Source organism: Klebsiella sp. LTGPAF-6F, from assembly GCF_001753185.1.
Classification (GTDB): Bacteria; Pseudomonadota; Gammaproteobacteria; order Enterobacterales; family Enterobacteriaceae; genus Klebsiella; species Klebsiella michiganensis.
The window spans coordinates 2302150-2415492 of record NZ_CP017450.1 but is presented as its reverse complement, the minus strand read 5'-3'; the positions used below and the strand labels follow the sequence as shown (position 1 = coordinate 2415492).

105 protein-coding genes and 3 pseudogenes (1 of these 108 only partly in view) are annotated in these 113343 nt (G+C 57.7%); 58 read left to right on the top strand and 50 right to left on the bottom strand.

Annotated features, from left to right (window positions below; translation table 11 throughout):
• Positions 1-619 carry the end of a pyrimidine utilization transport protein G gene (gene rutG / locus BJF97_RS11250; protein WP_070082904.1) on the top strand. It extends 704 nt beyond the left edge of the window, so only the last 619 of its 1323 coding nucleotides appear in the window; its start codon lies beyond the left edge, outside the window; its stop codon occupies positions 617-619.
• A 235-nt stretch (positions 620-854) separates the two neighbouring features.
• Here rutG and BJF97_RS11245 read toward each other — a convergent pair whose 3' ends face one another.
• Positions 855-1028: a general stress protein gene (locus BJF97_RS11245; RefSeq protein WP_004131287.1), complete on the bottom strand. Its 174-nt coding sequence runs from the start codon at positions 1026-1028 to the stop codon at positions 855-857.
• A 374-nt stretch (positions 1029-1402) separates the two neighbouring features.
• Between BJF97_RS11245 and wrbA the strand changes: the two genes are divergently transcribed.
• Positions 1403-1999 carry an NAD(P)H:quinone oxidoreductase gene (gene wrbA, locus BJF97_RS11240; protein ID WP_004100968.1) on the top strand — a complete coding sequence of 199 codons (597 nt, stop codon included), beginning with the start codon at positions 1403-1405 and terminating at the stop codon, positions 1997-1999.
• Positions 2000-2019: 20 nt separating this feature from the next.
• Positions 2020-2247: a YccJ family protein gene (locus BJF97_RS11235; protein WP_004849783.1), complete on the top strand. Its 228-nt coding sequence runs from the start codon at positions 2020-2022 to the stop codon at positions 2245-2247.
• Between the two features lie 139 nt (positions 2248-2386).
• On the opposite strand, the gene agp is transcribed toward BJF97_RS11235, so the two are convergent.
• Together agp and BJF97_RS11225 are read right to left on the bottom strand one after the other, a co-directional pair.
• Positions 2387-3634 (bottom strand): bifunctional glucose-1-phosphatase/inositol phosphatase, encoded by a 1248-nt coding sequence (agp, locus tag BJF97_RS11230; protein ID WP_014838058.1) that lies wholly within the window; start codon positions 3632-3634, stop codon positions 2387-2389.
• Positions 3635-3773: 139 nt separating this feature from the next.
• Complete coding sequence (locus BJF97_RS11225; protein WP_014838057.1) at positions 3774-3998, bottom strand: hypothetical protein; 225 nt, start codon at positions 3996-3998, stop codon at positions 3774-3776.
• A gap of 271 nt (positions 3999-4269) precedes the next feature.
• Between BJF97_RS11225 and BJF97_RS34095 the strand changes: the two genes are divergently transcribed.
• Positions 4270-4392, top strand: a complete 123-nt coding sequence (locus tag BJF97_RS34095) for a small membrane protein (RefSeq protein ID WP_004849777.1) — start codon at positions 4270-4272, stop codon at positions 4390-4392.
• A gap of 122 nt (positions 4393-4514) precedes the next feature.
• Here the strand turns inward: BJF97_RS34095 and BJF97_RS11215 are convergent, their stop codons facing one another.
• Both BJF97_RS11215 and puuA read right to left on the bottom strand, forming a co-directional pair.
• Positions 4515-5906 (bottom strand): APC family permease, encoded by a 1392-nt coding sequence (locus BJF97_RS11215; RefSeq protein ID WP_014228791.1) that lies wholly within the window; start codon positions 5904-5906, stop codon positions 4515-4517.
• Between the two features lie 352 nt (positions 5907-6258).
• Positions 6259-7677 carry a glutamate-putrescine ligase gene (gene puuA / locus BJF97_RS11210; protein ID WP_004849770.1) on the bottom strand — a complete coding sequence of 473 codons (1419 nt, stop codon included), beginning with the start codon at positions 7675-7677 and terminating at the stop codon, positions 6259-6261.
• Positions 7678-7901: 224 nt separating this feature from the next.
• On the opposite strand from puuA, the gene puuD reads away from it, so the two are divergent.
• From puuD to BJF97_RS11190, 4 genes are all read left to right on the top strand, one after another.
• Positions 7902-8654, top strand: a complete 753-nt coding sequence (puuD, locus tag BJF97_RS11205) for a gamma-glutamyl-gamma-aminobutyrate hydrolase (RefSeq protein ID WP_009653405.1) — start codon at positions 7902-7904, stop codon at positions 8652-8654.
• A 25-nt stretch (positions 8655-8679) separates the two neighbouring features.
• On the top strand, positions 8680-9237 hold the full coding sequence (puuR, locus tag BJF97_RS11200; protein WP_004849766.1) for an HTH-type transcriptional regulator PuuR: 558 nt from the start codon (positions 8680-8682) through the stop codon (positions 9235-9237).
• 243 nt (positions 9238-9480) lie between these two features.
• The gene (gene puuC / locus BJF97_RS11195) at positions 9481-10968 is read left to right on the top strand and encodes an aldehyde dehydrogenase PuuC (protein ID WP_014228789.1); all 1488 of its coding nucleotides are present in this window, start codon (positions 9481-9483) and stop codon (positions 10966-10968) included.
• Positions 10969-10970: 2 nt separating this feature from the next.
• Positions 10971-12251, top strand: coding sequence for an NAD(P)/FAD-dependent oxidoreductase (locus BJF97_RS11190; protein ID WP_014228788.1), 1281 nt, complete (start codon positions 10971-10973; stop codon positions 12249-12251).
• 29 nt (positions 12252-12280) lie between these two features.
• Here the strand turns inward: BJF97_RS11190 and BJF97_RS11185 are convergent, their stop codons facing one another.
• Positions 12281-13228, bottom strand: coding sequence for a LysR substrate-binding domain-containing protein (locus tag BJF97_RS11185; RefSeq protein WP_162763174.1), 948 nt, complete (start codon positions 13226-13228; stop codon positions 12281-12283).
• An 82-nt stretch (positions 13229-13310) separates the two neighbouring features.
• On the opposite strand from BJF97_RS11185, the gene BJF97_RS11180 reads away from it, so the two are divergent.
• Positions 13311-14402, top strand: coding sequence for a tartrate dehydrogenase (locus tag BJF97_RS11180; RefSeq protein ID WP_014838053.1), 1092 nt, complete (start codon positions 13311-13313; stop codon positions 14400-14402).
• A 608-nt stretch (positions 14403-15010) separates the two neighbouring features.
• On the opposite strand, the gene ptsP is transcribed toward BJF97_RS11180, so the two are convergent.
• Positions 15011-17512: a phosphoenolpyruvate--protein phosphotransferase gene (gene ptsP / locus BJF97_RS11175; protein ID WP_014228785.1), complete on the bottom strand. Its 2502-nt coding sequence runs from the start codon at positions 17510-17512 to the stop codon at positions 15011-15013.
• Positions 17513-17821: 309 nt separating this feature from the next.
• On the opposite strand from ptsP, the gene BJF97_RS11170 reads away from it, so the two are divergent.
• From BJF97_RS11170 to BJF97_RS11150, 5 genes are read left to right on the top strand one after another with little or no spacing between them, the layout of a single operon-like run.
• Complete coding sequence (locus BJF97_RS11170; RefSeq protein WP_004131253.1) at positions 17822-18898, top strand: PTS fructose transporter subunit EIIC; 1077 nt, start codon at positions 17822-17824, stop codon at positions 18896-18898.
• Positions 18899-18918: 20 nt separating this feature from the next.
• Positions 18919-19239, top strand: coding sequence for a PTS fructose-like transporter subunit IIB (locus tag BJF97_RS11165; protein WP_032693406.1), 321 nt, complete (start codon positions 18919-18921; stop codon positions 19237-19239).
• Between the two features lie 51 nt (positions 19240-19290).
• Positions 19291-21588, top strand: a complete 2298-nt coding sequence (locus BJF97_RS11160; RefSeq protein WP_070082903.1) for a formate C-acetyltransferase — start codon at positions 19291-19293, stop codon at positions 21586-21588.
• Positions 21554-22429, top strand: coding sequence for a [formate-C-acetyltransferase]-activating enzyme (locus BJF97_RS11155; RefSeq protein ID WP_014228783.1), 876 nt, complete (start codon positions 21554-21556; stop codon positions 22427-22429). The genes BJF97_RS11160 and BJF97_RS11155 overlap by 35 nt, the downstream gene beginning before the upstream one ends.
• Before the next feature lie 15 nt (positions 22430-22444).
• Positions 22445-22786, top strand: a complete 342-nt coding sequence (locus BJF97_RS11150) for a PTS fructose-like transporter subunit IIB (RefSeq protein ID WP_004849743.1) — start codon at positions 22445-22447, stop codon at positions 22784-22786.
• Positions 22787-23494: 708 nt separating this feature from the next.
• Here the strand turns inward: BJF97_RS11150 and BJF97_RS11145 are convergent.
• The gene (locus tag BJF97_RS11145) at positions 23495-24262 is read right to left on the bottom strand and encodes a phytanoyl-CoA dioxygenase family protein (RefSeq protein ID WP_004849740.1); all 768 of its coding nucleotides are present in this window, start codon (positions 24260-24262) and stop codon (positions 23495-23497) included.
• A gap of 252 nt (positions 24263-24514) precedes the next feature.
• Between BJF97_RS11145 and BJF97_RS11140 the strand changes: the two genes are divergently transcribed.
• A complete protein-coding gene (locus tag BJF97_RS11140; RefSeq protein WP_025106241.1) occupies positions 24515-25348 on the top strand; it encodes a helix-turn-helix transcriptional regulator in 834 nt (277 codons plus the stop codon).
• Between the two features lies 1 nt (position 25349).
• Here the strand turns inward: BJF97_RS11140 and BJF97_RS11135 are convergent, their stop codons facing one another.
• Positions 25350-26252, bottom strand: a complete 903-nt coding sequence (locus tag BJF97_RS11135) for a GGDEF domain-containing protein (protein ID WP_014228780.1) — start codon at positions 26250-26252, stop codon at positions 25350-25352.
• A gap of 132 nt (positions 26253-26384) precedes the next feature.
• Positions 26385-26699 (bottom strand): hypothetical protein, encoded by a 315-nt coding sequence (locus tag BJF97_RS11130; RefSeq protein WP_032693404.1) that lies wholly within the window; start codon positions 26697-26699, stop codon positions 26385-26387.
• A 110-nt stretch (positions 26700-26809) separates the two neighbouring features.
• Here BJF97_RS11130 and BJF97_RS32425 point away from each other — a divergent pair.
• Positions 26810-26953 (top strand): annotated as a pseudogene (locus BJF97_RS32425) (DUF2938 family protein); the annotation flags it as partial.
• Between the two features lie 71 nt (positions 26954-27024).
• Here BJF97_RS32425 and BJF97_RS11125 read toward each other — a convergent pair.
• Together BJF97_RS11125 and BJF97_RS11120 are read right to left on the bottom strand one after the other, a co-directional pair.
• On the bottom strand, positions 27025-27339 hold the full coding sequence (locus tag BJF97_RS11125) for a chorismate mutase (RefSeq protein ID WP_014228778.1): 315 nt from the start codon (positions 27337-27339) through the stop codon (positions 27025-27027).
• A 76-nt stretch (positions 27340-27415) separates the two neighbouring features.
• Positions 27416-27952 carry a helix-turn-helix transcriptional regulator gene (locus tag BJF97_RS11120; RefSeq protein ID WP_014228777.1) on the bottom strand — a complete coding sequence of 179 codons (537 nt, stop codon included), beginning with the start codon at positions 27950-27952 and terminating at the stop codon, positions 27416-27418.
• 692 nt (positions 27953-28644) lie between these two features.
• On the opposite strand from BJF97_RS11120, the gene BJF97_RS11115 reads away from it, so the two are divergent.
• Positions 28645-29346, top strand: a complete 702-nt coding sequence (locus tag BJF97_RS11115; protein ID WP_014228776.1) for an oligogalacturonate-specific porin KdgM family protein — start codon at positions 28645-28647, stop codon at positions 29344-29346.
• A gap of 68 nt (positions 29347-29414) precedes the next feature.
• Positions 29415-31124: a pectate lyase gene (locus BJF97_RS11110; protein ID WP_032693403.1), complete on the top strand. Its 1710-nt coding sequence runs from the start codon at positions 29415-29417 to the stop codon at positions 31122-31124.
• Between the two features lie 65 nt (positions 31125-31189).
• Here the strand turns inward: BJF97_RS11110 and hpxK are convergent, their stop codons facing one another.
• The 7 genes from hpxK to hpxU all read right to left on the bottom strand — a co-directional run bounded on the left by hpxK (position 31190) and on the right by hpxU (position 37592).
• Positions 31190-32452 (bottom strand): allantoate amidohydrolase, encoded by a 1263-nt coding sequence (gene hpxK, locus BJF97_RS11105; RefSeq protein ID WP_032693402.1) that lies wholly within the window; start codon positions 32450-32452, stop codon positions 31190-31192.
• A complete protein-coding gene (locus BJF97_RS11100; RefSeq protein ID WP_032693401.1) occupies positions 32449-33690 on the bottom strand; it encodes a pyridoxal-phosphate-dependent aminotransferase family protein in 1242 nt (413 codons plus the stop codon). The genes hpxK and BJF97_RS11100 overlap by 4 nt, the downstream gene beginning before the upstream one ends.
• A gap of 10 nt (positions 33691-33700) precedes the next feature.
• Positions 33701-34441: an amino acid ABC transporter ATP-binding protein gene (locus BJF97_RS11095; protein ID WP_014228772.1), complete on the bottom strand. Its 741-nt coding sequence runs from the start codon at positions 34439-34441 to the stop codon at positions 33701-33703.
• Entirely contained in the window at positions 34422-35078 is a 657-nt protein-coding gene (locus tag BJF97_RS11090) for an amino acid ABC transporter permease (RefSeq protein WP_014228771.1), read from the bottom strand. The genes BJF97_RS11095 and BJF97_RS11090 overlap by 20 nt, the downstream gene beginning before the upstream one ends.
• Positions 35078-35743, bottom strand: coding sequence for an amino acid ABC transporter permease (locus BJF97_RS11085; protein WP_014228770.1), 666 nt, complete (start codon positions 35741-35743; stop codon positions 35078-35080). Before BJF97_RS11085 ends, BJF97_RS11090 begins: the two co-directional genes overlap by 1 nt.
• 9 nt (positions 35744-35752) lie before the next feature.
• The gene (locus BJF97_RS11080) at positions 35753-36538 is read right to left on the bottom strand and encodes a transporter substrate-binding domain-containing protein (protein ID WP_014838043.1); all 786 of its coding nucleotides are present in this window, start codon (positions 36536-36538) and stop codon (positions 35753-35755) included.
• A 214-nt stretch (positions 36539-36752) separates the two neighbouring features.
• On the bottom strand, positions 36753-37592 hold the full coding sequence (gene hpxU, locus BJF97_RS11075; protein WP_004849708.1) for a MurR/RpiR family transcriptional regulator HpxU: 840 nt from the start codon (positions 37590-37592) through the stop codon (positions 36753-36755).
• Between the two features lie 168 nt (positions 37593-37760).
• Between hpxU and hpxW the strand changes: the two genes are divergently transcribed.
• From hpxW to hpxZ, 4 genes are read left to right on the top strand one after another with little or no spacing between them, the layout of a single operon-like run.
• On the top strand, positions 37761-39344 hold the full coding sequence (gene hpxW, locus BJF97_RS11070) for an oxamate amidohydrolase (protein WP_032693400.1): 1584 nt from the start codon (positions 37761-37763) through the stop codon (positions 39342-39344).
• 9 nt (positions 39345-39353) lie between these two features.
• A complete protein-coding gene (hpxX, locus tag BJF97_RS11065) occupies positions 39354-39542 on the top strand; it encodes an oxalurate catabolism protein HpxX (RefSeq protein WP_004131209.1) in 189 nt (62 codons plus the stop codon).
• A complete protein-coding gene (locus tag BJF97_RS11060; RefSeq protein ID WP_032693399.1) occupies positions 39539-40936 on the top strand; it encodes an AtzE family amidohydrolase in 1398 nt (465 codons plus the stop codon). Before hpxX ends, BJF97_RS11060 begins: the two co-directional genes overlap by 4 nt.
• Positions 40933-41319, top strand: coding sequence for an oxalurate catabolism protein HpxZ (gene hpxZ / locus BJF97_RS11055; protein ID WP_103449094.1), 387 nt, complete (start codon positions 40933-40935; stop codon positions 41317-41319). Before BJF97_RS11060 ends, hpxZ begins: the two co-directional genes overlap by 4 nt.
• A 237-nt stretch (positions 41320-41556) precedes the next feature.
• Here hpxZ and puuE read toward each other — a convergent pair whose 3' ends face one another.
• The 3 genes and pseudogenes from puuE to BJF97_RS11040 all read right to left on the bottom strand — a co-directional run bounded on the left by puuE (position 41557) and on the right by BJF97_RS11040 (position 43965).
• Positions 41557-42489, bottom strand: a complete 933-nt coding sequence (gene puuE / locus BJF97_RS11050) for an allantoinase PuuE (RefSeq protein ID WP_004849698.1) — start codon at positions 42487-42489, stop codon at positions 41557-41559.
• Positions 42377-43249, bottom strand: a pseudogene (locus tag BJF97_RS11045) (aspartate/glutamate racemase family protein); the annotation flags it as partial. The pseudogene BJF97_RS11045 and the gene puuE, both read right to left, overlap by 113 nt.
• The gene (locus BJF97_RS11040; RefSeq protein WP_014228762.1) at positions 43249-43965 is read right to left on the bottom strand and encodes a GntR family transcriptional regulator; all 717 of its coding nucleotides are present in this window, start codon (positions 43963-43965) and stop codon (positions 43249-43251) included. The pseudogene BJF97_RS11045 and the gene BJF97_RS11040, both read right to left, overlap by 1 nt.
• A gap of 144 nt (positions 43966-44109) precedes the next feature.
• Here BJF97_RS11040 and BJF97_RS11035 point away from each other — a divergent pair, with 144 nt between their 5' ends.
• Both BJF97_RS11035 and guaD read left to right on the top strand, forming a co-directional pair.
• Positions 44110-45597 (top strand): NCS1 family nucleobase:cation symporter-1, encoded by a 1488-nt coding sequence (locus BJF97_RS11035; RefSeq protein WP_014228761.1) that lies wholly within the window; start codon positions 44110-44112, stop codon positions 45595-45597.
• 109 nt (positions 45598-45706) lie between these two features.
• Positions 45707-47026, top strand: coding sequence for a guanine deaminase (guaD, locus tag BJF97_RS11030; protein ID WP_032693409.1), 1320 nt, complete (start codon positions 45707-45709; stop codon positions 47024-47026).
• Positions 47027-47130: 104 nt separating this feature from the next.
• On the opposite strand, the gene uraH is transcribed toward guaD, so the two are convergent.
• The 3 genes from uraH to BJF97_RS11015 are packed head-to-tail and all read right to left on the bottom strand — an operon-like array spanning position 47131 to position 49314.
• A complete protein-coding gene (uraH, locus tag BJF97_RS11025) occupies positions 47131-47457 on the bottom strand; it encodes a hydroxyisourate hydrolase (protein ID WP_014228759.1) in 327 nt (108 codons plus the stop codon).
• Complete coding sequence (uraD, locus tag BJF97_RS11020; protein ID WP_032693398.1) at positions 47454-47954, bottom strand: 2-oxo-4-hydroxy-4-carboxy-5-ureidoimidazoline decarboxylase; 501 nt, start codon at positions 47952-47954, stop codon at positions 47454-47456. The genes uraH and uraD overlap by 4 nt, the downstream gene beginning before the upstream one ends.
• The gene (locus tag BJF97_RS11015) at positions 47932-49314 is read right to left on the bottom strand and encodes a nucleobase:cation symporter-2 family protein (protein ID WP_014228757.1); all 1383 of its coding nucleotides are present in this window, start codon (positions 49312-49314) and stop codon (positions 47932-47934) included. The genes uraD and BJF97_RS11015 overlap by 23 nt, the downstream gene beginning before the upstream one ends.
• 346 nt (positions 49315-49660) lie before the next feature.
• Between BJF97_RS11015 and hpxO the strand changes: the two genes are divergently transcribed.
• Both hpxO and BJF97_RS34080 read left to right on the top strand, forming a co-directional pair.
• A complete protein-coding gene (gene hpxO / locus BJF97_RS11010) occupies positions 49661-50815 on the top strand; it encodes an FAD-dependent urate hydroxylase HpxO (protein ID WP_032693397.1) in 1155 nt (384 codons plus the stop codon).
• 278 nt (positions 50816-51093) lie between these two features.
• Complete coding sequence (locus tag BJF97_RS34080) at positions 51094-51297, top strand: hypothetical protein (RefSeq protein WP_148722756.1); 204 nt, start codon at positions 51094-51096, stop codon at positions 51295-51297.
• A gap of 459 nt (positions 51298-51756) precedes the next feature.
• Here the strand turns inward: BJF97_RS34080 and hpxR are convergent, their stop codons facing one another.
• Positions 51757-52689, bottom strand: a complete 933-nt coding sequence (gene hpxR, locus BJF97_RS11005; RefSeq protein ID WP_032693396.1) for a LysR family hpxDE operon transcriptional regulator HpxR — start codon at positions 52687-52689, stop codon at positions 51757-51759.
• Positions 52690-52814: 125 nt separating this feature from the next.
• Between hpxR and hpxD the strand changes: the two genes are divergently transcribed.
• Complete coding sequence (gene hpxD, locus BJF97_RS11000; RefSeq protein WP_014228754.1) at positions 52815-53852, top strand: molybdenum cofactor-independent xanthine hydroxylase subunit HpxD; 1038 nt, start codon at positions 52815-52817, stop codon at positions 53850-53852.
• Positions 53853-53865: 13 nt separating this feature from the next.
• Positions 53866-54834, top strand: coding sequence for a PDR/VanB family oxidoreductase (locus BJF97_RS10995; protein WP_032693395.1), 969 nt, complete (start codon positions 53866-53868; stop codon positions 54832-54834).
• 10 nt (positions 54835-54844) lie between these two features.
• Here BJF97_RS10995 and BJF97_RS10990 read toward each other — a convergent pair whose 3' ends face one another.
• The 6 genes and pseudogenes from BJF97_RS10990 to BJF97_RS35640 all read right to left on the bottom strand — a co-directional run.
• Positions 54845-55873 carry an ABC transporter ATP-binding protein gene (locus tag BJF97_RS10990; protein WP_032693394.1) on the bottom strand — a complete coding sequence of 343 codons (1029 nt, stop codon included), beginning with the start codon at positions 55871-55873 and terminating at the stop codon, positions 54845-54847.
• Positions 55874-57448: an ABC transporter permease gene (locus BJF97_RS10985; RefSeq protein ID WP_032693393.1), complete on the bottom strand. Its 1575-nt coding sequence runs from the start codon at positions 57446-57448 to the stop codon at positions 55874-55876.
• A gap of 23 nt (positions 57449-57471) precedes the next feature.
• On the bottom strand, positions 57472-58488 hold the full coding sequence (locus BJF97_RS10980; protein WP_014228750.1) for an iron ABC transporter substrate-binding protein: 1017 nt from the start codon (positions 58486-58488) through the stop codon (positions 57472-57474).
• A gap of 261 nt (positions 58489-58749) precedes the next feature.
• Positions 58750-59274, bottom strand: a complete 525-nt coding sequence (locus tag BJF97_RS10975; RefSeq protein ID WP_032693392.1) for a hypothetical protein — start codon at positions 59272-59274, stop codon at positions 58750-58752.
• Positions 59275-59740: 466 nt separating this feature from the next.
• Positions 59741-60688 carry a transcriptional regulator LeuO gene (leuO, locus tag BJF97_RS10970; RefSeq protein WP_014228748.1) on the bottom strand — a complete coding sequence of 316 codons (948 nt, stop codon included), beginning with the start codon at positions 60686-60688 and terminating at the stop codon, positions 59741-59743.
• Positions 60689-61229: 541 nt separating this feature from the next.
• Positions 61230-61361 (bottom strand): annotated as a pseudogene (locus tag BJF97_RS35640) (hypothetical protein); the annotation flags it as partial.
• A gap of 235 nt (positions 61362-61596) precedes the next feature.
• Here BJF97_RS35640 and BJF97_RS10955 point away from each other — a divergent pair.
• From BJF97_RS10955 to BJF97_RS10935, 5 genes are all read left to right on the top strand, one after another.
• Positions 61597-61977 (top strand): hypothetical protein, encoded by a 381-nt coding sequence (locus BJF97_RS10955; RefSeq protein ID WP_032693391.1) that lies wholly within the window; start codon positions 61597-61599, stop codon positions 61975-61977.
• Positions 61978-62022: 45 nt separating this feature from the next.
• Positions 62023-64047 carry a protein-disulfide reductase DsbD family protein gene (locus tag BJF97_RS10950; protein ID WP_032693390.1) on the top strand — a complete coding sequence of 675 codons (2025 nt, stop codon included), beginning with the start codon at positions 62023-62025 and terminating at the stop codon, positions 64045-64047.
• 6 nt (positions 64048-64053) lie between these two features.
• Positions 64054-64776: a DsbA family protein gene (locus BJF97_RS10945; RefSeq protein WP_032693389.1), complete on the top strand. Its 723-nt coding sequence runs from the start codon at positions 64054-64056 to the stop codon at positions 64774-64776.
• A gap of 44 nt (positions 64777-64820) precedes the next feature.
• Positions 64821-65579, top strand: a complete 759-nt coding sequence (dsbG, locus tag BJF97_RS10940; RefSeq protein ID WP_032693388.1) for a thiol:disulfide interchange protein DsbG — start codon at positions 64821-64823, stop codon at positions 65577-65579.
• A 107-nt stretch (positions 65580-65686) separates the two neighbouring features.
• A complete protein-coding gene (locus tag BJF97_RS10935; RefSeq protein ID WP_014228743.1) occupies positions 65687-66022 on the top strand; it encodes a gamma-glutamylcyclotransferase family protein in 336 nt (111 codons plus the stop codon).
• Between the two features lie 43 nt (positions 66023-66065).
• Here the strand turns inward: BJF97_RS10935 and BJF97_RS10930 are convergent, their stop codons facing one another.
• Together BJF97_RS10930 and BJF97_RS10925 are read right to left on the bottom strand one after the other, a co-directional pair.
• Positions 66066-67094 carry an LLM class flavin-dependent oxidoreductase gene (locus BJF97_RS10930; RefSeq protein WP_014228742.1) on the bottom strand — a complete coding sequence of 343 codons (1029 nt, stop codon included), beginning with the start codon at positions 67092-67094 and terminating at the stop codon, positions 66066-66068.
• A gap of 192 nt (positions 67095-67286) precedes the next feature.
• Positions 67287-67664, bottom strand: coding sequence for a RidA family protein (locus BJF97_RS10925; RefSeq protein WP_032693387.1), 378 nt, complete (start codon positions 67662-67664; stop codon positions 67287-67289).
• Between the two features lie 238 nt (positions 67665-67902).
• Between BJF97_RS10925 and BJF97_RS10920 the strand changes: the two genes are divergently transcribed.
• Positions 67903-68790, top strand: a complete 888-nt coding sequence (locus BJF97_RS10920; RefSeq protein WP_014228740.1) for an ATP-grasp fold amidoligase family protein — start codon at positions 67903-67905, stop codon at positions 68788-68790.
• 35 nt (positions 68791-68825) lie between these two features.
• On the opposite strand, the gene BJF97_RS10915 is transcribed toward BJF97_RS10920, so the two are convergent.
• Positions 68826-69896 carry an ATP-binding protein gene (locus tag BJF97_RS10915; RefSeq protein WP_014228739.1) on the bottom strand — a complete coding sequence of 357 codons (1071 nt, stop codon included), beginning with the start codon at positions 69894-69896 and terminating at the stop codon, positions 68826-68828.
• Complete coding sequence (locus BJF97_RS10910) at positions 69893-70597, bottom strand: response regulator (protein WP_004131145.1); 705 nt, start codon at positions 70595-70597, stop codon at positions 69893-69895. The genes BJF97_RS10915 and BJF97_RS10910 overlap by 4 nt, the downstream gene beginning before the upstream one ends.
• A 358-nt stretch (positions 70598-70955) precedes the next feature.
• Here BJF97_RS10910 and crrC point away from each other — a divergent pair, with 358 nt between their 5' ends.
• Both crrC and BJF97_RS10900 read left to right on the top strand, forming a co-directional pair.
• Positions 70956-71342: a colistin resistant protein CrrC gene (crrC, locus tag BJF97_RS10905; RefSeq protein ID WP_014838032.1), complete on the top strand. Its 387-nt coding sequence runs from the start codon at positions 70956-70958 to the stop codon at positions 71340-71342.
• A 318-nt stretch (positions 71343-71660) separates the two neighbouring features.
• The gene (locus BJF97_RS10900) at positions 71661-74780 is read left to right on the top strand and encodes a multidrug efflux RND transporter permease subunit (protein WP_032693386.1); all 3120 of its coding nucleotides are present in this window, start codon (positions 71661-71663) and stop codon (positions 74778-74780) included.
• Positions 74781-75417: 637 nt separating this feature from the next.
• On the opposite strand, the gene BJF97_RS10890 is transcribed toward BJF97_RS10900, so the two are convergent.
• Positions 75418-75639 (bottom strand): cold shock domain-containing protein, encoded by a 222-nt coding sequence (locus BJF97_RS10890; RefSeq protein ID WP_004849645.1) that lies wholly within the window; start codon positions 75637-75639, stop codon positions 75418-75420.
• Between the two features lie 661 nt (positions 75640-76300).
• On the opposite strand from BJF97_RS10890, the gene cspE reads away from it, so the two are divergent.
• Positions 76301-76513: a transcription antiterminator/RNA stability regulator CspE gene (cspE, locus tag BJF97_RS10885; protein ID WP_004849644.1), complete on the top strand. Its 213-nt coding sequence runs from the start codon at positions 76301-76303 to the stop codon at positions 76511-76513.
• A 519-nt stretch (positions 76514-77032) separates the two neighbouring features.
• Complete coding sequence (locus BJF97_RS10880) at positions 77033-77857, top strand: transporter substrate-binding domain-containing protein (protein ID WP_032693384.1); 825 nt, start codon at positions 77033-77035, stop codon at positions 77855-77857.
• A 4-nt stretch (positions 77858-77861) separates the two neighbouring features.
• Here BJF97_RS10880 and BJF97_RS10875 read toward each other — a convergent pair whose 3' ends face one another.
• On the bottom strand, positions 77862-79271 hold the full coding sequence (locus BJF97_RS10875; RefSeq protein WP_032693383.1) for an MmgE/PrpD family protein: 1410 nt from the start codon (positions 79269-79271) through the stop codon (positions 77862-77864).
• Positions 79272-79413: 142 nt separating this feature from the next.
• On the opposite strand from BJF97_RS10875, the gene BJF97_RS10870 reads away from it, so the two are divergent.
• From BJF97_RS10870 to BJF97_RS10850, 5 genes are all read left to right on the top strand, one after another.
• Complete coding sequence (locus tag BJF97_RS10870) at positions 79414-80085, top strand: amino acid ABC transporter permease (protein ID WP_032693382.1); 672 nt, start codon at positions 79414-79416, stop codon at positions 80083-80085.
• Between the two features lie 13 nt (positions 80086-80098).
• Positions 80099-80764 (top strand): amino acid ABC transporter permease, encoded by a 666-nt coding sequence (locus BJF97_RS10865; protein ID WP_014228720.1) that lies wholly within the window; start codon positions 80099-80101, stop codon positions 80762-80764.
• 16 nt (positions 80765-80780) lie between these two features.
• On the top strand, positions 80781-81560 hold the full coding sequence (locus tag BJF97_RS10860; protein WP_032693408.1) for an amino acid ABC transporter ATP-binding protein: 780 nt from the start codon (positions 80781-80783) through the stop codon (positions 81558-81560).
• Between the two features lie 15 nt (positions 81561-81575).
• A complete protein-coding gene (locus tag BJF97_RS10855) occupies positions 81576-82541 on the top strand; it encodes an aminotransferase class IV (protein WP_032693380.1) in 966 nt (321 codons plus the stop codon).
• A 433-nt stretch (positions 82542-82974) separates the two neighbouring features.
• Positions 82975-83553: a TetR/AcrR family transcriptional regulator gene (locus BJF97_RS10850; RefSeq protein ID WP_004849617.1), complete on the top strand. Its 579-nt coding sequence runs from the start codon at positions 82975-82977 to the stop codon at positions 83551-83553.
• Here the strand turns inward: BJF97_RS10850 and BJF97_RS10845 are convergent.
• Positions 83533-84624: an iron-containing redox enzyme family protein gene (locus tag BJF97_RS10845; RefSeq protein WP_014228717.1), complete on the bottom strand. Its 1092-nt coding sequence runs from the start codon at positions 84622-84624 to the stop codon at positions 83533-83535. The two genes, BJF97_RS10850 and BJF97_RS10845, sit on opposite strands and share 21 nt — an antisense overlap.
• Before the next feature lie 213 nt (positions 84625-84837).
• Here BJF97_RS10845 and BJF97_RS10840 point away from each other — a divergent pair, with 213 nt between their 5' ends.
• From BJF97_RS10840 to BJF97_RS35065, 4 genes are all read left to right on the top strand, one after another.
• Positions 84838-85740 carry a DMT family transporter gene (locus BJF97_RS10840; protein ID WP_014228716.1) on the top strand — a complete coding sequence of 301 codons (903 nt, stop codon included), beginning with the start codon at positions 84838-84840 and terminating at the stop codon, positions 85738-85740.
• A 44-nt stretch (positions 85741-85784) separates the two neighbouring features.
• Positions 85785-86924: an MFS transporter gene (locus BJF97_RS10835; protein ID WP_032693379.1), complete on the top strand. Its 1140-nt coding sequence runs from the start codon at positions 85785-85787 to the stop codon at positions 86922-86924.
• Complete coding sequence (locus tag BJF97_RS10830; RefSeq protein ID WP_014228714.1) at positions 86897-88126, top strand: 8-amino-7-oxononanoate synthase family protein; 1230 nt, start codon at positions 86897-86899, stop codon at positions 88124-88126. Before BJF97_RS10835 ends, BJF97_RS10830 begins: the two co-directional genes overlap by 28 nt.
• Before the next feature lie 166 nt (positions 88127-88292).
• The gene (locus BJF97_RS35065; RefSeq protein WP_032693378.1) at positions 88293-88535 is read left to right on the top strand and encodes an aromatic amino acid transport family protein; all 243 of its coding nucleotides are present in this window, start codon (positions 88293-88295) and stop codon (positions 88533-88535) included.
• Between the two features lie 191 nt (positions 88536-88726).
• On the opposite strand, the gene BJF97_RS10820 is transcribed toward BJF97_RS35065, so the two are convergent.
• From BJF97_RS10820 to BJF97_RS10800, 5 genes are all read right to left on the bottom strand, one after another.
• Positions 88727-91807 (bottom strand): efflux RND transporter permease subunit, encoded by a 3081-nt coding sequence (locus BJF97_RS10820; RefSeq protein WP_032693377.1) that lies wholly within the window; start codon positions 91805-91807, stop codon positions 88727-88729.
• Positions 91804-92913, bottom strand: coding sequence for an efflux RND transporter periplasmic adaptor subunit (locus BJF97_RS10815; protein WP_014228711.1), 1110 nt, complete (start codon positions 92911-92913; stop codon positions 91804-91806). Before BJF97_RS10815 ends, BJF97_RS10820 begins: the two co-directional genes overlap by 4 nt.
• Before the next feature lie 75 nt (positions 92914-92988).
• On the bottom strand, positions 92989-93603 hold the full coding sequence (locus BJF97_RS10810; protein ID WP_032693376.1) for a TetR/AcrR family transcriptional regulator: 615 nt from the start codon (positions 93601-93603) through the stop codon (positions 92989-92991).
• Positions 93604-93981: 378 nt separating this feature from the next.
• The gene (locus tag BJF97_RS10805) at positions 93982-94989 is read right to left on the bottom strand and encodes an NADP-dependent oxidoreductase (RefSeq protein ID WP_014228709.1); all 1008 of its coding nucleotides are present in this window, start codon (positions 94987-94989) and stop codon (positions 93982-93984) included.
• A 166-nt stretch (positions 94990-95155) separates the two neighbouring features.
• Positions 95156-95980, bottom strand: coding sequence for an oxidoreductase (locus BJF97_RS10800; protein WP_014228708.1), 825 nt, complete (start codon positions 95978-95980; stop codon positions 95156-95158).
• Between the two features lie 216 nt (positions 95981-96196).
• Between BJF97_RS10800 and BJF97_RS10795 the strand changes: the two genes are divergently transcribed.
• A complete protein-coding gene (locus BJF97_RS10795; RefSeq protein WP_014228707.1) occupies positions 96197-96757 on the top strand; it encodes a TetR/AcrR family transcriptional regulator in 561 nt (186 codons plus the stop codon).
• A 42-nt stretch (positions 96758-96799) separates the two neighbouring features.
• Here the strand turns inward: BJF97_RS10795 and BJF97_RS10790 are convergent, their stop codons facing one another.
• Positions 96800-97639, bottom strand: coding sequence for an AraC family transcriptional regulator (locus BJF97_RS10790; RefSeq protein WP_032693407.1), 840 nt, complete (start codon positions 97637-97639; stop codon positions 96800-96802).
• Positions 97640-97839: 200 nt separating this feature from the next.
• On the opposite strand from BJF97_RS10790, the gene BJF97_RS10785 reads away from it, so the two are divergent.
• Positions 97840-99147: an alpha-glucosidase/alpha-galactosidase gene (locus BJF97_RS10785; RefSeq protein ID WP_032693375.1), complete on the top strand. Its 1308-nt coding sequence runs from the start codon at positions 97840-97842 to the stop codon at positions 99145-99147.
• Positions 99148-99331: 184 nt separating this feature from the next.
• Here the strand turns inward: BJF97_RS10785 and BJF97_RS10780 are convergent, their stop codons facing one another.
• Both BJF97_RS10780 and BJF97_RS10775 read right to left on the bottom strand, forming a co-directional pair.
• Complete coding sequence (locus tag BJF97_RS10780; RefSeq protein WP_004849595.1) at positions 99332-99694, bottom strand: RamA family antibiotic efflux transcriptional regulator; 363 nt, start codon at positions 99692-99694, stop codon at positions 99332-99334.
• 90 nt (positions 99695-99784) lie between these two features.
• Positions 99785-100375, bottom strand: a complete 591-nt coding sequence (locus tag BJF97_RS10775) for a TetR/AcrR family transcriptional regulator C-terminal domain-containing protein (protein ID WP_032693374.1) — start codon at positions 100373-100375, stop codon at positions 99785-99787.
• Positions 100376-100539: 164 nt separating this feature from the next.
• Here BJF97_RS10775 and BJF97_RS10770 point away from each other — a divergent pair, with 164 nt between their 5' ends.
• Positions 100540-101976 carry a DHA2 family efflux MFS transporter permease subunit gene (locus BJF97_RS10770; RefSeq protein ID WP_032693373.1) on the top strand — a complete coding sequence of 479 codons (1437 nt, stop codon included), beginning with the start codon at positions 100540-100542 and terminating at the stop codon, positions 101974-101976.
• Between the two features lie 163 nt (positions 101977-102139).
• Here BJF97_RS10770 and BJF97_RS10765 read toward each other — a convergent pair whose 3' ends face one another.
• Positions 102140-102925: an SDR family oxidoreductase gene (locus BJF97_RS10765; protein WP_014838005.1), complete on the bottom strand. Its 786-nt coding sequence runs from the start codon at positions 102923-102925 to the stop codon at positions 102140-102142.
• Between the two features lie 51 nt (positions 102926-102976).
• Positions 102977-103873 carry a GntR family transcriptional regulator gene (locus tag BJF97_RS10760; protein WP_014228699.1) on the bottom strand — a complete coding sequence of 299 codons (897 nt, stop codon included), beginning with the start codon at positions 103871-103873 and terminating at the stop codon, positions 102977-102979.
• 190 nt (positions 103874-104063) lie between these two features.
• Between BJF97_RS10760 and BJF97_RS10755 the strand changes: the two genes are divergently transcribed.
• Genes BJF97_RS10755 through BJF97_RS10725 form a run of 7 tightly spaced genes read left to right on the top strand, consistent with a single transcriptional unit; the run spans position 104064 to position 110743 of the window.
• Positions 104064-104876, top strand: coding sequence for an ABC transporter substrate-binding protein (locus BJF97_RS10755; RefSeq protein ID WP_009651954.1), 813 nt, complete (start codon positions 104064-104066; stop codon positions 104874-104876).
• A gap of 28 nt (positions 104877-104904) precedes the next feature.
• Positions 104905-105630, top strand: coding sequence for an amino acid ABC transporter permease (locus tag BJF97_RS10750; RefSeq protein ID WP_025106181.1), 726 nt, complete (start codon positions 104905-104907; stop codon positions 105628-105630).
• Entirely contained in the window at positions 105627-106367 is a 741-nt protein-coding gene (locus BJF97_RS10745) for an amino acid ABC transporter ATP-binding protein (RefSeq protein ID WP_032693372.1), read from the top strand. Before BJF97_RS10750 ends, BJF97_RS10745 begins: the two co-directional genes overlap by 4 nt.
• 13 nt (positions 106368-106380) lie before the next feature.
• Complete coding sequence (locus tag BJF97_RS10740; RefSeq protein WP_032693371.1) at positions 106381-107556, top strand: M20 family metallopeptidase; 1176 nt, start codon at positions 106381-106383, stop codon at positions 107554-107556.
• On the top strand, positions 107553-108653 hold the full coding sequence (locus BJF97_RS10735) for a mandelate racemase/muconate lactonizing enzyme family protein (RefSeq protein ID WP_014838003.1): 1101 nt from the start codon (positions 107553-107555) through the stop codon (positions 108651-108653). Before BJF97_RS10740 ends, BJF97_RS10735 begins: the two co-directional genes overlap by 4 nt.
• Complete coding sequence (locus BJF97_RS10730) at positions 108640-109809, top strand: M24 family metallopeptidase (RefSeq protein ID WP_032693370.1); 1170 nt, start codon at positions 108640-108642, stop codon at positions 109807-109809. The genes BJF97_RS10735 and BJF97_RS10730 overlap by 14 nt, the downstream gene beginning before the upstream one ends.
• 10 nt (positions 109810-109819) lie before the next feature.
• A complete protein-coding gene (locus tag BJF97_RS10725; protein ID WP_032693369.1) occupies positions 109820-110743 on the top strand; it encodes a dihydrodipicolinate synthase family protein in 924 nt (307 codons plus the stop codon).
• Here BJF97_RS10725 and BJF97_RS10720 read toward each other — a convergent pair.
• Entirely contained in the window at positions 110727-111824 is a 1098-nt protein-coding gene (locus BJF97_RS10720) for a glutamine amidotransferase-related protein (protein ID WP_032693368.1), read from the bottom strand. The genes BJF97_RS10725 and BJF97_RS10720 overlap by 17 nt on opposite strands.
• 68 nt (positions 111825-111892) lie before the next feature.
• Between BJF97_RS10720 and BJF97_RS10715 the strand changes: the two genes are divergently transcribed.
• Positions 111893-113101 carry a pyridoxal phosphate-dependent aminotransferase gene (locus tag BJF97_RS10715; protein WP_014837999.1) on the top strand — a complete coding sequence of 403 codons (1209 nt, stop codon included), beginning with the start codon at positions 111893-111895 and terminating at the stop codon, positions 113099-113101.
• Positions 113102-113343: the final 242 nt, after the last annotated feature.

The following is a 113343-nucleotide window of genomic DNA, read 5'->3' as shown; positions in this document are numbered from 1 at the left end:
TTTGCCGCAGATGACCGCCCCGACCTTTAACGGCCAGGCAATGATGCTGATCGCTCCCGTGGCGGTGATTCTGGTGGCGGAAAACCTCGGCCACCTGAAGGCGGTTGCCGGGATGACCGGGCGCAATATGGACCCGTATATGGGCCGCGCGTTCGTCGGCGACGGACTGGCAACGATGCTCTCCGGCTCGGTTGGCGGCAGCGGCGTGACCACCTACGCGGAGAATATCGGCGTGATGGCGGTCACCAAAGTGTACTCGACGCTGGTGTTCGTCGCGGCGGCGCTGATTGCGATGCTGCTTGGGTTTTCACCGAAATTTGGCGCGCTGATCCATACCATTCAGGGACCGGTGATCGGCGGCGCATCGATTGTGGTGTTCGGCCTGATTGCCGTCGCGGGCGCGCGAATTTGGGTGCAGAACCGCGTGGATTTGAGCCAGAACGCAAATCTGATTATGGTGGCGGTGACGCTGGTGCTGGGGGCGGGCGACTTCGCGCTTTCGCTCGGCGGCTTTACCCTCGGCGACATCGGGACGGCCACCTTCGGCGCGATCCTGCTCCACGCTCTGCTTAACCGCCGTCCGCGTGAGGCCGGGCAAACCAACGTCACCCCGGTATGAAAGCGTGCAACGCCAGCAGACCCGTACCGGGAAATCCCCGGTCGCGCTGCGCTTACCGGGGCTACAAAACAGCGTCAACCCGTAGCCCGGCTAAGGCGTTTACGCCGCGAGCCGGGCGTTCCTCCCGCTCAGCGGAACCTGCAAAGTGGAAAAAAAACCGCCGACGTGACGTCGGCGGCGAGGGTGATGGGGTCGGGCCCGGGAGATTAACCCCCATCAGCAACAATCCGGCGCGCTAGCTTTCGCGGCTACCATGACTGTTTTTGCCCCCTTTCTTGCCCGCTTCGGAAGCGCGTTGAGGATCGTTTTTAAAGTTCCCCCCGCTATGCTGGCCACCTTTACGACCTGCTTCTGATGCTCTTTCACGGTCTTCGGCAAAGTTGCCGGCACCGCCACGATGGTTTGCCATTACTGACCTCCATTTAGGTTAGACATCATGCTGCATTAGGTGAAACACGAGGCTCTGGCCTCCGCGATACGGGTTGCGTATCACGTGCTTTTAAGGTTAGCGAAGGAAAGCCGTGCCGGGTGGATATCGTCACATTCTGAAATAGATTTTGTATAAGAACTGCCGCTATTGCGCCGGACGCGCGCTAAGCGACTCTTATGACAGCCTAAAATAGCGCCGCTGAAGATGTATCTTTTTGCAACAGCCCTGAATGTTAGCAATGTTGTTATAAATCAAATAAATGATTGTTGCATTTGCACTCTTCGCCAGAGGTCTTATCTTTAAAGGTAGCCAGTCGACTGGCTGGCTCATAACGCAACCGAGGAGTGATGCAAATGGCTAAGATTCTGGTGCTTTATTATTCCATGTACGGACACATTGAGACCATGGCGCATGCCGTCGCCGAAGGAGCAAACAAGGTAGATGGCGTTGAAGTGGTCGTGAAGCGCGTGCCGGAAACCATGCAGGCAGAGGTTTTTGCCAAAGCAGGCGGGAAAACGCAAAACGCGCCCGTCGCCACGCCGCAGGAGCTGGCTGAGTACGACGCCATCATCTTTGGTACCCCAACCCGTTTCGGCAATATGTCCGGACAGATGCGCACCTTTCTCGATCAGACCGGCGGCCTGTGGGCGTCCGGAGCGCTGTACGGCAAACTGGCCAGCGTATTCAGTTCAACCGGTACCGGCGGCGGTCAGGAGCAAACCATCACCTCAACCTGGACCACGCTTGCCCACCACGGGATGATTATTGTACCGATTGGCTACGGCGCCCAGGAGCTGTTTGATGTTTCGCAGGTTCGCGGCGGCACGCCTTACGGCGCCACCACCATTGCCGGCGGCGACGGCTCACGCCAGCCAAGTGAAGAAGAATTAGCCATTGCCCGCTATCAGGGGCAACACGTTGCGGGTCTGGCAGTGAAATTACACGGTTAATCTTCAGCAGGAGGACAAGCATGCCGAATCAAGAAGCAAAGGCCCACCGCGTGGGTGAATGGGCCAGTCTGCGCAATACGTCTCCCGAAATTGCCGAGGCGATTTTTGAATTAGCCAATTACGATGAAAAGCTGGCGGAGAAAATCTGGGAAGAAGGCAGCGATGAAGTCCTGCCCCTCGCCTTCGCCAAAACCGACAAAGACTCCCTGTTCTGGGGCGAACAAACTATCGAACGCAAGAACGTGTAGCCGGGACAGGTACGCAGTACCGCCTCCGGGAGTTCTTGCATGAGCTTCCCGGAGGCGGGGCGTTGCGCCTGTTCGGGCTACAAGACAAGGCTAAACATCGGCAGCAAGACCCGGATTGCTCCGGGTTTTTTATACTCTGCTACTTCGTGGCCTCGGCCATCGCTTTTTTAAAGGTGTCCATCGGACAGAAGCCGTTGTCATCGACCGGACAACCGTTTAGCGCCAGCGTCACCCGCTGCGGCGGCGATTGCAGGGTCAGCGCATCGGCATTGCGCAGCTGTTCGGTACTTTGATACACGTACTCAATCTTCATCAAGTCGCGATTGCCGCTCTTATCATGCCAGCGCTGGAACACCAGCTTGCCGCCGATGGGCGTACGTTCGTACTGGTTGTGCAGCTGATAAGGTTTAAAATCCAGCGCCGTCAGCAGCGAGGCGATATTGGAATCGTGCCCCACCAGCAGCGTGACTTTCGCCGCTTTCGCCGCGTCGCCCACCAGCGCGTTATCGATATATTTCACCAGCGGTTTAGCCACGTTGCGCGCCACTTCCGGCGAGGTGAAGAGACTGTCCTGATAGCCGTTTTTCAGCTTCGACAGCACCTGCCACTGCTTATCGCTGGCGATTTCGCCCCACGCCACCTGGTCTTTCGGGAAACCTTCGTAATATTGCAGCGTAAAGGCGTCAACCAGCGAGTTGCCGACTTTAAGCGGCCCGGAAACGCCCGGCTCCTGCTGATATTTGGCGCTAAAGGTATCTTTCGCGTCGCTCAGCGAGCACTGCTGCTTCTCTTTGCAGGACGGGGAGTTACGGTAGTCGGTCATCTCCTCCAGCAGCTTATAGCTTTCGCTCAGCTGCATCCCCTGCCGCTCTTTCTCCATCGCCTGCACCGCCTTTTCGCTAAACGCGGCGGAATCGTCGACGATCACCGGATTAAACGTCGGGTCCATGGTGCCCATTTTTTCCTGATGGTGCACGGTCACGCCGCAGCCGGGAAACGCGCCGGTGATAAAGAACTGCGCGGTGGCGACGGTGCGCTGCAGGCTATTGGCATAGGCGTAGACCGCGTTCTCCGGCGGGCATTCGCCGCTGGTCACCAGCCCCTGCTGCGCCAGCCATTCGCGCATATAGTGCCCCATATACACTTCCAGCACCCCGCCCTTGGTGGTCAGCTGGCCGCCGGGGACATCCCACTCAGGCCAGGACTTCGGCGTTGATTGCTCCAGCACGCTGCCGTTGTTCGCCAGCGGCGCGCGCAGGTTATGGCGGCTCATGATCAGCACCTGCTGAAGCTGGTACCCCTCCGGTGCCGCCTGTTCCTGCGCCTGGACGCCGGCGGAGAGTAAAATAACGCCGGTGACGGCGGCAGCGAGTAGACTTTTTCTCATCCCTTAATCCTCAGTCAGTGATTATCATCGCCTAAATTGTGACAAATTTATGACATTTTTCCGGGCAATGGCTCGCAAAGTGCGGAAAGAAATACGCTTTCCGCCAGAACGAAAGGAGGCTGAAATCAGAGGGAGGGCGTTACTCCGGTAGCGGTACCGCCGCCAGCGTGCAGATAGCCGCATGCTTGCCGCCGCGATGGTCGACGATCTGCACTTTATCGCCGGCTTTTTTTCCTTCGCAGGGTTTTAACACCTGCTCGACAATACGTTCACGAATTGACGGATGCCCGGCGTCAGCCAGGCTATGGAATGAAGTCAGAATCAACAACGGCCCAATAAGACCGATGATATGCTTGTTAAACATTTATTACTCTCAACCCTATTTAAGCGGGCCAAGGGTAGCAGCCTGTGGGACTCTCGTCTGTAAATTCGCTTAAACGAGTGTAACCCGTTCATTTTTTCACCACGCCTTTGCTTTACTCTTCACATTTATTCATGTAAATAATAATTTCAGTGTATTGCTGGCAGTCTATTCTCGTCTGATTCATCGGGTCATCTTTAAGAAATATCCCGATGCTATTATCTCGATATCACGGTATTTTTTCTTCATGTTAAACATAACATTAGGTTAATCTATGTCAGGTATCCTGCTCTTTATCGTCGCGGTGGTTTTGCTGGGAGTAGCCATCTTCAGCCTGGTCTCCTATGTGAAGGATCGGCGCTCTGCACAGCTGCCAACTCATAAGAAAAAGAAATAATACGTCCTCACTATTCTTACCTTCTGCCCCTGCTATCTCCTCCCGAGCGCCTGATTTCAAACGAGAATGACAAAAAAGAAGGCAGGCTCAATCGCCTGCCTTTGTGTCGGCGTAAAAAATCGTTACGATTCCCAGGCCTGTTCCGCTTTGGCGCCGTCAAACTGCGGCGGCGGCTTGCGGAAGCGGCGGGTCAGATACGTCAGATACAGCAGCCCGAGGCCCGCCCATATCAGACCCAGCGTCAGCGAGGTCGCCTCCAGGTTAATCCACAGTACGCCCACCGTTAGCGCGCCCACCATCGGCAAAAGCAGATAGTGAAAGCGATCTTTCCAGGTTTTGTTAAAACCTTTACGCCGCCAGAAGTGGTTAAATACCGACAGGTTAACGAAGGTAAACGCCACCAGCGCGCCAAAGTTAATCAGCGCCGTGGCGGTGACCAGGTCAAAGAACAGCGCCGACAGCGCGACAATCCCCACCATGATCACATTCAGCGCCGGGGTACGCCATTTCGGATGGACGTAGCCGAAAATGCGCTCCGGGAAAACGTTATCGCGGCCCATGACGTACAGCAGCCGTGACACGCTGGCGTGCGAAGCCAGGCCTGAGGCCAGGGTATTCACAAACGTCGTGCACAGGAAAATCGACTGGAACAGCTTGCCGCCAACGTAGAGGGCGATCTCCGGCAGCGCCGCGTCCGGGTCTTTAAAACGGCTAATATCGGGGAAAAAGAGCTGCATAAAAAACGAGGCGGCGATAAAAATCACCCCACCGTAGACCGCAGTAAGGAAGATGGCCTTCGGGATCACCCGCGCGGCGTCCGGCGTCTCTTCGGAAAGCGTGGTCACCGCATCGAAACCGAGGAACGAAAAGCAGACTATCGTCGCCCCGGTAATGATCGGAATCAGGTGCGCATTCTGGCTAATAAACGGCTGGAGCGACCAGACGGTGCCCACCCCTTCCCCTTTATGCAACCCCTGCACCACCAGCACGATAAAGACCACCATGATCGAGATCTGCACCAGCACGAACAGGGTGTTGAAGTTCGCCACCAGGTTGACGCTTTTCAGGTTCGCCGCGGTGAGAATAGCCACAAACGTCACCACCCACACCCAGGGCGGCACGTCCGGAAACAGCGCGGAAAGATAAATCTTCGCCAGCAGCACGTTGATCATCGGCAGGAATAGATAATCCAGCAGCGATGACCAGCCCACCATAAAACCGACGTGCGGGCTGATCGACTTCTGCGCATAGGTATAGGCCGAGCCCGCCTGCGGAAACTGGCGCACCAGCTTGCCGTAGCTGATGGCGGTAAACAGCACCCCGGCCAGCGCCAGCAGATAGGACGCCGGGACGTGGCCGTTGCTGATGCCGGAGACGATGCCGAAAGTATCGAAAACCGTCATCGGCGTCAGATAGGCGAGGCCCATCATCACCACCTGCCACAGCTTGAGAGACTTGCGCAGGCGCGGTTTTTCCGCCCCGGAGGCGTTATCGAGAGAGGGATTAATAGACATAGCCATTTCCCCCGCTGCACACCTGGGTTTGCGGTCGTAGAGACCGGGAAACCAACCTGCTTCGCAACGGGGTTAATGGCAAATCAAAAGGTAAAAAGAACCGACGAGCGGCGGTGGCGACGCATTCCATGCGGCCATGACGGCCCCCTTCTCCCTGCGGATATTTAAACATCTGCATCATTTCCTACCTCGTTACACACTGTGTCGTTAACTGAAGCCCCGTTGCCGCCTGCGCTCCTTAACGCGACATCCGGGAATGGCTGGGCTCCCAGCAAAAACGTCCGACCAGGCTCCGCTCAGGCCGCATGATGCTACTCGTGATAATGCTAAAGCGCCCCTCGCGGGGCGAAAATCAGGCGTTTTTCAACATCCACTCGATTTCAGTTTCTGTGATCAGACGCTCAAACTGCAGTAGTTCGTCATTTTTACAGGCGTGATAAACGTGGCAGAAGCGTTCGCCAAGCCGCTCGCGCAGATGATCGTTTTGCATAAACTCCCACAGCGCATCGCTCTGGCGAATCGGGAACGGCAGCCCCTCCTGCTCGAGGCCGTTGCCCTCCACCTCTTCCTGTAACGGCAGCGGATTATCCAGACCGTGGAGGATGCCGGCAAAAATCGCCGCCATCACCAGATACGGGTTGGCGTCCGCCCCGGCCACGCGATACTCGACGCGGTGATTGTGCCGATCGCCGCACGGAATGCGCAGCGCCACCGTCCGGTTGTTGTGCCCCCACGACGCCTGGGTCGGCACGTACATTCCCGGCTGGAAACGACGATACGAGTTCACGTTCGGCGCCAGCAGCGCCATCGACGCCGGCATCAGGTCAATCATCCCGGCGAGCGCGCGTTTTAACATCGCGGAATCTTCGCCGTCCGCGTCCGCCAGCACGTTCTCGCCTTTGTTGTTCTGCATGCTGATATGGATATGCATCCCGCTACCGGCGTGCTCTTCATAGGGTTTCGCCATAAAAGTGGCGTGCATCTTATGCTTCTCCGCCATCAAACGCACGAGACGTTTTAACGCCAGCGCATCATCGCAGGCGTCGAGCACGTTATCGGTATGGTGGAGGTTGATTTCAAACTGGCCGGGAGAGGCTTCCGCCACCGCGCCGTCGGCGGGGATCAGCTGGAGCTGGGCGATCTCATCGATTTCGTTAAGCACGTCGGCAAAGTGGTTGAGGTTGTCGACGGAGTAAACCTGGCTTTGGGTATTGCGATCGCCGGTTCCCGGCGCGCACGGCGGCTGCAGGTAACCTTCCGCGTCGCGCTTGCGGTCAAGTAAATAGAACTCCAGCTCTACCGCTACCACGGGGAACAGCCCGCGCTGGCGCAGCTGCTGCCAGAGCCGGTTCAGCACGTTCCGCGGCTCAACGTCAAAGGGAGCGCCATCTTCATCAACCATGGTCAGCAGAACCTGACCAATGTATTCCGGGTCCGCCGCAGACGGGGTTAAGGTTCCCAGCACCGGCACGCAGGTGCGGTCCGGTTCGCCCATCTCCTGACCGAGCCCCGCCTCTTCCACCACGTTGCCGAGAATATCCATCGCAAACACCGAAGCCGGGAAATAGCACCCCTTCTCCAGCTTGCTCAGGCTGGACACCGGGATCCGCTTACCGCGGAAGCAGCCGTTCAGGTCGGTTAGCAGCACATCAACGTATTGCGTATTGGGATAACGCTCGAGGTAGCGCTTCACTTCCCAGGTGAATGCGCTGACCCGTCTCTCTTCCGACTGCTGAACAAAATTCTCAACTTCTACGATATTGGTTTCCATGATTCACCGCCGTTGTTTTAGTTTCGGACCCTGAATGGCACTGTTAAATATAATGTCCACCCTTCGAATGTGTATGCAAACAAATTGTTTGTCAAATGTTAAATTAAGTTTGCAAAGGGCTATATCCACTGCTAGATTGAGAAAATATTGAACGAAATGGCCGTTTTACCCGCTAATACGGTCATAATTTAGTCCACTTTGTGAGGGCGATCATGGAAAATATAATGTACAAGCCAGTTATTGGCGTGGTGATGTGTCGAAACAGGCTTAAGGGTCACCAGACCCAGACTCTGCAAGAGAAGTACCTGAACGCGATTGTGAACGCCGGAGGCGTGCCGATTGCCCTGCCGCACGCGCTGGCCGAGCCGGAACTGCTTTCTGCGCTACTGCCGAAACTGGACGGCATTTATCTGCCCGGCAGCCCGAGCAACGTACAGCCGCACCTCTATGGTGAAAACGGCGATGAGCCTGACGCCGATCCCGGGCGTGATCTTCTGAGCATGGCGCTGATCGACGCCGCGCTCGAAAGGCGCATCCCCATTTTCGCCATCTGCCGTGGACTACAGGAACTGGTTGTCGCCACCGGCGGGACTCTGTATCGTCGTCTGTTCGAGCAGCCTGAGCTTCTTGAACACCGCGAAGACCCCGAACTTCCCGTCGAGCAGCAATATGCGCCCTCGCATGAAGTTCAGGTTCAGGAAGGAGGATTACTTTCTCAGTTAATACCGGGCTGCAACACGTTTTGGGTAAACTCGTTACACGGGCAGGGAGCAAAAACGACGGGTCCACGGCTGCGCGTGGAGGCGCGTTCTCCGGACGGGCTGGTGGAAGCGGTCAGCGTTAACGACCACCCTTTCGCCCTCGGCGTGCAGTGGCATCCTGAATGGAACAGTAGCGAATACGCCCTGTCGCGAATGTTGTTTGAAGGTTTTATCACCGCCTGTCAGAGCTATATTGCTGAAAAACAGCGACTCTGACCACTACCGTTAAGGAAATGCAAATATGAGCGATGACGGACTGGCGCCAGGGAAACGTCTGTCAGAGATCCGCCAACAGCTGGGTCTCTCACAGCGTCGTGCCGCCGAACTGTCTGGGTTAACACATAGTGCCATCAGCACCATAGAGCAGGACAAAGTCAGTCCTGCGATCAGTACGCTGCAAAAGCTGCTGAAAGTCTACGGGCTGTCGCTCTCGGAATTCTTTTCTGAACCAGAAAAACCGGCTGAACCGCAGGTGGTTATCAATCAGGACGATCTGATTGAAATCGGCAGTCAGGGGGTGTCGATGAAGCTGGTTCATAATGGCAATCCGAACCGCACGCTGGCGATGATTTTTGAAACGTACCAGCCTGGAACCACAACCGGGGAGAGGATCAAGCATCAGGGTGAGGAGATAGGCACCATACTGGAAGGTGAAGTCGTGCTGACCATCAACGGTCAGGCGTATCATCTGGTGGCTGGGCAAAGCTATGCCATTAACACCGGCATACCGCATAGCTTCAGCAACACCTCGGCGGGTATCTGCCGAATTATCAGCGCCCATACCCCCACCACATTCTGATTTTTTAGCCTGAGGTTTTCTCAGGCTTTCTTCAGGCCTGCGCCGCCGGAGGCGAACTCCGGCGGCGCGAAGATAACGCAGTTCACCTTGCGCAATGCGGAAAGACTTATTCCGCTGGCCCCGGATAATTCACGCCTGTTAATGGGCAATTTAAACGGTACTCAACCCCGGGGACGCCCTGCGCCCTGAGGGTCTGAAATCACCACTTTTTTATTTTTCCGATTATGTCATTAAGGAGTCATGATGGATTTTCACAACCTGGCTTACTGGCAAGAAAAAGCAAACAATATCGCGATTGAAACGCGGCTATTTATTAACGGCGAATACAGCGCCGCCGCCGATAATAGCGTGTTCGCCACCGTCGACCCTACCGCCCAGCAGACGCTAGCCGAGGTCGCGCGCGGCAAAAAGGCCGACGTCGATCGCGCGGTCCAGGCCGCCCGCGGCGTCTTCGATCGCGGCGACTGGTCGCAGGCCTCCCCTGCCCAGCGCAAAGCGGTGCTGCATAAATTCGCCGACCTGATGGAAGCCCATCGCGAAGAGCTGGCGCTGCTGGAAACCCTCGACACCGGTAAACCGATTCGCCACAGCCTGCGCGACGATGTCCCCGGCGCCGCCCGCGCGATCCGCTGGTACGCCGAAGCCATCGATAAAGTGTACGGCGAAGTCGCCCCCACCGGCGGCAACGAGCTGGCCATGATCGTCCGCGAACCGATTGGCGTGATTGCGGCGGTTGTGCCGTGGAATTTTCCGCTGCTGCTGGCCTGCTGGAAGCTTGGCCCGGCGCTGGCGTCCGGCAACAGCGTGGTGCTTAAGCCGTCGGAAAAATCCCCGCTTACCGCTCTGCGCCTGGCGGGCCTGGCGAAACAGGCCGGGCTGCCGGACGGCGTATTCAACGTGGTGAGCGGTTTCGGCCATGAAGCCGGTCAGGCGCTGGCGCAGCATCATGACGTTGAAGTCATCACCTTTACCGGCTCCACCCGCACCGGTAAACAGCTGCTGAAAGACGCGGGCGACAGCAATATGAAGCGCGTCTGGCTGGAGGCGGGCGGTAAAAGCGCCAATATCGTCTTTGCCGACTGCCCGGACCTGCAAAAAGCGGTTAACGCCACCGCCGGCGGTATTTTCTACAATCAGGGCCAGGTCTGTATCGCCGGTACCCGTCTGCTGCTTGAGGAGAGCATCGCCGACCGCTTTCTCGACCTGCTAAAAGAGCAGGCAAAGGGCTGGCAGCCTGGCAATCCGCTCGACCCGAATACCACCATGGGCATGCTGATCGACAACAGCCACGCCGATAGCGTCCACAGCTTTATTCGCGCCGGCGAAGCGCACAGCACGCTGCTGCTGGATGGACGTAAAAATCCGTGGCCCGCGGCGGTCGGCCCGACCATCTTCGTCGACGTCGACCCCGCCTCCGCCCTCAGCCAGGAGGAGATCTTCGGCCCGGTGCTGGTGGTGACCCGCTTTAAAACCGAAGAGCAGGCGCTGGCGCTGGCCAACGACAGCCGCTACGGCCTCGGCGCGGCGGTCTGGACCCGCGATCTCTCCCGCGCTCACCGCGTCAGCCGCCGTCTGAAAGCCGGCTCCGTCTTTGTGAACAACTACAACGATGGCGATATGACCGTGCCCTTCGGCGGCTATAAGCAGAGCGGCAACGGACGCGATAAGTCCCTGCACGCGCTGGAAAAATTCACTGAACTGAAAACTATCTGGATTGCCCTGGAGTCTTAATCATGAGCGAACATACCACCAGCTATTACGCCGCCAGCGCCAACCGCTATGAGCCGTTCCCGACGCTGGACGAATCGATCGGCTGCGACGTCTGCGTCGTCGGCGGCGGCTATACCGGCCTCTCTTCGGCGCTGCATCTGGCCGAAATGGGCTACGATGTGGTGCTGCTGGAAGGCGCGCGCATCGGCTTCGGCGCCAGCGGACGCAACGGCGGCCAGCTAGTCAACTCCTATAGCCGCGATATCGACGTTATCGAAAAAACCTACGGCCCGGATGCCGCGAAAATGCTCGGCAGCATGATGTTTGAAGGCGGCGACATTATTCGTGAACGTATCCAGCGCTATCAGATTGCCTGCGACTATCGCCCCGGCGGGCTGTTTGTCGCGCTGAATCATAAACAGCTGGAGACCCTGGAAGAGCAGAAAGCGAACTGGGAGCGCTACGGCAATACCCAGCTGGAGCTGCTGGATGCCAGCGCCATTCGTCGCGAAGTGGACAGCGACCGCTACGCCGGCGCGCTGCTGGACCACAGCGGCGGTCATATCCATCCGCTCAATCTGGCGATTGGCGAAGCGGACGCCATTCGGCTCAACGGCGGCCGGGTTTACGAACAATCACCGGTCACCGGCATTCAGCACAGCAGCCCGGCGGTAGTGACCACCGCACGCGGACAGGTCACCGCCCGCTACGTGATCGTCGCCGGTAACGCCTATCTCGGCGATAAGCTCGAGCCGGAGCTGGCGAAACGCAGCATGCCGTGCGGCACCCAGGTGGTCACCACCGCGCCGCTGTCTGAGGATCTGGCGCGCTCGCTGATCCCGAAAAACTACTGCGTAGAAGATTGTAACTATCTGCTGGATTACTACCGCCTGACCGCCGACAACCGTCTGCTGTACGGCGGCGGCGTGGTGTACGGCGCGCGGGATCCGGACGACGTTGAGCGGCTGATTATGCCGAAGCTGCTGAAAACCTTCCCGCAGCTGCAGGGGGTGAAAATCGACTACCGCTGGACCGGCAACTTCCTGCTGACCCTCTCGCGAATGCCGCAGTTTGGCCGCCTCGATAACAATATCTATTATATGCAGGGCTACAGCGGCCACGGGGTCACCTGTACCCACCTCGCCGGACGGCTGATTTCGGAGCTGCTGCGCGGGGACGCCGAACGTTTCGACGCCTTCGCCAGGCTGCCGCACTATCCGTTCCCCGGCGGGCGCAGCCTGCGTATTCCGTTTACCGCCATGGGCGCGGCTTACTACAGCCTGCGCGATCGGCTCGGCGTGTAATCCCCTCGGCCGACGGCGCCGGCCGTCGGCTATTTTTCCTCGCCGTTGCGCGGCGGAAATCGCTGCTGGAAGTAGTGGCGCAAAAACTCCACGGTGGTACGAATTTTGGCCGAGGTCGCCAGCCGCGACACGTATACCGCCCAGATATTGGCGGGCTGATAGTACTCCGGCAGCAGCTGCACCAGATTGCCGCTGGCGATATTTTCCCTGACGTCCCACCACGAGCGCAGCGCAATCCCCTGCCCCTCCAGGCACCACTGATGGACGATTTCACCGTGGTTAGACGACAGCGGTCCGGTCACCTTGATGGCGTGCTCCCCCTCTTTATCATCGCGCAGCTGCCAGACGCCAAAGGGCCGGTCGCGCTCTTTGATCACCAGACAGGGCAGCGCGGCGAGATCGCTGAGCTGTTTCGGCCGGGGATAGCGGGCGACAAACGCCGGCGAGGCGCAGAGGATGCGGTGATTGCTGGCAAGCTGGCGGGCTATCAGATTGGGCGCGATATCGTCGCCGACGCGAATATCCAGATCGACCCCTTCATTGGCCAAATCCACCAGCCGGTCGGCGACGTCAAAACGGATCTCCAGCTGCGGGTAGCGACGGGCCAGCTCGGAGAGCGCCGGCGCGACTACCCGCCGGCCAAAGCCAAAGCTGCTGATAATCCGCAGCGTCCCCTGCGGCACCTGCCGCACATCGGAGAGCTCATCCATCATCTGGTCGACATCCTGCAAAATGCGTAGTCCCCATTCGTAGATGCGCTCGCCCTCTTCGGTGATAGCCACGCGCCGGGTGGTACGGTGCAGCAGCTGGACGTTGAGCGTTTGCTCCAGCAGCGACACGCGCTTGCTGACGAAAGCTGGCGAGACGCCGAGCTCTTCCGCGGCGGCGGCAAAACCGGCGCGGCGGGCAACCAGCATAAAGACGCGTAAATCGTTCAGCAGCGGCAAATTATTCATGATTCGTGTTTTATGTTTCACCAGTTAACGGGATTAATTATGAATCAGTCAATTATAGGATAGCGGTGAAGTCAATTTTCCTTACCTCAAACTGAGAATAACGATGAATAAAACCTTACGTATTGCCGCCATCCCCGGCGATGGCATCGGTAAAGAAGTGCTGCCGGAAGGCGTCCGCGTGCTGCAGGCCGCCGCCGAACGCTGGGGGCTGGCGTTAAGCTTCGAGCACTTTGAGTGGGCCAGCTGCGACTATTACGCGCAGCACGGCGCCATGATGCCCGACGACTGGCGCGCGCAGCTGCAAACGTTTGATGCGATCTACTTCGGCGCGGTCGGCTGGCCGGATATCGTGCCGGACCACATTTCACTGTGGGGCTCGCTGCTGAAGTTCCGCCGCGAGTTCGACCAGTACGTCAACCTGCGTCCGGTGCGCCTGTTCCCCGGCGTCCCCTGCCCGCTGGCGGGTAAACAGCCCGGCGATATCGATTTCTACGTGGTGCGTGAAAACACCGAAGGGGAATATTCCGCCCTCGGCGGCCATGTGAATCCGGGGACCGAACATGAAGTGGTGATTCAGGAGTCGGTATTTACCCGTCGCGGCGTTGACCGGATCCTGCGCTACGCCTTTGAATTAGCGCAGAGCCGCCCGCGCAAAACCCTGACCTCGGCGACCAAATCCAACGGTCTGGCCATCAGCATGCCCTTCTGGGACCAGCGCGTCGAAGCGATGGCGCAGCACTACCCGGAGGTGAAATGGGATAAGCAGCATATTGATATTCTGTGCGCCCGCTTCGTGCTGCAGCCGGAACGTTTTGACGTGGTGGTCGGCTCCAATCTATTCGGCGATATCCTCTCCGATCTCGGCCCGGCCTGTACCGGCACCATCGGCATTGCCCCGTCGGCAAACCTCAATCCGGATCGCACCTTTCCGTCGCTGTTTGAAGCGGTGCACGGTTCGGCGCCGGATATCTACGGCAAAAATATCGCCAACCCGATTGCCACCATCTGGGCCGGCGCGATGATGCTCGACTTCCTCGGCAACGGGGACGCACGCTACCAGGCCGCCCACGACGGCATTCTGGCGGCGATTGAGCAGACCATTGCCAGCGGACCGAAGACGCCGGATATGCAAGGCAGCGCCTCCACCCAGCAGGTGGGCGAGGCGATTTGTCGGGCGATTGTTGAACAAAAGTAGCCCGGACAGGCGCGTCAAGCGCCGCCTCCGGGAGAGTTTCATACAGCAGCGGGGATATCTCTGAAACAAAGTGAGATGCAGCGATGCCCTGGTGCCCGCTGAAATCGGCGAACCGGAGGTCGGAAGACAAGGGCTGGCCGCCAGGGATGGCGGACAGAGGCGAATCGAGACACGACAAAATTGCCTGGAGCAATTTTGAACAGCGCTTGCGCTGGCCCCGTAGGGGCGAGTCCCAGGGATGGGACGAGTAATATCGAGTTGAGCCGACCGCGGGCTGAGGACCGGGAGGTGAGCGCAGTGCGCAGCACCGATTTCTTTGCGGGACCGCGGGGATTGTAAAGGGGGAGACGGTTTTCTCCCCCTTTACCCGTTCACCTACCACGGTGAGACATTTTCTGCGGGATAGCGGTGAACGAAACCCCTGCACGCTTTCCCGGAGGCGGCGCTTACGCGCCTGTCCGGGCTACCCAATCTGCCTCCCTCAGGCACCGGGCCCGGAAATCCCGGGTCGCGGCGTAAACGCCTTACCCGGGCTACTGCCCCGCTGACGGCTGGAAACCCGTAGCCCCGGTAAGCGCAGCGCCACCGGGGAGATTCTCCGGACCGAATTACAGCTCCAGCTCGCGCTGCAGCAGCGCCGCAATCGCCTCGCTGCTCTGCGCCGTCACCAGCGATTGCCGGAACTCCGCATGCATAATGCGCCGCGCCAGCCGCGAGAAAATACGCATATGCTGATCCCCCGCCGAATGCTTATTGAGCGTCAGCATAATCACAAACTGCGCCTCGTCGTCGCCCCACGCCACCGGCTGCGCCAGACGGGCGACGCTGATGGTCGACTGCTCAATATGCTCCGATTTACTGTGCGGAATGGCGAAGCTAAACCCTAACCCGGTGGAGAACACCGCTTCACGGGCCCACAGATCCGCTTCCAGCTTACGCGGATAGCGGCAGCGCCCGGCCAGCAGCAGATTGTCGGTCATGCCCTTAATCACCTCCTCTTTACTGCGCCAGTCGCTGTTCAGCGTAATGCACTGAGGGGTAATCAGCGGCGCGTCCTGCTGGGTCATACGGAACTGGGCCAGCAGGTGCTCGACCTCCAGCGAAGTACGACACTGCATCGCCTGATTCAGCAGCTGACGGCAGGCGCGGCTGTCAAGCTGCGCCAGACGCGCCTTGGTCGCCGGGATCGACGGCGCGCTCATGCTCAGCTCATCCAGCCCCAGCCCCACCAGCAGCGGCAGCACGGAACCTTTGGCCCCCAGCTCGCCGCACAGGCCGATCCATTTACCCTGGCGATGCACCGCCTGAACCGCGTAATCCAGCGCGCGCAAAAAAGCCGGATTGAGGCTGTTGTAGTGGCGCGTCACCCTGGCGTTATCGCGATCCACCGCCAGCAGATACTGGGTCAGGTCGTTGCTGCCGATACTAAAGAAATCAATCTCTTCGCAGCACTGGTCGATGATAAACATCACCGACGGCACCTCGAGCATAATGCCCAGCGGGATCTTTTCATCAAACGGAATCTGTTCGCCGCGCAGCGACTGTTTGGCATCCGCCAGCTGCTCTTTCACCCACAGAATCTCCTCCATCGAGGAGATCATCGGGATCATGATTTTCAGCGCGCCGTGCGCGGAAGCGCGCAGAATCGCCCGCAGCTGAGTGCGGAACAGCGCCTGATACTCCTCATAAATACGCACCGCCCGGTAGCCGAGGAACGGGTTGTTCTCCGCCGGAATGTTGAGGTAGGCCACCGGCTTGTCGCCGCCGATATCCATGGTGCGGATGATAATGCTGCGCCCGTTGGCCGGCTCCAGCGCCTGGCAAAATAGGTTATACAGCTCGTTTTCCGACGGCGCGCTGGGCCTGTCCATATAGAGCATTTCGGTGCGGAACAAGCCTACCGACTGCGCGCCGTTGTTGAAGGCCGCCGTCGCCTCTACCGAATGGGCGATGTTGGCCGCCACCTCCAGGCGAATACCGTCTTCCGTACGCCCCGCTTTATCCAGCCAGGCCTGCTGCTGGCGGCGGATCTGCGCCTGCACCCAGGCCTCCTGCTGGTAGTAGCGCGCCACCGCTTCATCGGGATTCACCACCACCAGCCCGGCGTTACCGTCAATCTGCACTCGCCGATCGACCCACGGCAGCAGCGCCTCCATATCGACGCCCACCAGAGTGGGAATATTGAACGAACGCGCGAGGATCACCGTATGTGAAGTGGTGCCGCCGCTGCGCAGCAGCAGACCTTTAAGCAGGGTTTTATCCAGTTCAAGAAACTGACTGGGGGTGAGTTCATCGGCGAGGCAGATAGCCTCTTCCGTCAGCTTACCCGGTGCCGGAAAACGATCCTCACCGTAGATATGCTGCAGAAGCTGGAAGCAAACATCGCGCACGTCCAGCACCCGCTCCTGCAAATAACTATTGCCGGAAGCGCTGAACTGGGCGCAAAAATGTTCGCCGGTCGCGACCACCGCCTCAGCGCAGCTCAGGCCGCTCAGCAGCCCGCCCAGCAGATGCTGGCGCAGCGAGGCGTCGGTGGCCAGAGAGCGATGCGCCTCAAGGATCGCGCTGGCGGTCCCGTCGTTATCCAGCAGGCGGAACTCAATATTTTTCACCAGCAGGGTCAGGCCCCTGTCCAGCGCCGCCTGTTCCTGTTCAATTGCGCCCGCTGCGGGCAGCGCGCCTGAATCGCGCAGGTCGAGGGATTTAAGATGGGTGAGCCTGCCGCCCGCGCTGCCGGCGCAGACCGGCTGGGCGTGAAACAGCGTGGGATTGAGGCGCGAGAGGGATTCAGGAACCGGCTGAACGTCCATGGATTCCGCCGTCGGCAGCGGCGCATCGCAGTGCGGGAACTCCTCGCTGATGAATGCCGACAGCGCGTCAAACGCCTGCTGTTCATCTTCGCCGCTAACAACCAGCTGGCAGCGGTCCCCCTTCAAGGTATTGGTGCCGATAATCGCCAGCGCGCTTTTTGCGTTTCCGCGTCCTTCCGTGCGGGTATTTAACCATTCGACCGAAGACGAAAAAGTATTGCACAGGGTTTCTACCAGGCTTGCCGGACGCGCATGCACGCCGTTGGGCAAATCACATATGAATTCAATTACCAGAGCCATCGCCTTCCTCCTGAATAATGCGTATTTAGCCAAAAGGTAAAGAAAGAACCGGCCCGCCACTACGCGATAAAAGTGGCAATTACTGGATAATTGTATGCCCGACTCTTTTTTATGCTCGCGGTCACAAATCGCCTGACTAACGGCGCCAAAAACCCACCAGCGCTAAGATTTGAGGTGGATCGCAATTTTCCTCTGGCCTTACAAATATCCAGTAAATGCACTTTTTCTCTACTATTTTATGCGCCGCCCTTTTTCTAAGGTTGAAGCATCAACTCAGTCACGGGCCACGCAGCGCTCAGGAGAATAACAATGAATGAACTGGTGCAAATATTAAAAAATACCCGCCAGCACCTCATGACCGGGGTTTCACATATGATCCCGTTTGTCGTGTCCGGTGGGATCTTGCTGGCAGTCTCCGTCATGTTGTACGGCAAGGGCGCTGTGCCCGATGCCGCCACCGACCCTAACCTGAAAAAACTGTTTGATATCGGCGTGGCCGGCCTGACGCTAATGGTGCCGTTTCTGGCGGCCTATATCGGCTACTCCATCTCCGACCGCGCGGCGCTGGCTCCCTGCGCCATCGGCGCCTGGGTCGGCAACAGCTTCGGCGCCGGTTTCTTCGGCGCGCTGATTGCCGGGATCATTGGCGGGCTGGTGGTCTACTACCTGAAGAAAATCCCGGTGCATAAGGTGCTGCGCTCGGTGATGCCCATCTTCGTTATCCCGATTATCGGCACCTTTATTACCGCCGGGATCATGATGTGGGGCCTCGGCGAGCCGATTGGCGCGCTCACCGCCAGCCTGACCGGATGGCTGCAGGGCATGCGCGAAGGCAGCATCGTGATTCTCGCCATCATCATGGGCCTGATGCTGGCCTTCGACATGGGCGGTCCGGTGAATAAGGTCGCCTACGCCTTCATGCTGATTTGCGTTTCCCAGGGCGTTTACAGCGTGGTGGCCATCGCCGCCGTCGGCATCGCCGTGCCGCCGCTGGGCATGGGCCTGGCAACGCTGATTGGACGTAAATACTTCTCTGCGGAAGAGCGCGAAACCGGTAAGGCCGCGCTGGTGATGGGCTGCGTTGGCGTGACCGAAGGCGCGATCCCCTTCGCCGCCGCCGACCCGCTGCGCGTTATCCCGGCCAATATGATCGGCGCCGCCGCCGGCTGCGTTACCGCCGCGCTGCTCGGCGCCCAGTGCTATGCCGGCTGGGGCGGGCTTATCGTTCTGCCGGTCGTTGAGGGTAAAGGCGGATTTATTGCCGGCCTCGCGGTTGGCGCCATCGTCAGCGCCGCCTGCGTCATCCTGCTTAAGGCCCTGGCGAAAAAGAAAACGTCTGACGCCAAAGCCGATGACGAGATGGATCTTGATTTCGAAATTAACTGAGACACGGGAAGGAATATTATATGACCAAAATTATCGCCGTTACCGCTTGCCCGTCTGGCGTCGCCCACACCTATATGGCCGCCGAATCACTGGAGAGCGCCGCTAAGGCCAAAGGCTGGCAGGTCAAAGTCGAGACCCAGGGCTCCATCGGCATTGAGAACGAGCTGACCGCAGAAGACGTCGCCAGCGCCGATATGGTGATTCTGACCAAAGATATCGGCATCAAGTTTGAAGAGCGTTTTGCCGGTAAAACCATCGTGCGCGTCAACATCAGCGACGCCGTGAAGCGCGCCGAAGCCATTATGAACAAAATCGACGGCCACCTTTCGCAGAATGCCTGACTGAATGCACGGGGCGCGGCCTGCGCCCCGCAAAATAACATGGAGTTTGTCATGACCAATCGCACTCAACGCTTAAAAGATCGTCTGTTCGCCAACCCGCGCGAAATCTCCCTCGAGCGAGCGCTGCTCTACACCGCCAGCCATAAACAGACCGAGGGGGAGCCGGTAATGATCCGCCGGGCGAAAGCGACCGCATGGGTCCTCGATCATGTGCAGATTTCGATTCGTGATGATGAACTGATTGCCGGCAACCGTACGATCAAGCCGCGCGCCGGGATCATGTCGCCGGAAATGGATCCCTACTGGCTGCTCAAGGAGCTGGACCAGTTCCCGACCCGCCCGCAGGACCGCTTCAACATCAGCGAAGAAGATAAGCGCATCTACCGCGAAGTGCTGTTCCCCTACTGGGAAAATCGTTCGATGAAGGATTTCATTAACGCCCAGATGACCGATGAAGTGAAGGCCGCCGTCAGCACGCAGATTTTTAGCGTCAACCAGACCGATAAAGGCCAGGGACATATCATCATCGACTACCCTCGCCTGCTGGAAAACGGCCTCGCCGCGCTGGTGGCGGAGATGAAAGCGGTGAGTCAGCGACACCCGCAGAACAATTTTTATCAGGCGGTGCTGATCCTGCTGGAAGCCTCCCAGCGCCATATTCTGCGCTATGCGGCGCTTGCCGATGACATGGCCGCCGGCTGCGGCGACGGGCAGCGGCGCAAAGAGCTGGAGACCATCGCGGACATCTCCCGCCATAACGCGGTGCACCGTCCGGAAGATTTCTGGCAGGCCTGCCAGCTCTTCTGGTATATGAACATCATTTTGCTGTATGAATCCAACGCCAGCTCCATTTCGCTGGGTCGCTTTGACCAGTACATGCTGCCGTACTATCAGGCTTCGCTGAATCGCGGCCAGGATCCGCAGTTTCTTCAGGAGCTGCTGGAGTCGCTGTGGGTGAAGTGCAACGATATTGTCCTGCTGCGCTCCACCAGCAGCGCGCGCTACTTTGCAGGCTTCCCGACCGGCTATACCGCCCTGCTCGGCGGTCTGACCGAGACTGGACGCAGCGCGGTCAATATCCTGTCGTTTTTATCCCTCGACGCCTACCAGAACGTGCGCCTGCCGCAGCCGAACCTCGGCGTGCGGGTCAACGAGCTGATCGACCGTCCGTTCCTGCGCAAAACCGCCGAAACCATTCGCCTCGGTACCGGTATTCCGCAAATCTTTAATGATGAAGTGGTGATCCCGGCGTTTCTCAATCGCGGCGTCTCGCTGGATGACGCGCGGGATTACTCGGTGGTTGGCTGCGTTGAGCTATCGATCCCGGGGCGCACCTACGGCCTGCACGATATCGCCATGTTCAACCTGCTGAAGGTGATGGAAATCGTGATGCTGGAAAACGAAAGTAACCCTGACATCACCTGGGATGGGCTGATCAACCAGATCCGCGACAAGATTCGCTATTACATTAGGCTGATGGTCGAAGGCAGCAATATTTGCGATATCGGCCACCGCGACTGGGCGCCGGTTCCCCTGCTCTCTTCCTTTATTGAGGATTGCGTGCAGCACGGCCAGGATATCACCGAAGGCGGCGCGCGCTATAACTTCTCCGGGGTGCAGGGCATCGGCATCGCTAACCTCAGCGACTCGCTGCACGCGCTCAAAGGGATGGTGTTTGAGCAAAAACGCCTGAGCTTCGCCGAACTGATCGCGGTGCTGAAAGCCAACTTCCAGACGCCGGAAGGGGAAAAAATCCGCGCGCGCCTGATCAACCGCTTCGAGAAATACGGCAACGATATTGACGAAGTGGACAACATCAGCGCCGATCTGCTGCGCTTCTACTGCAAAGAGGTAGAGCAGTACCGCAACCCGCGCGGCGGTCGCTTTACGCCGGGCTCCTATACCGTCTCTGCCCACGTGCCGCTCGGCTCGGTCGTCGGCGCCACTCCGGACGGACGCCTGGCCGGAGAGCAGCTGGCGGACGGCGGGCTGTCGCCGATGCTCGGCCAGGACGTGCAGGGGCCGACCGCGGTGCTTAAGTCGGTCAGCAAGCTGGATAACTTTCTGCTCTCCAACGGTACGCTGCTGAACGTCAAATTCACCCCGGCGACCCTTGCCGGCGACGGCGGCCTCAATAAGCTGGCCGACTTCCTGCAGGCATTCACCAGGCTGAAGCTGCAGCATATTCAGTTCAACGTGGTCAACGCCGATACGCTGCGCGAAGCCCAGCAGCGGCCGCAGGATTTTGCCGGCCTGGTGGTGCGCGTTGCGGGCTACAGCGCCTTTTTCGTCGAGCTGTCGCAGGAGATTCAGGATGACATTATCCGCCGCACCGCGCATCAGCTGTGAGGTCCTGGAAACGCGCGCCGATAAGGCGCGCATTTTTAATATCCAGCGCTACTCTTTGAATGACGGTCAGGGGATCCGCACCGTCGTGTTTTTTAAAGGCTGCCCGCATACCTGTCCCTGGTGCGCCAATCCGGAGTCGATCTCGCCGCAAATTCAGACCGTACGCCGGGAGAGCAAGTGCCTGCGCTGCTCCCGCTGCCAGCAGGACGTGGTCGAGTGCCCTTCCGGCGCGTGGCAGCAGATTGGCCGCGACGTCACCCTCGATAATCTGCTTAAAGAGGTGCTGAAGGATGAGGTCTTCTTCCGCGCCTCCGGCGGCGGCGTGACCCTGTCGGGCGGCGAAGTCCTGATGCAGGCCGAATTCGCCGCGCGCCTGCTGCGCCGCCTGCGCGAATGGGGGATCAGAACGGCGATTGAAACGGCGGGCGATACCGCCTACCGCCGCTTTTTTCCGCTGGCGCAGGCCTGCGATGAAGTGCTATTCGATCTAAAAATCATGGATGAAACGCTGGCCCGCGAGCAGCTGCGGATGAATATGCCGCGGGTGCTGGATAACTTTACCCGTCTGGTGGAAGCGCATATTCACGTGATCCCCCGGGTGCCGCTGATTCCGGGATTCACGCTTGATGAAGCGAATTTCCGCCGGATTCTGGCGTTTTTGGCCCCCTTTAAGCTGCCGGAAATTCATCTTCTGCCGTTCCATCAGTACGGCGAAGCCAAATATCACTTACTGGGAAAAAAATGGTCGATGTCGATGATTAAAGCCCCTGCAGAATCTGAGATTCAGCCATTCAGGACGCTGGCCGAACGGGCCGGTTTTAGCGTGACCGTCGGCGGATAACGCCAGGAGGATGCTATGGATTTCACTATCGTTGCCGTCACGGCCTGCGTCAGCGGCGTCGCTCACACCTATATGGCGGCCGAGCGGCTGGAAAAAGTCGGCCACCAGGAGAAATGGAATATCAAAATTGAAACCCAGGGCGCGCTGGGGGTGGAGAACAAAATAATGGCCGACGATATCGCCCATGCCGATGTCGTTCTGCTGGTGACGGATATTGAAATTGACGATGCCGGACGCTTTAGCGGCATCCGCACCATTAAGACCAGCATCAAAACCTTTCTGCTGCAGCCGCAGCAGATTGTCGACGCGGTGAAATGCATTATGAAAAAGCCGGTGGTTTATCTTGAGATCCCGTGAGTACACCGGTGATTTTGCCGCCCGGGCAAGGCGCTTGCCCGCGGCCCGGGGAAATAACACTTCCCCTGCTCAGACTTCCCCCGGTCGCGCTGCGCTTACCGGGGCTACAGGTTCACCACCGTTTGCCGTTTTGTAGCCCGGGCAAGGCGCTTGCGCCGCGGCCCGGGGAAATAGCACCGCGCCCGCTCAGACTTCCCCCGGTCGCGCTGCGCTTACCGGGGCTACAGGTTCACCGCCGTTTGCCGTTTTGTAGCCCGGGCAAGGCGCTTGCGCCGCGGCCCGGGGAAATAGCACCGCGCCCGCTCAGACTTCCCCCGGTCGCGCTGCGCTTACCGGGGCTACAGGTTCACCACCGTTTGCCGTTTTGTCGCCCGGGCAAGGCGCTTGCGCCGCGGCCCGGGGAAATAGCACCGCGCCCGCTCAGACTTCCCCCGGTCGCGCTGCGCTTACCGGGGCTACAGGTTCACCGCCGTATGCCGTTTTGTAGCCCGGGCAAGGCGCTTGCGCCGCGGCCCGGGGAAATAGCACCGCGCCCGCTCAGACTTCCCCCGGTCGCGCTGCGCTTACCGGGGCTACAGGTTCACCGCCGTTTGCCGTTTTGTAGCCCGGGCAAGACGCTTGCGCCGCGGCCCGGGGAAATAGCACTGCGCCCGCTCAGACTTCCCCCGGTCGCGCTGCGCTTACCGGGGCTATAATTCCATGCGATTTTTACGCCACCCCCAGCAGCCATTTCTGCGCGGGCGTCAGGCGGCTGGCGGTTTCCGGCGTCAGCCAGCGCTGCTGATCCTGCTGCGCGGTATCCGCCCTGTCGATATATAAGCCGTGCAGCACGCGCCTTCTGCTGCCGACGCGGTTGCGCGTCCCGCCGTGCCAGGCGTGGGCGTTATAAATCATCACGCTGCCCGCCGGCGCGGCGAACACCACCTCATCAGGATGCGCCAGCTCCGGGTCATCCAGCACCGCTTCCGGCAGCTCCGGACGCAAATGGGTGCCGGGAATAATGCGCGGCGCGCCGTTTTCAGCGCTCAGATCATCGATAGCCCAGATGGTATTCACCAGATGCACTTTCGGAAAATCGTGACGCGGCTTTTTCCAGTCCGCATGCAGCGGCTGATGGCCGCCGTTGAACAACGCTTCCCGCGCGTTCAGGCTGGAGACTTTAAAATCCCCCTGAAAAACATGCCGACAGGCGGAGAGAATCAGCGGATGGGACCAGACCTTTTCCCAAATCGCGCCTTTGTTAATCAGGTTAGCGATGCGGGTTGCCGTCGCTTCCTGGTGGTGCTCGATCGCCAGATTATCGCCCTCTCTCTCGACGATGGCGTCGATAAGCGCGCGCATCGCCGCCAGCCACTCCGCGTCCACCACGTTATGCACAACGGTGTAGCCCAGGGTATCCAGCTCCTGTTTCATTGCCGGGCTCAGCGCAACGTTCGCCCCCAGCGCATCCAGATAAACCGCAGATTGTTGTTCCATATTTATATTCCTTAACTTATCGATAACACAAAACAAACTCTAATCGGCGGCGGGCGGGAATACATGAGGGCAAAACTACGAAAAACTGGACGAGCGTACGCGGCAGGGAAAAGTGTGATGGCCATCAAAATCCAGCTTTTTCCCCCTTCCTGCAGGGCAATCATTAGCGAAGACGCCTGATACAGAACAAACCTGTGCAGATAAAATAGATTATAATCAACAGGATAATTGCTCTCTTCTAAGGCATACGGAATGATTGACGATCTGGCGGATATTTTAAATCGTTTAGTAAATCAGAAAGATAATCTGCACGTCAGGTTCCCCGACCCGGATATCTCCGAGCCCGAGCTGGCGTTTAAGGTGCCCTTTCCACGGCTGGAAATTGTGCTTGAGGGTGAGCTTAAGGAGAGCGGGCTGCCGCTGTCGGAGACGATGCTCTCCGCCTCGCAGGTGCTCTACGTTCAGGCGGGTAAATGGACGCTGCCGGAATGGACCGCGCCGGCGTCGACGTTAAGCATTCTGTTTGGTCGCCAGAAGCTCGGGTTTTGCGTTCAGCACTGGGACGGCAAGCAGCTACGCACGGAAAAGCAGAACGTCGCCCGCCTCGGACCGCGCGTGGGCTCCTACCTGCTGCTGTCGCTCAATGAAATCTGCCTGCAGCCGGACCCGGTAACCGCCAGGCTGGTGGTCGCGGCCCTGTTGAGCCACTGCCTTGAGCAGCTGGTCGGGCTGGAGATGCGCGTCAGCCGCAGCCGCGATCTGTTTCTGGCGGTACAGGATTATCTCGAAGAGCATCTCACCCAGCCGCTGACCCGCGAGTCGGTAGCGAAGCGTTTTCATATTACGCCCAACTACCTGTCGCATATATTCCAGAAATCCGGCTCCGTCGGTTTTAATGAGTTTCTCACCAGCGTCCGCCTGGAAAAGGCGAAAAAGCTGCTGCGCGGCTACGATCTTAAGGTCAAAGAGATCGCCCACAACTGCGGTTTTGTCGACAGCAACTATTTCTGCCGGGTGTTTAAACGCTACACCGAGCGCTCGCCTTCCGAATATCGTCGCCACTGCCGCAGCGCGCAGCAGGGATAGTTCACGCGGCCCATTCAACCCGTCCGCGGCCGTTATTTTTTGCCTTATAGAGCGCGTCATCGACCTTTTTAATAAACAGGTTCTGCGGCTCGTCTTTATGGCGCAGACCTACGCCAATGCTGATCGACAGCGGGTTATCGTGGTTGATCAGGATCGCGCGGGCGTTTTGCAAAATCGACTGCGCCAGTTCATCCACTTCCTGCGCCGACAGGCCATCGACAATAATGGCAAACTCTTCTCCGCCAATCCTCGAAGGCAACACCTTATCGCTGGTAAGCTTCGCCAGCTGTTTGCCAAGGGCAAACAGCACTTCGTCCCCCACCAGATGACCCCAGGTATCATTAATTTTCTTGAAGTAGTCGATATCCACAATCATCAGCGCCAGCCTGCGCCCCTCCTTCTCGCGGATGGTGTCGATAAAAAAACGACGGTTGGGCAGCTGGGTCAGCTCATCCTTGAGCGATTGCGAACGCGCGTCGACGTACAGGAGATTGATGCGCTCAATAATTTTGTAGACCCCGACCGCGCTCAGCAGCATGCCGGACAGGCGCAGCAGATCTTCGCAGTAGTACCCCATCCAGCGCGGCTGGTGGAATATTTCGTCCATCAGGTCGAAAGTGCCACCGGCAATCCACAGCAGCAGGCCGTAGCGTACCCAGTTAACCGCCACGTGGTTCATCCGCACCTTGGTCGAACTCCAGAGCATAAACAGCAGAAATAGCAGCGCCAGCAGATCGATATACATCCCTGGATTGGTCAAAATTTCGCGCCACGGCCCCAGCGGCGGCGAGACGAACGCGCACAGGCTCGATACGGCGACAATCGCCAGCAGTGCCGGAAGAATATGCGTTCGAGAGATAGAAGAACAGGGTTGAATATGGATGTTTTTTTCGCGTTCGGGCATGGTCAGGTCTCATTACAGCGCGGCTTGCCGGGTTTTTAGCATAACAGCGCAGAGCGTTTGCGCGAACTGTAAAGGTGCGATGCCGGGCGACGGGCGCGGATTTCCTGGTCCGCCGCAGACTCAGCCTTAAGGTTATCTCGAACTATCTGCCTCGACGTTAACGCTGACGTTCAGTCTCTTCGCCTCCATGGTTATTATCTTCCGGGCAAGCGCCCTGTCGCTCCCGTGCACCCGATCTATCAGCGCCTGGACGATTGTCATCATGAGAAAGTGCTGATTAGCCGGACAGAAATCGGTCATATCAATCCCGCAATCCACCAGCTGCTGGTGCGCATCGCGCTCTGTCTGCTCAATGGTTTCAATCACTTTCTCTTTCATATGCTCGATACGCGCAAAAACCACGCGATTAATGATTTCGATTTGCTCAGGCGTAAAATTTTTTTCCATCATTATGCTCTCGTCAAAGTATAAGGTTCTTAATTAGCTGACCAGCCTCAGCTCTCTCGCCACAATCCTTTTAAACTCTTCACAATGCCTATGCTCCGGCTGCGTGCAGCGTACTTCAGCCCGCATTGGGCTTCGGCATTGCGGCATCGCAAACACCTCACCCGTGGCTGGCTCGCTTGCTAAGCGTGCTCACACATCTGGCCTGGGGATTCGGGCTCTATAGCGCGGCACTGGCTATCAGAGCGTGGGGATAATAGCTTAGCAGCCCGTCGGGGAGTCAGAATGAGGCTAACTGACCCTGCGCGCCAGGAGAATATCGTGTGGGTCACTCACCCAACACACCGTTACTTTTTTGCCGCTGTAGCTGATTATGTTGCTCAAGCTCATACTCAATAAAGGCGTCTATCATGGACCGATACACTTTCTCAATAATCACTTCGGGTAACCCTGCGGCAGCCGCCTTTTCGCGAACCCGATCAATAACCTGCTGCACGCGCGCGGGAGCACGAACGGCGGAGTGGTCAGTTTTGAATGCGGCAGCGGCTTTAACGCACTCAGCACGTTGAGCAATCAGGCTAACCAGTTCGCTATCAATCGAATCGATCTGGCTTCTGACATCGGCAAGGGTGGAAAACGTCATCACTTTGAACCTTTAAACTAGTACAATGGCTCAGAATAATATCTCAAATTTCGCCAGATTCCAGCCCTGCGTTTATTCAGAAAGCGCTGGTACGCATAGCCGCATAGAGGGAGCAGAGCTCCTGCAGGCTTTTGGTTCCCATGCGCTTCATCAGCCGGGTACGCTGGACGCTGACCGTGGACGGGCTGACCCCGCGGATACGGGCAATATCATCCAGAGAATGGCCGCGTAAACTGAGCCTCATGATCTGTTGCTCGGCATGGGTAAAATTAAACGTATCGGGCAGATAAGCAACGCTCTGGTTCTGGGCCGATAACAGGCCCATCACTTTTAACGCCTGACGCAGCTCTTCGACCGTCAACCTCTCTGACAAACAGAGCTTTAACAGGCCCGGAAACAGCCGGTTGATGGTCTCAAAATGGCGCTCAGAGGTGATGAAGATGGCGTAGTGCTCCGGCGGATGGCGAAAGAACAAAGCATATATCTCCTGGATATCCATCCCGCAGGTGACATACACGCAGTTGCTTAACCCGGCATCCGCGCCATCGCTCAGCTCCTGCACTATATTCTCAACGCCAGAAATAAATACACGATCCTTTCCATGAATAGTCATCTTGAAGTCCCGAGTTTACCGTCTTTTATTATCCTTCCATATGGATGCTTTTCTGAGAGTGTTATGTCGTCAGTCTGGCAGATCAATACCGCCCTCTTTTCCGTTTAGCTTTCGTTTAGCTTAAAGGGATTGGCAGTACTGGCTTCGGTTTAACCATTGAAACCATCGAAGTATTTTTAAGTTTTAACAAACTGAGCGCTTAAAAATATAGGAATAAGATTACTGCCAATTCACAAAAAACCCTTATATTCGCAAATAAAAACGAAAAATAAACCAAAAGAAACCACTTAATCCATTGATTTAAAATCATAATAAATCATTAGGATTATCTTTATAAATGACATAAAAAATATTTATCTTCTATTTTTAATATTCAGATCTCGATCTCAAAACATCATTTCATTTTGTGTAAAAGTAATTTTCAATAAAATTACAGACAGTACTAATTAGTCATCACCAGGGAATAAAGAATAATGTGTGGTGAATCCCCCTAAGCGGCGGGGTCATGCTGAATTGAGGAATACCCTCATCGACGTTTCGTTTTTATAGACGAATCAGGAAGTCAGCGCCTGATTCACCGGGAGGCACCCGGCACCACACTACCATCTAATAATTTCATTTGTATCGTTCTGCCTGCTTTACGGCAGGTAATTTCTTGTACCTTTGGAAAATAAAAAAAGTAGAGGCACCCTATGTTTCGTTCCTTATTATTAGTCACGATCCCTTTTATCAGTATTGCTGCCCACGCGGTGACATTTGATTATCGTCATGAAACCAATGACAAAGCCGGCAATAATCATAAAGACAGACTGCTGATGTCTCACCGTTTTGCCAATGGCTTTGGCCTGTCGCTGGAAGGGAAATGGAAAGGTTCGCAGGATAAAAATAAAGCCTATGATGAAACCGTGAGTAACGGCACCGAAGTGGTGGCGAGCTATGTGCATAAAATAAATAAAACCTTCCAGATTGAGCCCGGCTTCTCTCTGGATACCAGTTCGTCCTCAAACAACTATCGTCCCTACCTGCGCGGTAAAGCGAATCTGACCGACGATGTCAGCGCCTCATTGCGCTACCGACCTTACTACAAGCGCAATTCAGGCAATATCGGCACGTCTAAAGACACCTCGGAGAACGGCTATAATCTGACCAGCGTTCTTTCCTGGAAATTCCTCAAAGATTATCAGCTCGATTATGAACTGGACTATAAAAAAGCCAACTCCGCGGGGGTTATTTTAGCGGATAACGAAAGCTATGACTGGACCCATGATTTTAAGCTAACCTATAAATTTGATAAAAACTGGTCTCCTTATATGGCCATCGGCAACGTTTCCGGCAGTAAAACCACCGATGAACGCCAAACGCGTTATCGCGTTGGTGTGAAATACTCCTTCTGATAACTTCCTGTCAGCCAGATAATAAATAAGGGTTTTATTAAACCCTTATTTTCATTAAGAGGATAATAATGAAGATTGCAAAAATCACCCTGGCATTGGGCGCTCTGAGTCTCTTCTCACTGAGTGCTGGCGCCCAGGAGAACGCGCGCCTGAGCAGCGTAAAGCAGTTCGCTGACGTCGTGCTGGATAAAGCGGGAGATCGGTACGGCCATCACTCTCCTCTGCTGGCCAATGGCGTGGATCCTCGCACCGGCAAGCAAATGGAATGGGTCTTTCCGGACGGTAAAGTGACCGTGCTGTCGAACTTCTCGGCCCAGCAAAACTTGATGCGGGTGCTGGTAGGGTTAAGCAACCTGACCGGCGAAGCAAAATATAAGCAGCGGGTCGCGGAAAATATTCGCTATTACTTTGACCACTATCAGGACGCCAGCGGGCTACTGCTGTGGGGAGGCCATCGCTTTGTTGATTTGAAAACGCTGCAGCCTCAAGGCCCGAGCGAAAAGGAGATGGTCCATGAACTTAAGAACGCGTATCCCTATTACGACATGATGTTTGCCGTCGATGACAAGGCCACCGCGCGCTTTATCAAGGCTTTCTGGAACGCTCATGTTTACGACTGGAAAACGCTGGAAACCAGCCGTCACGGGGAGTACGGCAAACCGATGGGCGCGCTCTGGCAAAGTGATTTTGTCCAACAGCCGCCCTTTTTCGCCACCAAAGGCCTGAGCTTTCTCAATGCCGGCAACGACCTTATCTACTCCGCATCGCTGCTCTATCAATACGATGGTGACGCTGGCGCGCTGACGTGGGCGAAGCGTCTGGCCGAACAGTACGTTCTGCCGCGAGATAAGAAGACCGGACTGGGCGTCTACCAGTTTACCCAACCGCTAAAACGCGCCGACACCACCGATGACAGCGACACGCATTCGAAATACGGCGACCGCGCGCAGCGGCAGTTTGGCCCCGAACTGGGCCCGGACGCGCTGGAGGGCAATATGCTGCTGAAGGGCCGGACCAGCACGCTCTACTCAGAAAATGCGCTGATGCAGCTTGCCCTGGCAAAATCGCTCGGCAAAGACGGTGACGATCTCAAAAAATGGACCCTTGATGGCCTCAAAGCCTTCGCGACCTACGCTTACGATGAGCAGAACAATACCTTCCGCCCGATGCTGGCCAACGGCACGGATCTCTCCGGCTATGCGTTAAAACGCGATGGCTATTATGGGAAAAAAGGCACGGTGCTCAAAGCCTATCCGGCGGGAAATGAATTTCTTCTCTCCTACGCCCGCGCCTGGACGCTTGAACCGGATCGTGCCATCTGGAAAGTCGCCCGCGGCATCGCGAAAGGCCAGGGTTTAGGCGATATCGGTGAACCCGGCGGCGCAAACCGCAGGCTGAATAACCAAACGGAGAACCATCAGCCGTATGCGATTTTCGCGCTTATCGACCTGTGGCAGGCTACCGGGCAGCAGGACTATTTGACGCTGGCGGATCGCATCGGCGCGAACATCATCAACAAGCAGCGCCTCAACGGCTTTTTTGTCGATGACCCTGAGGCCGAATATGCCAGTATCGATAGTATTGCCCCCTATGCGCTTCTCGCCCTGGAAGCCGCCTTCCGCAACACGCCGGACGCGGTGGCGCCGTTCCTGAACGGCGCGGGATTCACCGAGGGTGCTTATCGGCTGGCTGACGGGACGGTTCGCTACTCCACGCGAGATGACGAGCTGTTCAGGCTCAGACCCGGCGAACAGCTTAAACCGAACGGCAAAAGATAAAACAGGCCCCCACCGTGGTGGGGGGTTGCGCTATGCCCGGTTTACCAGAAGCGAAACGATAGCCGCTACTTCCCGGCATCCAGCGCCGACACCGCGCGCGAATAGGCCGCTATCGCCAGCGCCACATCGTCGGCGGTGACCGACTCCGCGGGATGATGGCTGATGCCGCCTTTGCAGCGCACAAATAGCATCGCTGACGGCCAGCGTTCGGCAATGGCGATGGCATCATGCCCGGCGCCGCTCGGCAGCGTCAACGAACGCCCCTGCACCGCCTGCACCGCCTCGCTCAATACCTGCTGCAATCCGCTATCGCAGGCGGTGGCGGCAATACGGTAAAACTCTTCGGCACTGAACCGCAGCTGGCGACGAGAGGCAATGGCCTGCGCCTCCTTCAGCAGCGTATCCAGCAGCGCATCCAGCGGCTGGTCGTGCGGCCCGCGAATATCCAGGGTCAGCGTAACGTCGCCGGGTATCACGTTAACCGCGCCGGGCGCGCAGCGCAGCGTACCCACCGTGGCGACCCGGTTTCCGCCCTGCTCGCGGGTCAGGGTCTCTACCCGCACCATCCACTCGGCGGCGGCGGCCAGCGCATCTTTCCGATGACTCATCGGCACGGTCCCGGCGTGTCCCGCCTCGCCGGTAAAGCGGCAGTTCAGGCGACGCGCGCCGTTGATCGCCTCGACCACCCCCAGCGCCAGCCCTTCCTGCTCGAGGCACGGCCCCTGCTCGATATGCAGTTCCAGGTAGGCGGCAATCTCCTCCGGGCGGCGGGCGGCAAGATGAATGCGCGCCGGATCCAGCCCCGCCAGCACCATCGCCTGCGCCACGCTGACACCGTCGGCATCGGTCTGCGCCAGCCAGCTCTCGGGCCAGGTACCGGTTATCCCGCGGCTGCCGAGCAGCGTAATACCGAATCGCGTCCCCTCTTCATCGCAAAAGCCGACAATCTCAATGGCCTGTTTCAGCCTCCGCCCCTGTTGATGCAGACCGTGCACCACTTCGATCGCCGCCAGGACGCCGAGCATCCCGTCGTAGCGCCCGGCGTTGCGCACCGTATCAAGGTGCGACCCCAGCAGGATGGCGGGCGCTCCCTCCTGCTCTCCCTCGTAGCGGCCGCAAATATTGCCGACGCTGTCCTGCCAGACGGTCATTCCGGCCTGGGTCATCCACCGCGCCGCCCGCTGGTTGGCCTCGAGATGCTGTGGGGAGAGATAAACCCGGGTCAGGGCATCCGGCGTTTCGCTGATCGCGGCCAGCTCATCGGCGCGGGCCATCACCCGCGCCGCGGCCTGCTGCATTTCCGCCTGCTGGCGTTGTGCTGGACTCATTGGGCGCTCTCGCTGCGATAGTGATCCCACGCGGCCTGCATCGCCGCGCCCTGAGTGGTGGGGAATTTGAGAAAGTTCAGCACCGACTCCAGCGCGCTGAGCGTGGTCATCACGCAGTCTTTACGCGCGTTGTACCCCATGGTGCCGATCCGCCACACTTTGCCGTGCAGCGGGCCGAACGAGGTACCGATTTCAATACCGAAATCTTCCAGCATCAGCTTGCGCGCCTGGTCGCCGTTGATACCCTGCGGGATAACGACGCCAAGCACGTTGTTCATCTTATGTTTCAGGTCGCCGAAGGTCTCCAGCCCCATCGCCTGAATGCCTTTGACCAGCGCGTCGCCGTGCAGCTTATGGCGGGCAATGCCGTTATCCAGCCCCTCCTGGAGGATCAGCCGTGCGCATTCGCGGGCGCCGAACAGCGCGGTAGTGGCCTCGGTATGATGGTTAAGGCGCTCCGGCCCCCAGTAGTCCATCACCATGCCGAGATCGAAATAGTTGGAGTAGATCATCTCCTCGTCGCCGTCGCGGTGGGCATCGGTGCGAATCCCCTCTTCCACGCATTTGCGGCGGCGAATCGCCTCTTCCATGCGCGCGCTGAGGGTAATCGGCGAGGTGCCGGACGGGCCGCCGAGGCACTTCTGCATCCCGGCCGAGACCGCATCCAGCCCCCAGGCGTCGGTTTCCAGCGGGTTACCGCCCAGCGAAGCGGTGGCGTCGGTGTAAAACAGTACGTCATAGCGGCGGCAGATATCCCCCAGCTCCGCCAGCGGCTGCAGCATCGTGGTGGAGGTGTCGCCCTGCACCGTCAGCAGCAGGCGCGGACGAATACGTTTGATGGCATCCTCCACCTGGTCCGGGGTAAACACCTCACCCCAGGGCACTTCAATGGTGTGCACTTCCGCCCGGCAGCGGCGGGCGATTTCGCACAGCAGATGGCCGAAGCGGCCAAACACCGGCACCAGCACCTTGTCCCCCGGCCGAATAGCCGAAACCAGGATCGCCTCAATCCCGGCCCTTGAGGTTCCGTCCACCAGCATCGTCCAGCGGTTTTCGGTACGAAATACGCCGCGGTACAGCGCCATCACTTCGTTCATATAGTGGGTCATCGCCGGGTCGTACTGGCCGATCAGCTGGCTCGACATGGCGCGCAGCACGCGCGGGTCGGCGTTAATCGGGCCGGGCCCCATCAGCAGGCGCGACGGCGGATTGAGTTGCGGAAACTGAGTGATATCCATCTTTAAGTCCTTATTGATTGAGGCCGCGCACGGAGGAAATAAACTGCTTCAGTTCGCTGGTCTGCGGGTTGGCGAACAGCGTTTTGCTGTCGCCCTGCTCCCAGACGCGTCCCTGATGCATAAACACGACGCGGTCGCCCACTTCGCGGGCAAAATTCATTTCATGGGTCACGAGAATCAGCGTCATGCCCTCCGCCGCCAGCTGCTCCAGCACCTTAAGCACTTCGCCAACCAGCTCCGGATCCAGCGCCGAGGTGATCTCGTCACAGAGTAAAACTTTTGGCGACATCGCCAGCGCGCGGGCAATCGCCACGCGCTGCTGCTGGCCGCCGGAGAGACTCGACGGGTAGTAATCGAGCCGGTCGCCCAATCCGACCTTTTCCAGCATCCGCTGGGCCAGTTCACGGCACTCGGCGGCGCTCTTCTTCAGCACCCGACGCGGCGCCAGCATCACATTTTCCAGCGCCGTCATATGCGGAAACAGGTTAAAACTCTGGAACACCATGCCGATAGAGCGGCTGATCTCCCGCGCCTGCGAGTCGCGGTCGGTAATGGTCATCCCGCCGAGCTTAATGCTGCCTTCCTGATAGCCTTCCAGGCCGTTGATACAGCGCAGCAGCGTGCTTTTGCCCGACCCGCTGCGGCCGATAATCGAGATCACTTCGCCCATATCGATATCCAGATCGACGCCCTTGAGCACGTGGTTATCGCCGTAGTACTTCTGCATCTGATTAATGGTGATGAGAGGCATTGAATTTGTTCTCCAGATGACGGCTGTAGCGGGACAGCGGGTAACACAGAATGAAATAGCCCAGCGCCACCAGCGCAAAGACTTTAAACGGCTGATACGTCACGTTGGTCAGCATTGTTCCCGCTTTGGTCAGCTCGACGAAGCCGATAATCGACGCCAGCGCGGTACCCTTGATCACCTGCACGGCAAACCCCACCGTCGGGGCGATGGCGATCCGCAGCGCCTGCGGGGCGACGACCCGATACAGCGTCTGGCCAAAGCTCAGCCCCAGACAGCGCGAGGCTTCCCACTGCCCTTTTGGCAGGGCGCGGATGCTGCCAAACCAGATATCGAGCAAAAAGGCGCTGGTATACAGCGTCAGCGCCAGCGACGCCGCGGTCCACGCCGAAACGTCGATGCCGAACAGCGCCACGCCGAAAAAGGCGAGAAACAGCTGCATCAGCAGCGGCGTCCCCTGAAACAGTTCGACATAGCCGCGGATCAGGCGTTTTACCTGACGCCCGCCGGTCATGCGCAGCAGCAGGAGCGGCAGCGTGACCAGCGCGCCGCCGAGAAACGCCACCAGCGACAGCAGCACCGTCCAGCGCCCGGCCAGCAGCAGATTGCGGACAATGTCCCAATCGGTAAAGGTGGTCATCATGCCTGCACCCCCAGCCATTTACGTCCCGCCGCCATCAGCAGCTGACGCATCGTTATCGACAGCGCTAAATAAATCCCCGTCGTCACCAGATAGACCTCAAAACTGAGGAAGGTGCGCGACTGAATCAGGTTAGCGGCAAAGGTCAGCTCTTCATAAGAGACCTGCGACACCACCGACGAACCGAGCATGACGATGATGCACTGGCTCACCAGCGCCGGATAAATGCGCTGCAGCGCGGGCGGCAGAATGACCTGAATAAAGGTCTGCGTCCGGGTCAGCCCCAGTACGCGCCCCGCTTCCCACTGACCTTTCGGCGTCACCTGAATCCCGGCGCGTACGATCTCGGTACTGTAGGCCCCAAGATTGACCACCATCGCCAGCAGCGCGGCCTCGCCCGCCGTCATCTTCAGCCCCAGATTCGGTAAGCCGAAGACGATAAAAAACAGCTGTACCACAAACGGCGTGTTGCGAATCAGTTCGACATACCCGCCCCAAATCCGGCTGAACCACGTGGGACGCCCGCTGCGGATGGCGGCGCCGAAGATGCCAATCGTCAGGCCACCTATCGTCGCCAGCACCGTCAGCTGAATGGTCACCCACAGCCCCGCCAGCAGCTCCGGCCAGTGCGGCCAGAGCGCAGAAAAATGAAGTTGCTCCGTCATGCCCGGACCTTACGCGCCGAGGCTGGCAGGCAGCGGCGCTTTCAGCCACTTCTCAGACAAACCGTTCAGGGTGCCGTCTTTTACGCCCTGCTCAATCAGCGCATCCACTTTCGCCTTCAGGGCCGGTTGGTTCTTTTTCAGGCCGATAAAGCACGGCGAATCCTTCAGCATAAAGCTCGGCACCGGGGCCTTGTCAGCGTTCTGCCGGGAGATGGCCGCCACCACCAGGTTGCCGGTGGCCACATACTGCACCTGGCCAGATAAATAGGCCGACAGCGTGGTGTTGTTATCTTCGTAGCGCTTAATCTGCGCCTCTTTCGGCGCCACGCTGGTCAGCACCATATCTTCCACCGCGCCGCGGGTCACGCCCACGCTTTTACCGCTCAGCGCCGCCGGGTCTTTCAGCTCCGCGCCTTTCGGGCCAAACACGCCGAGGAAGAACGGCGCATAGGCGCGGCTAAAGTCGATCACCTTTTCGCGCTCGGCGTTTTTACCGAGGCTGGAAATCACCAGGTCCACCTTATCGGTTTGCAGATAAGGCACGCGGTTGGCGCTGGTCACCGGCACCAGCTGCAGCTTGAGCTTCATCTCTTTGGCGAGATAGCGCGCCATATCGATGTCGTAGCCCTGCGGCTGAAGGTCGGTACCCACCGAGCCAAACGGCGGGAAATCCTGCGGCACCGCAATGCGGATCGTGCCGCGCTTTTCAATATCCTGGAGCTGGTCAGCTTTCGCCGCCGGGAGGTTGGTTAACAGACAAGCGGCCCCGGCCAGTGCGATCAACAGTTTCTTCATGATGTTTACCCGTTACGTTAGCATGAAACAAAAGATTCTTTGAAGTCACTTTTGCAACTAATGTGCCAGATAAAGCGCCGCGCATCGGGTTAGCCCGCCGCTTGGCTAAGCGAACGTAAAACAAGGGAAATTGAGGAATTAAGAGGGAACGACCGCGCGTTCCCCCATTATTTTATCGCACCAAAACCATGCAAAGCACCACGCTGGCGCCCCATTATCGTTGTTCCAGCTCGTCCAGCTGCTGATAAAGGGTGGCGATGTCGTGAATGCGCGGGCGGCCTTTATCGAGAATTTCGTGCAGAAAGGCGTTCGACAGCAGATTGATCAGGCTATTGACCGAGGCGTAGCTGTCGTAGGCCGATACGCTATCCAGCGGCGCGCAGAGCCGCCAGCGCGCCAGCGGAAACAGGCCGTGGGCCTGCGGCTCGCACATCAGCAGCGCCGGAATGCCGCTGCTCTGCAGCTGCTGCAGCAGCGGGCGAATAATTCGCGGGCGGCGGCGGAACGCCATCACCACCACCAGATCGTCGGCGGTTAAATCCACCAGCTCTTCGCTTAAGCTTTGTCCCGGCTGCGGCAGCACCAGCACCTGCCCGCGCGCCTGCAGGAGCTGCTGGCGCAGATGCAGCGCCGCCGGATAAGCATTGCGCATGCCGATAATCACGATACGCCGGGCGCTCACCAGCGCCTGAATCGCCTCGGCGAACTGCTGGACATCAAGGGCGTTAACCCACTGGGTCAGGTTGGCCATCTCCTGTTTATAGTGGCGCGCCAGCAGCGTGTTGCCCTGCACCGCATCGCGATTATCGGTCAGCGGCATTCCGCTCTGGCGCAGGGTGCGCAGCTCATCGCGCATATCTTTATATTTTTCATAGCCCAGGCGCTTGAACAGACGGCTGACCGTGGCTTTCGATACGCCGCTCAGCTGCGCCAGCTCGGCGCTGTTGTAGCTAATCAGGTCATCAAAATGATCGAAAATAAAATCCGCCACCCGCTGCTCTTGGGGTGATAATGACGGGTACTGCTCTTTCAGTCGTTCATCAAGCTGTTGCATAAGACCTCTGTAACTTTCGTTTCACCGCACTATACCGCTAACGCCTTTCATAATGCATGCCAGTTCGGCAAAAAACGCGCATCGTCGGCAGCGATTGAAACTTTACGTTCAGACATGGAACAGCTTTTGCAACCCTCTGCGGACATTTCGCTTAATTGAGGACACCCCATGCAAAGTCATGTTGCCGCCCGCGGGATGGCGGTTGCGCCCCATCATCTGGCCAGCCAGAGCGCGCTGGCGGTTCTGCGCGAAGGCGGAAGCGCTATAGAAGCGATGGTCGCCGCCGCTGCGGCCATCGCCGTGGTTTACCCGCATATGAACGGCCTCGGCGGCGATGGCTTCTGGCTTATCGTGCCCCCCGAGGGCGATCCCATCGCCATTGACGCCAGCGGCGCGGCGGGGTCGCTGGCGACGCCGCAGGCCTACGCCGGCCTCGCGCAGATCCCCCACCGCGGACCGCAGGCGGCCCTGACCGTGGCGGGCACCGTCAGCGGCTGGGACGAAGCGCTTAAGGTGTCGCGGGAGTTAACCGGGAAATCGCTGCCGCTGACGCGTCTGCTGGAAGATGCCATCGGCTACGCCGCCGGCGGTATCCCGGTGACCGCCTCGCAGGCCAGCGCGACCGCCGATAAATTCAGCGAACTGCGCGACCAGCCCGGCTTCGCCGAAACCTTTCTGGTGGACGGCCAGCCGCCGAAGGCCGGGAGCCGCTTTTTGCAGCCGGCGCTGGCGAACACTCTGCGCCGATTAACCGAAGACGGTTTAGACAGCTTCTATCGCGGGCCGCTGGCGGAGCAGCTGGCCCGCGGTATGGAAAAGTACGGACTGCCCGTCACCCTGAGCGACCTACAGCAGCATCGCGCTCGCCGCCCCCAGCCGCTCAGGCTGGCGCACCGGCACGGCGAACTGTGGAACCTCGCGCCGCCGACCCAGGGGCTGGTTTCGCTGGCGATCCTCGGCATCACCGACAGGCTGGCGATGGCCGATGCCGACGATGCGATGACCGTCCACCGAATTGTGGAGGCGACCAAGCTGGCCTTCGGCCTGCGCGACGCGCATATCACCGATCCTCGCCACCTTGATGTCGATATCCAGAGCCTGCTGACGCCGGCGGCGCTGCAGCCGCTGGCGGAGAATATCGACGACCAGCGGGCGGCCCCGTGGGGCGCGGGCAAAGGCCCGGGCGACACCGTGTGGATGGGGGTTATCGATAAAAGCGGGCTGGCGGTCTCCTTTATCCAAAGCCTGTACCACGAGTTCGGCAGCGGCGTGGTGCTGCCGGAAAGCGGCATTGTCTGGCAGAACCGCGGAGCATCGTTCAGCCTCGACCCGCGCCACCTGCTGGCGCTGGCGCCCGGCAAGCAGCCGTTTCACACCCTCAACCCCGCCGCCGCAAGGCTGAACGATGGCCGGGTGATGGTATACGGCTCCATGGGTGGCGACGGCCAGCCGCAAACCCAGGCCGCTATTTTCACCCGCTACGTGATGCAAAACGTGCCGCTACAGGAGAGCATCACCCGGCCGCGCTGGCTGCTGGGGCGCACCTGGGGGCAGACTTCCGACTCGCTCAAGCTGGAGGGCCGCTTCAGCGCCGAAAGCGTTGCCCGCCTGCGTCAGCTGGGGCACGACGTTGACGTGCTGGCCGATTTTAGCGAAGCCATGGGCCACGCCGGGGCGATTGTTCGCCATCCCAACGGCCTGTTTGAGGGGGCCAGCGATCCGCGCAGCAACGGCTCCGCCGCCGGCTATTAGGAGCTGATGATGAACACACCGCACAACGAATGGGACGCTTACCTCACACAAATGGAACAGCTGCTGGCGCTGGAGCTGGACGATGCGCGGCGCGCAGAGCTCAGGGTGCAGTTTAGCCGCATCGCCGCCATGGCCGGGCCGCTGCTGGCCTTTCCCCTCGACGATCGCGTCGAAATCGCCGGAGTCTATAAAGCATGAAGCTACCTGAAATGACGATTCACGAAATCCAGCGCGCGCTGGCCGCCGGCGAGCTCAGCGCCAAAGAGATCGCCCGCCACACCCTGGAGAACATCGCCCGCGTTAACCCGCAGATCAACGCCTGGACCCACGTCAGCGAAAAGCGCATGCTCGCCGAGGCAGAGAATATCGATACCCTGCGGCGGGAAAAAAAGCCCCTGCCCGCGCTGGCAGGCGTTCCCTACGCGGTGAAAAATCTGTTCGATGTCGCCGGCCATACCACCCTTGCCGGGGCGCAGCTGCTGAGCGATCGCCCCGCCGCCGCCGCCGACAGCTGGGCGGTGCGCCAGCTACATAGCGCGGGCGCGCTGCTCTCCGGGATGCTGAATATGGATGCCTACGCCTACGGTTTTACCACCGAGAACAGCCACTACGGGGCGACGCGTAACCCGCACGATCTTTCGCGGATCGCAGGCGGCTCCTCGGGCGGGTCGGCGGCGGCGGTGGCCGCCGGGCTGGTGAATTTCTCGCTGGGCAGCGATACCAACGGCTCCATTCGCGTCCCGGCCTCGCTGTGCGGGATCTTCGGCCTCAAGCCGACCTTTGGCCGGTTATCGCGCTCCGGCAGCCATCCTTTCGTCGCCAGCCTCGACCATATCGGTCCGTTTGCCCGCTGCGTCAGCGACCTTTCGGCGGTCTACGATGCGCTGCAGGGTCGCGATCCGGGCGATGGTTTTCAGGCCGACAAGGCCAGCGAGCGCACGGCGAATCTGCTGTCACGCGGTCTCGAAGGCCTGCGCTGCGCCACCCTCGGCGGTTATTTTACGACATGGTGCGATAACGACGCCCGTGCGGCCGTCGCTCGCGTCGCCGGGGCGCTGGCGGCGCATGAGGCTGTGATTTTCCCGGAGGGGGAGCTGGCCCGCTCGGCGGCGTTTATTATCAGCGCCGCCGAGGGCGGAAATCAGTACCTGCCCGCGCTGCGTAGCCAGCCCGAACGTTTTGAGCCGAACTCCCGCGAGCGCCTGCTGGCGGGCGCGATGATCCCGTCGGCCTGGTATCTTCAGGCCCAGCGCTTCCGCCGCCACGCGCAGCAGGCGTTTAAAGCCCTGTTCGCCCATGCGGATGTGCTGATCGCCCCGGCCACGCCGTGCAGCGCGACGCTCATCGGCGCGCAGACCATGGAGATTAACGGCCAGCCGCTGCCGATTCGCGCCAGCATGGGGATGCTGACCCAGCCCATCTCCTTCCTTGGCCTGCCGGTGGTCACCGTGCCGCTGCGTACGGCGAACGGTCAGCCGATTGGCCTGCAGCTGATTGCCGCGCCTTTTAATGAACAAGCCTGTCTGCGCGCGGCGCGGGCACTGGAGGAGATGGGCATTACCGACGCCCGCCCGGTGGAGATAGCAGCATGATGACGCAAGAGCAGATTAATCGCCCGTTGGTTCTCGCCGAGGTGACGGCGGCGTTTTACCGCTATGAGGAAGCGCTGGTGAGCAACGATATCGCGGTACTGGATGAGCTGTTCTGGCACGATAAGCGCACGGTGCGGCTGGGGGCCGGGGAAAATCTCTACGGTATCGACGAAATCCGCGCCTTTCGCGCCGCCCGCCCGGCCGCCAGCCTGCAGCGCGCGCTGCGGCACACCACCATCACCACCTTCGGCGAGGATTACGCGGTGTGCAGCACCGAATTCACCCGCGAAGGCAGCGAACGCATTGGCCGACAGCAGCAAACCTGGGTGCGCTTCCCCTGCGGCTGGCGCATCGTCGCCGCCCAGGTGAGTTTGATGAGTTAAGCCCCGCGCCTTTCCCGGTATCCCCCGGGTTGCGCTGCGCTTACCCGGGCTACGGATCCGCAGAGGGTGATGAACCCGTAGCCCGGGCAGGCGCCCGGCGCCGCCCCCGGGGACATAGCGCAGGATGGCGTCATTTCCCGGAGGCGATGCTGCGCATCTGTCCGGGCTACCGGATTGCGGCCGTTTGCAGAGCTGTAGCCCGGGTAAGCCGCTTGCGGCGTGACCCGGGGAACGCCTTTACCCCCGGAACGGATGAACGTCGCGCCAGTGGTCGGCAATCTGCTGACGAGTGCAGACCCAAACCTGGTCGTGCTGCTGCACATAATCAAGGAAACGCTGCAGCGCGCGGAAGCGGCCCGGGCGCCCCAGCAGGCGGCAGTGCATCCCGATGGACATCATCTTCGGCGCGCTGGCCCCCTCGGCGTACAGCACATCGAAGCTGTCTTTCAAATAGGTGTAAAACTGCTCGGCGGTATTGAACCCCTGGGCGGTGGCAAAGCGCATATCGTTGGCGTCGAGGGTATAAGGTACGATCAGGTGCGGCTTACGCGTCCCGTCGCCGCAGGCCACCTCGCTCCAGAACGGCAGATCGTCGCCATAATAGTCGCTGTCGTAATCAAAACCGCCGTGCTCCACCACCAACTGGCGGGTATGGGGACTATCGCGCCCGGTATACCAGCCGGTGGGCGGTTTGCCAAACAGATCGGTTAACACCTGCACGGCTTTATGAAGATGCTCCCGCTCCTGCTCGATAGGCATATTCTGGTAGTGGATCCAGCGCCAGCCGTGGCTGACCACGTCATAGTTCGCCGACTTAATCGCCTCGACCACCTCGGGATGACGCGCCAGCGCCATGGCGACGCCAAACACGGTCAGCGGCAGTCCCCGCTGGCTGAACTCATTATGGATGCGCCAGAAACCAGCGCGGCTGCCGTACTCATACAGCGAATCCATCGACATATGCCGGTCAGGATAGCTGGCGGCGCCGATAATATCGGACAGAAACTGCTCAGAACCGGCATCGCCGTGCAGCACGTGGTTTTCCGAGCCCTCTTCGTAGTTCAGAACAAACTGCACGGCGATGCGCGCATTGTTCGGCCACCGCGCGTGCGGCGGCTGTCCGCCGTAGCCGCGCAGGTCGCGCGGGTAATCGTCTGCCAAAAATGCCATCTGCTACCTCTTCATATTAAAAGGGATTTAATGCCTGAAATTTGCCGCTCAACGCCTTGGCTTCCGGAAACCCTAAATCGCCCTGCTTGCTGGTCGACAGGCCTAACGCCACCAGCGACTCAACCATTTTGACCGCCGCGCTGACGCCATCGATCACCGGCACGCGCAGCTCGCGGGTCAGCTCCTGGGCCAGCGTCGCCATCCCGCCGCAGCCCAGCACGATAGCCCCGCAGCCGTCCTCTTTTAGCGCCTGGATACAGCGCGCTCGTACTTTCTCCTGCGCCAGACCGCTGCCGTCCTCCAGCGCCAGCACCGGTAAATCAATGGCGTGCAGGGCGGCGCAGTGGTCATGAAAACCATACTGGTGCAGCAGATGACGGGCGATGATCAGGGTGCGCGGCAGCGTGGTCACGATGGAAAAACGGGTGGCCACCAGCGTCGCCATATGCATCGCCGCTTCGGCAATCCCCACCACCGGCCCCTGCGCCAGCTCGCGCGCCGCCAGCAGCCCGGGGTCGCCAAAACAGGCGATCACGTGCCCGTCTACCCCCTGTTGACGACCGGCTTTGATCTGCTCCAGCACGCCCACGGCGGCGATGGCTTCATCAAAGTGGCCCTCTATCGACGGCACGCCCTCACGGGGGCAGACCGCCAGAATCTCGGTTCCCGGCGCGGCAGCCGCCCGCGCGGCGGCACCGATGGTTTCCGTCATAGCCAGGCTGGTGTTAGGGTTGATGACTTGTATACAAACAGCGGCCATTACGGCTCCTTATAGCCGGCAAACAGCCGGGCAAAATCGGGCAGGGTCACGCCAGAGCGCTCAAAACAGAGGCTGGCGACAATATGTTCAAAATGGTGGCTTAAGGCGTCGCTCAGGGGCTGGAGCGCCTTGTCGCGCAGCAGCTGGACAAGCTGTTCGTGATCGTCGCAGCGGCAGCCCTGACGCCACGGCGATCCCCACGCCGCGATAACCAAGGATGAACGCTGGCTCAGGCGGGTCACCATCTCGGTGAGCACCTGATTGCCGGAGATCGCCTGCAGCTGGATATGAAACTCGGCCGAATAGCGGATCGCCGCCGGGCCGTCATAGCGTTCATGCGCCTGTTGCTCCTGACGGATAATGGCCTCCAGCGCCGCCAGGTGCGGCGGCTGGCAGCGGGTCAGCACATCCGGCAGGTTGGCCACCTCCAGCAGCGCGCGGGTACGAAAGATCGCCTGCGCCTCTTCGACCGTTGGGCTGGCGACCTGTGCACCACGTTTGGGCGTCAGGGCGACCATTTGCACAGTCGCGAGTCGTTGCAGCACTTTTCTGATCCCGGTGCGGCTTACGCCAAACACCTCCGCCAGCGCCTCCTCCGGCAGTTTGCTCCCCGGCGGCAGCTGATGCTCGACGATCGCGGTCATCAGCGCCTGATAGATGGATTCGTCTTTATCCTGCAGTTCTGGCGCGGCCTGCAGACGATGTTGGTTGCTCATTAACCACTCCGACTTTCACTTTTTGATATCGAATCGTATACATAAAATTTAATTCTTGCATACAAAATTAACTGTTTTGGCCTGATTCCTGCAACAGCCTCGGCAATCCATTTAAACGGGTGTTCATTTACAGGAGCAGGTTTCATGCCAAATCAACAAAATACGCATCAGGTTAAGGCCGCTGATCCCCACGCTGGATACAGCCCACGGCTTTGCAATGAGGATCTGGCGCCGACGCGCGACCAGAACTGGAGCTGGTACAACATCTTTTCTTTCTGGATGTCGGACGTGCACAGCATGGGAGGCTACGTGGTGGCGGCGAGCTTCTTTACCCTTGGTCTTGCGAGCTGGCAGGTGCTGCTGTGCCTGCTGGTGGGGATTTGCATCGTTCAGCTGTGCGCTAACCTGGTGGCGAAGCCCAGCCAGATGGCGGGGGTGCCCTACGCGGTCATTTGCCGTCAGGCGTTTGGCGTCTTTGGGGCCAATATTCCGGCGGTGATCCGCGGGCTTATCGCCTTCGCGTGGTACGGCATTCAGACCTATCTCGCCGCCAACGCGCTGATGCTGGTGCTGCTGAAGTTCTGGCCCTCGCTGTCGACGCTCACCGCTTCCAGCTTCCTTGGCCTGTCGCATCTGGGCTGGCTCTGCTTCGCCACCATGTGGCTGCTGCAGGCGATGGTGTTCTGGCACGGGATGAACGCCATCAAGCGCTTTATCGATATCGCCGGCCCGGCGGTCTACGTGGTAATGCTGGCGCTGGCGGGATGGATTGTATACAAAACCGGTTTTGACGGGATCTCCTTTACCCTCGCCAGCAAATCGCTGAGCGCCGGGGAGCAGACCTGGCAGATGATCACCGCCACCGCGCTGGTGGTCTCCTACTTCTCCGGCCCGCTGCTCAACTTTGGCGATTTCTCGCGCTACGGCAAAAGCATGGGCGAGATCCGCCGCGGCAACCGCTGGGGCCTGCCGTTTAACTTCCTGCTGTTCTCCATCGTGACCGTGGTGATTGTCTCCGGCACGCAGTCGCTGTTTGGCCGCATGATCACCGACCCGATTGAGACCGTGAGCCGCGTGGGTAACGACCTGGCGGTCGCCATTGGCCTGCTGACCATGATCACCGCCACCATCGGGATTAATATCGTGGCCAACTTTGTCTCCCCGGCGTTCGATTTCTCTAACTGCTCGCCGCAGAAAATCAGCTTCCGCACCGGCGGGATGATTGCCGCCGTGGGATCGATTTTGCTGACGCCGTGGAACCTGTTTAACTCGCCGGAGCTGATCCACTACACCCTCGACGTGCTGGGGGCGTTTATCGGCCCGCTGTTCGGTATCCTGATCGTGGACTTTTACATCATTAAACGCGGCAAGGTTTCCGTTAACGATCTGTTCGACGACACGCCAAAAGGCCAGTACTGGTACCGCAACGGCTTTAACCCGAAAGCGATCGCCGCCCTGGTGCCCTCCGTCGCGATTGGTCTGGTCATCAGCTTTATTCCGGCCCTGCACGAAGTGGCTAACTTTAGCTGGTTTATCGGCGTCTTCCTGAGCGGCGCGGCCTACCGCTGGATCGCCCGCGACGAGCGCGTCGGCGCAACCGCCGGCTTCAGCGCCCTCGCCCAGAAAGAGTAACCCGGCCTTCCCGCCGCGGCGTCACGTCGCGGCGGCTCTCCGCCTGCGCAAACTGGCATTAATCTTGCTCAATCAACCTATCCTTTCGCTAACCCACAGGGCAGCTATGATGATGGACTACCATGCCGCAGTTCGCGGCGCATTTTTCGATATCGCCGGGGTTGCCGAGAGCGCCGACGATATCGCCCGCCAGGCGCGCTATCTCGAGGATGGCGTGCTGTTTCTTCGCGACGGACGCATTCAGGCGCTGCTGCCGTGGCAGGAGGGCGAACGCTTTCTGCACCCGCAGAAGGGCTATCGCGACCTGCGCGGTAAGCTACTACTGCCGGGGTTTGTCGATGCCCACGTCCACTATCCGCAAACCGAGATGATCGGCGCATTTGGCGAGCAGCTGCTGGAGTGGCTCACCACTTATACCTTTCCCGTGGAGAGCCAGTTTGCCGATGCCGACTACGCCGCGGAGATCGCGCAGTTTTTTGTCAACCAGCTGCTGAGCCACGGCACCACCACCGCACTGGTTTTTTGTACGCTGCATCCGCAATCGGTGGATGCCCTGTTTAACGAAGCGCTGCGCCTGAATATGCGCCTGCTCGCCGGCAAAGTGATGATGGATCGCCACGCGCCGGACTACCTGAGCGAAAGCGCGGAGCAGAGCTACCGGCAAACTCGCGAACTGATTGAACGCTGGCACCGGCGCGGCCGCCTCGGCTATGCCATTACGCCGCGCTTCGCGCCGACCTCAACGCCGGAGCTGCTGGCCGCGGTGCGGCAGCTGCGGGAAGAGTTTCCCGATACCTGGCTGCATACCCATTTGAGCGAAAACCTCAACGAAGTGGCCTGGGTAAAAAGCCTGTGGCCGGAGCATGAGCACTATCTTGACGTCTACCATCACTATCGGCTGACCGGCGAGCGCAGCGTGTTTGCCCACGGCATTCACCTGGCGGACGCCGAGTGGCAGTGCCTGCACGAGACCGGTTCAGCGCTGGCCTTCTGCCCGACGTCAAACCTGTTTCTCGGCAGCGGGCTGTTTCGTTTACCGGCCTGCTGGCAGAACAAAGTGCGCATGGGCATCGGTAGCGATGTTGGCGCGGGCACCACGTTCAGTATGCTGCGCACCCTCGGCGAGGCGTATAAGGTCAGCCAGCTGCAAAGCTATCGCCTGCGCGCCAGCGAAGCCTTCTACCATGCGACCCTTGGCGGCGCGCGCGCGCTGCGCCTTGACGAGAAGATTGGCAATTTCCAGCCCGGCAAAGAGGCCGATTTCGTGGTTATCGACCCGGCGGTCACGCCGCTGCAAAGGTTACGCAGCGGGCGCTGCAAAGATATCTATGAACAGCTGTTCGTGCTGATGACCCTGGGCGATGAACGTAATATCAGCGAGACGTGGGTAAACGGCGAGCGCGTGTGGGGGGATGCGGCTGCGCAGTAGTCCCTTTCCCGGAGGCGGCACGTTGTGCCTGTCCGGGCTACCAGACCACAGACAGCGCCGAACTCATAGCCCGGACAGGCGCGCAGCGCCGCCTCCGGGGAAATTTAGCTGCCGCGATAGGTAGACCAGCCGCCGGGGGAAATTAAAAACGGTAAATGATAGTGCTCGCCAGCCGCTTCGCGGATGACGAAATCAATCTGCGCGCTCAGGTAGAGCGTCTCGCGCCCGCTGGCGGCAAACCACTCGCCGATTTCCGCGCACAACCGGTAACGCCCCGGCGCCAGCGTCCCGGCGCCGAGTTCGCCAATGCGACCGTTATCATCGGTGACGCCGCGGGCAACCAGCGCGCCTTCGCGCTCCAGCGCAATCTTTACGCCCTGCGCCGGTCGGCCGGTGGAAATATCCAGAATATGGGTGCTTAAGGTACTCATTCGCCAATCGCTCCTTCCAGTCTTAATAGGGTGATTTCGCGCAGCTGCGCTAACGCGTCCTCGACTTCTGCGCGCTCGCTGTTTTGCAGGCGACGCGACAGCGCCGCCAGGATTTCATCCCCGCTGCGCCCTTTCGCGCGAATCAAAAAGACCCGGCCAAATCGCGCTTCGTAGCGGGCGTTGCCCTCTTTCAGCGCCTGCGCCAGCGCAGCATCGCGGTCATCAACGCTTCCCTGTTCATGACGCGAGAGCGCCGCGTGCGCCTGAGACCCGGCGGGCTTTTCGCCGATACGCGGATGGGCGCTTAGCGCCTCGGTCAGCTCCGCTTCGCCCCACGCCGCCATCAGCCGCCGGGCGGCGCTGAGTAAATCAGCGCGGCTGCGCCAGGGCCGGCCGGCGGCCAGCGCCGCCGCCCAGCCGGAGACGGCCACGCAGGGTTCCAGCACGGCGACGGCATGTTCGCCGCTCAGCTGATTAAAGTGATTCAGCGCGATCATCGGTGCTCCTTGTGGCCGCCGCCGCGGCCGGTTTCTCTTCCGGAATAATCAGATTCAGGACAATCGCCACCAGCCCGCCGCTGGTCGCCGCGGAACCGAACAGGTTACCCACGATCGGCGGGAAGTGGGTCAGAAACGCCGGAACCGCTTCAATGCCGAGACCAAAACCGAAGGCCAGGCCAACGATCAGCATATCGCGGCGGGTCAGCGGTTTCTGGGTGATAATGCGGATCCCCGCCGCCACAACGCAGCCAAACATCACCATCGTCGCGCCGCCCAGCACCGGCGCCGGGATCTGGCGCAGTATCTCGCCGAACGGCGGAAACAGGCCCAGCAGAATCAAAATCACCCCGATGTAGCGGCCAACGTAGCGGCTGGCGACGCCGGTCATCTGAATCACGCCGTTGTTTTGCGCAAAGGTGGTATTGGGGAACGCGCACAGCATCGCCGCCACCATGCAGCTTATGCCATCGGCAAGAATGCCGCCTTTCAGCCGCGAACGAAAGGCCTCGTCATCTATCGACTGCTGAGAGATCAGGCAATTGGCCGTCAGATCCCCCACCGCCTCAAGAATGCAGACCAGAGACACCAGCGCAATCGGCAGAAAAATCGCGCTGTTAAACTGAAAACCAAACGGGAACAGCTGCGGTAAGCGGAACCAGACATCGCCGACGCCTTTAAGCTGGAACGATCCGCTCAGCGCCGCCGCCGCGCAGCCGACGGCAATCCCCACCACCACCGAAGAGAGACGCAGCCAGCGGTTTTTCGCACAGCTCAGCAGGACGATGGTCCCCAGCGTGCCCGCGCCGAGGGCGATATTGCTCATGCTGGCAAACGCTTTAGCCTGCTCGCCGCCGCACCAGTTAATGACGCTGACTTTAATCAGGCTAATGCCGATCAGCGCAATCACGCTGCCGGTAATCACTGGAGTAAAAATGCGCTTCAGCGGTTCAATAAAGCGGCTGACGAGACAGGGCACCAGCGCGGCGACAACGTTGACGCCAAACAGCATGGCCATAATATCCTGCGGCGTGCCGCCCTGCCCTTTTACCCACATACCGCCGGCAATGGCGACGCCGAGGAACGCAAAGCTGGTCCCCTGCATACAGATCATGCCCGCGCCGATCCCCCACAGGCGGTTGGATTGCAGGAAGGTCCCGATGCCGGAAGCCAGCAGGGACATGCTGATCAAATAGGGCAGCCACTCCCCCAGCCCCAGCGCCGCGCCGATAATCAGCGGCGGCGTAATAATGCCTACCAGCCCGGCGAGTACGTGCTGTAAGGCGCTAAAAAAAGCCGGGAGCGGCGGGATCCGCTGCTCAAGACCGTACAGTAAGCCGCCGTTTTTTTCATCTGACATGGTCGTTTCATCCCGTTGCGAATAAGCGTGCGGGAACGGGTGCACAAAACAGGCCAAACTCGCTCACATTTGCGCAACATTTAATTTTATTCCGTTTTTTCAAGCAGATAACCCATCGTTTTTGCCAGCCCTCTGGCGTCTGACCTCGGCGCGACAATGAAACATTAGATTCTCCATTGCAAATTTAGAAATTATTGATTCATAAAAAGGCAATAAAACCCGCTCTGCGCACCAGCGTTGTGCAACCGCACGGTCGCGGGGAGCCCGAATCGGCGAAATCAGCGCCTGCGCCAAAGTGGTACGCAAATTGCTCAAGCCAATAACGACGTATGTAAAGGAGAAGCAAATGAAAGCATTAGTTATCGGCGGCGGAATCGGCGGCCTGAGCGCGGCGGTGGCATTAAAAAATGCCGGTATCCACTGCGAAGTCTTTGAAGCGGTGAAAGAAATCAAGCCGGTGGGCGCGGCCATCTCCATCTGGCCTAACGGCGTTAAGTGCATGAAGCATTTAGGCATGGGGGATATTATCGAGAGTTACGGCGGCCCCATGTATTTTCTGGCTTACAAGGATTATCTGCGCGGGGAGACTCTGACGCAGTTCAGCCTCGCGCCGCTGGTGGCGCGCACCGGCGGCCGTCCCTGTCCGGTTTCCCGCGCCGAGCTGCAGCGCGAGATGCTCGACTTCTGGGGGCGCGACGCCGTGCAGTTTGGTAAACGCGTCACCCGCTGCGAAGAAAATGCCGACGGGGTTCGCGTCTGGTTTACCGACGGGTCGATGGCTGAAGGCGATTTTCTGATTGCCGCCGACGGTAGTCATTCGGCGCTGCGCCCGTACGTGCTCGGCTATCCCCCTGAGCGCCGCTACGCGGGCTACGTTAACTGGAACGGTCTGGTGGAAATTGATGAGGCGATTGCGCCGGGCAACCAGTGGACCACCTTCGTTGGCGAGGGGAAACGGGTGTCGCTGATGCCGGTCTCCGATGGACGGTTTTACTTTTTCTTTGATGTTCCGCTCCCGGCGGGGCTGGCCGAGGATCGCAGCACCCTGCGCGCGGATCTCAGCCGCTACTTCAGCGGCTGGTCGCCGCAGGTGCAGAAGCTGATCGCCGCCCTCGACCCGCAGACCACCAACCGCATTGAAATCCATGATATCGAGCCGTTTGAACGGCTGGTTCGCGGCAAGGTGGCGCTGCTGGGCGATGCCGGGCACAGCACCACGCCGGATATCGGCCAGGGCGGCTGCGCGGCGCTGGAGGATGCGGTGGTGCTGGGGGATCTGTTCCGCCAGAGCCGGGATATCACCGAGGTATTGCGCCAGTACGAAGCGCAGCGCTGCGACCGGGTGCGCGACCTGGTGCTGAAGGCGCGTAAGCGCTGCGATGTGACCCATGGCAAAGATATGGCGCTGACGGAAGCCTGGTATCAGGAGCTGAAATCCGAAACCGGGGAGCGGATTATCAACGGTCTGTGCGAAACCATTCAGGGCGGCCCGCTGGGGTAAAGATGCTGGCATCAGCCCCCTTCCCGGCTCGCGGCGTAAACGCCTTAGCCGGGCTACCGGATCGCAGACGCCGGGGAGCCCGTAGCCCGGTCAGCTCGTAGCCCGGCTAAGCGCGGCGCGAGCCGGGAAGAAGCCACGCCGATGCATCACCCCGACACCATCCCGGAGGCGGCGCTGCGCGCCTGTCCGGGCTACCGGATCGCAGACACGGGGAACCCGTAGCCCGGTCAGCTCGTAGCCCGGCTAAGCGCAGCGCGAGCCGGGAAGAAGCCACGCCGATGCATCACCCCGACACCGTCCCGGAGGCGGCGCTGCGCGCCTGTCCGGGCTACCGGATCGCAGACGCAGAGGAACCCGTAGCCCGGTCAGCGCAGCGCCACCGGGAAGCAGGCCGCAGAGTATTTCAGGCCGGGTCTGTTCCCGGCTCGCGGCGTAAACGCCTTAGCCGGGCTACCGGATCGCAGACGCCGGGAAACCCGTAGCCCCGGTCAGCTCGTAGCCCGGCTAAGCGCAGCGCGAGCCGGGAAGAAGCCACGCCGATGCATCACCCCGACACCGTCCCGGAGGCGGCGCTGCGCGCCTGTCCGGGCTACCGGATCGCAGATGCCGGGGAACCTGTAGCCCGGTCAGCGCAGCGCCACCGGGTAAGCAGGCCGCAGAATATTTCAGGCCGGGCCTGTTCCCGGCTCGCGGCGTAAACGCCTTAGCCGGGCTACCAGATCGCAGACGCCGGGAAACCCGTAGCCCCGGTCAGCTCGTAGCCCGGCTAAGCGCAGCGCGAGCCGGGAAGAAGCCACGCCGATGCATCACCCCGACACCGTCCCGGAGGCGGCGCTGCGCGCCTGTCCGGGCTACCGGATCGCAGATGCCGGGGAACCTGTAGCCCGGTCAGCGCAGCGCCACCGGGTAAGCAGGCCGCAGAGTATTTCAGGCCGGGCATATTACGCAGACGGGGGGGAAGCCGCTGTCCCGGCCTGCATCTCCTCCATCACGGCGGTCAGCTTCTGGATCGCCATCTGCGCCGGGCGGGAGAGCTGGCGCGATGGTGCGGTGCACAGGGCCAGGGTGAGCGGGCGCAGCAGCTTGTTGCGCAGCGGGACAAACACCAGCTGCCCGAGCTTCACCTCTTCCAGCACGTCCAGACGGCTGAGAATAGTCACGCCGCCGCCTTTAAGCACCAGCGATTTAATCAGCCGGATATCGTTGCAGCTGATACTGTTCGCCGGGAAAAAATCATAATGGCGATAGAGCATCGCGACCCGATCGTGGACGATCAGCGGCGCGCCGGGAACAATATGCCGCTCCTCGCTGAGCTCGCCTAGCGACAGCATCGCAGCCTGCGCCTGGGGGTGATCCGGACGCATCACCGCGCCCATCTCCAGTTCAGCAAAGGCCAGTACGCTCAGTCCGGCCTGGCCTTCAGGATCCAGAATCAGGCCGAAATCAAGATCCGCCTGCCGCACCTTCTGGCTGACGGTATGACTATCCGCGACCTGCAAATTCAGCTCGAGCCACTGCCAGCTGCCGATAATCTCCGCCAGCGCGGCGGCAAAGCTCCCTTCCGCCAGCGCCTGCACCATGCCAAGGCTAACGGTGCCGCGCTTTAGCCCCTGCAGCTCATCAAACTTTTGCCGCGTCAGATGAAACTCCTTTTGCCAGCGCAGCAGATTGTCGTACAGCAGCTCTCCGGCGGTGGTCATGCGCAGCCCTTCCGGCAGGCGTTCGAACAGCGGCGTGCCGAAGGCCTCTTCCGCCTGCAAGATTTGCCGGTTGATGGCCGAGGCGGAAATATGCAGCTTTTCTGCCGCCCGCCGCAGGCTACCGCTGCGGGCGACCTCGGCAAAATAGAGGGCGAAACGTGAAAATGGGCTCATCGGTGACCTGTTCTCTTTTTTGCAACGGCTGGATGAATTCTTGCTGATGGATGTCAACACCCTAATATGGCAACAATAAACTCACAACAATTAAACAAATGTTTTTGTGAGCAGGAAGAGAAGCCATGAACAGACCACAGCCCACCCCACCCGCCCATTGCACCTTTGAGCCTGAGGACTGGCTGCGCCTGGCGAAATGCTGGCACCCGGTCGCCCGCGCCTGCGATATCGGCCCCGCGCCGGTAAAAGCCACCCTGCTTGATGAGCAGCTGGTGATCTATCGTATTAAGGGCCAGGTGGTGGTCGCTCGCGACGTCTGCCCCCACCGCGGCGTGCCGCTGACGCTCGGCTTTCACGATGAAGAAGGGATCGTCTGCCCGTACCACGGCCTGCGCTTCGGCGAAGATGGCCGCTGTAACCGTATCCCGTCCAGCCCCGACCAGCCGGTACCGGCGAAGCTCAACCTCACCAGCTTTGCGGTTGAGGAGCGCTATGGCCTGATCTGGACCTGCCTGGCCTTCGACCCGGAGAACCCGATGCCGCTGCCGGTGATGCCGCACTGGCACGACGACGGCTTTCAGCAAATCAACTGCCCGGCCTTTGAGGTCAACGGCTTTGCGGGGCGCCAGGTAGAGGGCTTTCTGGATGTCGCCCATTTCGCCTGGATCCATACCGATACTTTCGCCGACCCGGATAACCAGGTGGTGCCGAACTATAACCCGCAGGAGACGTCGTTTGGTTTTATCGCCGATTACTGGAGTTCGGTCGGCAACTATCCCGCCAGCTCCGAGTTTCGCGCGCCGGAGGGCTTCCAGTGGCTGCGCCATTTCGAGATGCATCTGCCGTTTACCGCCACCCTGACGATTCATTTTCCCGGTGAGGCCAGGCTGGTGATCATGAACGCCGCCTCGCCGGTTTCCTCGCGGATAACCCGGATGTTCGCGCCCATCGCGCGTAATTTCGATCTGCACGTGCCGGTAGAGGATGTTCACGCCTTTAACCTGCGCGTCTTTGAGGAAGATCGCCTGATGGTGGAGACCCAGCGCCCGGAGAGACTGCCGCTGGATTTAACGCTCGAAGCGCATATCCCCGCCGATCGCAGCTCCATCGCCTATCGCCGCGGACTGAAAAAAATGGGCTTCGGCGACTTTTTCCTCGTTTAAGTGGAGAGCCATCATGAGCGATGTAGTAGAGGTTATCGTTGACGGCCTCTGGCGCCAGGGCAGCCAGAACCTCGCCGTCAGGCTGGTGGCGCGGGACGGGCGACCGCTCCCCGCCTGGCAGCCCGGCGCGCATATTGACCTTCATCTGCCGTGCGGCATTATCCGCCAGTATTCGCTGACCGGCCCGGAGGACGCAGACGACGGCTACCTGATCTGCGTGGCGCTGGAGAAAGCGTCACGCGGCGGTTCGCGCTATATCCATCAGCAGCTGCGTCCCGGCCAGACGCTGTTGATTTCTCCCCCGCGCAATCTGTTTCCCTTACGGGCGGCGGAGCGGGTGACGCTGCTGGCCGCCGGTATCGGCATTACGCCGCTGTACGCGATGGCGCTAAGGCTGGAGGCGGAGGGCGTGCCGTTTACGCTGCACTATTACCTGAAAAATCGCGCTCAGGGGGCGTTTGTCCGCGAACTGCAGCGGCGATTCCGCGCCGAAAGCGTGGTGATTCACAGCTCTTGCGAAGGCGACAGCGCCCGGCAGCATTTAGCCGCCGCGCTGAACAAGACGCATACCGGATATCCGATTTATCTCTGCGGGCCAGAGGGATTTATGGCCGCCGCGCGCCGGGTCGCCATGGAACAGGGCTGGGCGGAAACGCTGATCCATAGCGAAGCCTTTCAGCCTGTCGCGATGCCCGCCGGCGCTGAGGAGGGAGAAACGTTTAGCGTGACGCTTGCGTCCTCGGGAGAGCGGTGGCCGGTGCCCCCGCATAAGACCATCGCCCAGGTGCTCCAGGAGAACGGCGTCGCCGTCCCCCTCTCCTGCGAGATGGGGATTTGCGGCGCCTGCCTGACGCCGGTTATCGAGGGGGTTGTCGACCACCGCGACACCGTGCAGTCGGAGGCGGAGAAATCCGCCGGCGCGCAGCAGATCGCCCTGTGCTGCTCCCGCAGCCGGTCGGCGAATCTGTGCATTGATTTATAGCCCGTCGGCGCTAGCGGGCAAAGACCCGCGCCTCGCCCACCACCTCAATGCGTACCGCCGCCCCCGGCCGCCATAACTGCCGGCTGACGGTTTTGACGATCAGCGGCTCGCCCTGGCCGGGCATCGCCAGGGTTAACGTTGACAGGTGGCCGCTAAAGTCCACATCGCGTACGGTGAGCGACTGTCCATCCGCCGGAGAGGGAGAGATAACCAGCTGCTCGGGGCGCAGCATGACCCTTCCCTGGCCGACGGCATGCGGATCATCGATTGAAATTTCGCCAATCGCACAGCGCGCCCGCCCGCCGCGAAGCTCGGCGGGCAGCACCAGCGCATCGCCGAGAAATAGCGCAGTCTCTTCATCGACGGGACGGCTGTAGACCTCATACGGCGTGCCGACCTGGGCAAAACGTCCCTGACGCATCACCGCGACCTGGCTGGCAAAGGAGAGCGCTTCATTCTGATCGTGAGTCACCAGAATCGACGCGACCCCGGCCTGCGCCAGTAAATCGGCGGTGGCTTTGCGCGTGGCCGCGCGCAGCCCGGTATCGAGGGCGGAAAAAGGCTCATCCAGCAGCATCAGCGCGGGCCGCTGCGCCAGCGCGCGCGCCAGGGCTACTCGCTGCTGCTGACCGCCGGAGATTTCGTGCGGCCAGTGGTTCGCCAGTTGACGGTCCAGCGACACCCTCTCCATCAGCGCCGCCACCTGCTGATATTTCTCCTGCCGGCTGCCGTCGAGGCCCCAGGCGATATTGTCCGCGACGTTCAGATGGGGGAACAGCGCGCCCTCCTGCGGCACGTAGCCCACCCCGCGCAGGTGGGCGGGAATAAATGTCCCCTGCGCAAACAGCGTGCGCCCCTGCATAACAATGCGTCCGCTATCCGGCGTTTCGAAACCCGCGAGGATCCGCAGCAGCGTGGTTTTACCGGAGCCGGAGGGGCCAACGATCGCCGTCCGGCTGCCTGCAGCCACCGTCAGATTCAGGTTTTCGAGCACCCGCGTACCGGCAAAAGATTTTGAGATTGAGGAGAGTTCAAGCATTTACAGGCCTGCGATTTTTTTCGACTGGATATAGAGAATGCCGGTCAGCGGCAGCGAAAGCAGAATCATCAGCATCGCGTAAGGCGCGGCGGCGACGTAATCAATTTCGCTGGTTAGCGCCCAGAAGCCGGTCGACAGCGTGCGGGTGCCGAGCGGAGAGAGCAGCAGCGTGGCGGTCAACTCATTGGTGATGCCGAGAAACACCAGCGCCGCCGCTGCCGCCGCGCCCGGCGCCGCCAGCCGCATGGTCACGCTCCACAGCGCCCGTCCGGGGCTGCGGCCCAAACTGCGGGCGACGTTTTCCAGCTCCACGGGGGCCTGCGCGATGCCGGCGCGCAGGTTGACCAGCGCCCGGGGCATAAACATCAGCAGCCAGGCGAGCAGCAGCGTGACCTCGGTCTGATAGATGGGGCGCGCGTAGTGAATGGTGACCGTCACCAGCGCCAGCGCCGTCACGATGCCTGGCAGAGAGCTGGTCATGTAGTTACACCCCTCCAGCAGTCGAATAAGGCGCTGCGGATAGCGAACGCCCAGCCAGGCAATGGGAATAGCGCAGGCGGTGGTGAGGAGAGCGCCCACCGCGCCGAGCAGCAGCGTTTGCCGCAGGGAGAGCCAGAGGTCGGCGTTTAACCAGTTCTCCACGCCGCCCAGCCATAGCCAGCGGCAGAGCACCATCAGCGGAACGCCCAGCGCCAGCATCACCAGCGTCAGCAGAGCGAGCTGGAGAGGGAGCGCCGCCAGCCGGCCCAGCGGCTGCCGCTGCTGTTCGCGCGCGGCGCCCGAACCGATGCGGGCATAGCGCGCTTTCCCCCGAGACGCCCCTTCCAGCAGCAAAATAGCCAGACAGCAGAGCGCCAGCACCCCGGCCAGCATGTTCGCCGCCGGGCCGCTGAAGGTTGACTGGAACTGGTCATAGATGGCGGTGGTAAAGGTATCAAAACGCACCATCGCGAACAGGCCAAACTCCGCCAGCAGATGCAGCGCCACCAGCAGCGCGCCGCCGCATATCGCCAGCCTGAGCTGGGGCAAAACCACGCGGAAAAAGATCCGCCACGGCGGCGTACCTAATGAGGCGGCAACATCTTCCAGCGTCGGGTCCAGCCGCCGCAGAACGGCGGCGACCGGCATATAGATAAACGGGTAGTAGGCCAGCAGCGAAAGAAACACCCCGGCAGAGAGGCCGTGCATTGCCGGCACCGCGCTGACCCAGGCGTAGCTTTGCACAAAGGCCGGGATCGCCAGCGGCGCAACCGCCAGCACCGACCAGAGCCGCCGCCCCGCCAGCAGCGTGCGCTCCGTCAGCCAGGCCAGGCCAACGCCCAGCGCAATGCACAGGGGTACCGTCAGCGCGATAAGCCACAGGGTATTGCTTAACAGCTCAGCGACGCGCGGGCGAAAGACCAGCGCCTGGATTGTCTCCCAGCCGGTATCGACCCCTACGGCAATAACAAAACCCGGCGGCAAGAGCGCCAGCAGAGAAAACAGAACGGCTAACGCGATCATCGGAAAAGCAGGACGCCTGCGCTCGGGCAGGCGTTGGGCTTTTTTTCCGAGCGCGAAACTCAGAGAAGACATAGCGTGTTCACTTTAACGGACGATTACAGCAGGCCAGCCTGGGTCATCAAATCAACCACTTTTTTGCTGTTCAGCGAAGACGGCTCAACCTTCGGCGCCTCTAACGCTTTCAGCGGCGTCAGCTTCGGGTTGGACGCGGCGTTGACGCCAACGGCGTATTCAAAGGCGTTATTGGTGCGCAGCTCATCCTGTCCCTGCTTGCCGGTGATCCACTTGATAAAGGCCTGAGCCTGTTCCTGATGTTTGCTGGAGGCCAGCACGCCGCCGCCGGAAATGCTGACAAAGGCGCCCGGATCCTGGTTTTTAAAGTAGTGGAGACGGGTATTTTTGCTGTTCTCGCCGGTTTTCGCCTGATCGACAAAGCGGTAGTAATGATAGATAACGCCGCCATCAATCTGACCGGCATTCACCGCTTTCATCACCGTGCTGTTGCCCTTGTAGGCCACAAAATTGGTTTTCATCGCTTTAAGCCATGCCAGGGTTTCCTGCTCGCCTTTCAGCGCCAGCATGGCGCTGACGATGGCCTGAAAATCCGCGCCGGATGGCGAAGCGGCCCAGCGCCCTTTCCACTGCGGCTGCGCCAGATCCATCAGGGATGTCGGCAGCTGCGCTTCGCTGATTTTCGCCGGGTTATAGACGAATACGGTGCTGCGGGCGGCAATGCCTATCCAGCGACCGTGCTCAGGGCGGTACTGCGGGGCGACCTGCTGAAGGGTCTCAGCCGCCAGCGGCGCAAACAGCTTCGCGTTATCCACCAGCACCATCGCCGGGGAGTTTTCGGTCAGAAAGACATCCGCCGGGGATGCCGTCCCCTCCTGCACCAGCTGATTACCCAGCTCGCTGTCGCCGCCGTTACGCAGCGTCACTTTAATTCCCGTCTCTTTGGTAAAGCCGTCAACCCAGGACTTCACCAGATTTTCATGCTGCGCGTTGTAGACCACAATCCCGTCGCTGCTGGCCGCCGCCAGCGCCTGCGGGACAATAAACGCGGAAGAAGCCATCAATGCAGCGGAGCAATAAGACACCAGACGAAAACGCATAAATTAATCCTTAATAGAGGTGGGCGAAGAGTCACTGGCCGCCGGCCGGCAAGGATTAAATCACAGAGGAATGTGAATGATAATGCAAACAATTACCATCTAATGAAAAAAGTGAAATGTACTGAGCGCGGGCGGATAAGGGCGAGAAAAATGCTATAAAAAAATAACCGCCGCGGTGAAGATTAAAATAACCTTAAGATAGCTTCATTTTTTATTACGGTTCTTTCAAAGCCCCACAGCGGGCGGGTTTTCGCCACTGTATTAGCGAAAACTCCACTGTATGCTCACCACAAAGACGGCGGGAAGAATAATTCCGCTTTCAACGCCGAAATAATCGGTAAAGTTGTATTGGAAACCATGATAAATATAGGGAGAAAAGCCGATGCCGGTGGCGTCTTTAAAATCCTTATAAGAACCATGATCGCCGCAGTGCTCGAAGGCCGAGAAAAAAAACTCGCCAACGTAGCCATAAATTCCCTTAAACACCCAGCCGTTGCCCAACGAGACCCAGTCGCGGCGAACCCCCAGCGCAATGCAGCGATCGTCAAAGCTGTTTTTCATCGTTCCGGCCAGCAGGCTGTACGGCGAATCTTCGGAGAACCTGCGCTCAACGGAGGCAAACTGGTTGTCAAAACCTTCGGTGTACTGGCCGTGGTTGTTCGACAGATGGTAAATCCAGGAGCCGGTATTAACCGAATACAGGTTAATTTCATCCGCCTGTAGGGCCGTCGATGACATCATCAGGGCGGCGACGGCCACCGCAGGCTTCATCATTTTTCTGCGCATCAACATCATCCCCTGGTTCAGGCGTCGGCCCGGCTGGATAATAAGAGTATATACCCGTCGTCTTTCAAGTTGCTTTTTTGTTGGCTACGTTCGTTCACCCCAGTCACTTACTTGAGTAAATTCCTGGGGATTAATGAGAGGCTCCTGCCTCTCACCGGCGGCCAGCCTTCGGCTGGTCAAATTCGTTCCCGACGAATTTGTCTCTCTCTTGCCGCCTCAAAGCAACTCGAAATCCATTGGGTACAGAAACCGCCGGTTGGCTCTGCCGGAGAAATGCGCGATTTTAGGTAAATAGATTTTTTAATGAAATTCTGGCGGGTTAAATTTATTAATACAGCGTATTTTATCCGGTCATCAGTGCCTGATGAACAAGAATAAAGCGGGGATCTTAATTAATGTTCAGGGCGAGAGTTGAGCGTGAATAATAAAATACCTGGCGTCTTACCAGGCATTTCTTCAGGTCTATTTAGCGCTGGCAAATCTTTATTAGCAGCTCCGCCATCCAGCGATGGCTTCTCTCCTGGCCCGCCGTTTCATGCCACGAAAGATAGCAGGTACGGCTGTCCATTTCTAAAGGCAGCGGCAGCAGCTGTAGCGCAAACTGCTCTTCAAACTCTTTCGCCAGCCATTCCGGCGCGATAGCCACCATATTGGTTTGCGACACCACGCTCAACACGCTGACCATCGCGTTACCGTGAAAAGCGACGCAGGCCTGCTGCTCTTCAGAGCTATACCAGGGATAGCTGAAGGAGGCGTAGCGATCCAGCGCGACGGTAGCATGCTGCTCGCGATAAATATCCTCCTCGCTCAGCGGCGATGCGATACGCGGATGGTTGCGCCTGGCCACCAGCACCATTCGGTCATGGAATAGCGGGATGCTGGTAAATTCCGGATGATTGAATTTGTTGTAATCGAGTACAAATTCCACCTCCTGATAGCGCAGCTGATTTGTCACCTGCTGACTTAGCGAAGATTTAAAGGAAAGAGTGACCCTGGGAGCAATCTCGCTGATTTTGTTAAAAATAAGCGGAGTCAGGTAGTTATCCAGCGGGCTACAGACGCAAAGGTTGTAATTACGTTCGCAGTCCAGCGGGTCGAAAAGCGTATCCGGCAGCTCATTTTGCACCAGCGACAGCGCGCGACGAACGGAGCTAAACAGCTGAAAGGCGCGCTCTGTCGGTTTTATCCCGCGGCCGTTGCGGACGAACAGTTCATCCTTAAACAGCACCTTCAGGCGAGAGACCGCGCTGCTGACCGCCGGCTGCGACATGCCCAGCGTGTGCGCCGCTTTGGTTAAGCTTTGCTCCTGCATAACGGTATCAAAAATGGTTAACAGGTTAAGATCGACTTTCCGCAAGACGGGCTGCCGGACTTTCGGTTCAGAGGTTGCTTTAGATGTTGTATTTTCACTCATGTAGGGAACTCCACCAGCACATTAATCAGCGATTCTGCTTCGTAACACTGAGACCTTTCGCCAAAGGAAAAAAATGGGCAGATAAATCACCATCGGCCCCAGCAGCCATGTGTTATCGGTTTCCAGCAGCACGCTCAAATGTATGAAACTTATTATCAAAATGGTAAACAGTAAAAGAATATGAAACGTATTATGTTTTCTGGAGAAAACGGCATAGCGGTAAAGCATTCTTTTTTCCTTCGTTCACTCCTTGAACAAGGGAGAATACCATATAAAAAGTGATGAAATTTCTGAAAAATACGCGACTAAATCCTAATAAGTAGATTCACATTAAAATTATTCAGATTTGCTTAGGTAAATCTTAAACACTCCAAATTCAGATATTCCTTTGCCAGGGCAGTCGCGATAAAACCAGGCAATCACATTCCGTTGCGAGTAATAGCGAGAGAAGAGAAATTATTTCACAGGCAATAATAACGGCTATGTAGCAATAGCAGGAAAGAGATCTAAAAGGAGTGATTAAAGATGTTCAGAGGCGTATTCAACAGAAGCGAGAGGCTTTATTACCGATACCGTGCGGATTCGCTAAGCAAGTGTTGGGCCGCCATCGAGGCCTCGAACCCCGTTCCCTACAACGTACGTCGTTCGCTCTTCCAGATGAGCTAATGGCGGTCAGGCGCTAAGCAGTCACGTCCGGCAGCGGCGTGCCGGTACCGCTTAGCGACGCGAATAGTAGCCGGATGCATCAACGCTGTAAATAATATAAATGTACTAAATACCTGAACGCCCGCCTTTCCGCCGCATACGCCGGCAACGTTATCCATCCAGACAAAACCTTACACGCCAGCCTCTTGTACATTGATAAGGATTGTTTATGATCCTCGGGTTCTGTCTTGTCCTGGTACCCTATGCACAATCGTCGGCTTCCTGGTAAATGGTTTTTGATACTGACCTGCCTGGTCATGGCATTCTGCCTTGTTCAGCGGGCGGCCTATCTGCACCATTTTTTGGCCGATGTCGGCGCCCGCACGCAGGCGATACCCTTCAGCGCGCAGGCCCAGCAGCCGTCTTCTGAGGAGGCTGAGCCAGGCCCCTCGCCCTGTCAGCTGAGCGCTAAATCCCTGCTCTGCGCGCAGCCGCTATTCTTTGATGGCGCTTTACCTGCCGTCATACTCTTCCTCGCCCTGCTTCAGCTGCTCACCGCTGGGCGTCCGGTGGCTTTCCGGGACGATCCCGTCCGGCCGCCCACGCTGCGAATACACCTTAAAAACTGCGTTTTCCGTGAATGAAAAATCGTTCTTAGACGATTAATTTTTAAATTCACGGAGAAAAAAATGCTGAATATCTTCAGGGGCTTCGTCTTCCTGTTGCTGGCCTGCGCGGGCGTTGCCCACGGGGCGGACACCGGATGGCTGACATCCCCGCAAAACGACCATGCCCGGATCCGCTTCCAGGCGGAAAAAGGAAACGATCGGATCGACGGACTGCTCTCTATTGAGCTGGCCTCCGGCTGGAAAACCTACTGGCGCTCGCCGGGCGAAGGCGGCGTCGCCCCGCAAATCATCTGGAACAACGGGGAACAGGCGCGGTGGTACTGGCCTGCCCCGTCAAGATTCAAGATTTCCGGCCTGACGACCCAGGGCTACCATGACCGGGTCGCGATCCCGATGACGATCGCCGCCGCCCCCGGCGACGTGCTGGAAGGCACGCTTACGCTATCGACCTGCAGCAACGTCTGTCTGCTGACCGACTACCGGCTGCGTCTCGATTTCAATCAGCCCGCGGACGGCGATTTCCGGGACGCCTTTGCCCGGGCCATGCGCACTGTCCCGGCAGATACCGGCATAACCAACGATCTCGCCGCGCATCGGGTCGGGAGCCAGCTGGTCATCACCGCCACCGCAACCGGCGAATGGAAAAACCCCGGGATCTATTTTGACCCTATGGACGGGGGAATTGTGGCCGGCGATCCGGACATTCGCGCCGAGGGCAGCCACCTCAAGGTGACGGTACCGGTCACCGACGAATGGGGAGAAATACCCGCCACGCTGGCAGGAAAAGCGCTGTCGTTGGTGCTGACAAATGGTGAAAAAGCGCAGCAGATAAACCTTACGACTGGCGCGGATCTCGCCCCGGCGGCGACGGTTAGTCTCGGGAAAATAGTGCTTTTCGCGCTGCTCGGCGGCTTAATCCTTAACCTGATGCCGTGCGTATTGCCGGTGATGGGCATGAAGCTCAGCGCGGTGCTGCTGGCCGGTTCAGACAGGGGCATGGTCAGGCTGCGTTTTCTGGCCACCAGCGCGGGTATTCTGACCTCGTTTGCTCTGCTGGCGCTGATGGTGACGATACTGAAGCTCACCGGCGCATCGCTGGGCTGGGGGATCCAGTTTCAGAATCCCTGGTTTATCGGCTTAATGGTTGCCGTCACCTTTCTCTTTTCGCTGAACCTTTTCGGGGTAGTCGAGATGCTGCTTCCCTCGGCAGCCGTGAGCCGGATGGCGACCGCCGGCGGCGCCGGGATGGCGGGCAGCTTCTGCGAGGGCGTTTTTGCCACCCTGCTGGCAACGCCCTGCTCGGCCCCCTTCCTGGGCACGGCCGTCGCTTTCGCGCTTGCCGCTCCGCTTCAGGAGCTGTGGCTGATTTTTCTGGTGCTCGGGCTGGGGATGGCTGCGCCGTGGCTGTTCGTCGCCCTGTTCCCGCAAACCGCCACCCTGCTCCCCCGCCCCGGCCGCTGGATGAACACCCTGAAAATGGCGCTTGGCGTCATGATGCTGGCCTCCAGCCTCTGGCTGACGACGCTGCTCGGCCTGCACCTGGGCGAAACGGCGGGCGGCATGCTGACGCTGGCCCTCACCGTGGCGGCCCCGATCGCCTTGTTAGTCGCCCGTCCGCGAGCGACGCCAGCCTTCTGGCTGGTGATTATCGCGCTGGCGGCGTTTGCCGGCTTTCAGGTTCGCGGCCTGCTCGCCGAGGGTGCCATCGTCTCGTCGCCGGAGGCTAACGCTCAGCAAATTCGCTGGCAGCCTCTCAGCGAGGCGGCCATCCAGAGCGCGCTGGCGGATGGCAAACGGGTGTTTATCGATATCTCAGCTGACTGGTGCGTCACGTGCAAAGTCAATGAATACCGGGTGTTAAATCAGCCCGCCATCATCAGCGCGTTGGCTGAGCCGGATGTCGTCGCGCTGCGCGGCGACTGGAGCAAGCCCTCTGAGCCGATCGCCCGTTTCCTGCAAAGCCGAAATCGTTACGCCATTCCCTTCAATCAGGTCTACGGTCCAGGCGTGCCGCAAGGAGAGACGCTCCCGCCGCTGCTCGATCAACAAAGCGTCCTGAACGCGCTCACTCATGCCAGAGGTTAATTAACGATGAAAAATACGCTGCTCACTTTTCTTCTTCTCTCGGCGTCGTTGACGGCGTCAGCCTCGTCGCCGCTCACGCCGGCGCAGGAGGCCCGCGTGCAGGCACTGGTCCAGGAGACGCTGCTCAGCCATCCTGAAATTTTGATCGCCGCGGCCGATAAGCTCGATCGGCAGAATGCCCGGGCGGAACAGGAATCGCTCAACCAGGTGCTGTCGCAGTACGGCGATTTTCTCTTTCACGACCCCCACTCACCGCGAATCGGCGCGCAAAAGCCGAAGCTGACGCTGGTGGTCTTTACGGATCATAACTGTCCGTATTGTAAAAAGTTTGACCCCTATCTGGAGAAGATTGTGGAAAAATACCCGGATGTTGCGGTGATCTTTAAGTTTCTGCCCTGGCGCTCCGAAAGCTCAATGACCGCGGCCAGGGATGCGCTCACCCTGTGGCGCACGCATCCTGAACAGTTCGCCAAATTTAATGCGATCCTGATGGCAAAAAAGGGGTATCACGACGGCGCCAGCCTTGAGCAGGCGAAAAAAAAGGCGGGCGTCATCATGGCTAAGCCGGATGCGCAAAGCCTGGAGACGATTCAGAAAAGCTTCTCTGTCGCCGAAAAGCTCGGCATTCAGGGAACGCCGGCCACGCTAATTGGCGATGAGATGCTGTCGGGCTGGATCCCCTGGGAGCAATTTGATGCCACAATCGGCGATGCGCTGAAAAAACAGTAACCCACGTCAGGGGGAGCGCTCCCCCTGCATTGAGAGGCGATATGATGAAATATATTTTCCTGCTGGCGGCCTGGATGATACCGGGCCTGGCACTTGCGGAGGGGGCGATTCCCCAGATAGTTCAAAACTTTGGTGAACAGCAAGGGATCAAAATTATCAAGGAGATAGATTCCCCCGGCGGCGTAAAAGGCTGGGTCGGTCAGTATCAGGATATGGGGGTGACCCTGTTTTTAACCCCGGACGGAAAGCACGTCATTTCCGGGTATCTTTATGATGATAAAGGGCAAAACCTCAGCGAGGGGTATTTTAAAGAAGCGATCTATACCCCATTAGGCCGCGAAATGTGGAAGAAGCTGAACGATGCCGGGCCGCTCAAGGAGGGCGCGGATTCGGCGGCCCGAAAAGTCATCGTCTTCGCCGATCCGTTCTGCCCTTACTGCAAGACGTTCTGGTCGGCGGCGCAGCCGTGGGTAGAAGCCGGTAAGGTCCAGTTGAATACCCTGCTGGTTGCCTTTCTCAACCCGAATAGCGGCCGATACGCCACGGCAATCCTGAATGCCAAAGATCCGGTAGCGGCCTGGCAAGAGTATGAACTCTCCGGCGGCAAAAAAGTGCCGCGCTTTGACGGCGTGACGCCGCGCGAAACCTTTAATCTTCTTCAGCATAACCAAAAGCTGATGGATGATTTGGGCGCCAGCGCGACGCCGGCCATCTATTACATGAATGAACAGAATGAACTCCAGCAGGTGGTCGGCATGCCCGACAAGAAACAGCTGCTGGAGATGTTCGGACCTGAGCCCTGATGAAGAGCGGGCGTCCCGCGGGGCGCCTTGCCAACCCCGGCCAGAGCTCGTATTTTAAGACCTGCTCTGCCCGTCCGGGCCTTCAACGCTTGAGTGATTGAGGAATAATGGAACGTTTATTTGTCTACGGCACGCTGCGTCCGGGCCACTCCAATGCCCATATTATGGACAACATTGGCGGCGAGTGGCTGCCCGGCTATGTACAGGGTCTGTTTTATGAACGCGGCTGGGGAGCGGCGGCGGATTTTCCGGGGATCGTGCTCGACAACAACGGGCCTCGGGTCGACGGCTATCTGTTCCTGTCCGCGAATCTTAGCGCCCACTGGCCAATGCTGGATGCGTTTGAAGAGGGCTACGACCGCGTTGCCGTTGACGTTACCATGGAAGACGGCCAGCGCGTGACCGCCTGGATCTATCAGCTACAGCCAAAGGTCGCAGCGTAAAACCCTTTCGCCCCGCGCCTGCGGGGCGTCGCTCAGCGCGGGTTTATGCGTCGCGCCAGCCCATTGCCGGCGCAACGTGCTTCAGTATGGACTCAATCACGTGGGCGTTATACTCCACGCCCAGCTGGTTCGGCACCGTCAGCAACAGCGTATCCGCTTCGGCAATCGCCTCGTCCTGCTTCAGCTGTTCGACCAGCTTATCCGGCTCTGCGGCGTAGCTGCGGCCAAAAATGGCGCGGGTCTTCTCGTCGAGGAAACCTATCGAATCGCTCTCGTCACGGCCTGAACCGAAATACATCCGGTCGCGATCGTTCATCAGAGCGAAAATGCTGCGGCTGACCGAAACCCGCGGCGTGCGCGTATGGCCCGCTTCTGCCCAGGCCTCGCGATAGGCGCGGATCTGCTTCGCCTGCTGGATATGGAACGGCTCGCCGGTTTCATCGTCTTTCAGCGTCGAACTTTGCAGGTTCATCCCCAGCGTTGCCGCCCATCTTGCCGTCGCATTCGAACCGGCGCCCCACCAGATTCGCTCGCGCAGCCCTTCAGAATATGGCTCAAGCCGCAGCAGTCCCGGCGGATTGGGGAACATGGGCTGCGGGTTAGGTTTCGCAAACCCCTCTCCGCGCAGCGCGTCCAGCAGCACTTCGGTGTGGCGGCGCGCCATGTCGGACTCGTTTTCGCCCTCGCCGGGAACATAACCAAAATAGCGCCAGCCATCGATCACCTGCTCCGGCGAGCCGCGGCTGATACCCAGCTGTAAACGGCCGCCGGAGATTAAATCCGCCGCGCCCGCATCCTCGGCCATATACAGCGGGTTTTCATAACGCATATCGATAACGCCGGTGCCGATTTCAATACGTTTGGTTTTCGCCCCGACCGCTGCCAGCAGGGGAAACGGCGAGCTAAGCTGGCGGGCGAAATGATGCACCCTGAAATAGGCGCCATCCGCGCCCAGCTCTTCGGCGGCAACGGCGAGATCGATGGATTGCAGCAGCGCATCAGCGGCCGAACGCGTCCCGGACTGCGGCGACGGCGTCCAGTGACCAAATGACAAAAAGCCAATCTTTTTCATGACGTGGGTGTCCTGGGTTGCAGGGAGGTCGTTGGCAGGTGGCGCATAATGAAAAACGTGTCTGCCGCGTTATGCCTCTACTCTACGCATAACCAGGTGAGAATAAATATTGTTTGTTTAACCGAATGCTTCAAATAAATTGATTGAGTCTGCCCGGCGGCGCAGACCGCGGCCCGGGCAATAAACACTGGCTCACAGGCCGAATATTGCCTCAATTTCAATTTTGAGATCCGCAGAAAACAGGCGGCTGACTTCTACGAGCGAGCTGGCGGGTAGATGATCGCTGTAGTTCCGGTAAAGCACTTTGCGCAACTCGTCGATCTCATCAAAAGAAGTGATAAAGATCGTGACTTTGATAAGAGACGAAAAATCGATGCCTTCGACGCGGGCAACGGTTCGTATCTGCGTAAAAACCTCCTCCGCCTGTGCGCCAATACCGGCCTGCTGCGCACGGGTGCCAAACGCGGTGAGCCCTGAAATATAGAGCGTGTTCCCGTGCTTAACCGAATGAACGTAGGGCGCCTTGACCTCGCCCAGTTCAGGGTAATTTTTCCGTACCATCTGACTCATACCGATATCCTTATTTAAGTTAAAACTGACAACCCTTCTGACATGCTGTTGTTACCGCCCAGCGTAGCCGTATCAAAGGTATTTTTACCGATTCGCTAAAAGCCCGTTCTTACTGGCGCCAGCCGCGGACGCGTTGTGATTTCACGCCACAGCCAGCCTGCTCCATCTCCACTCCATAATCTGAACAATATCACTCAATCCTCCTTCGTCAGAATATTCATTACGCTCAGGAGGAATCATGAACAAGCTGAACTACTCTCTTAAATACGTCGAATACTTATTCAGAAAATGCCGGGGAATGATGACTTCGGATCTTTACTTTCATACTGCCAAACTCAACAAAGCGTCGCAAACCTTTGCCAATCTCAAAAAACCTATCACGCTGAGTGAGAAGATATGCCACCGCCTCGTCTTCGATCATAACGCCCTTTATACTCTGCTGGCCGACAAACTGGCGGTCAGAGAATATGTCCGTACACGAACGCAGCTTGTGCAGGTGATACCGTTAATTGGCGTTTACCACCGCGCAGAGGATATTGATTTTAGCAGACTCCCGGCAAAATTCGTGTTGAAGTGCAATCATGACTGCGGCAGCACCGTTATATGCACCGACAGAGACAATTTTAATCCGGCCAATACCTTAAACCGACTCAAGCTGGCGCTCAAAAAGAATATGTATTACACAACCCGAGAGTGGCAATATAAGCATATTGCCCCGGTTATTCTCTGTGAGATGTTTATCGACTTATTTTCTGACCGAGATAAGAACGTTACGCCTGAAATGTTAAGAATACACTGTTTTCATGGGGTAGCCTGCTTTGTGGAGGCTGATTTCACCGATAAACAGGGGCGCGAATATATTAATGTCTATGACAGATCGTGGCGGCTGCAGCCTTTTCAGATGGAATATCCAAACACGCCGGGGCCGGTACCTGAACCCGAATCCTTTCATCGCGCCGTCACTGCCGCGCAGGAATTGGCAAAAGAGATTGACTACTGCCGTGTCGATCTGATGCTAAAAGAAAATGAAATCTATTTCAGTGAAATAACATTAAGTCCGAAGCGAGGTAAACTTAATATCACACCGGCGATATGGGATGCTAAGCTCGGGGACATGTGGCACTGATGTCTCCAGAAACAGGCTCAATTGAGCCTGTTTTGTCAGGGCAGGTTGACGGGCCATGATAATTTAAAAATCGAGTGATTTTCTCGTGACAACCGATAGCTCACGCTGCCGCCGTGAGCGAGCATAATCGCTTTGACGACCGATAATCCCAATCCGCAGCCTTGAGGATTAATATGTCTGGCATATTCTCCGCGCTGAAAAGGTTCAAATAACAGCCGCTGGAGTTCTTCAGGAATTCCGGGACCGCGATCCTGAACCAGAATATAATTTTCTTTGCCAGAGGTTCCATTCTTTACCAGCAAAGTTCGGGAGGTGGAATATTTTAACGCATTATCGAACAGTACCGTCAGGCACTGCGTCATACGCAAAGGATCGCAAACGCACAACTGCTGCTTGAGTTCAGTGATAAGGGTGAACCGCTTGCTGCGAAACTCCGGTAAAAAAGTGTCAAGCGCGCTGGTAATCGTCGCTTCGAGATCGACCTCGCTGAGCGTCAGCGTATAGCCGGCGCCGCCGGAGGAACTTACGACCCGCAGATCCTCGATTAAATTAGTCAGGCCTTCCGTTTGTCTCAGCAGGTTTCTGAATAGCGCGGGCTCTGGCTCAAACACCCCTTCGACCAGCCCCTGAAGCCTTCCGCGCAGAATAGTGACGGGAGTTCTGAGTTCGTGAGCGATGGCCGCGTTCCACAGATTTCGCTGAACGTCGAGGGTCTGCAGCTTTTCCGCCATTTCATTGAAATCATTAACAAGATTATTAATCTCGCCCAGCTGAGAGCTGGTTCCGGACGCTCTTGCGCCAAGATTGCCCTGCGAAATTTGTTTCAGGCTCTGGGCAACGGCATTTAGCGGCGTCAATATTCTGGCAGAGAGTTTCACGGTAAAAAACAGCGATACCACCAGACTGGTGACTGAAGCTATCATGATCCACAGCCAGTCCAGCAAGGTCATATCATCTTCGCTCCCGGAGACGGCGCCTCCCGGCAGGTAGTCAATCAAGAAGCTATAAAATAGATAAGAGCCCACCACGGCGATAGCGATAATAATGAAGGTTAACGACAGCATATAGGTCAATATCTGACGGCTCAGAATCGTTTCTTTGTTCATTTTTTCTCACCTAACCGATAGCCCACTCCTCTGATGCTCTCCGGGATGCCTTTGAGCCCCGCGTGTTCAAGCTTTTTCCGCAGTTTACTCATATGGCTATCAACAGTTCGATCAAGTGAATCCCCCTCGGGCAGGCAGGCATCGAGTAACTCTTCGCGTGAGCACACCTTTCGCGGACTGCGCGCCAGGTAGGTCAAAAGCTTAAATTCGGTGGTGGTCAACACCGGGGTGACAATCTTATTCTCGACGGTAATTTCCACATAAAATTCATCGGGATAAATGGTCAGAAACGGCAATCTTAATGGCCTTGAATTGGCGACTTCGGCATTCGGCCGGGTTCTGCGGAGTACCGCTTCCACTCTGGCGATCACCTCGGAGGGATTAAACGGTTTTATCACGTAGTCATCTGCGCCGAGCCTCAGTCCCATCAGTTTATCGACGTCCTGATCAAGCGCGGTCACCATGATAACCGGCACGTTAGTCTCTTTGCGTAAGGTCGTCAGCACGTTCCAGCCATCATAAACGGGTAGATGGATATCCAGTAACACGAGGTCCGGTTTATGCAGACGGGTAAGATTTATCGCCTGCTCGCCGTCCTCCGCCCGACAGGTTTTCATTCCCGCCCGATGTAAATAGCCTGTCAGAATAGCGGCAATTTCATCGTCATCCTCGGCGATAATTATCAGATTGCTTTTGTTCATTTTAGTTTCCACATTACCGATAATAGATTTTATTTTATCTTAAAAAGATTTTATGCCGTACTTGTTTAAACATTCTACAACCTAATCTCAGGCACCAGCCGCGAGTGGATATTTTCCCTGTTAAAAGCAATGTGACAAGCCAGGAGTTAAAAAGTTGCACACGCCGCATTTTTTCCTGCCGATATAAAGCACGCGGAACGCGTCTCCATACTGGCTACACAATCACGAAATAAACAATCAACATACCGCTGCGACAATCCTTCATCGAGGAAGAAAAGTGAAAGCGTGAGTGTGACACGCACGCCTGAGAATTCAGCTCGCCAGGCAACTGATGTGGGCCCCTGTCAGAGAAAACATTATGGAAAGCTTAAGTAATATTCGTCGTGAAAAAGTTCTCGCTGCCTTTATATTTTCCCTGACAGCATGGGCGTTACTTTATTTATGGTTATACCTGGTACATGCCATTGATGAAAAGGTAGCTTCCACGACGCTGTCATCGCCATTGGTCCATGCCAGCATCACCTTCTCAGTCCTGGCGTTTATATTCCAAAAGAAACCTGGCGCGTTAAGAGAATTAGCGATTATCGTCTTCTGGCTGGTATTAATATTTATTTATAGCATTGTTGTATTTAATATACTTTTGAATATCATACCCGACATATATGATATTATCTTTTATTATGAGTGCTTTTTGCTGATCGTTTTCTGCGGTTCTCCGGCGTATTTATTGATGCGGATAATTTGATTTTAGGCCATGAGAAAGATAGCCCTCTTTAGCCGAGTGCGGCAGCCGCGTTCATAAGATTAACCGGGAATATGCATACACACTCCCTCCATAAATCGGCCATTGGCGGTCAACATCGCGCATTTAGACTTAGCCTCTTCCTCCTCGGCCTCGTTCTGGCCGGATGGCGATATATGCCATTCGCGCAGGAGACAATTGCTCGAACGTTGCCGCCTGGATGACGCTATCGCACGAGTTTACCGGAGGATAGGCCCCGGGAAACCGAGCGGTCATCCTGAATTTACTGACCTTTTTGTTTGTTGACTGGATGTCTATCTGATGCCGCACTTTTTTATTGAACGTCCTATTTTCGCCTGGGTGGTCGCGCTGTTTATCGTGCTGACGGGAATATTGTCCATTCCGCGCCTGCCGGTTGCGCAATATCCTGCCGTCGCACCGCCGGGCATTATTATTTCGCTCAGCTATCCGGGGGCCAGCCCGGATGTGATGAATACGTCTGTTGTTTCACTTATCGAGCGCGAGATTTCTGGCGTGGATAATTTGCTTTATTTTGAATCCACCAGCGATACCACCGGCATGGCTTCCATTACGGTAACCTTCAGACCGGGAACGGACGTTAAGCTCGCGCAGATGGATCTGCAAAACCAGATTAAAATCGTCGAGCCGCGTTTACCACAGGCGGTAAGGCAAAATGGCATAACGGTTGAGGCGGCCAATTCCGGCTTTCTGATGATGGTGGGGTTAAAATCCCCGACGGGAGAGTATCAGGAGGCTGATTTAAGCGACTATTTTGCTCGCAATGTGATCGATGAGCTGCGCCGCGTCCCTGGCGTTGGCAAAGTCCAGCTCTTCGGCGGGGAAAAAGCGCTGCGTATCTGGCTGGATCCTATAAAGCTCCACGGTTACGGGCTTTCCGTCACGGACGTGGTGAGCGCTGTCGGCCAACAAAACGTGATTGTTTCTCCCGGCAGAACGGGAGATGAACCAACGACGCCGCAGCAGGCCGTTACTTATCCGATAACCGTTAAAGGTCAGCTCTCATCGGTTGAGGCGTTTCGCAACATTACCTTAAAATCTGAGGTGACTGGCGCACGGCTAAAGTTGGCTGATATTGCGCGCGTGGAGTCCGGGTTACAAAGCTATGCTTTTGGCATACGAGAAAACGGCGTTCCCGCCACGGCTGCCGCTATTCAGCTCTCTCCCGGCGCAAATGCGATCGGCACGGCATCGGGGGTCCGCGCGCGGCTGGCGGAGCTTTCAGGCGTGCTTCCTGAAGCAATGGCGTTCACGGTTCCGTTTGATACCGCCCCCTTTGTGAAGCTTTCTATTTTGAAGGTGGTGGAAACCTTTGCCGAAGCAATGGTGCTGGTGTTTCTCGTTATGCTGCTGTTTCTGCACAAAATCCGCTGCACGTTTATCCCCGCAATCGTAGCCCCGGTGGCGCTGCTGGGCACCTTAACGGTGATGCTGTTTAGCGGCTATTCCATCAATATCCTGACCATGTTCGGCATGGTGCTGGCAATCGGCATCATTGTTGATGACGCTATTGTTGTTGTGGAGAACGTTGAGCGCCTCATGGAAGAAAAGGGGCTCTCCCCGAAGCAGGCCACGCGGGAAGCGATGAGTGAAATCACCCCGGCCATTATGGGTATTACGCTGGTGCTGACCGCGGTATTTATTCCCATGGGTTTTGCCGACGGGTCGGTAGGGATTATTTACCGGCAATTCTGCATTTCTATGGCAGTATCCATTTTATTATCGGCATTCCTGGCGCTGACGCTCACCCCTGCCCTTTGCGCTACGTTACTTCGGCCGCATCAGCCTGACCGGAGCAAAGGCGGCTGTTTTTCCGCGTGGTTTAACGCCCGTTTTCACCGCCTCGCCTCATTTTACGCCTCCGGGCTCGGGTTTGTTCTGAAACGGACCGGACGCATGATGCTGCTGTATACCGCGCTCTGTCTCGCGCTGTATGCCGGTCTATCCTCATTACCTTCGTCATTTTTACCGGATGAAGATCAGGGTTACTTTATGTCGTCGATCCAGCTCCCTTCCGACGCCACGATGCAGCGTACGCTTAAGGTGGTACAACGATTTGAAGATGAAATTGCCGCGCGGCAGGCCGTTGAAAGCAACATCATGATCCTGGGATTTGGGTTTTCAGGCTCAGGGCAAAACTCTGCCATGGCTTTCACCACCTTGAAGGACTGGAAAAATCGCGAGGGCGCGACCGCCCAGGGTGAAGCAGAGTATATTCAAAGCAGTATGGAAAGCGTTCCCGATGCCGTCACGATGAGCCTGCTCCCTCCGGCTATCTCCGACATGGGGACCTCATCCGGGTTTACCTGGTATTTGCAGGACCGTGGCGGCAAGGGCTATCCGGCCCTGAAAAAGGCAGCGGATGAGCTGGTAAAGCGTGCGAACCAGAGTCACCTGTTGAACGATGTCTATATCGATGGGCTCCCTGAAGGGAGTAGCCTGATGCTTAACGTCGACAGGGAAAAAGCGGAAGCGATGGGCGTATCGTTTGATGAGATTAACCAAACGATTACCGTCGCAACGGGCTCCAGTTACGTCAATGACTATACCAATAATGGCCGGGTTCAACAGGTGATCGTTCAGGCGGATGCGCCCTACCGTATGCAACCGGAGCAGTTATTGACCCTGTCGGTGAAGAACCGCTCGGGGCGGATGCTTCCTTTGGTGGCGTTTGTGACGCTCTCCTGGAACGTTGCCCCGCAGCAGCTCAATCGCTATCAGGGATATCCGGCCATCCGCATTAGCGGAAGCGCCGCCGCGGGCGAGTCCACGGGTAGCGCAATAATGGCGATGGAGAAGCTGGCGGACCAGTTGCCGGCGGGTTTCGCCGGAGAATGGGCGGGGAGTTCGTTACAGGAAAAGCAGTCCGCGTCACAGCTGCCGGGGCTGATAATACTCTCGGTGCTGGTCGTATTCATGGTGCTGGCCGCACTCTATGAAAGCTGGTCGATTCCCTTCGCGGTAATGCTTGTGGTTCCTCTCGGCCTGCTCGGCGCGGTTGTGGCCGTGACGGTGGCGAATATGACCAACGATGTCTTTTTTAAAGTGGGCCTGATAACCCTGATTGGCCTTTCCGCTAAAAATGCGATTCTGATTGTGGAATTTGCCAGACAACTGATGAGCCAGGGAATGAACGTGGTGGATGCAACATTACTCGCCTCAACGCAGCGCTTACGCCCAATACTCATGACCTCGCTGGCATTTACATTAGGCGTCGTACCGCTGATGCTGGCCAGCGGGGCGAGCGACACGACCCAGCATGCCCTGGGAACGGGCGTCTTCGGGGGTATGATAAGCGCAACGGTGCTGGCTATCTTCTTTGTCCCCGTCTTTTTCGTCATGATTACGCGGTGCATTAAACAACGTCGGAAAGGGGAAAACACCCCGCGCCATATTAAATAGCACGAGGTTGGTACGAGCGCAGCTGGAACGACAAGACGAGTTTTACGCTGCGTTAAGGGAAAGGATGTCGCCGCGCTTTAGACTCGCTTGCCTCACTCGTTCGGCGGTCTTGTCGTCAGCCGCTAAACAGCGGCTGTTAAGGCTAATGGCGCGCGCTTTTCATGGTATCCTGCCAGCCCGGATTGCACGGCTCTTTTGTGCCTGGAAGATAAAATTTTCCGGACGAGTCAGGCTGCGTGCCGCCGGGGCAACCATCGCGTCCAGACGCGGTCGCGCTGCCATCAGAGCCATTGCCCCCATCCGAGTTATTCCCATTCCCGCCGTCGCCGCCATTCCCGCCGTTAGCGGCATAGGCTGAGCATGCGCACAGCATGAAGAAACACACCAAAAAGCGTCTGACCATCACTATCCCCTGTCATCGGATTTAAATACTGACTGAAAGCCGATGAATTGTACGCGCTTCCAGAATCCGTTGAACGCATTTCTGCCGCATCGCCGGATAAGAAAAACCGTACGCAACGCGGCTGTCGTTGCGCTCAGGGACAGGACATGGAATAAGGGAGGAATAATCCTGGGACAGGCCGTCGTGATATCGCCAGCACGGCTTTCGCTATCGCGGGCGTAACGCTATAAATCGTTATTTATCGCACAGTATGACATGGGTGGCGGCAGGGCCTTTGTCATCTCTATGGAGTATGGCATATTCAACTTTCTGGCCTTCAAACAGAGTATTAAAATTATCACCACGCAGCGCCGAGCAATGGACCGAGATATCTTTACCGCCATCGAGAGGTGAAATGAAACCAAAGCCCTTCGACTCATTATACCACTTGACCAGACCTTTAATTCTTGAGGACATACTGACTCCTTGCGCATCAGGTAATTGACAGAAAACGTGTCGGATTAAACGTATGGACTCAAAAGAAAGGGGGTATCAGCGATAGCGCCTGGTAATGAGAACGGGCCGGTAAAATTTTTAAGTGCATGCGTTTTTTCGGATTAATAATTTCATTAAGGCATGAATACCATTAATAAGCAAATGAAATTTTAGCCGTCCAGATACCCCGATGGGGATTAATAATGAGAAACGGCCTAAATTAATCGCGCTGCGACCGGTGATATGGCTTCACCGCCGGGTGAGCCTGTTCGGAAAAATAAAAAAACATTCTCTGCAGATTCATCCACGTTACCGTAACCAAAAATCGAGTTAACCCAATGAAATACTGAAAGTTATTATCATTACGTCATCAACAAGGCGCTGGTGAATCACTCCCTCTCTTCCCGTATCACTCTCCGCCCCGGCAATATCAATTGAAATAAGTCTTGCTATCCGCGGTGAAGTATGTGACTAATGATTGGTCGGTTAAGTACACAGACATAATAAAGCGGTTCAGTAAAGCAGTCCTCATCTTAAGTGTTATCCATTGATAATTCTTCCTTTTGAGTCTCCTTATCGTTATTAATTAGATTCTGTGCGAAACCTTTTCGCCGTAAGGCTCAGATATGTTGAGGTATTATCAATGTCTAATAAAATGACTGGCTTAGTAAAATGGTTTAATGAGTCGAAAGGCTTTGGTTTCATCACCCCGGACAACGGTAGCAAAGATGTGTTTGTACATTTTTCCGCTATCCAGGGCGGCGGTTTTAAAACCCTGAACGAAGGCCAGAAAGTCGAATTCACCATTGAAGATGGCCAGAAAGGCCCTTCTGCCGGTAACGTCTTCGCCATCTAAGCTGCGCTTTATTTGCTGGCGGTAGATTTCAGCTTCGCTGCCGATGATGGACTCACGCCAGTTAAAAAACCCTGACATCATGTCGGGGTTTTTTCGTTATATCGCGAGGCAACGGATCCTGCGGGTTAAAACCGATGGTTATTCTATTGGCTGCCGCTGATGAAATCCCTGACCAAATCACAATGCGTCTTTATTTCACTATTTTTATCAACGAAATTCACCTTCCCCGCCTTGTTTAACGAGCTTGCTCCATTTTAACGTCCCAGCAAACTATGACTCCCACCAGATCGGAATTTTTATATTCGGCGACGGAAATAAAGCACCTTAGAACAATAGCGCATTAAGTTATGAATAATATGTGCAACGCGCCGTAATTTAAGCGAAACCGGTTAGGTATCAGCAAATAACATTCGGGCATGAGTTAAACCAAAAAATAATAATGCACTGATAACAAACTCCGTTATCGTGTTCGCGTAATACGTTGTTTTTCAGAAATGACTTTCTCATCAGGGTAAAAATATGCCAACAAAAATTCATAAATTGCTGTTGTCGCTGGCGATCGCCGCCGCGCCTTTTTTCAGCCATGCCGAAGAGTCCACCTGGGATCATATTAAGCAATCGGGCGAACTGCGCGTCGGCGTCGCGCAGGGGGAACCGTGGTATTTCAAAGATCCAGCCACCGGTCAGTGGAACGGCATTGGCTATAACGTGGGTAAAGTACTGGCAAAAGATTTAGGCGTAAAACTGGTGCCGGTGGAGACCACCTGGGGAAATGCGGTCGCCGCGCTGCAGGCTGGGCAGATTGATACCATGCTGGTGCTGGACCCCACCGATGAACGCCGCAAAGCCGCCGACTTTTCCGACCAGCCTTTCCTCTGGTATGCGCAAGGGGTCCTGATCCGCGACGGCGTGAAGGCCGAGAGCTGGGAAGATCTCAATCGCCCGGATATTAAGATTGGCGTCACGCTCGGCAGCAGCCCGGACCTGATACTGACCAAAAAATTACCCAAAGTGCAGCTGGTGCGCTTTACCAATATGGATGAAGGCGTCGCAGCCTTCTACGCCGGACGCGTCGACGTCCTCTCGTACGTTCACCCGGCGCTGGCTCTGCAGCAGGCAAAAGTGCACAAAGGCAACCTGATTCTGCCAAAACCGATTATTGCCATCAGCACCGGCGGCGCGCTGCGCAAAGAGAGCGATCCCCGCTTCCGCAACTTTCTGAATGAAGAGTTTGCCAAAATTTACCAGTCGGGACAGAGCAAACAGTTTTATGAAGACGCCCTTAAGCTACGCGGTGTGGATATCAGCAAAGTGCCCTCGGTGATTAAAGAAGAGTGGAAATAAGCGACTACTCTCCTGGCGCGGACAGAAGCGGCGAGATTGCCGCGCCAATGTCCGCGCAGCGTTCCATATCCAGCAGAGCGTCAATCAGCCGCGCTGCCCGCGGCGCGCTGAGGCGTGATGACAGGTTGGCCACACATTTATCAACGATCCGCTGTTCCGGCAGCGGATTTTCTGCACACCCCGGCGGGAAGTCGATACGCTCTCCGGCGATCGTCCTTCCCTTTACCACAATGTCCACGCGCGCGGCGGGACGGCGATGCTGCAGCATCAGCTGTTCAAAGGTCTCATCGGCGATGATTTCAACCCGGTCAGCGAAGGCAAGGAGTGGCGCCGCGCCGCGCGTCCGATCGCTGCTCCACTGGTGACGCGCGATTTTAAACGCCAGGCAGGCTATCGCCAGCGGCAGACTGAACTGCGCATCGGTATTGCTGACGGGACGCGCGTCGGCGAAAAAACGGGCCAGGGTAAAACTACCGTAAACGCGAATCCGCTCAATCGACTCTGGCGACGGAATACGGTCCAGCAGACGCTCAAACGACGCCAGCGCGGTATGCATCCAGCGGCATACCGGATAGTCTTTGAAGCTGGCGTGCCTGAGCTGCCAGTGCGTCGCCAGATGCTCCGTCAGCCGTTCTGGCTGAAAGCGGTCGGAGCCTGACATCCGCCAGAACCCCTGTTCACCATCGAGTATCTCGCGCGGCCCCACTATCCCCGCGAGGTGTAGCTCCACCGCGCGTACGCCGGCCTCTGCCGCCGGCGCGTTGTAATCCTTAAACGAAACCAGTGGACGCGCCTGCCAGTTGTATTTATGCAACGTGGGCAAAGGGGTTAACGAGGCGGCCAGTCCCAGGCTATTTTCCAGCCCCGCGGCATCGCAGCCGCGCAGTAAACCATACGCCACCGCCGCCCCCAGCGATTCGTGCTGGCACACGCCGTACACTTGTTGAAACCGTTCAGGACTCGGCTGCTGAGAGATAATCACGCGGCTATTGATTTCCCAGGCCGCCACCAGAGAGGTCAGCAACGCCCCGCCGCTGACCGGCCCGCCCTGGCCCACCGCGGCCAGCGCCCCGGCCACCAGCGTGGCGCCGGGATGCCCCATCCCCCGCCCGGCGACTTCAAAACCATCGTCATAATCCAGCGCGTTTATCGCAGCGGCGTTGAGGAACGCGGCGCCGCTGGCGGAGAGCGGAGTTCCACCGTCGAGCACCGCGCTTCTGCCGGTCGCGTACTGGCTACGAATAACCCGCGTGCTTTTCCGCAGCACGCTGTCTTCGCAGCCGGCAACGCCGCAGCCCAGGCTATCGATAAAATGCAGAGCGATCCTGGCTTTCACCGACGCCGGTATCGCAGCCGGGGTGAGTTCGCCGGCAAAACGCGCCAGCGTAGCGGTTAAGGAATCAGAGTCTGGCATTGCTTTCTCGCGTAAATATTTATAACCAAAAGAGATAATAGCAATGGTTTTTATTATTTAATTATCACATTTCGCTACTGCTAAGATGATGTCGTTCTAAAACCATCACCATCGTTTTGCGTTTTTCAGGGGTTCCAGAACTATGTCGTATCAATGGGATTTTGCCGCCATCTGGCCATATCGCATGCTGTTGCTGGAGGGGCTGTGGGGTACCATTCAGATCGGCGTCACCAGTATTTTATTCGGCATGCTGGCCGGCATTGCGCTGGCGTTGATGAAGGCCTCGCCGCTAATGCTCTTCCGTCTTCCGGCGCTGATACTGATCGGCTTTTATCGTAATACTCCCGCTATCGTCCACTTCTTCTGGATCTACTACGCTCTGCCAGTCGTCAGCCCGCTGACGCTCTCGCCGTTTGCTGCCGCGGTACTGGCGCTCTCCTCCCAGTCGGCCGCGTTTTATGCCGAAGTTTACCGCGGCGGCATCCAGTCGATCGGCGCCGGACAATGGGAAGGCGCGAAGGCGTTGGGCATGTCGCGCGCCACCGCGCTCCGCCGGGTCATTTTCCCTCAGGCGCTGCGCAGAATGATTCCTCCTTTCCTTGAGCGTTCTTTCGAACTGCTCAAATCCACCGCCCTTGCTTCGTCTCTGGCGTACAGCGAGCTGCTGTATCAGGCGATGCAAATCAACAGTCAGACTTACCGGCCCCTGGAAGTGTATTCACTTATTGCGGTGATGTACTTCACTCTGCTGCTGATTATCAGCCAGGGCAGCCAGCTGCTTGAACGACGCCTTGCCGTCTCCGACTCACGTTAACGAGAGAACAACCATGCATTATCAGTGGGACTTTTCCCTTGTCTGGCAAAACTTGCCGGTACTGCTAAAGGGACTGGGCGTTACGCTGGAGCTATGGCTGCTGGCGGGAATTGTCGGCACGCTGATCGGGCTTGCCGTTGGCGTCGTCCGTGCCCGCGGGCCGCGCTATTTTTATCCTCTTACCAGCGCCTTTGTCGAGGTGTTCCGCAATACGCCGGTGCTTATCCAGCTCATCTGGTTCTACTATGCCTTTCCGGTGCTGGTGGGCATTCAGTTTTCCACTTTTGGCGCCGCCGCGCTGGCGTTAACCCTGTACACCGCCGCCTACAGCACCGAGATTTTTCGCGCCGGGCTACAGTCCATCGAACGCGGGCAGTGGGAAGGGGCAAAAGCCTTAGGCATGCCGCCGGGCGTGATGCTGCGGCGTATTATCCTGCCGCAGGTATTTCGCCGTATGTTGCCAGCCCTGACAAACCGCATGATTGAACTGGCGAAGGTGACCTCCCTGGCCTCGATTCTCACGGTTAACGAACTGATGTATCAGGGCAGGCTGCTAAGCAGTACCTGGTATCGCCCGGTGGAGATTTTCACCGTCGTCGCCCTGCTCTATTTTGTGCTGATCTGGCCCGGAAGTTACCTGGCGGCACGTCTGGAGCGCCGCTACCGTCCACATCCTTAATATGATGAGAAAGGCCATGTCAGAGAAAAAAGTCGTCATGCGGATACGCGCCCTGCACAAACGCTTTGGTGCGCAAAGCGTGTTACAGGGCATCGATTTAGATATCTATGCCGGTGAGAAAATCGCCATCATTGGCGGCAGCGGCTCGGGTAAGAGCACCCTGCTGCGCTGTCTGAACTTTATGGAAATACCCAGCGCTGGCACCGTAGAACTGGACGGCGTTACCCTCGGTAAAATCGACAGCCGCGGTCAGCGGCGCTATAGCGAAAAACAGCTGAGCGATGTTCGCCAGCGCGTGGGGATGGTGTTTCAGCAATTTAATCTCTTCCCGCATCTCACGGTGCTGCAAAATGTCAGCGAAGCCCTGATATCGGTGAAAAAGATGCGTCGCGAAGAGGCGATGCGCATTGCCCACGCGCAGTTGGAAAAAGTGGGGCTCGGCCATAAGCACCAGGCCTGGCCCGGCAGCCTGTCCGGCGGTCAACAGCAGCGCGTCGCTATTGCTCGCGCCCTGGCAATGGCGCCAGAGATAATATTGTTCGATGAGCCCACCTCGTCCCTCGACCCTGAACTCGTGGGGGAAGTGCTGCATACCATCCGTGAACTGGCAGATGAGGGGCGGACGCTGCTGCTGGTCACTCATGAGCTGGGCTTTGCCTGGCATTTCGCCGATCGGGTGATTTTTATCGAAAACGGCGTGATTCATGAAATGGGCCCCCCGGAAGAGGTGCTGCGCCATCCGCGCCAACCGCGCACCCAGGCCTTCCTTTCCCGTTTCGCTGAACGGGCATTTTAACCGCAAGGAAACATGATGAGTTTAGCTCTCTCCGCTCAAAGCAGTCAGGCATACCTGCAGGATACGCGCAACGACAATGTGCAAGTGTACGTCAACGGCGAATTCGTTCACCGCGATCGCGCCACGGTTTCCGTTTTCGATTCCGGCTACGTCTGCGGCGATGGGGTCTGGGAGGGGCTGCGGCTGGTGAACGGCAAGCTGATCGCCCTTCAGGCGCATCTCGATCGCCTGTTTGCCGGGGCGGCCGCTATCCAGCTCAATATCGGCCATAGTCGTGAGGAGCTAACCAATATTATGTACAGCACGCTGAAGATCAACGGTATGACGGACGGCGCCCATCTGCGGCTCATGATCACCCGCGGCAAAAAGCGCACGCCAAATCAGGACCCGCGCTTTATCCTCGGCGGCGCCACTATCGTCTGCGTGGCGGAATATAAGGTTGTGGATGAACAGGCCAAACGGCGCGGCCTTGCCCTGTTCACCTCGACCTATCGTACCAGCGCGCCGGATGTTTTCGATTTGCGTCTTAATTCCCACAGCCGCCTGAATTTGATCCAGGCGCTATTGCAGGCGCTGGACGCCGGCGCAGATGAAGCGCTGATGCTGGACCCTCATGGGTTTGTCGCCAGCTGCAATTCCACCAACTTTTTTATCGTACGCCAGGGCGAGCTGTGGACCTCAAACGGCCTGTACTGCTTTAACGGTATTACCCGCCACACTATCTTGTCACTGGCGCGCCAGCAGGGCCTCGGCGTGCAGGAAAGATCCTTTACCCTTGCCGAAGCCTTCACTGCGGACGAAGCTTTTGTCACCGGAACGCTGGCAGGTATTACCCCGGTAAACAGGCTCGACGGCAGGCGCTTCGACCTCAACGAAAATCCGGTGACCCGACGTATCAGCGGCTGGTATCAGGACTATTTACAGCAGGCCGAGTCGCCGCCCGCCGACCATCGCCGGACGAAAAAAAACCCGCAGAGATAGCGCGGGTTGATTCAAATGCAAATCCATTGACTGCAAATAACATCACAATAACCAGGCGTTATTTTATGATGTGCATCACAAAAACATCACCCCCTGTTCGGGGGGATACTGACTTCTCCCGGGCCTCTCTTTATCCTCCCCGCGCGCAGCGTGGAGGGCTAAGGGCATAACGTGTCGGCACCAGCGCAGTCCTGATTCGCGCAGCGCAAAGATCGCCTGAGGGATTTTTGCTTTTTTTGCAGCCGGATGTAAGAATCGACAACAATTTTTATGGGTCAACGCGTTCACTGATGCCGCTCACCGCAGGGGCTGGGATATCGGCCATCGGGATGACATTGCGCATACGTCGTTGCAGCGTGCCGCCCGCCATATCAAATGAATGACTGCTCGCTACCAGAAACCCTCTGTATTACTTCATTCCACGGGAAACAGTATGAAGCCAAAACAAGCGGAAATTATCCGCCAGTCAATGTCTCTGTTTAACAAAGAGGGGTATCAGTCGCCGAGTATTGACCGGATATCGGAGAATGCGGGCATCTCCAAAATGACCTTCTACCGCTACTATGCGGATAAAGAGGCGCTCATTCTTGATATTTTACAGCAGAAAGAGAGTGAGTTTATGCAGGCGCTGCAGGAGATTACCGCCGATAAACCTTCAGGCCGCGAGAAGCTGTTTGCCGTCTTCGAATATTACAATAACTGGTTCACCTGTGAGGATTTCCACGGCTGCATGTTCACCCGCGCCCTGTTTGAATATGGAACCTCGTCTTCCGCTATCCGGGCGACATGCTCACGGTTTAAATCGCGCCTCTACCAGTTTTTCCGCGACATTCTTACCCTGCTGTTAAAACCGGAACCTGCGGAACGGGTGGCGATGATGATGCTCATGCTGATTGACGGCGCCATTGCCGCTCAGCAGGCGGAGTCCTCGGAATGCCGGGAGATCCCTCCCGGAATAACGGCCTGGAGCGCGGCAAAAGCGCTTATTTATTCAGAGGGCGGCACCCTCTGACTCGCGTTCAACAACGGTACGTAACGCCTCCAGCAGACAATCGTAGTAATCGCAGCAGGTCTGAAGACGCAGCGCTGCGCCAACGTAGACCTCCTCCAGCGCAGCCGGGTTTTTATTGCCGATCGGAACGATAACGTTATTCAGCCACCCATCGGCGTGACCGATATCAACCTCGATATGTTCCGCGTAATAATGCACGTCGCGATCCGTAAGGCCAATGCGACGGCACCCGGTCACGAGCTTCTGGTACTGCGGCGGGTCCAGCAGTTCCGTCATCGCCATCACGCCGAGCGATTTGTAGTAATGCTGACGGTTAACGCCGCCCAGCATGAACGCGTTATACCCGGCGAGCCCCTGCCAGTCATACAGATGGGCGAAATGGTTTTCAGGCAGCGCAATATCTCTGCGCTTCAGCAAATCCTTATACAGATTAACGTGCGTAAACTCCTGGCTGCCCTGGCCTATTTCATCCCAAAGGTTCTGGGCAATCTCTGCACGCGTTTCTGGCAGAGAGCCGACCAGCCCCATCGCGACCAGATCGAAAAACAGCAGATTGAGCGCGCTATCGCTTTTGAAGAAATAGTCTATTTGCGTAGCAGAGGCGGAAGAGGAGAGAAAATCAAAGAGGGGATGGTGCGAAGCCGGATGTTTCTGACATAAATGACGGAGTTCCTCAACGATATTCCCGGCGTCAAGCGCGGGTATCGGGAAACTGAAACGTTTTTTTTCCACCCGGAGCCATTCTGATTCGATGTAGCTTCTGATCCCGCAGAGTAATGGATGAAACTGGTTTTTTGCCGCCGCCGATAGCGGTTCCGCCAGCCACGCCTGGTAGAGTTTAAACAGCGCGCTGTGGGCACGTTTTTTCGCTTGCGGATCGTTGGCGGTAAAAGCCTTAGTACAGGTATTTTCGGTCAGGTACCAGGCTCTGTCCGCCAGTAGCGGATTGGCCGTCAGTTTCAGTGAAAGCGCGTTGCTGTGAAGAAGCTGGTCAATCATGTCATCCAGAGAGAGCCTGGCCATTGCGGAATGTTGTTCGTTCCCGGTGAAACCATTTTCTGTCTTACGCATTGATTTATCCCTGTTTAATGCATGGTATATATACGTTATCGTACAGACAAATATGCTGCAATCAGATTTTTTGCACACAGGTAACTAATTTTTAAACATATGATTTAAAATAAAAAAATAATAAAACCGCCCAATAACCATAAAATTTAATTGATATATTAAAAAAAATAAAGTTACCATTTAGTACAGTTCGAAGCGATGCAAGGAATGAGCATGCCTTACCTGTTACTCACGCTGGCGGCCCTGTTTTGGGGAGGGAATTATGTCGTAGGGCATATTCTCGTTCAGGGCGCGGATCCGATTCTCATGACCGAAGCGAGATGGGCGTTGACCGCACTACTGCTGGTATTGCTGTATCAGCGGCAAATCCGCGACAGTCGGCCGTTGTTCCGCCAGAATGGCGCAACGCTGCTGGTTCTAACGCTGTGTGGACAGGTGAGCTTTCCCTTAACCCTCTATATTGGTCTGCAGTCGACGTCTGCGCTGAACGCAGCGATTTACATGTCTGCGACCCCCTGTATGGTGCTGATGATTAATCGCCTGATTTTCCATGACCGGGTATCGGCGCGGAACTGGTGGGGCGTGATCTTTAGTACCGCAGGGGTGCTGCTGCTCCTGCTGCATGGCAACCTGAGCAACGCAGAGGGGCTAAAAGGGTTTAGCCAGGGCGATCTGTGGGCAATGGGCTCGGCGCTAAGCTGGGCAGTATACTGCTCGCTGTTGCGTAACAAAGATCGTCGTATCCCCGCCAATGCTTTCGTCGCCGTCAGTTCGCTTCTTGGCGCCCTTATTCTGCTTCCGGTGGTGATTTTCTGGCTGTGGCTGCACCCCGCCACCTCATTCGCCGCCTACCACGATATCGCTTTCCTTACTGGACTGGCGTATCTGGTGATTTTCCCCTCGTGGCTGGCCTACCTGTTCTGGAATAAAGGCATCGCGGCTATTGGCGCGACTCGCGGTGAGATTTATACCCATATTATTCCGCTTTCCGGCGGCATATTAAGCATTGTGTTTTTACATACCCAGCCGCATCTCTATCATTTACTGAGCTCGCTATTAATTTTGACCGGAATCGCGATTTGCTCATTCGCTAAAAAAGCAGCGGCGTATTCATAAATAATAATCTAACGTTTTAACCCATATTCACCGAAGAGTTTAATATGCTCAGGATATACTTATACCTTATTCTCGCCGCATCGGTTTCCGCGCTGGCGACAGATATGATCGTGCCCGCGCTGCCCCTATTACAAAAAGCGTTTACTACCGATTATTCGGCTATTCAGTTAACCATTAGTGGTTTTCTGGTGATATACGCGGCGAGCCAGTTATTATCAGGATTTCTTGGCGAAAAGTTGGGTAAATTACGCGTACTGACGGCCAGCTTTTTGCTTTTCCTCGCGGGCAGCCTCCTCTGTTTTATGTCCGATAGTTTAATGATGCTGTTGGCCGGCAGGGCATTACAGGCCCTGGGCGCCGGCGCCGGGCCGGTCCTGTCTAAAGCTATCGCTAAAGAGACGTTCTCCCCGCTAACGCTCAAGCGCGCGCTTTCCGATATTTCTTCCGCCAGCGCGGTGGTTCCTCTTATTGCGCCGCTGGCCGGCGCCGCGCTCCTCGGCTATCTGAGCTGGAATTCGATATTCCTGGTTATGGCCCTGTTTAGCGTCGTCACCCTTGTGCTCTCTCCGCGTCGCCTTGAGCAGCATGATGCGGCCGCGGCGCCCTCCTCTTCCGGGTTTATCACCCCGGCATTTATTCAGGGAACGCTGCTGGTTTCGCTGATTCTGAGTTCGCTGTTTTGCTATATCTCGCTGTCGCCGGCCATTTTTATGCAGCAGCTGGGGCTAAGCACCATGCACTACTCGCTGCTCTTTTCTGCTTCCGTATTATTTTTTATTATTGGCAATCAGATCGCAAAATTCGAGCGAATAATTAACCCGTGGATTTTATTTATCCTGAATGCGCTGGCGGTTACCCCATTTATTATCGGCAGCCACTCACTATTATTATGTATCGCCGGATCGATGATTTTTAACCTCACCCTTGGCGCCTATTACCCGAGCGCGAATTTTATCGCACTGCAAATCAAAGGCAGCAAAACAGGTATTGCGGCGTCCGTCACCGGATTTATTCAAACGGTGAGCGCCGGCGCCATCAGCTATTTCGCCGTAAAACTAACGGATACCGGTATGGGGTTTGACAGAACCCTCGGTGCCAGCACGTTAACGCTGGCAATTCTGTCTCTTCTGGTAGTCACGACAATGAAGGTAACGCAATGGAAAACTGGCAAAAAAGGAAAATAGACAGGTCGCTAAAATATCAGACCCGGGTATTCTCTGAACATATTAATGAACTGGTCGCGGTAAAAAGGGACGGCAAGGTCATTACCCTCGACGATGGTAGAAAAATGGTGGAATTTGTCTCATGCTCTTATCTTGGGCTAGAGACTCACCCGGCGCTGAAAAAAGCGGTTGTCGACGCCATTGAGCGTTTTGGCGTGCAGGTTTCTGTCGCCAGAACGCGGGTAAAAGTCGATCTGTTCCCGCAGCTGGAAGCACGACTGAACGACATCATGCATGGAGCTCATACTCTGACGTTTAACGCCGTGACCCCTTGCCATATCGCAGTGCTGCCGCTGCTGGCATCCGGGACGCTGCCGCATTTTACGTTCAGCAAAAAACCCTATTTTATTATGGAGAAGACCGCGCACGCGACGTTGCAGATCAACCGCGGGCTTTTACAGCAGTTTGGGGAAGTCGTCAGAATTGATTTTCAGGATAAGGCGCGGATTGAAGAGGCTTTTCGCTATGCGGCCAGCCAGGGATTAACGCCGATCTCGGTATCAGACAGCGTAGGCTCAATGGGCGGCGTCGCCCCCGTCGCGCATATTGTCCGCCTGGCGCATCAGTATGACGGCTACGCGTATATAGACGATGCGCACGGCACCTCTATCTACGGAGAGTACGGTTCCGGATACGTTATGTCATGCCTCGGCCATCGGCTTGACGAACGTATTATTATCGCCGGCTCGCTATCTAAAGCCTTTGGCTCACACGGCGGATTTATCGCCTGTCGCGACGCTGAGACCATCAAATTTATTAAGACCTACGGCACAACCTACGCCTTTGGTGGGCCGCCTTCATTGCCTGGAATTGCCGCCTGCGTAGCCGCCGCCGATCTCCACCTGGACGGCACCGTCGCTGCCCGCCAGGAGAAGCTTCAGAACGTCATTCGCTATTTTGACGAAGTTTTCGGCAAGATCGACATCGTTAACCGGGGTACGACGATGCCGATTCGGGGGATCCTGATTGGTAACGAAGATCTCGCCATCACGATGTGCAAAAAACTGCACGATCGCGGCTTCGCGACGACCGTGGCGATGTATCCAACCGTTGAAGAAGGGCACGCCATTCTGCGCTGCGCATTGTCGGCGCTCCACGAGAGCGGGCAAATCGACGACTTCCATAAAAACTTCAGAGAATCATTGGCTGAAGCCACGAAATAAATAGCTGCTGCCGGCCTGCTTCGGCAGGCCGCCTACGGATGCTGGTCTCTTTTGGATGTATTGCCGTTTTAGCCTCACTGATGTCAGCCTCAATCGGTTTGAGTGATTATCTCGAGGATATGCTGAACAAAATTAACCGTCGGGGCTCACGCCCGCTGGCCATATTTTGACCTATTTTCCTGCCGCGCTGGCCTGTATTTTTGCCCCGCAAGGATTTTTGTCTGCCCTGGCCTTTGCCGGCATCTCGCTGGTGCTGTGGAGTATATTATTGCCGCCTTATTTACTCATTAAGGCCAGGCGTTCCGCACTGCCGGCGGTATATTTTTTCCCGGCAAGTAACTTCATCCTGAAAATGATTATTGCCGTTGGAGCCATACTCTGGCTACTGATGATTTACGCTTTTCTTTAATAAAAAAGAACCGGGATAACCCGAATATTCAAAAACTCCCGGTTTTCCCAATCTGACAGCCGAACAATACACCATGGGGCCCAATATTCATCGCTATATTCAGGCGTGATGAAAAGCGCCGCGGACTGCGGCGCTTTTCTCTGCTTTCGGACGGTCACGCCAGGCGTTCGTTGAGCAGGCAGACGAGCGCCTTAATGTTGTTCAGCATGGCGCCGGGCTTCAGGACGGATCCTGAACCAGATCGCATACATGGCGGGCAAGAACACCAGCGTCATGACGGTTCCCCCCAACGTCCCGCCAATCAGGGTATAGGCGAGCGTCCCCCAGAACACCGAATGGGTCAGAGGAATGAACGCCAGAACGGCGGCCATGGCCGTCAGTAAGACGGGCCTGGCTCTCTGCACCGTCGCTTCGATGACCGCATGGTACGGATCGAGACCTTCTTTCTCATTATGGTGAATCTGCCCGATAAGAATCAGCGTATTACGCATCAGAATGCCCGAAAGCGCGATCAGCCCGACGAGGGCGTTGATACCAAATGGCTGATTGAAAAGCAGCAGCGCGGGAACCACGCCGACAAGCCCGAGCGGAGCGGTTAGAAATACCATAACCATGGCCGACATTGAGCGCACCTGCACAATGATGATCAGCAGCGTCAGGGCGATCATGATGGGGAACAGCGGCGCCATCGCCCGGGTGGCTTTAGCCGATTCCTCAATTGAACCCGCCATTTCGATGCGGTACCCCGGCGGAAGCGAGTCCACAATCGGCTGCAGCTGTTTCATGATGGAGGCGGAAACGTCCGGCGGCTGAAGATTATCGGCAATATCCCCCCGCACGGTAATCGTGGGCGTTCTGTCGCGGCGACGCAGTAAAGGATCTTCCATTCTGACCTCCACCTTCCCGATTTGCGCGAGCGGGATGCGCTGGCCCGCATTGCCGACCAGGCTAAACCCTTCAATTTTGGCCGGATCCAGACGTATATCCCCCGCGGCGCGCCCCGTCACCTGCACCGAGCGAATATCTTCCCGCACGGCGGTGATGGGAATGCCCGATAGCAGGAACTGGAGCTGCTGAGCAACGGCATTGGACGTTAAGCCGGTTGCCTGTAGACGGTCCTGATCGAGGGTGAAATGCAGTGTCGGCACGCGCGATCCCCAGTCGGTGTTGACGGTCCTCATCATCGGGCTTGCCTGCAGCACGCCCTTAACCCGGTCCGCGATGTCGCGCAGTGTATCGGTATCCGGCCCCATCACTCGCCAGGCGACCGGGAAAGGGGAATACGGGCCAAACACCAGCTGCGTCACGCGAACGCGTGCTTCAGGCGCCAGTCCGCTGGCTACGGCTTGCCGCAGCCGCAATTTGAGCGCATCGCGTGATGCCTGGCTGTCCGTCAATATCACTATTTTGGCAAACGACGGGTCGGGAAGTTCGGGGGCCATCGCCAGGTAAAAACGCGGTGAACCCTGGCCAATGTAGGCGGTAACTATCCTGGCTTCCGGCTGTTTTTCCAACCAGTCCTCTATTTTGACCGTTGCCGCGCTGGTCTGCTCAATCGAGGTGCCATAGGGCATCTGCACTTCAACGAGCACTTCCGGGCGGTCAGAGGTGGGGAAAAACTGTTTTTTTACCAGCCCCATCCCCATGACCGCCAGCGCGAAAAGCGCGATGACGGAACCGGCCACGAGCCATTTCCTGGCGATAACGCGGGTCAGCAGGCGGCGAAAGCGGTTATAGCGCGGCGTGTCATAGATGGCGGTATGCCCCCCTTCTACCTTTGCGATATCCGGCAGCATTTTCACCCCCAGATAAGGGGTGAAAACAACGGCGACCAGCCATGAGGCAATCAGGGCGAGGCCAACAATCCAGAACATATTGCTGGTGTATTCCCCGGCGGTGGACTGGGCGAAACCATTCGGCATAAAGCCGATAGCCGTGACCAGGGTACCGGCCAGCATGGGCGCGGCGGTATGGCTCCAGGCGTAGGCGGAAGCTTTGATTCTGTCGTAGCCCTCCTCCATTTTCACCACCATCATTTCGATGGCGATTATCGCGTCGTCAACCAGTAAGCCCAGCGCAAGAATCAGGGAGCCCAGCGTCACGCGGTCAAAGTTGATACCGGCGGCCTCCATCACCACAAAAACAACCGCCAGCGTCAGGGGAACCGCCGCCGCGACCACGACCCCCACGCGCCACCCCATGCTGACAAAACAGACCACCATCACCACGAGCAGGGCGACGAAGAATTTGATCATAAACTCATCGACTGCGGCGCTGATATTCACGGACTGATCGGTGACTTTCGTCAGGGTCATCCCCAGCGGCATACTGGCATTGATTTTTGCCGTTTCGGCATCCAGCGCTTTACCCAACGCCAGCCCATTCCAGCCTTCACGCATCACGATCCCCAGCAGCAGCGCCGGTTCATGTTGATTACGAATCTGCAAAGTGGGCGGATCTTCATAACCGCGTTCTACCGTTGCCACGTCGGACAGCTTGAGCGTTTTACCCTGAGCAATAAATGGCGTATCGCGGATCTTCTGCAATTCATCGAAAGCGCCATCGAGGCGGATAAAGATCTGCGCGCCGCGCGTTTCAATTGAACCTGCCGCGGTTAATGCGTTCTGGTTATTCAGCGCATTGAAAATATCCTGCGGCGAGAGCCCCATGGTAGCCAGACGCTCATGGGAGAAAGAGATATAAATCCGTTCGGCCTGTTCGCCGATAATATTGACTTTCTTGACCCCCGGGACGTGCAGGAGCTGCTGGCGTAACGTTTCGGCATCGCGGACCAGCAGGCGCTGCGGTTCTCCTTTCGCTTTCAGCGCAAACAGGGCGAAAGTGACGTCGGCAAATTCATCATTTATCATCGGCCCCGTCACGCCGGCGGGGAGGTTTCTGCTTTCATCGCCAAGCTTCTTCCGCGCCTGGTAGAACTCTTCCTGCACCTGTGATGGCGGCGTATTGTCCTGGAGTGAGAGCGTGATAAAGGCCATGCCGGGCCGGGTATAGGTTTCCGTGCGGTCATACCATTTGAGCTCCTGCAGGCGTTTTTCCAGCGGCTCAGCCACCTGATCCTGCATCTCCTGCGCGGTCGCGCCGGGCCAGACGGTGATAACCGTCATTTGCTTAACCGTAAAGGGGGGATCCTCCGCTCGCCCGAGGCCAAAAAAGGCGTAAATACCGGCGATAGTCACCAGAATAATTAAAAACAGCGTGACCGAGCGCTCGCGCACCGCAAGCGCTGACAGGTTAAAGCGGCCCTGGCTCATGGTTTATCCCCCGTCCGGGCCGTATCCGGTTGCCCGGCCAGGCGGACAGCCTCGCCCTCGTGCAGAAGATGCGCCCCTAGCGCAACGATCTCCTCACCGGGCTTCACCTCGCCCGTTACCTGCGCCGCCTCCTCGCCCACGCTCAGCACCTTGACGGGCTGCCATGCGACCCTGGCTGGCTGCGCGGAGATCCGCCAGACGCCCGGTCCCTTGCCCGCATCATAAAGCGCGGCCAGCGGTACCTGCATGACCTGGCTTTCCCCACTCTGTTTTTTGATGTGCAGCGTTACGGTCGCCCCCAGCGGCGCGTTGGCTAACGGGCCTTCCAGCACGTACCGCGCCTCAAAGGTACGGGTGGTGGCATCGGCGGCATCGGAAAGCAGGCGCAGTTTTGCGGCGACGGGCTGCGTTTCGTCGCCATAGCGCGTCGCCAGCGCTTCGCTGCCGATGGCAGGGCGCAGCGTCTCCGGCAGCTGTACCAGCGCCTCACGCTGCCCCGCTCTGGCCAGCCGGATCACCGCCTGCCCGGCACTGACAACCTGACCGGGTTCGGCAAGCGTCTCCATCACCACGCCGTCAGAGTCCGCCAGCAGCACGGCATAGCCCGTGGCATTTTGCGCCACGTTTGCCTGCGCCTGGGCTGCGCTGAGATCCGCTTTCGCGGAATCTGCCGCCGCTTTGATCTGGTCATACTCCGAGGCGGAGACTGCGCCAGCGCCAACGAGGCCACGGTAGCGCGCCTCATCGCTGATGGCTTTTCGCGCCCGCGCCCTGGCGGCGTCAACGGCCTGTTGCTGAGCCACGGCCTGCAGCTTCAGGTCGGCGGGATCCAGCCGCATCAGCGGCTGACCGCGCTTAACGGTCTGGCCAGTATCAACAAAGCGTTCAAGGATCTTACCCTGCACTCTAAAACCAAGATCGCTTTGCGTTCTTGCCACCACCACGCCGGTATAGGCGCGAGAGGTATCGTGCGCGAGTTCTACGGATGCGGATCTGACGAGCGGCGGCTGGGTGCGCGGATCGTCACTCGAGGCGTTATCACCGCAGGCCACGAGGGCCAACGGCAGAAGACAAGCGGCAAAGCGGGCTGAATGAAGCCTGAGCATGGGAAACCCTTAATCAAATAACAGGATGGTTTCCGCATTCTCAGACTAGTGACCAATAAAGTCAATGGTCACAAATCAGGGGGCCAGGCTTCTTAAAATCAGCGACGAGAGAAGAACCGCCGCCGTTGGGGCCGTTTCGAGATTAAACTGCAGTTGAACAGGATTGATGAAGGGGCACATCACCATGTATATCGCATAAGTGGTTTCATCAAGGGGGGTTTTCCTTTCGAACTCCCCGGCCTGCCTGCCTTCGACAAGAATGCTCTCAATCAGCTTTAACAGCCGTTCCGCATACCTTTCTGTTGAAGGCCACTTCTCCCGCGAGGCGACGGCGGCAATATCGTAGAGTTTACGATCGTGAAAAAAGAGTTCGCTCCCCGCTTCAGTCAGCGCCCGGAAGAGACGGCGTAATTTTTCGCTGGCTGACGGCGCGTCAGCCACCGCTGAGAGTACTGCGGCCATGATCATTTCCAGGCGGTTAGCGCAGATCACTTCGCCGATAGCCTGTTTGGATTCAAAAAACTTATAGATATAAGATTTTGAAAAACCGATAGATTTAGCCAGCTCCGCCACGGTGGTTTTTTCATAGCCGTAATGCCCGAAATGCTCAAAGGCAGCGTCGACGATTTGCTCCCGGACGCTGTGATCGAGCGGGCCGCGTGATGATGGAACGTTCATATTCTTAGTCATTTTTTCAGCTTAGCGTGATGCGCCTTGATTGACAACAAGTGACCATTTTAGAATTAAGTCACGATTTCGACTTGTTTCAGGATCGCGCAATATCATCCTCACAGGTGACGGCACCTGCCCGAAGCGTCCGCGTCAGGCGACATACGCTGTTGGGCCAGATTCGGATGCTCCCCGAGCAAAATTGTATCAGACAAAATCCTTTGCCAACAAAAGCATCGGCTCACCTATGACAGCTTATCTCAATGATGGAAGTGAACGCTACGGCGTGACGCCCGCTTTTCTCAGCGGGCTAAGGCCGTCCTCAGGGCGCTCCCGATGGAGAGTAAGGACGACGGATTTAAACGAAAGTGTTTTTGTTGAAGCGGAAAACCGCTGCGGTTATGACCCAGACACCCTAACGACCACCTTTCCCTTAGCATGGCCCCGGGCAAGATAGTCCAGCGCCTCCTTTGTTTCGGCAAAGGGAAACACCTTGTCGATCGCAGGCCCGATCTGCCCGGATTCGATGAGTTGGCTAATTTGCGCGAGCTGCTCGCCATCGGGGCGGACAAATAAAAACGAATAGCTAAGACCCCGCACTCGTGTAAGACGCAGGATCTTTCGGCTCATCAGCGCAAAGATAAAACGCAAAAAGAAATTTAACCCCCGGTCACGGGCGAACGCGGCATCCAATGGTCCGGTGAGGGAAACAATCTTGCCACCAGGCTTGAGTATTTTAACGGCTTTTTCAATCGAATCTCCCCGGAGAGTGCCGAGTACAATATCGTAGCCGCTCAGCACGTTTTCAAACGTCTGCTTTTTGTAGTCAACCACCTCATCTGCGCCAAGACGACTCACCCACGCAAGGTTGCCTGAACTTGTGGTCGTTCCCACCTTTGCGCCAAGATGCTTTGCCAGCTGGATCGCGAAACTGCCTATTCCTCCGGACCCCGCCGGGATGAACACCTTCTGCCCTGGCTGCAGTCCGGCTCTCTCTGTCAGCGCCTGCCAGGCGGTGAGACTCACCATCGGGAGCGACGCTGCCTGTTCGAAATCCAGGTTTGCGGGTTTCATGGCAGCGAGATTTTCAGGTACTCGCGCAAATTCGGCAAGAGAACCGGTTCCCCTGTCGAAAATACTGGCGAAGATTTCATCGCCTGGCTTAAAACGCGTCACGCGGCTTCCCGTTGCCACAACCACCCCGGACAAGTCGCTGCCCAGCGTTGCGGGAAGTTTAAAAGACAAAATCGGTTTGAACAGGCCGCCAGGAATCACGTTATCAATGGGATTCAGGCCAACGGCGTAAACTTTAACCAGAAGTTCATCAGCCGCGGGGGTGGGATAATCGACGTCATCAAATCCCAGCGCCGGGGATTTACCGTAGCGTTTAAACGTGAAGGCTTTCATGGTGCTGGTTTCCTGGTATTTGTCCTGATATGTTTTCTGGCGCCGCTATTGCCGAGTAAAAAAGCGGTTCCCAGTAACGGCTCGATAAATACGGCAAACAGAATTTGCCCGTTAGCATATCCTTCACGCCGCTCGACGATGCCTGACGCGGCCAGTCGCGAAAATGTCATGATGACTCTCTCGCATCAAGCTGAAGGCTGTTGCGCACGACCTTATCCAGGATTTTTGCAGGCGCGAATCGGAGAATGAAATTCAATTTACCGGCCAGCGATCCTGCCGTGTAGCGGATCTTGGGCCGTAGAGCCTGGGCCGCTTTAACCACCACCTTAGCCACAACCTCCGGACTTTCCGCTTCGGCCATTGCCTTACTGACCACTTTCGTCAGCTTAGCCCGGATAAGGTCATACTCTTCCAGCTTTGCATCCGCTTCTCTGTTATTGGCTTCAAACTGCGTTTTTATGTAGGCAGGTTCGATCACGGAAACCCTGATGCCCTGGGTGCGCAGTTCATGGTCGAGTGCTCCCGTGTACCCTTCGACCGCATGCTTGCTGGCCGCATAAAGCGCGACATACGGCAACGGCACGACCCCGAGAATCGAACCGATATTGATGATGCGCCCGCTGCCCTGACGGCGCATATGAGGGAGCACAGCCCGCGTCAGCCTGACGATGCCCAAAAAGTTGGTATCGAAAATGCTCCAGGCCTGTTCAATAGAGCTTTCTTCCGCGGCGGCAGGCGCGACCCCAAAGCCCGCATTATTGACCAGAATATCGATCCGCCCCTCCAGGCGCAGCAGATCGTCAATAGCGGCCCCGACCGAAGCATCGTCAGTCACATCAAGCGTCAGCAGCGGAAAGCGGTGTGTACCCGCCTGAGAGCCACGCCGGCTGGTGCCATAAACCTTATAACCCGCCGCTAAAAGTTGATGAGCCGTCGCTTCGCCGATGCCTGAAGAAGCGCCTGTCACCAGAGCCACACGTTTATTGTTCATTCTGAGTACGCTCTCAAGATGTTGTTCAGGTTAGCAAGCGTTATCGTTCCAGGTTCGTAGGGGTGAAATAAGGGGGAATTCGTCATGTTTCTTCCTCTGCTGGGTAGCGGGTAAATGCGCAGGATTAATGATGATGATCATCATCTATAAAGTCAACTGGTTTGATTATGATCATCATCAATGTATACTTAGCCTTTGTTTTGAAGGGGGTAAGCCATGAAAGTGTCAAAAGAGCAGGTTCGCGAAAACAGGATGCGAATCGTTGAAACGGCTTCAGAACTTTTTCGTGAGCGCGGTTACGACGGCGTAGGCGTAGCGGAGCTGATGTCAGCGGCTGGCTTAACCCACGGAGGGTTTTACAAACACTTTGGTTCCAAGGCCGATTTATTATCGGAGGCGATGCATTGCGGCTTTACGCGTTCGGCAGAACGTACGGCCGATGTGAGCCGGAAAACGTTTGTGGAGTATTACCTCTCCCGCCAACATCGTGATGACATGGCAAAGGGGTGTGTGATGTCGGCTCTGGGTAGTGACGCCGCGCGTCAATCTGAAGCCATTAAGGCAACCTTTGCGGCTGGCATTGAAGCTCAGCTGGCCACCTTAGCAAATGAGAAAGCCGCGGAAGGCCTTACGCGTGCCGACCTGATCGATACGATTGCGCATCTTGTCGGCGCGCTGGTCCTTTCCCGCGCCTGTCCTGATAGCTCCTCTCTGGCAGATGAAATTCTGGATGTTTGTCGATCGCGCATTCTCAATCAGGATACGCCCGCAAAATAGCGATCGCGCAGAGTCACCGCCGATGAGAATAAGCGCTGAACGTCATCTCAGCGCCTGCTGTTCAGAAAGGTATTTTTGCCGCCATTTAGCCGGAGATACGCCGTACAGCTTCCTGAAGGCTTTAGAAAAATGCAGCTGATTTTCATAGCCTACGGAAATGCCCACGACTTTAATCGCCGTAGCGCTGTTTTTCAGCAGGCTTACTGCGATGTTCATACGAAAATTTAGCAAGTATTCCTTAGGACCTATACCGTAGGCGCCTTTGAACAACCGGCAGAGGTAGCTGCGATTGATATTGCAATAGGCGGCCAGGCTATCAACCGTCAGATGTTCGTGGTAGCGATTTTCAATTTTTTTGATCGCCCTTTGCAGATGCCGGGTTTTATCATCAGGGAGAGAAGCCTTTTCGCCGGGCGTATTGCTGATTAGCGAAGAAAAGAAGAGATAGCACAATCCCTGCACCTTCAGCGGATGTTCATCGCCATGTTCGACAATTTGCCGCAGGTAGCCAGAGGCGTTGGAGTCGTCTTTATTCAGGTTGGGGCGATAAACCGGAGATTGCCGACTAAGATGACACTCCTCGAAAATTCTGGCGGCAATCAGGCCATCGACCTCAAGCCACATATAATGCCACGGATCCCTATTATCAGCGCAGTAGGTTGTCACCTCATGGGGATGAATCAGAAACCCCTCCCCGGCGCCGACAGGAAAAGCGCCAAACTCACTGTAAAATGTGCCGGTTCCACTTATCACATAATGAAATAGGTAATGCTGGCGGACTGCGGGGCCAAAGCGGTGTCCCTTATGACAATTCTCCTCGCCGTACTGGTACAAATTCAATTCGATATTGTCGGTATGATTAAGGGTAAAAGTCTTGTGCATCAGTCGCGCTCTCTCTTTTTCACCCACGTTATCAGAGATGCCTGCAGTAAAGTCACCGCGTTTCAGCCAGATTCGGAGCTGGCTCACACTTTCATAGCGACATCATTTTTCGCCATACCAATATCACATTTAGCCATATTTCCTGTTCATTCCGCAGCGTACATTCTGCCTGGTGAAAACAGCAGGAACGGAGAAATAGCATGATTAAAGTGACATTTATGGGCGCAGGCAGCACCATTTTCGCCAGGAACGTACTCGGCGACATTATGACGACGCCGGCGTTGAAAGAGGTGGAGATTGCGCTGTACGACATCGACAGCGCCCGTCTCAATGAATCCCTCGCCATGTTGAATAATATCAACCGCAATACCAATGCGGGCAGAGCGAAGATCGCCGCCTACCTTGGCGTTGAGAACCGCCGCGCGGCGTTGAAAAACGCCAATTACGTGGTGAATGCTATTCAGGTTGGCGGCTACGATCCGTGCACCATCACCGATTTCACGATCGCGAAAAAATATGGTCTGCAGCAGACTATTGCCGATACCCTGGGCATTGGCGGTATCTTCCGCGCGCTGCGCACCCTACCCGTGCTGTTTGATTTCGCACGGGATATTGAAGCCGTGTGCCCGGACGCCTGGCTGCTGAACTACACCAACCCGATGGCCACGATAACAGGCGCCATGCTGCGCCATACGGAAGTGAAAACGGTAGGACTGTGCCACAGCGTTCAGGTATGTGCTGAAACGCTGTTGAAAAGCGTGGATATGCCAACCGACGACGTGCAATTTCATATCGCGGGTATTAATCACATGGCCTGGCTGCTGGACATTCGCCGTCACGGCGAGGATTTGTACCCGGAAATCAAGCGCCGGGCCAGCGCCCTGCAGGGCAAGCATGATGATATGGTGCGCCATGAAATCATGAAAACTTTCGGCTATTACGTCACCGAATCGTCAGAGCACAACGCCGAATACATGCCTTACTGGATCAAACGCAGCTACCCGGAGCTGATTGAACGCTTCAATATCCCGCTGGATGAATATCCGCGCCGGTGTATTGAACAGATTGACCAATGGCAGCAGCAGAAAGTGGCGCTGACCCATGACACCAGCCTGACCCACAGCCGTACCCATGAATACGCGTCTTACATCATCGAAGCGATGGAAACCGATCGGCCTTACAAAATTGGCGGTAACGTGCTCAACACCGGCCTGATTACCAACTTACCTTGCGAGGCCTGCGTCGAAGTCCCTTGCCTGGTCGATGGCCAGGGCGTCACGCCATGCTACGTCGGCAATTTGCCGGAGCAGCTGGCAGCGCTGAACCGGACCAACATCAATACTCAGCTGTTGACCATCGAAGCGGCGGTGACGCGCAAACGCGAAGCCATCTACCATGCCGCCCTGCTCGACCCGCATACTTCCGCAGAGCTGTCGATCGATGACATCCGCAATCTGTGCGACGATCTTATTGAAGCACACGGCAGCTGGCTTCCCGCCTACCATTAATCGCTCTGCTGACCAGCAACCTCCTGATAACTCACCAGGCGCGGCGTTTTCCGCGCCGTTCCCCATGTTTACTCAAAGAACAGGAGGTTTTGTCTTTTCGGCGCTGTCTGTTTTTCTATTTTTTGATAAATCTCTTCGCATCGATTTTTCTGCGGCGGCTTTGCCAGGGCTATCGGAAAGGAGATTAAGATTCAGCCTTACCCGGTACGTAACAGGCTGTTTTGTTTTTCTTGCGATATTCACCGGGCGGCAAATGAAAATGACGCGTAAATAATCGGGTGAATGTTTGCTGCGAGTCATAGCCGTAGCGCAAACCAATACTGTAAATATTCTCATCGGTCTCGCGTAAATCGCGGGCCGCTGAGTCCAGTTTTTTATTACGGATATAGCGCCCGAGGCTCTCGCCTCTATATTGCAAGAACAAACGCTGCAGGTACCATTTGGAATACCCTGAATAACGGGCTATCTGTTCTATACGCAGTGGTTTATGTAAGTTATTGTCGATCCAGTCAATGATGACGGCTATCACTGTTTCGGAAATAAACATGTCGCCTCCCCTTCTGAATGCTGCCGGTTTTATCAAGATAGTTTTTGCGTAAGGTATGCACATCATGTTGTCACCGGCGCAGCGTTAAGCTCAGGGCACTAATAACCCTTTCATTATCAACGACAGACCGAATTCGAACGCAGTATCCGGATGGGGATAAACCAGCGATTCGCTAGAGGCACTTCCTGGCGATGGCTTTGATAAAATTTGCTTACCATCATCGCCCGAGCGGGACTGCTCCTCTAATACGCATCCCAGGGTGTATTCACTCAGAGTGAGTAATATCATTGCGGCGTCGGCCTCAGTGAAACCGACGCGCGCAAGATACGCCACCTTGGGACGAAACGTATCCCCTCCCACCCGGGCCGGTGATGTCCCGGCATGTAACAGGGCGCCGTCCCGATGGGCGAGCAGAGCGCGCCGGAAACTACGGGCGTTATCCGCCAGCCAGTTTGCCCATTCAGCAATATCTTCGGGGACAGGCAGGGAATGGTGTTTGGCTAAAACCGCGGAAGCCATTTCTTCAAGTAAACTGGCCTTGTTCTTAAAATGCCAGTACAACGTCGCTGATTCCACCCCCAGTTTTTGTGCCAGCTTACGGGTCGTAATCGCTTCGAGGCCGACCTCATCTAATAATGCTAATGCTGCCTCAATCACCTGATCTCGCTGGATTTTCGCCATGATATTCCCCCTTTATTGATGCATCAAACCGGCCAGTGGTCTGAGAAGCGCCATTTTGTCTGAACTCAGCGCCTGGCGGAATCTTTAATGCAAATAAATCTATCATTGATAGGTTTATTGATCAATGATAGATTTCTTCGCACATCGTCCTTAGGGGGCTTTTTATGAATATCAATCAAGACAAGCGGGTCAAGGAAACAACCCATCCGCGACCGATAAACGCCATACCTCCGATGCTGTGGATGCAGGCGGCCATCATCACCCTGGGGGCGTTTGCAACGATGCTCTCATCAACGATGCTGAGCGCGGCGCTGCCCGCGATGGCCGCCGGCCTTGGCGTGACGGACACGGCAATACAATGGATAGCAACGGCGTATCTTATGGCCCTTGCGGCAGGCGTTCCGCTTAGCGCATGGGCGGCCAGGCGGTTTGGCGCTACGCAGCTTTGGCTCTATGGCCTTATTTTATTTGCGATTTTTTCGGCAGTTTGCGCCCTTTCCCCGCGTTTTGAGGTGCTGCTTGCCGCAAGAGTTATGCAAGGCCTGGCAGGGGGATTACTCGTACCGGCAGGGCAAACGATCCTTGGTCTGGTCGTCGGACGCGAACGTCTGGGGCGGGTGATTGGCACGATTGGCGTGGCGATCGTCATTGCTCCCTTGCTGGGAACATCGCTGGGCGCGGTCCTGCTTGAAATCTGCGGATGGCGAGGGTTATTTTGGATCACGGTGCCGTTCTGTCTGTGCGCCTGTCTGGCCGGATGGAAGCTGCTTCCCCGTCCAACAATAAAAACTGACAGGCCCCTCTCCCTGGACTGGCTGGGACTGGCGCTGGTCTTCTGCAGCCTGCCGATGCTGATGGAAGGCATGAAAGAGCTCAGCCTGAATAGTGGTAAATATGGCTGGAACGTCATCATGCTCAGCGTGGGCGCCCTGTTCACCTGCTTGTTTATTTATCGCTCTTTGCGCATTGAGTCCCCCTTACTGCATCTCGAGCTTTTCAAGCATCGGGGTTTCACTTTATCTGCCGTATTGATGGCTATCGGCGGCGCGGTGAATTTTGGCGGTCAGTTCCTGCTTCCTTTATATTTCCGCGACGTTTGCCATGTAACGCTTGCTGAAGTGGGCCTGCTTCTCACCCCTCAGTTAATCGGCTCGGCGATAGGATTTCCGGTGGCCGGCTACTTCTCCGATAAGCTGGGGCCACGAACGGTGCTTATCATTGGCGGTTTACTCGCGGCATTTGCCACATTGCCACTGGCAATGATTGATGCGGGAAGTCGCTATACGCTTGTGGGGGGCGCAATAGCGGTCAGAGGGTTCGGTTTAGCCCTGGCAACGGTGCCCGCGATGGCTGCGGGCCTGGCTATGGCTGGCAGCCGTCACGTCGCTGATGCCGCACCTGTTCTGAATATCCTCCAGCGCGTTGGGGCGATGGCGGGCGCGGCGCTGGTGACCGCCTGCTACGTCAGATTTGCCCATACCCGGGGGAGCTTAGCCGCGTTTCACCACGCCGGGTGGCTACTTACCGGCGGGGCCGTACTGCTCGCGCTTTGCGCATTATTTATGGTGAACCATTCCACTTTAACAACGCAGGTAGAATAAAAGTTTAATCAGAAAAGTTATCGTTTTCAGACCCGATCCCAATGCCTGCTGGTTAAATTTGCAGTAATGGATTTCGTTGCCTGCAAAATAAACAATTCGGAGCGGCTGATAGGCAGTCATGCCAGCCCGATGCGAACCGGCTGGCATGGCGCACTCTCGCTGGCTAAATCGCGCCGATCAATCCCCCATCAACCCGAATCACCGCGCCGGTAATGTAGCTGGCAGGCTGGCTTGCCAGAAACGCAGCGACGGCGCCGTACTCCTGCGGTTCGCCATAGCGCCCGGCCGGAATGCTCTGACGACTCTTTTCGGCGACCGCTTCCGCACTGCTGTTTTCCCGTTGCGCCTTGAGAGCATCCAGCTGGCTGACGCGGTCGGTCGCGATGCGCCCTGGCACCATCACATTCACCGTCACGCCGTCGCCAGCCACTTCGCTGGCGAGGGTTTTCGACCAGCCGAGCAGGCTCATGCGCAGCGCGTTCGACAGGGCGAGGCCGGGAATGGGGGTTATCACGCCGGATGAAGTGGTGGTAATAATGCGTCCCCAGCCGCGGCTGCGCATGGCGGGCAGGAGTTTATCGGTGAGCTGAATCAACGAGGCGACCATGACTGAAAACTGCTGTTGCCAGACTGCGCCATCCGTCCCCTGCGCCGGTGCGGGCGGCGGACCACCGGAGTTGTTAACCAGAATATCGATATCGCCCCACCGCTCGCGGATATCGGCAATCACTCGATCAAACTGCTCCGGGGCGGCGAGATCCAACCGCCAGGCGCGGGCAGTACCGCCCAATAAGGTGATACGTTCCACCGTTTGCGCCAGTTTTTCCGCGCTGCGGCCGGTGACCGCCACCTTCACCCCTTCCTGCGCCAGGGACAGGGCAATAGCCTGTCCCAGACCACTGCCGGCACCGCAGACCAGCGCCACACGTTGTTGTATCTGAAAATCCATAAGTGCTCCTGATTGTATTTTCAGAAGCAACATGTGCAAGAGCGATGCCAGTTATGCGTGGGCGTTTTTAACATTGACCTGGTCAAAGGCGTATTGCAGATGCGTTCTCATCAACTCTGCCGCCAGTTCCGGCTTGTTCTCTCGCAGAGCATCGATGATGGCAACATGCTCTTCACACCACGCTTTTACGCGGCGCTTATTGTGATAGCTGCCAAACTCCAGCAGACGGCGCAGCCGGTTTTGTTGCTGAATGGCCTGTAACACGAACAGGTTGCCGCTGGCTTCTGCCAGCAGCTCGTGAAACTCAGCGTCGGTTTCGAAAATCTCTTTTGCCGGCACCTGAGTAATGTCCGGGTGGGTGATGAGCCGCAGATGCCGGGCGCGCAGGCGTTTAAGCATCTGCCTGTCCACATGCAGGCCGGGCGTCAGCAGCGCCGTCGGTTCAATCATCAGGCGAAAACCGTAGCTGTTGCGCAGGGCGACATCGGAGTTGAGGGTTTGCAGGAAGCGCCAGCCGTGCCCCGCGTTACGGGCAATCAGGCCGTCCTCCGATAGCTTGACCAGCGTACGGGTCAGCACGCCGCGATCGACATCATAGCGCTGGCTGATTTCGGTCTGGGTAAACGATTCCGGCAGCGCACCCGCAATACGATCGTGTACCAGCTGCTCGTACAGCTTCTGGTCATTGCTCTTGGACTGCTCAATCTCCAGCAGCTCCAGCTCATTGCTGCGTTTAAGCAGGAAAAAGCCCTGATTCGGACGCGCTTCAACCGCCCCCATTCGGGTCAACTCTTTTAGCCCGGCGCGCACCGGCGTACGCGACACGCCCAGCGCATCGGCAAGATGTTGCTCCCGTAAATGATGACCTGGATCGAATTTTGCTTCGGATATCAGGTCGAGTATTTGCCGGGCAATCCGGCGACTGCTCGCAGTGGAGTCAGGCTGCATGGAGAACGGTTCCCTGAAATGCATTGTTGTGATCGATATATACAATATCACGGGCAACAAAACGCAGCAAAACAAAGCAAGGACTGCACGATTAGCGTGCAATACGCACCAGGATGAGACATTTTTTCACACGCTTGATTGTATTTATTGACTCAATAAATTCAATTTAAATCTTAACCAGGAGACGACTATGTCCAGCAATTCTTTACTGTTTCGCCGCGTGCGTACCTTGATGTTCGCGCTGACCGCACTTCCGCTGGTAAGCCATGCTGCGGTGGAAACCATCGCCCCGGGCAAGCTGACCTACGGCACGGCGGCGACGTTTATGCCTTTTGAGTTCGTGAAAGAGGGCAAGCTCACCGGCTTCGATATCGACCTGATTAACGCGCTAAGCAAAGAGATCCAACTGACGCCTGCGCCGATGCCGATGGAGTTCAAAGGGCTTATCCCAGCGCTGCAGGGGAAACGTCTCGATATCATCAACTCCGCCATGTACGTCAATCCGACCCGTGCCGCGCAGGTCGACTTCGTGCCCTATCTGAAAATCGGCAGCCGCGTGGTGGTGAGCAAAGGTAACCCGGCAAAAATCACCGGACGCGACCTGAGCCTCTGCGGCAAAAACATCGCCGTGACGCTCGGCGGGATCGAAGAGAGCCAGGCCCGGGCAGACAACCAGCGCTGCCTGGACGCCAAAAAACCGGCCATTAACGTCATGACCTTCCCCGCCGCCACCGACTCCGCCGTCGCCGTCGCCCAGGGCCGCGCCGATGCCGAGTTCCTCTCCACGCCGGGGACCGTCGCCCTGTTAACCGAAAAAGCGGGCATGTTTGCCGCGGTTGGCGACGAATTCGAAGCGGATACCCATATCGCGTTTGCCGTGCGTAAAGGCGACACCGAAACCCGGGCCCTGCTGGAGAAAGGTCTCCAGGGTCTCGTCAAAAATGGCACCTATAAGCAATTGATTGAGAAATGGAACTTCCCTGACTCCGTTGCCCTTTTCTAAACCGTTTTGCCATTAACCGGAGAAAGCTATGTCGATCGAACTAATGTGGCAGTACTTCCTCTCACCCGAGTTTGTTCAGGGTGCGTGGATGACGCTACTGATTACCCTCTGCTCACTGTTGTGTGGCGTGGTGCTGGGCCTGGTGTTGGCGCTGTTGCAGGAAGCGCCGTTTCGCGCCGGGAGAGGGCTGGCCTTTTTCTACCTGTGGCTGTTTCGCGGGACGCCAGTGCTGTTCCAGATAATCTTTGTCTACAACGTGCTGCCAGGCTTCGGCTTACGCTTCTCCGCGTTTACCTGTGCAGTGCTGGCGCTTTCGCTTAATGAAGGCGCCTACATGGCGGAAATTCTGCGCTCTGGCCTGCAGGCCGTAAAAAGCGGCCAGCGCACCGCCGGCATGGCGCTCGGGATGACCCACGGGCAGATCATGCGAAAAATCGTGCTGCCTCAGGCCGCACGCATCGTTCTGCCGCCGATGGGTAACCAGATGATCAGCATGCTGAAATCGAGCGCGCTGGTGTCGGTTATCGCCGTTCAGGAGCTGCTGCTGGTCGCCAACCAGACCGCCAGCGCCAGCTTCCGCTACTTCGAAGCGCTTTGCGCCGCCGGTCTCTATTACCTGCTGCTCACCAGCCTGTTCATGATCTTCCAGTCGTGGCTTGAAAGCGTACTGGATCCCAAACAGCGGCGCAGCAAGAGCCAGAAGCGACTGACCCGCCTGTTTAAATTACCGAAAATCGCCCGGGAGGAACCATGAGCGAGAAACCGCTGCTGGAGATGATCGGCATTGATAAGACTTTTGGTCGCCAGACCGTGCTCAAGAACTGCTCACTTGAGGTGCAGCGCGGGGAAACCGTGGTGCTGATTGGGCCATCGGGCTCGGGAAAATCCACCCTGCTACGCTGCGTCAACATGCTCTCGCCTGCCGACAGCGGCGACGTCTTTTTCGCCAGCCAGCACATCAGCCGGGGCGAAGTGCCGGTGCACAAACTGCGTCAGCGTATTGGCATGGTGTTCCAGAACTACGAGCTGTTCTCGCACCTGACGGCGGCGGAAAACATCATGCTGGCCCCAATGACGGTGCTGGGGATGAACCGCATTGATGCCCGCACGCTGGCGGACAACCTGCTGGCGAAGGTGCGCATCAACGAACGCGCGGACAACTTTCCGGACGAGCTCTCCGGCGGCCAGCAGCAGCGCGTGGCGATTGCCCGTGCCCTGGCGATGAAGCCCGAGCTGATGCTCTACGACGAACCCACCTCAGCTCTCGACCCGGAGATGATCCGCGAAGTGCTGGAAGTGATGGCAGAGCTCAGCGCGGAAGGGATGACCAGCATGGTGGTGACCCACGAGATGGGCTTTGCCCGGCGGGCCGCCAACAACATTCTTTTTATGGAAGATGGCGAAATTATCGATCGCGCCAGCACAGGTGATTTCTTCGCCGGCCACGTCAGCGAGCGCGCGCAGCGCTTCCTGACGCAAATATTACATTAATCACGGAGTTCCTATGTCCAGTTACCAGGTTGACAGCGCACGAATGAAAAAGGATTTAGCGACGCTGGTTGCCATCAATACGGAAAATCCACCGGGCCATGAGCGTGAAGCCGCCGAATGTCTGGAAGGCTGGCTGCTGACCGCCGGCTTCGATCTCTCCTTTAGCGAATACGCGCCGGGGCGGACCAACGTTATCGCCGTCCTGCACAATGGACCGGGACCGTGCTTCGCCTTCAACACCCATATCGACACCGTTCCGGCGGGCAGCGGCTGGGCGAGCGATCCCTTCACCCTCAGCGAACGCGATGGCCGCCTGTACGGGCGCGGCGCCTGCGATGCCAAAGGCCCGCTGGTGGCGATGGTTGAAGCCCTGCGTCTGCTGGCCGCCAACCGTCAGCGCTGGTCCGGCACCTTGATGGGCGTGTTCACCGCCGATGAAGAGGTCGCCAGCGAAGGGGCGAAATTCTACGTACGCGACACCCCGCCGGCGATTGATTTCGCGGTGATTGGCGAGCCGACATCGAATGCGACCTTCTCGGCTCACAAAGGCAGCTTGCGTCCTCGCGTGCGGGTAAAAGGCGTCACCGCGCACTCCGGCACGCCGGAGCTGGGGGTTAACGCCATTTACCAGTCCGCGCGCCTTTTAGGGCTGATCGAAGAGGCCCACCACCAGCAGGTGCGTTGCCGCTGCCACGATCTGGTCGGCAACGCCAGCCTGACGGTGACCCGCATCCACGGCGGCCATGCGGACAACGTGGTGCCAGACAGCTGCGAGCTGCTGCTCGATCGCCGCATGGTACCGGGGGAAGACGAAGAGGTTGTTAAAGCCGAACTGCAACAGCTGCTCGACCACGCGTACGCGCAGGCAAACGTGGAAGCGGAAATTATCGCCTGGCAGCCCACCACCGGCGGCGCGACGCAAACCGACAGCAGCGAAGCCATTGTCGAGCAAAGCCTTGCCGCCTGCCGCCGTCACGGACAGAGCGAGCCCGGCCCGTTTGGTTTTCAGGGCGGCTGCGACCTGGTGCATTTCCGTTCGCTGGGCGCAAAGGGCGTGGTGATTGGCCCCGGCTCGCTGTCCGTGGCCCACAAGCCCGATGAATTCGTCCCCGTCGATGAATTTATCGCCGCGGCAGATATCTATCTCGATATTGCGCTCGCCATGCTGCCGCCGGCGTCCGATTTATGAAAGCGCAGCTCTTTCGGGGAGACCTGCATTACGCCGGCGTGACGCTGCATACCGCCGCCTCCGGCCCGGTGACGGCGCTCGACACCCTCTGGTTGCGCCTGGAGGACCGTGGCGTGACGGGGATTGGCGAAGTGCGTCTCAACATTCGCTACCTGCACGGCTACCGCGAAGAGCAGGTGCTGGACAACCTGCTTCAGCGCCTCAACGGTTGGGACTGGCGCCAGGAGCCCGCGGCGCAACTTGCCGCGCTGCACGAGGAGGACCGCACGCTGCTGCCGCCGTCGCGCATGGCGCTGGATATGGCGTTGCACGATTTAATGGCGCGTCAGAACGGGGTCAGCGTCGCCGCCTGGCTGGGGGCGCCAGCTGGCCTGCCCGCCTGGCACACCAATCAGACGCTGTTCTGGGGCAGCGAAGCAGAGATGCTGGCGCAGGCGCAGCGCTATGTCGATCGCGGTTTTACCCAGCTGAAGTTACGCACGGGGATTGCGGATTTCGCCACCGACCTGGCCCGCCTGCAAAAGCTGAGGCTGCGGTTTGGTCAGCAGATTTCGCTGGCGATTGACGTGAACGGCCAGTGGTCGCTGGCGCAGGCTCACGCGGCGTTCCCTTATCTGCGCGAGCTGAATCTCAGCTATATCGAACAGCCGTTAAGCCCGGCAAACGATAGCCAGCTTGCTGAACTGTACGGCTACGGCATCCCGATCATGCTCGACGAAAGCCTCAACAGCGAGTCGGCCATCACCCGGCTTATCGCCGCCAAAGGTGCGCTGTGGGGGCATCTCAAGCTGGTGAAACTGGGGGGGCTTGCTCCGACGCTTGCCGCCGCCGGCCGTCTGCGACTCGCCGACGTGCCGTTCATGATTGGCCAGATGAATGAAGGCCATGCCGCCACCGCCGCCGCGCTCCAGCTGTGCCGCGTGGTGCAACCGGCATTCGCCGAACTGTATGGCGCCGATGGATTAACCGACGATCCCGTCAGCGGGCTGGAATACCGCAATGGCATGGTCGCCGTTAACGACTCTCCCGGTCTGGGCGTGCAGTTCGATGCCGCGCGGGCCAACTTACTCCAGGAGTTTAATGATGCAAGATGTTAACAATGTGATTCAGGGCAGCGAGTCCGCCTTTCGCGCCGACGAATATGCGCAGCGCATTCAGCGTACCCGCGAACGCTTAAGCCGCGCGGGCGTGGACGTAATGATCGTGACCGGCCCGGAAAACATTTTCTGGCTTACCGGTCAGCAAACGCCGGGCTATTACACCTTTCAGGCGCTGCTGCTGCCGGTAGAAGGGAATCCGGTCTTTGTGATTCGCCAGCTCGAGTACTTTAACTTTATCGCCAACACCTTTATTTCAGACGCCGCCATCTACCAGGATGGCGATAACCCGGTGGATTTTCTGGTGGGCATGCTGCAACAGCGCGGCTGGCTCAACAAACGCATTGGGCTGGACAAACGCGGCTGGTTCCTGCCGATTGCCGTCTATGAAGCCCTGCAGGCGAAGCTCGGCACCATCGCCGATACCGCGGGCGTCATCGAACCGCTGCGCGCGGTGAAATCGGCGGCGGAGGTGGAAAAAATCGCCCTCGCGGCGCGCTATGTGGATGCGGGCATGCGCGCCGGGATGGCGGCGATTGGCAGCGGCGCGGACGAAAACGCGCTGGTCTCCGCGATGATGGGGGCCGCTATTGCCGCCGGTTCCGAGTATGTCGGCATGGAACCGCTGGTTTCTACCGGCCCACGCAGCGGCGTGCCGCACGGCACGTGGCGACGTCGGGTGATGCAGGATAACGACCCGGTCTTTCTGGAGATGTCCGCCGCCCACGATCGCTACCACGCCGCGATGATGCGCTCCGCCTGGCTGGGCCGTCCGCCCGCTATCGCCATCGAAATGGAAAAAGTTTGTCAGGAAGCCCTGCAGGCCGCCCTTGACGCCATTCGTCCGGGCGCCACCTGCGAAGCGCCGCACCTGGCCTGCCAGAAGGTGATCGACCGCGCCGGATTCACCGAAAACTTCAAAAAACGCACCGGTTACTCCATCGGTATCGCCTTCGCGCCGGACTGGGGCGAAGGCGGCATTCTCAGCCTGTACAGCGGCGTCACCACCGAGCTGCAGCCTGGCATGACCTTCCACATCCCGCCGGCCCTGCGTATCTACGGTCAATTCACCGTCGGCGTCAGCGAAACCGTGGTGGTGACTGAAACCGGATATCGCCAGCTGGGTTCCCTGGCTCGCCCATTAACGCTGCTGTAAGGAAAGAAAGATGAAAGATATCAACGAGTGCCGTGAACGCCTGCGCGGCATTTTCAACATCACCGTCACCCCGTTCACCGCCAGCGGCGCGATCGACTTCCCGGCGCTGCGTGAAAATATCGAACGCGTGATTGATCTGGGCTATGACGGCCTGCTGATTGGCGGCACCTACGGTGAGTTTCCGGTAATGACCGTCGAAGAACGCCGCGAGCTGTTTCATGAGGTGATGGGATGCGTGGACGACCGCGTGGCAGTGATGCTGTGCAGCGCCAGTTCCGACCCGCGCGACGCCCGCGAGCTGACCCGGCTGGCAAGCGAGCTGGGCGGGCTGCCGATGGTCACCGCCCCCTTTGTTAGCGAAATCACTGACGAACAGATCGTCAGCTACTTCAATGAGATGGCGCCGTTATCCAAAACCGGCATTCTGGTGTACAACGCGCCGGGCATCGGCATCACCCTCTCCCCGGCGCTGCTGGAACGGCTGGCAGAGATCCCGAACGTGGTCGGCATCAAACAGGGCGATCTAAACCCTACCGCCATCGATCAGATTGCCAACCGCCTGCGCGGGCGTCTGCGTTTGTTCTGCGCCTCCGATCTGGCTTTCCTCGGGCCGATGATGGCCGGGTTTGACGGCATCAGCACGACCAACAGCGGCGCGCTGCCGGAGCTGATCGTCAATACCTTCCGCGCCGTAGAACGGGGCGACGCCGCCACCGCCCGCGATTTGCATCAGCTGTGGTACGCGTATCGGGCGCTGGCGCGCAAACACGGTCAGCCGCAGCTGGTGAAAGCGGCGATGGCGCTGCGCGGCTTTAACGGCGGCACCGTACGCGCACCGTTAAAACCGATCGGCGACGCGGCGCTGGCAGAGCTGACCCGCGTAATGCAGGAGCTTGCCAGCGACCATCGCAGCGGGGTTACGCTGGCGCGTTAAGCGCCGCCTGTAGGAACGCGACGAACAGCGGATGGGGCGCATCCGGGCGGGACATCAGTTCCGGATGCCCCTGAACCCCGTGCCAGAACGGCAGCTCAGGCTGGGAAACGGCTTCCACGATACCGTCGCTTTGCGCGCTCACGCGGACCCCGCCGGGAGACAGCGCCGGCAATAACTCGGGGTTAAAGCAGTAGCGATGGTTGTAGTGCATTTCGCGGATATGGCCGGGGATAAGCCCGGAGGAAAAAGGGAATACGCCGCAGCGATGACGGCCATCGGCAAAGGGAACAAAGCTGTGCAGGGCTTCATCGGGGGTGACTTCCGCGGGAATGGCCGATTCGAAACCCGGGCTACGGCGCACGGCTGCGGTCATCATGCTCTGCATTCCCAGGCACAGCCCCAGCGTTGGCTGCCCGCGGGCCAGGGTCTCTTCCGCCACGCGGATTTGTCCGTTGACCGCCGCCATCGAGGAACCGCCTGGCAGCACCACGCCCTGGAAGGCCTGAAGCTCGTGTAATCCCGTGGACAGGCTGACCGGCGCAAAGAAATGGACCTCCAGGTTCAGCCCCAGCGACGCCGCGGCATCGCCCAGCGAGCCGAGCGTGGCGGGATAGACCAGACGGTGGTCCGCCTCGCGGCCAATCAGCGCGATGCGCAAGGACCCGCCGGCAGACGACGACACGCCGCTATCCCAGCGGCCGTAGCGGTCGGCGGTGAGATCTAACAGCGTGTGTTGCCCATCGCTGAGCGTCAGACGGTGGCGGCTGTCGTCGCTGTAAAGCCGCTGACCCCGCAGGTCGGCGATAAGCGGCGCCTGCGAGGACGCCAGCACAATGACGGCGTCTGATGACGGCAGGCGGGCGATATCGCGCACCTCTTCACGCAGCGTATCGCTGCGCCAGAGGCCGCTGGTCACGCAGTACCCTGCACGAATGACGTGCTGGTGGCTATCGGGTACATCCCCGGCGAAGTCGGGGCGAAGGCTCCAGAGGGGCAACCCAAGACGATTGGCCCACAGGCTGGCGGTAATCCCGTAGCGGGCGGGCGCGGAGCTGTTATCGAGAATAAAGATCGGTGACACGGCGAGTTTCCTGCTGATGTTGGGTACCTAATTGTATTAATTGAATCATTAGATACAAAAGAGGATTTATGAATAACAGTCAAATCGCCCGTCGTATGCAATCCGTACGGCCTTCTCCGACCGCGGCCATTTCTGACCAGGTACGGGTACTGGAAGCCGCAGGCAAGCAGGTTATCAACCTGGGCGAAGGGGAACTGGATTTTGCTACCCCGCCCCATATTAGCTATGCGGGCATTGAAGCTATCGTGCATCACCAGACTAAGTATACCGCCGTTTCCGGCACCGCAGCGCTCAAGGCGGCCATTGCCGCCAAGTTCGCTCGCGACAATCAGCTGCGCTACCGTCCGGAAGAGATCATCGCCGGGAGCGGCGCCAAACAGCTTATTTTCAACGCCTTTCTGGCAACCCTGGACGCCGGGCAGCAGGTGATTATTCCCGCGCCCTACTGGGTCTCTTACCCGGATATGGTCTCTCTGGCCGACGGCGAACCGGTGATTGTGCCCTGCGATGAACAACACGGCTGGAAGCTAACGCCGGAACAACTGGCCGCCGCCCTCACCCCGTCAACGCGCTGGTTGATCCTCAATTCGCCGGGCAACCCGACCGGGGCGATTTACAGCGAACGGGAGCTGCGCGCGCTGGCAGACGTGCTGGCGGACTACCCGCAGGTGCTGGTGATGGCCGACGACATTTACGAGCCGCTGCGTTACGACAATACCCCGTTCACCACGTTTGCTCAGGCCGCGCCGCAGCTGGTTTCGCGTACGCTGACGGTGAACGGCGTGTCCAAAAGCCACGCCATGACCGGCTGGCGTCTGGGCTATGCGGGCGGGCCGCAGTGGCTCATTGCCGCCATGCAGATCCTGCAATCACAAAGCACCTCCAACCCCAGCGCGATTTCGCAGGCTGCGGCGGTCGCGGCCCTTAACCATTCGGCGGACTTCTTAGACGGCTGGCTGCACACGCTGGATAAGCGCCGTCAGCAGGTGCTGGGGATGATTGCCGCCACCGAGGGCCTGAGCGCTGGCATTCCCCAGGGCGCATTCTATGTGTTTGCCAACTGCCAGCGGCTCATTGGGCGAGTGACGCCCACCGGCGAAACTCTCCGCGACGACAGCGGACTGGCGAACTGGCTGTTAGAACACACTCAGGTGGCCGTGTTACACGGGTCCGCGTTCGGCATGCCGGGGTATTTACGTATTGCCTACGCGGTGGAAGATGGGCTGCTGACGCAGGCCTGTCAGCGGATTGCCGAAGCCTGCGCGCAGCTGCGTTAGGGCACGCAAGCACCACAATGGCGCCCTTTAGAAAGAAAACCCCGCGCGATGTACTGGCCGGGGTTGTTGAATGCGGGCGCTCCGTTTTCTCAGCTCGCCAGCGCAATAGCGCGGCAATCAGTTTGCGTTCACGCCCGGCCGCTGCGGCAAAAATTCCTCGCCCCTGCCCCCTCCGTCGGGGCGAAATTGCGAAATGCATCACAGTCCAGGAAAGAACTTAACAGGTTAACCGGTTAAGTTGG

Excerpts from the sequence above, each read along its gene's own strand:
- BJF97_RS11245 (WP_004131287.1), bottom strand. The coding sequence starts at position 1,028 with ATGGCAAACCATCGTGGCGGTGCCGGCAACTTTGCCGAAGACCGTGAA.
- wrbA (WP_004100968.1), top strand. The coding sequence starts at position 1,403 with ATGGCTAAGATTCTGGTGCTTTATTATTCCATGTACGGACACATTGAG.
- BJF97_RS11235 (WP_004849783.1), top strand. The coding sequence starts at position 2,020 with ATGCCGAATCAAGAAGCAAAGGCCCACCGCGTGGGTGAATGGGCCAGT.
- agp (WP_014838058.1), bottom strand. The coding sequence starts at position 3,634 with ATGAGAAAAAGTCTACTCGCTGCCGCCGTCACCGGCGTTATTTTACTC.
- BJF97_RS11225 (WP_014838057.1), bottom strand. The coding sequence starts at position 3,998 with ATGTTTAACAAGCATATCATCGGTCTTATTGGGCCGTTGTTGATTCTG.
- BJF97_RS34095 (WP_004849777.1), top strand. The coding sequence starts at position 4,270 with ATGTCAGGTATCCTGCTCTTTATCGTCGCGGTGGTTTTGCTGGGAGTA.
- BJF97_RS11215 (WP_014228791.1), bottom strand. The coding sequence starts at position 5,906 with ATGTCTATTAATCCCTCTCTCGATAACGCCTCCGGGGCGGAAAAACCG.
- puuA (WP_004849770.1), bottom strand. The coding sequence starts at position 7,677 with ATGGAAACCAATATCGTAGAAGTTGAGAATTTTGTTCAGCAGTCGGAA.
- puuD (WP_009653405.1), top strand. The coding sequence starts at position 7,902 with ATGTACAAGCCAGTTATTGGCGTGGTGATGTGTCGAAACAGGCTTAAG.
- puuR (WP_004849766.1), top strand. The coding sequence starts at position 8,680 with ATGAGCGATGACGGACTGGCGCCAGGGAAACGTCTGTCAGAGATCCGC.
- puuC (WP_014228789.1), top strand. The coding sequence starts at position 9,481 with ATGGATTTTCACAACCTGGCTTACTGGCAAGAAAAAGCAAACAATATC.
- BJF97_RS11190 (WP_014228788.1), top strand. The coding sequence starts at position 10,971 with ATGAGCGAACATACCACCAGCTATTACGCCGCCAGCGCCAACCGCTAT.
- BJF97_RS11180 (WP_014838053.1), top strand. The coding sequence starts at position 13,311 with ATGAATAAAACCTTACGTATTGCCGCCATCCCCGGCGATGGCATCGGT.
- ptsP (WP_014228785.1), bottom strand. The coding sequence starts at position 17,512 with ATGGCTCTGGTAATTGAATTCATATGTGATTTGCCCAACGGCGTGCAT.
- BJF97_RS11170 (WP_004131253.1), top strand. The coding sequence starts at position 17,822 with ATGAATGAACTGGTGCAAATATTAAAAAATACCCGCCAGCACCTCATG.
- BJF97_RS11165 (WP_032693406.1), top strand. The coding sequence starts at position 18,919 with ATGACCAAAATTATCGCCGTTACCGCTTGCCCGTCTGGCGTCGCCCAC.
- BJF97_RS11160 (WP_070082903.1), top strand. The coding sequence starts at position 19,291 with ATGACCAATCGCACTCAACGCTTAAAAGATCGTCTGTTCGCCAACCCG.
- BJF97_RS11155 (WP_014228783.1), top strand. The coding sequence starts at position 21,554 with ATGACATTATCCGCCGCACCGCGCATCAGCTGTGAGGTCCTGGAAACG.
- BJF97_RS11150 (WP_004849743.1), top strand. The coding sequence starts at position 22,445 with ATGGATTTCACTATCGTTGCCGTCACGGCCTGCGTCAGCGGCGTCGCT.
- BJF97_RS11145 (WP_004849740.1), bottom strand. The coding sequence starts at position 24,262 with ATGGAACAACAATCTGCGGTTTATCTGGATGCGCTGGGGGCGAACGTT.
- BJF97_RS11140 (WP_025106241.1), top strand. The coding sequence starts at position 24,515 with ATGATTGACGATCTGGCGGATATTTTAAATCGTTTAGTAAATCAGAAA.
- BJF97_RS11135 (WP_014228780.1), bottom strand. The coding sequence starts at position 26,252 with ATGCCCGAACGCGAAAAAAACATCCATATTCAACCCTGTTCTTCTATC.
- BJF97_RS11130 (WP_032693404.1), bottom strand. The coding sequence starts at position 26,699 with ATGGAAAAAAATTTTACGCCTGAGCAAATCGAAATCATTAATCGCGTG.
- BJF97_RS11125 (WP_014228778.1), bottom strand. The coding sequence starts at position 27,339 with ATGACGTTTTCCACCCTTGCCGATGTCAGAAGCCAGATCGATTCGATT.
- BJF97_RS11120 (WP_014228777.1), bottom strand. The coding sequence starts at position 27,952 with ATGACTATTCATGGAAAGGATCGTGTATTTATTTCTGGCGTTGAGAAT.
- BJF97_RS11115 (WP_014228776.1), top strand. The coding sequence starts at position 28,645 with ATGTTTCGTTCCTTATTATTAGTCACGATCCCTTTTATCAGTATTGCT.
- BJF97_RS11110 (WP_032693403.1), top strand. The coding sequence starts at position 29,415 with ATGAAGATTGCAAAAATCACCCTGGCATTGGGCGCTCTGAGTCTCTTC.
- hpxK (WP_032693402.1), bottom strand. The coding sequence starts at position 32,452 with ATGAGTCCAGCACAACGCCAGCAGGCGGAAATGCAGCAGGCCGCGGCG.
- BJF97_RS11100 (WP_032693401.1), bottom strand. The coding sequence starts at position 33,690 with ATGGATATCACTCAGTTTCCGCAACTCAATCCGCCGTCGCGCCTGCTG.
- BJF97_RS11095 (WP_014228772.1), bottom strand. The coding sequence starts at position 34,441 with ATGCCTCTCATCACCATTAATCAGATGCAGAAGTACTACGGCGATAAC.
- BJF97_RS11090 (WP_014228771.1), bottom strand. The coding sequence starts at position 35,078 with ATGACCACCTTTACCGATTGGGACATTGTCCGCAATCTGCTGCTGGCC.
- BJF97_RS11085 (WP_014228770.1), bottom strand. The coding sequence starts at position 35,743 with ATGACGGAGCAACTTCATTTTTCTGCGCTCTGGCCGCACTGGCCGGAG.
- BJF97_RS11080 (WP_014838043.1), bottom strand. The coding sequence starts at position 36,538 with ATGAAGAAACTGTTGATCGCACTGGCCGGGGCCGCTTGTCTGTTAACC.
- hpxU (WP_004849708.1), bottom strand. The coding sequence starts at position 37,592 with ATGCAACAGCTTGATGAACGACTGAAAGAGCAGTACCCGTCATTATCA.
- hpxW (WP_032693400.1), top strand. The coding sequence starts at position 37,761 with ATGCAAAGTCATGTTGCCGCCCGCGGGATGGCGGTTGCGCCCCATCAT.
- hpxX (WP_004131209.1), top strand. The coding sequence starts at position 39,354 with ATGAACACACCGCACAACGAATGGGACGCTTACCTCACACAAATGGAA.
- BJF97_RS11060 (WP_032693399.1), top strand. The coding sequence starts at position 39,539 with ATGAAGCTACCTGAAATGACGATTCACGAAATCCAGCGCGCGCTGGCC.
- hpxZ (WP_103449094.1), top strand. The coding sequence starts at position 40,933 with ATGATGACGCAAGAGCAGATTAATCGCCCGTTGGTTCTCGCCGAGGTG.
- puuE (WP_004849698.1), bottom strand. The coding sequence starts at position 42,489 with ATGGCATTTTTGGCAGACGATTACCCGCGCGACCTGCGCGGCTACGGC.
- BJF97_RS11040 (WP_014228762.1), bottom strand. The coding sequence starts at position 43,965 with ATGAGCAACCAACATCGTCTGCAGGCCGCGCCAGAACTGCAGGATAAA.
- BJF97_RS11035 (WP_014228761.1), top strand. The coding sequence starts at position 44,110 with ATGCCAAATCAACAAAATACGCATCAGGTTAAGGCCGCTGATCCCCAC.
- guaD (WP_032693409.1), top strand. The coding sequence starts at position 45,707 with ATGATGGACTACCATGCCGCAGTTCGCGGCGCATTTTTCGATATCGCC.
- uraH (WP_014228759.1), bottom strand. The coding sequence starts at position 47,457 with ATGAGTACCTTAAGCACCCATATTCTGGATATTTCCACCGGCCGACCG.
- uraD (WP_032693398.1), bottom strand. The coding sequence starts at position 47,954 with ATGATCGCGCTGAATCACTTTAATCAGCTGAGCGGCGAACATGCCGTC.
- BJF97_RS11015 (WP_014228757.1), bottom strand. The coding sequence starts at position 49,314 with ATGTCAGATGAAAAAAACGGCGGCTTACTGTACGGTCTTGAGCAGCGG.
- hpxO (WP_032693397.1), top strand. The coding sequence starts at position 49,661 with ATGAAAGCATTAGTTATCGGCGGCGGAATCGGCGGCCTGAGCGCGGCG.
- BJF97_RS34080 (WP_148722756.1), top strand. The coding sequence starts at position 51,094 with ATGCATCACCCCGACACCGTCCCGGAGGCGGCGCTGCGCGCCTGTCCG.
- hpxR (WP_032693396.1), bottom strand. The coding sequence starts at position 52,689 with ATGAGCCCATTTTCACGTTTCGCCCTCTATTTTGCCGAGGTCGCCCGC.
- hpxD (WP_014228754.1), top strand. The coding sequence starts at position 52,815 with ATGAACAGACCACAGCCCACCCCACCCGCCCATTGCACCTTTGAGCCT.
- BJF97_RS10995 (WP_032693395.1), top strand. The coding sequence starts at position 53,866 with ATGAGCGATGTAGTAGAGGTTATCGTTGACGGCCTCTGGCGCCAGGGC.
- BJF97_RS10990 (WP_032693394.1), bottom strand. The coding sequence starts at position 55,873 with ATGCTTGAACTCTCCTCAATCTCAAAATCTTTTGCCGGTACGCGGGTG.
- BJF97_RS10985 (WP_032693393.1), bottom strand. The coding sequence starts at position 57,448 with ATGTCTTCTCTGAGTTTCGCGCTCGGAAAAAAAGCCCAACGCCTGCCC.
- BJF97_RS10980 (WP_014228750.1), bottom strand. The coding sequence starts at position 58,488 with ATGCGTTTTCGTCTGGTGTCTTATTGCTCCGCTGCATTGATGGCTTCT.
- BJF97_RS10975 (WP_032693392.1), bottom strand. The coding sequence starts at position 59,274 with ATGCGCAGAAAAATGATGAAGCCTGCGGTGGCCGTCGCCGCCCTGATG.
- leuO (WP_014228748.1), bottom strand. The coding sequence starts at position 60,688 with ATGAGTGAAAATACAACATCTAAAGCAACCTCTGAACCGAAAGTCCGG.
- BJF97_RS10955 (WP_032693391.1), top strand. The coding sequence starts at position 61,597 with ATGCACAATCGTCGGCTTCCTGGTAAATGGTTTTTGATACTGACCTGC.
- BJF97_RS10950 (WP_032693390.1), top strand. The coding sequence starts at position 62,023 with ATGCTGAATATCTTCAGGGGCTTCGTCTTCCTGTTGCTGGCCTGCGCG.
- BJF97_RS10945 (WP_032693389.1), top strand. The coding sequence starts at position 64,054 with ATGAAAAATACGCTGCTCACTTTTCTTCTTCTCTCGGCGTCGTTGACG.
- dsbG (WP_032693388.1), top strand. The coding sequence starts at position 64,821 with ATGAAATATATTTTCCTGCTGGCGGCCTGGATGATACCGGGCCTGGCA.
- BJF97_RS10935 (WP_014228743.1), top strand. The coding sequence starts at position 65,687 with ATGGAACGTTTATTTGTCTACGGCACGCTGCGTCCGGGCCACTCCAAT.
- BJF97_RS10930 (WP_014228742.1), bottom strand. The coding sequence starts at position 67,094 with ATGAAAAAGATTGGCTTTTTGTCATTTGGTCACTGGACGCCGTCGCCG.
- BJF97_RS10925 (WP_032693387.1), bottom strand. The coding sequence starts at position 67,664 with ATGAGTCAGATGGTACGGAAAAATTACCCTGAACTGGGCGAGGTCAAG.
- BJF97_RS10920 (WP_014228740.1), top strand. The coding sequence starts at position 67,903 with ATGAACAAGCTGAACTACTCTCTTAAATACGTCGAATACTTATTCAGA.
- BJF97_RS10915 (WP_014228739.1), bottom strand. The coding sequence starts at position 69,896 with ATGAACAAAGAAACGATTCTGAGCCGTCAGATATTGACCTATATGCTG.
- BJF97_RS10910 (WP_004131145.1), bottom strand. The coding sequence starts at position 70,597 with ATGAACAAAAGCAATCTGATAATTATCGCCGAGGATGACGATGAAATT.
- crrC (WP_014838032.1), top strand. The coding sequence starts at position 70,956 with ATGGAAAGCTTAAGTAATATTCGTCGTGAAAAAGTTCTCGCTGCCTTT.
- BJF97_RS10900 (WP_032693386.1), top strand. The coding sequence starts at position 71,661 with ATGCCGCACTTTTTTATTGAACGTCCTATTTTCGCCTGGGTGGTCGCG.
- BJF97_RS10890 (WP_004849645.1), bottom strand. The coding sequence starts at position 75,639 with ATGTCCTCAAGAATTAAAGGTCTGGTCAAGTGGTATAATGAGTCGAAG.
- cspE (WP_004849644.1), top strand. The coding sequence starts at position 76,301 with ATGTCTAATAAAATGACTGGCTTAGTAAAATGGTTTAATGAGTCGAAA.
- BJF97_RS10880 (WP_032693384.1), top strand. The coding sequence starts at position 77,033 with ATGCCAACAAAAATTCATAAATTGCTGTTGTCGCTGGCGATCGCCGCC.
- BJF97_RS10875 (WP_032693383.1), bottom strand. The coding sequence starts at position 79,271 with ATGCCAGACTCTGATTCCTTAACCGCTACGCTGGCGCGTTTTGCCGGC.
- BJF97_RS10870 (WP_032693382.1), top strand. The coding sequence starts at position 79,414 with ATGTCGTATCAATGGGATTTTGCCGCCATCTGGCCATATCGCATGCTG.
- BJF97_RS10865 (WP_014228720.1), top strand. The coding sequence starts at position 80,099 with ATGCATTATCAGTGGGACTTTTCCCTTGTCTGGCAAAACTTGCCGGTA.
- BJF97_RS10860 (WP_032693408.1), top strand. The coding sequence starts at position 80,781 with ATGTCAGAGAAAAAAGTCGTCATGCGGATACGCGCCCTGCACAAACGC.
- BJF97_RS10855 (WP_032693380.1), top strand. The coding sequence starts at position 81,576 with ATGAGTTTAGCTCTCTCCGCTCAAAGCAGTCAGGCATACCTGCAGGAT.
- BJF97_RS10850 (WP_004849617.1), top strand. The coding sequence starts at position 82,975 with ATGAAGCCAAAACAAGCGGAAATTATCCGCCAGTCAATGTCTCTGTTT.
- BJF97_RS10845 (WP_014228717.1), bottom strand. The coding sequence starts at position 84,624 with ATGCGTAAGACAGAAAATGGTTTCACCGGGAACGAACAACATTCCGCA.
- BJF97_RS10840 (WP_014228716.1), top strand. The coding sequence starts at position 84,838 with ATGCCTTACCTGTTACTCACGCTGGCGGCCCTGTTTTGGGGAGGGAAT.
- BJF97_RS10835 (WP_032693379.1), top strand. The coding sequence starts at position 85,785 with ATGCTCAGGATATACTTATACCTTATTCTCGCCGCATCGGTTTCCGCG.
- BJF97_RS10830 (WP_014228714.1), top strand. The coding sequence starts at position 86,897 with ATGGAAAACTGGCAAAAAAGGAAAATAGACAGGTCGCTAAAATATCAG.
- BJF97_RS10820 (WP_032693377.1), bottom strand. The coding sequence starts at position 91,807 with ATGAGCCAGGGCCGCTTTAACCTGTCAGCGCTTGCGGTGCGCGAGCGC.
- BJF97_RS10815 (WP_014228711.1), bottom strand. The coding sequence starts at position 92,913 with ATGCTCAGGCTTCATTCAGCCCGCTTTGCCGCTTGTCTTCTGCCGTTG.
- BJF97_RS10810 (WP_032693376.1), bottom strand. The coding sequence starts at position 93,603 with ATGACTAAGAATATGAACGTTCCATCATCACGCGGCCCGCTCGATCAC.
- BJF97_RS10805 (WP_014228709.1), bottom strand. The coding sequence starts at position 94,989 with ATGAAAGCCTTCACGTTTAAACGCTACGGTAAATCCCCGGCGCTGGGA.
- BJF97_RS10800 (WP_014228708.1), bottom strand. The coding sequence starts at position 95,980 with ATGAACAATAAACGTGTGGCTCTGGTGACAGGCGCTTCTTCAGGCATC.
- BJF97_RS10795 (WP_014228707.1), top strand. The coding sequence starts at position 96,197 with ATGAAAGTGTCAAAAGAGCAGGTTCGCGAAAACAGGATGCGAATCGTT.
- BJF97_RS10790 (WP_032693407.1), bottom strand. The coding sequence starts at position 97,639 with ATGCACAAGACTTTTACCCTTAATCATACCGACAATATCGAATTGAAT.
- BJF97_RS10785 (WP_032693375.1), top strand. The coding sequence starts at position 97,840 with ATGATTAAAGTGACATTTATGGGCGCAGGCAGCACCATTTTCGCCAGG.
- BJF97_RS10780 (WP_004849595.1), bottom strand. The coding sequence starts at position 99,694 with ATGTTTATTTCCGAAACAGTGATAGCCGTCATCATTGACTGGATCGAC.
- BJF97_RS10775 (WP_032693374.1), bottom strand. The coding sequence starts at position 100,375 with ATGGCGAAAATCCAGCGAGATCAGGTGATTGAGGCAGCATTAGCATTA.
- BJF97_RS10770 (WP_032693373.1), top strand. The coding sequence starts at position 100,540 with ATGAATATCAATCAAGACAAGCGGGTCAAGGAAACAACCCATCCGCGA.
- BJF97_RS10765 (WP_014838005.1), bottom strand. The coding sequence starts at position 102,925 with ATGGATTTTCAGATACAACAACGTGTGGCGCTGGTCTGCGGTGCCGGC.
- BJF97_RS10760 (WP_014228699.1), bottom strand. The coding sequence starts at position 103,873 with ATGCAGCCTGACTCCACTGCGAGCAGTCGCCGGATTGCCCGGCAAATA.
- BJF97_RS10755 (WP_009651954.1), top strand. The coding sequence starts at position 104,064 with ATGTCCAGCAATTCTTTACTGTTTCGCCGCGTGCGTACCTTGATGTTC.
- BJF97_RS10750 (WP_025106181.1), top strand. The coding sequence starts at position 104,905 with ATGTCGATCGAACTAATGTGGCAGTACTTCCTCTCACCCGAGTTTGTT.
- BJF97_RS10745 (WP_032693372.1), top strand. The coding sequence starts at position 105,627 with ATGAGCGAGAAACCGCTGCTGGAGATGATCGGCATTGATAAGACTTTT.
- BJF97_RS10740 (WP_032693371.1), top strand. The coding sequence starts at position 106,381 with ATGTCCAGTTACCAGGTTGACAGCGCACGAATGAAAAAGGATTTAGCG.
- BJF97_RS10735 (WP_014838003.1), top strand. The coding sequence starts at position 107,553 with ATGAAAGCGCAGCTCTTTCGGGGAGACCTGCATTACGCCGGCGTGACG.
- BJF97_RS10730 (WP_032693370.1), top strand. The coding sequence starts at position 108,640 with ATGCAAGATGTTAACAATGTGATTCAGGGCAGCGAGTCCGCCTTTCGC.
- BJF97_RS10725 (WP_032693369.1), top strand. The coding sequence starts at position 109,820 with ATGAAAGATATCAACGAGTGCCGTGAACGCCTGCGCGGCATTTTCAAC.
- BJF97_RS10715 (WP_014837999.1), top strand. The coding sequence starts at position 111,893 with ATGAATAACAGTCAAATCGCCCGTCGTATGCAATCCGTACGGCCTTCT.